This is a genomic window from Anditalea andensis, from assembly GCF_000714815.1.
GTDB lineage: Bacteria > Bacteroidota > Bacteroidia > Cytophagales > Cyclobacteriaceae > Anditalea > Anditalea andensis.
The window spans coordinates 115,343-230,685 of record NZ_JMIH01000028.1 but is presented as its reverse complement, the minus strand read 5'-3'; the positions used below and the strand labels follow the sequence as shown (position 1 = coordinate 230,685).

General features: G+C 40.0%; 96 protein-coding genes and 1 riboswitch (2 of these 97 running past the window's edge). Of the genes, 63 read left to right on the top strand and 33 right to left on the bottom strand.

Features of this window, described 5'->3' with window-relative positions:
- Positions 1–108 carry the end of a UDP-glucose 6-dehydrogenase gene (locus tag EL17_RS20230; protein WP_051720224.1) on the top strand. It extends 1,326 nt beyond the left edge of the window, so only the last 108 of its 1,434 coding nucleotides appear in the window; the start codon falls outside the window, past its left edge; the stop codon is at positions 106–108.
- Between the two features lie 337 nt (positions 109–445).
- On the opposite strand, the gene EL17_RS20225 is transcribed toward EL17_RS20230, so the two are convergent.
- Positions 446–1,225, bottom strand: a complete 780-nt coding sequence (locus EL17_RS20225; protein WP_035078602.1) for a hypothetical protein — start codon at positions 1,223–1,225, stop codon at positions 446–448.
- A 26-nt stretch (positions 1,226–1,251) separates the two neighbouring features.
- Positions 1,252–3,060 (bottom strand): ABC transporter ATP-binding protein, encoded by a 1,809-nt coding sequence (locus EL17_RS20220; RefSeq protein WP_035078601.1) that lies wholly within the window; start codon positions 3,058–3,060, stop codon positions 1,252–1,254.
- 624 nt (positions 3,061–3,684) lie between these two features.
- On the opposite strand from EL17_RS20220, the gene EL17_RS20215 reads away from it, so the two are divergent.
- The gene (locus EL17_RS20215; RefSeq protein WP_316932679.1) at positions 3,685–4,752 is read left to right on the top strand and encodes an MraY family glycosyltransferase; all 1,068 of its coding nucleotides are present in this window, start codon (positions 3,685–3,687) and stop codon (positions 4,750–4,752) included.
- Between the two features lie 534 nt (positions 4,753–5,286).
- The gene (gene fumC / locus EL17_RS20210; RefSeq protein WP_035078599.1) at positions 5,287–6,687 is read left to right on the top strand and encodes a class II fumarate hydratase; all 1,401 of its coding nucleotides are present in this window, start codon (positions 5,287–5,289) and stop codon (positions 6,685–6,687) included.
- Between the two features lie 144 nt (positions 6,688–6,831).
- On the opposite strand, the gene EL17_RS20205 is transcribed toward fumC, so the two are convergent.
- A complete protein-coding gene (locus EL17_RS20205) occupies positions 6,832–7,446 on the bottom strand; it encodes an SPOR domain-containing protein (RefSeq protein ID WP_035078597.1) in 615 nt (204 codons plus the stop codon).
- 364 nt (positions 7,447–7,810) lie between these two features.
- Between EL17_RS20205 and recJ the strand changes: the two genes are divergently transcribed.
- From recJ to EL17_RS20190, 3 genes are read left to right on the top strand one after another with little or no spacing between them, the layout of a single operon-like run.
- Positions 7,811–9,511, top strand: coding sequence for a single-stranded-DNA-specific exonuclease RecJ (recJ, locus tag EL17_RS20200; protein WP_035078595.1), 1,701 nt, complete (start codon positions 7,811–7,813; stop codon positions 9,509–9,511).
- 2 nt (positions 9,512–9,513) lie between these two features.
- Positions 9,514–10,245, top strand: coding sequence for an LPS export ABC transporter ATP-binding protein (lptB, locus tag EL17_RS20195; RefSeq protein ID WP_035078594.1), 732 nt, complete (start codon positions 9,514–9,516; stop codon positions 10,243–10,245).
- Between the two features lie 2 nt (positions 10,246–10,247).
- Positions 10,248–11,765: a GH3 auxin-responsive promoter family protein gene (locus EL17_RS20190; RefSeq protein WP_035078592.1), complete on the top strand. Its 1,518-nt coding sequence runs from the start codon at positions 10,248–10,250 to the stop codon at positions 11,763–11,765.
- 77 nt (positions 11,766–11,842) lie between these two features.
- Here the strand turns inward: EL17_RS20190 and EL17_RS20185 are convergent, their stop codons facing one another.
- From EL17_RS20185 to mazG, 3 genes are all read right to left on the bottom strand, one after another.
- A complete protein-coding gene (locus EL17_RS20185) occupies positions 11,843–12,463 on the bottom strand; it encodes a thioredoxin family protein (protein ID WP_035078590.1) in 621 nt (206 codons plus the stop codon).
- A 6-nt stretch (positions 12,464–12,469) separates the two neighbouring features.
- On the bottom strand, positions 12,470–12,955 hold the full coding sequence (locus EL17_RS20180; RefSeq protein ID WP_035078588.1) for a TlpA family protein disulfide reductase: 486 nt from the start codon (positions 12,953–12,955) through the stop codon (positions 12,470–12,472).
- 620 nt (positions 12,956–13,575) lie between these two features.
- Positions 13,576–14,376, bottom strand: coding sequence for a nucleoside triphosphate pyrophosphohydrolase (gene mazG, locus EL17_RS20175; protein WP_035078586.1), 801 nt, complete (start codon positions 14,374–14,376; stop codon positions 13,576–13,578).
- A 73-nt stretch (positions 14,377–14,449) separates the two neighbouring features.
- On the opposite strand from mazG, the gene EL17_RS20170 reads away from it, so the two are divergent.
- The 4 genes from EL17_RS20170 to EL17_RS20155 all read left to right on the top strand — a co-directional run bounded on the left by EL17_RS20170 (position 14,450) and on the right by EL17_RS20155 (position 17,696).
- On the top strand, positions 14,450–14,680 hold the full coding sequence (locus EL17_RS20170; protein ID WP_035078584.1) for a hypothetical protein: 231 nt from the start codon (positions 14,450–14,452) through the stop codon (positions 14,678–14,680).
- A gap of 64 nt (positions 14,681–14,744) precedes the next feature.
- The gene (gene glmM, locus EL17_RS20165; protein ID WP_035078582.1) at positions 14,745–16,136 is read left to right on the top strand and encodes a phosphoglucosamine mutase; all 1,392 of its coding nucleotides are present in this window, start codon (positions 14,745–14,747) and stop codon (positions 16,134–16,136) included.
- Positions 16,137–16,195: 59 nt separating this feature from the next.
- Positions 16,196–17,338, top strand: a complete 1,143-nt coding sequence (locus EL17_RS20160) for a cysteine desulfurase family protein (RefSeq protein ID WP_035078579.1) — start codon at positions 16,196–16,198, stop codon at positions 17,336–17,338.
- Between the two features lie 127 nt (positions 17,339–17,465).
- Entirely contained in the window at positions 17,466–17,696 is a 231-nt protein-coding gene (locus EL17_RS20155) for a hypothetical protein (protein ID WP_035078578.1), read from the top strand.
- Positions 17,697–17,710: 14 nt separating this feature from the next.
- Here EL17_RS20155 and EL17_RS20150 read toward each other — a convergent pair whose 3' ends face one another.
- Positions 17,711–18,082, bottom strand: a complete 372-nt coding sequence (locus EL17_RS20150) for a hypothetical protein (RefSeq protein ID WP_035078575.1) — start codon at positions 18,080–18,082, stop codon at positions 17,711–17,713.
- Between the two features lie 115 nt (positions 18,083–18,197).
- On the opposite strand from EL17_RS20150, the gene EL17_RS20145 reads away from it, so the two are divergent.
- Positions 18,198–20,489, top strand: a complete 2,292-nt coding sequence (locus EL17_RS20145) for a TonB-dependent receptor (RefSeq protein WP_240486038.1) — start codon at positions 18,198–18,200, stop codon at positions 20,487–20,489.
- A 4-nt stretch (positions 20,490–20,493) separates the two neighbouring features.
- Here the strand turns inward: EL17_RS20145 and EL17_RS22860 are convergent, their stop codons facing one another.
- Positions 20,494–21,204 carry a head GIN domain-containing protein gene (locus EL17_RS22860; protein ID WP_051720222.1) on the bottom strand — a complete coding sequence of 237 codons (711 nt, stop codon included), beginning with the start codon at positions 21,202–21,204 and terminating at the stop codon, positions 20,494–20,496.
- Positions 21,205–21,407: 203 nt separating this feature from the next.
- Here EL17_RS22860 and EL17_RS20130 point away from each other — a divergent pair, with 203 nt between their 5' ends.
- The 4 genes from EL17_RS20130 to EL17_RS20115 all read left to right on the top strand — a co-directional run bounded on the left by EL17_RS20130 (position 21,408) and on the right by EL17_RS20115 (position 24,826).
- The gene (locus EL17_RS20130; RefSeq protein ID WP_035078559.1) at positions 21,408–22,676 is read left to right on the top strand and encodes a serine hydroxymethyltransferase; all 1,269 of its coding nucleotides are present in this window, start codon (positions 21,408–21,410) and stop codon (positions 22,674–22,676) included.
- 12 nt (positions 22,677–22,688) lie between these two features.
- A complete protein-coding gene (gene tatC, locus EL17_RS20125) occupies positions 22,689–23,516 on the top strand; it encodes a twin-arginine translocase subunit TatC (protein ID WP_035078557.1) in 828 nt (275 codons plus the stop codon).
- Positions 23,517–23,536: 20 nt separating this feature from the next.
- Positions 23,537–23,974 carry a ribose 5-phosphate isomerase B gene (rpiB, locus tag EL17_RS20120; protein WP_035078554.1) on the top strand — a complete coding sequence of 146 codons (438 nt, stop codon included), beginning with the start codon at positions 23,537–23,539 and terminating at the stop codon, positions 23,972–23,974.
- A gap of 81 nt (positions 23,975–24,055) precedes the next feature.
- Positions 24,056–24,826, top strand: coding sequence for a S1/P1 nuclease (locus EL17_RS20115; protein WP_035078551.1), 771 nt, complete (start codon positions 24,056–24,058; stop codon positions 24,824–24,826).
- Positions 24,827–24,966: 140 nt separating this feature from the next.
- Here EL17_RS20115 and EL17_RS20110 read toward each other — a convergent pair whose 3' ends face one another.
- Positions 24,967–27,042 (bottom strand): protein-disulfide reductase DsbD family protein, encoded by a 2,076-nt coding sequence (locus EL17_RS20110; protein ID WP_035078547.1) that lies wholly within the window; start codon positions 27,040–27,042, stop codon positions 24,967–24,969.
- A gap of 215 nt (positions 27,043–27,257) precedes the next feature.
- On the bottom strand, positions 27,258–28,643 hold the full coding sequence (locus EL17_RS20105) for a dipeptidase (protein WP_035078545.1): 1,386 nt from the start codon (positions 28,641–28,643) through the stop codon (positions 27,258–27,260).
- A gap of 286 nt (positions 28,644–28,929) precedes the next feature.
- Here EL17_RS20105 and EL17_RS20095 point away from each other — a divergent pair, with 286 nt between their 5' ends.
- The gene (locus tag EL17_RS20095) at positions 28,930–29,310 is read left to right on the top strand and encodes a RidA family protein (RefSeq protein WP_035078539.1); all 381 of its coding nucleotides are present in this window, start codon (positions 28,930–28,932) and stop codon (positions 29,308–29,310) included.
- Between the two features lie 30 nt (positions 29,311–29,340).
- The gene (locus EL17_RS20090) at positions 29,341–29,823 is read left to right on the top strand and encodes a hypothetical protein (RefSeq protein ID WP_035078536.1); all 483 of its coding nucleotides are present in this window, start codon (positions 29,341–29,343) and stop codon (positions 29,821–29,823) included.
- A gap of 95 nt (positions 29,824–29,918) precedes the next feature.
- Here the strand turns inward: EL17_RS20090 and EL17_RS20085 are convergent, their stop codons facing one another.
- Complete coding sequence (locus tag EL17_RS20085) at positions 29,919–30,974, bottom strand: aminotransferase class I/II-fold pyridoxal phosphate-dependent enzyme (protein WP_035078533.1); 1,056 nt, start codon at positions 30,972–30,974, stop codon at positions 29,919–29,921.
- Positions 30,975–30,986: 12 nt separating this feature from the next.
- Positions 30,987–32,003 (bottom strand): dipeptide epimerase, encoded by a 1,017-nt coding sequence (locus EL17_RS20080; protein WP_035078530.1) that lies wholly within the window; start codon positions 32,001–32,003, stop codon positions 30,987–30,989.
- A 98-nt stretch (positions 32,004–32,101) separates the two neighbouring features.
- Between EL17_RS20080 and EL17_RS20075 the strand changes: the two genes are divergently transcribed.
- Positions 32,102–33,580, top strand: a complete 1,479-nt coding sequence (locus EL17_RS20075) for a M14 family metallopeptidase (protein WP_084166285.1) — start codon at positions 32,102–32,104, stop codon at positions 33,578–33,580.
- Positions 33,581–33,616: 36 nt separating this feature from the next.
- Here EL17_RS20075 and EL17_RS20070 read toward each other — a convergent pair whose 3' ends face one another.
- Both EL17_RS20070 and EL17_RS20065 read right to left on the bottom strand, forming a co-directional pair.
- Positions 33,617–33,985 (bottom strand): hypothetical protein, encoded by a 369-nt coding sequence (locus EL17_RS20070; protein ID WP_164675186.1) that lies wholly within the window; start codon positions 33,983–33,985, stop codon positions 33,617–33,619.
- Between the two features lie 149 nt (positions 33,986–34,134).
- Positions 34,135–34,503: a DUF3450 domain-containing protein gene (locus EL17_RS20065; protein ID WP_164675185.1), complete on the bottom strand. Its 369-nt coding sequence runs from the start codon at positions 34,501–34,503 to the stop codon at positions 34,135–34,137.
- 167 nt (positions 34,504–34,670) lie between these two features.
- Between EL17_RS20065 and EL17_RS23665 the strand changes: the two genes are divergently transcribed.
- The 10 genes from EL17_RS23665 (at position 34,671) to EL17_RS20020 (ending at position 47,419) form a co-directional block, all read left to right on the top strand.
- Complete coding sequence (locus EL17_RS23665) at positions 34,671–34,847, top strand: hypothetical protein (RefSeq protein ID WP_164675184.1); 177 nt, start codon at positions 34,671–34,673, stop codon at positions 34,845–34,847.
- 61 nt (positions 34,848–34,908) lie between these two features.
- Complete coding sequence (locus EL17_RS20060) at positions 34,909–35,553, top strand: pseudouridine synthase (RefSeq protein WP_035078521.1); 645 nt, start codon at positions 34,909–34,911, stop codon at positions 35,551–35,553.
- A gap of 191 nt (positions 35,554–35,744) precedes the next feature.
- Positions 35,745–36,716: an AAA family ATPase gene (locus tag EL17_RS20055; protein ID WP_035078518.1), complete on the top strand. Its 972-nt coding sequence runs from the start codon at positions 35,745–35,747 to the stop codon at positions 36,714–36,716.
- Positions 36,717–36,886: 170 nt separating this feature from the next.
- Positions 36,887–39,721 (top strand): TonB-dependent receptor, encoded by a 2,835-nt coding sequence (locus EL17_RS20050; protein ID WP_035078515.1) that lies wholly within the window; start codon positions 36,887–36,889, stop codon positions 39,719–39,721.
- Positions 39,722–39,759: 38 nt separating this feature from the next.
- Entirely contained in the window at positions 39,760–41,160 is a 1,401-nt protein-coding gene (locus tag EL17_RS20045; protein ID WP_035078512.1) for a hypothetical protein, read from the top strand.
- A 75-nt stretch (positions 41,161–41,235) separates the two neighbouring features.
- A complete protein-coding gene (locus EL17_RS20040) occupies positions 41,236–41,799 on the top strand; it encodes a hypothetical protein (RefSeq protein WP_035078509.1) in 564 nt (187 codons plus the stop codon).
- Positions 41,800–42,125: 326 nt separating this feature from the next.
- Entirely contained in the window at positions 42,126–43,283 is a 1,158-nt protein-coding gene (locus tag EL17_RS20035; RefSeq protein ID WP_035078507.1) for an iron-containing alcohol dehydrogenase, read from the top strand.
- A gap of 760 nt (positions 43,284–44,043) precedes the next feature.
- Entirely contained in the window at positions 44,044–44,850 is an 807-nt protein-coding gene (locus EL17_RS20030) for an ion transporter (RefSeq protein WP_035078504.1), read from the top strand.
- Positions 44,851–44,906: 56 nt separating this feature from the next.
- The gene (locus EL17_RS20025; protein WP_035078501.1) at positions 44,907–46,712 is read left to right on the top strand and encodes a TrkH family potassium uptake protein; all 1,806 of its coding nucleotides are present in this window, start codon (positions 44,907–44,909) and stop codon (positions 46,710–46,712) included.
- Between the two features lie 23 nt (positions 46,713–46,735).
- On the top strand, positions 46,736–47,419 hold the full coding sequence (locus EL17_RS20020) for a potassium channel family protein (protein ID WP_035078498.1): 684 nt from the start codon (positions 46,736–46,738) through the stop codon (positions 47,417–47,419).
- Positions 47,420–47,442: 23 nt separating this feature from the next.
- On the opposite strand, the gene EL17_RS20015 is transcribed toward EL17_RS20020, so the two are convergent.
- From EL17_RS20015 to EL17_RS20000, 4 genes are all read right to left on the bottom strand, one after another.
- Positions 47,443–48,744: a voltage-gated chloride channel family protein gene (locus EL17_RS20015; protein ID WP_035078494.1), complete on the bottom strand. Its 1,302-nt coding sequence runs from the start codon at positions 48,742–48,744 to the stop codon at positions 47,443–47,445.
- A 26-nt stretch (positions 48,745–48,770) separates the two neighbouring features.
- A riboswitch (Fluoride riboswitch) is annotated at positions 48,771–48,836 on the bottom strand.
- A gap of 94 nt (positions 48,837–48,930) precedes the next feature.
- Positions 48,931–50,139 (bottom strand): efflux RND transporter periplasmic adaptor subunit, encoded by a 1,209-nt coding sequence (locus EL17_RS20010; RefSeq protein WP_035078492.1) that lies wholly within the window; start codon positions 50,137–50,139, stop codon positions 48,931–48,933.
- A complete protein-coding gene (locus EL17_RS20005) occupies positions 50,132–54,472 on the bottom strand; it encodes a CusA/CzcA family heavy metal efflux RND transporter (protein WP_035078489.1) in 4,341 nt (1,446 codons plus the stop codon). Before EL17_RS20005 ends, EL17_RS20010 begins: the two co-directional genes overlap by 8 nt.
- A gap of 63 nt (positions 54,473–54,535) precedes the next feature.
- Complete coding sequence (locus tag EL17_RS20000) at positions 54,536–54,934, bottom strand: hypothetical protein (protein WP_035078486.1); 399 nt, start codon at positions 54,932–54,934, stop codon at positions 54,536–54,538.
- Between the two features lie 141 nt (positions 54,935–55,075).
- Between EL17_RS20000 and EL17_RS19995 the strand changes: the two genes are divergently transcribed.
- From EL17_RS19995 to arsB, 4 genes are all read left to right on the top strand, one after another.
- Positions 55,076–55,411 (top strand): ArsR/SmtB family transcription factor, encoded by a 336-nt coding sequence (locus tag EL17_RS19995; RefSeq protein WP_035078483.1) that lies wholly within the window; start codon positions 55,076–55,078, stop codon positions 55,409–55,411.
- Positions 55,412–55,472: 61 nt separating this feature from the next.
- A complete protein-coding gene (locus EL17_RS19990) occupies positions 55,473–56,009 on the top strand; it encodes a DUF6428 family protein (RefSeq protein ID WP_035078479.1) in 537 nt (178 codons plus the stop codon).
- 35 nt (positions 56,010–56,044) lie between these two features.
- The gene (locus tag EL17_RS19985; protein WP_035078476.1) at positions 56,045–56,653 is read left to right on the top strand and encodes a low molecular weight phosphatase family protein; all 609 of its coding nucleotides are present in this window, start codon (positions 56,045–56,047) and stop codon (positions 56,651–56,653) included.
- Between the two features lie 3 nt (positions 56,654–56,656).
- On the top strand, positions 56,657–57,700 hold the full coding sequence (gene arsB, locus EL17_RS19980) for an ACR3 family arsenite efflux transporter (RefSeq protein ID WP_035078473.1): 1,044 nt from the start codon (positions 56,657–56,659) through the stop codon (positions 57,698–57,700).
- Between the two features lie 108 nt (positions 57,701–57,808).
- Here the strand turns inward: arsB and EL17_RS19975 are convergent, their stop codons facing one another.
- The gene (locus EL17_RS19975; RefSeq protein WP_035078470.1) at positions 57,809–59,344 is read right to left on the bottom strand and encodes a cryptochrome/photolyase family protein; all 1,536 of its coding nucleotides are present in this window, start codon (positions 59,342–59,344) and stop codon (positions 57,809–57,811) included.
- Positions 59,345–59,520: 176 nt separating this feature from the next.
- Here EL17_RS19975 and EL17_RS19970 point away from each other — a divergent pair, with 176 nt between their 5' ends.
- The 3 genes from EL17_RS19970 to EL17_RS19960 all read left to right on the top strand — a co-directional run bounded on the left by EL17_RS19970 (position 59,521) and on the right by EL17_RS19960 (position 63,775).
- The gene (locus EL17_RS19970) at positions 59,521–60,582 is read left to right on the top strand and encodes an ArsO family NAD(P)H-dependent flavin-containing monooxygenase (RefSeq protein WP_035078467.1); all 1,062 of its coding nucleotides are present in this window, start codon (positions 59,521–59,523) and stop codon (positions 60,580–60,582) included.
- Positions 60,583–60,852: 270 nt separating this feature from the next.
- On the top strand, positions 60,853–62,391 hold the full coding sequence (locus EL17_RS19965; RefSeq protein WP_035078464.1) for a SulP family inorganic anion transporter: 1,539 nt from the start codon (positions 60,853–60,855) through the stop codon (positions 62,389–62,391).
- Between the two features lie 418 nt (positions 62,392–62,809).
- Positions 62,810–63,775, top strand: a complete 966-nt coding sequence (locus EL17_RS19960) for a phosphoribosyltransferase family protein (RefSeq protein ID WP_051720218.1) — start codon at positions 62,810–62,812, stop codon at positions 63,773–63,775.
- Between the two features lie 111 nt (positions 63,776–63,886).
- Here EL17_RS19960 and gap read toward each other — a convergent pair whose 3' ends face one another.
- The 3 genes from gap to EL17_RS19945 all read right to left on the bottom strand — a co-directional run bounded on the left by gap (position 63,887) and on the right by EL17_RS19945 (position 67,878).
- A complete protein-coding gene (gene gap, locus EL17_RS19955; RefSeq protein WP_035078461.1) occupies positions 63,887–64,891 on the bottom strand; it encodes a type I glyceraldehyde-3-phosphate dehydrogenase in 1,005 nt (334 codons plus the stop codon).
- Positions 64,892–65,618: 727 nt separating this feature from the next.
- On the bottom strand, positions 65,619–67,331 hold the full coding sequence (locus tag EL17_RS19950) for a GMC oxidoreductase (protein WP_035078458.1): 1,713 nt from the start codon (positions 67,329–67,331) through the stop codon (positions 65,619–65,621).
- The gene (locus EL17_RS19945; RefSeq protein ID WP_035078455.1) at positions 67,324–67,878 is read right to left on the bottom strand and encodes a gluconate 2-dehydrogenase subunit 3 family protein; all 555 of its coding nucleotides are present in this window, start codon (positions 67,876–67,878) and stop codon (positions 67,324–67,326) included. The genes EL17_RS19950 and EL17_RS19945 overlap by 8 nt, the downstream gene beginning before the upstream one ends.
- A gap of 464 nt (positions 67,879–68,342) precedes the next feature.
- Here EL17_RS19945 and EL17_RS19940 point away from each other — a divergent pair, with 464 nt between their 5' ends.
- From EL17_RS19940 to nhaA, 9 genes are all read left to right on the top strand, one after another.
- Positions 68,343–68,777 (top strand): DoxX family protein, encoded by a 435-nt coding sequence (locus EL17_RS19940; protein ID WP_051720216.1) that lies wholly within the window; start codon positions 68,343–68,345, stop codon positions 68,775–68,777.
- 439 nt (positions 68,778–69,216) lie between these two features.
- The gene (locus EL17_RS19935) at positions 69,217–70,062 is read left to right on the top strand and encodes a heme/hemin ABC transporter substrate-binding protein (protein WP_035078452.1); all 846 of its coding nucleotides are present in this window, start codon (positions 69,217–69,219) and stop codon (positions 70,060–70,062) included.
- Between the two features lie 5 nt (positions 70,063–70,067).
- Positions 70,068–71,129 (top strand): FecCD family ABC transporter permease, encoded by a 1,062-nt coding sequence (locus tag EL17_RS19930; RefSeq protein ID WP_035078450.1) that lies wholly within the window; start codon positions 70,068–70,070, stop codon positions 71,127–71,129.
- Between the two features lie 47 nt (positions 71,130–71,176).
- Positions 71,177–71,932 (top strand): heme ABC transporter ATP-binding protein, encoded by a 756-nt coding sequence (locus tag EL17_RS19925; protein ID WP_240486037.1) that lies wholly within the window; start codon positions 71,177–71,179, stop codon positions 71,930–71,932.
- Between the two features lies 1 nt (position 71,933).
- Positions 71,934–72,977 (top strand): hemin-degrading factor, encoded by a 1,044-nt coding sequence (locus EL17_RS19920; protein WP_035078444.1) that lies wholly within the window; start codon positions 71,934–71,936, stop codon positions 72,975–72,977.
- A 292-nt stretch (positions 72,978–73,269) separates the two neighbouring features.
- Complete coding sequence (locus EL17_RS19915) at positions 73,270–75,588, top strand: TonB-dependent receptor plug domain-containing protein (protein WP_035078688.1); 2,319 nt, start codon at positions 73,270–73,272, stop codon at positions 75,586–75,588.
- Between the two features lie 17 nt (positions 75,589–75,605).
- Positions 75,606–76,229 carry an HmuY family protein gene (locus tag EL17_RS19910; RefSeq protein ID WP_035078440.1) on the top strand — a complete coding sequence of 208 codons (624 nt, stop codon included), beginning with the start codon at positions 75,606–75,608 and terminating at the stop codon, positions 76,227–76,229.
- A gap of 147 nt (positions 76,230–76,376) precedes the next feature.
- A complete protein-coding gene (locus EL17_RS19905) occupies positions 76,377–76,871 on the top strand; it encodes an ankyrin repeat domain-containing protein (protein WP_205623592.1) in 495 nt (164 codons plus the stop codon).
- 289 nt (positions 76,872–77,160) lie between these two features.
- Positions 77,161–78,462, top strand: coding sequence for a Na+/H+ antiporter NhaA (gene nhaA, locus EL17_RS19900; RefSeq protein ID WP_035078437.1), 1,302 nt, complete (start codon positions 77,161–77,163; stop codon positions 78,460–78,462).
- An 85-nt stretch (positions 78,463–78,547) separates the two neighbouring features.
- Here the strand turns inward: nhaA and EL17_RS22855 are convergent, their stop codons facing one another.
- On the bottom strand, positions 78,548–79,561 hold the full coding sequence (locus EL17_RS22855) for a glycosyltransferase (protein ID WP_051720214.1): 1,014 nt from the start codon (positions 79,559–79,561) through the stop codon (positions 78,548–78,550).
- A 228-nt stretch (positions 79,562–79,789) separates the two neighbouring features.
- On the opposite strand from EL17_RS22855, the gene EL17_RS19890 reads away from it, so the two are divergent.
- The 4 genes from EL17_RS19890 (at position 79,790) to EL17_RS19875 (ending at position 86,446) form a co-directional block, all read left to right on the top strand.
- Positions 79,790–81,049 (top strand): MFS transporter, encoded by a 1,260-nt coding sequence (locus tag EL17_RS19890; protein ID WP_035078433.1) that lies wholly within the window; start codon positions 79,790–79,792, stop codon positions 81,047–81,049.
- A gap of 370 nt (positions 81,050–81,419) precedes the next feature.
- On the top strand, positions 81,420–83,801 hold the full coding sequence (locus tag EL17_RS19885; protein WP_164675183.1) for a TonB-dependent receptor: 2,382 nt from the start codon (positions 81,420–81,422) through the stop codon (positions 83,799–83,801).
- A 2-nt stretch (positions 83,802–83,803) separates the two neighbouring features.
- Entirely contained in the window at positions 83,804–84,964 is a 1,161-nt protein-coding gene (locus EL17_RS19880) for a PepSY-associated TM helix domain-containing protein (RefSeq protein ID WP_035078428.1), read from the top strand.
- Between the two features lie 687 nt (positions 84,965–85,651).
- Positions 85,652–86,446 (top strand): hypothetical protein, encoded by a 795-nt coding sequence (locus EL17_RS19875; RefSeq protein ID WP_164675182.1) that lies wholly within the window; start codon positions 85,652–85,654, stop codon positions 86,444–86,446.
- Positions 86,447–86,592: 146 nt separating this feature from the next.
- Here EL17_RS19875 and feoB read toward each other — a convergent pair whose 3' ends face one another.
- Both feoB and EL17_RS19865 read right to left on the bottom strand, forming a co-directional pair.
- Positions 86,593–88,713 (bottom strand): ferrous iron transport protein B, encoded by a 2,121-nt coding sequence (gene feoB / locus EL17_RS19870; protein ID WP_035078424.1) that lies wholly within the window; start codon positions 88,711–88,713, stop codon positions 86,593–86,595.
- Positions 88,714–88,932, bottom strand: coding sequence for a FeoA family protein (locus EL17_RS19865; RefSeq protein ID WP_035078422.1), 219 nt, complete (start codon positions 88,930–88,932; stop codon positions 88,714–88,716).
- A gap of 207 nt (positions 88,933–89,139) precedes the next feature.
- On the opposite strand from EL17_RS19865, the gene EL17_RS19860 reads away from it, so the two are divergent.
- Together EL17_RS19860 and EL17_RS19855 are read left to right on the top strand one after the other, a co-directional pair.
- Positions 89,140–90,060, top strand: coding sequence for a hypothetical protein (locus tag EL17_RS19860; protein ID WP_035078419.1), 921 nt, complete (start codon positions 89,140–89,142; stop codon positions 90,058–90,060).
- A 100-nt stretch (positions 90,061–90,160) separates the two neighbouring features.
- On the top strand, positions 90,161–90,562 hold the full coding sequence (locus EL17_RS19855; protein WP_164675181.1) for a hypothetical protein: 402 nt from the start codon (positions 90,161–90,163) through the stop codon (positions 90,560–90,562).
- A gap of 380 nt (positions 90,563–90,942) precedes the next feature.
- On the opposite strand, the gene EL17_RS19850 is transcribed toward EL17_RS19855, so the two are convergent.
- The 3 genes from EL17_RS19850 to EL17_RS19840 form a co-directional block, all read right to left on the bottom strand.
- A complete protein-coding gene (locus EL17_RS19850; protein WP_035078416.1) occupies positions 90,943–93,345 on the bottom strand; it encodes a TonB-dependent receptor in 2,403 nt (800 codons plus the stop codon).
- Between the two features lie 277 nt (positions 93,346–93,622).
- Positions 93,623–94,303 (bottom strand): hypothetical protein, encoded by a 681-nt coding sequence (locus tag EL17_RS19845; protein WP_035078413.1) that lies wholly within the window; start codon positions 94,301–94,303, stop codon positions 93,623–93,625.
- 239 nt (positions 94,304–94,542) lie between these two features.
- Positions 94,543–95,148 carry a hypothetical protein gene (locus EL17_RS19840; RefSeq protein WP_035078411.1) on the bottom strand — a complete coding sequence of 202 codons (606 nt, stop codon included), beginning with the start codon at positions 95,146–95,148 and terminating at the stop codon, positions 94,543–94,545.
- A gap of 361 nt (positions 95,149–95,509) precedes the next feature.
- Here EL17_RS19840 and EL17_RS19835 point away from each other — a divergent pair, with 361 nt between their 5' ends.
- Positions 95,510–96,415 (top strand): TIGR01777 family oxidoreductase, encoded by a 906-nt coding sequence (locus EL17_RS19835; RefSeq protein ID WP_035078409.1) that lies wholly within the window; start codon positions 95,510–95,512, stop codon positions 96,413–96,415.
- A gap of 1 nt (position 96,416) precedes the next feature.
- On the opposite strand, the gene EL17_RS19830 is transcribed toward EL17_RS19835, so the two are convergent.
- Positions 96,417–96,623 carry a PLDc N-terminal domain-containing protein gene (locus EL17_RS19830; protein ID WP_035078406.1) on the bottom strand — a complete coding sequence of 69 codons (207 nt, stop codon included), beginning with the start codon at positions 96,621–96,623 and terminating at the stop codon, positions 96,417–96,419.
- Between the two features lie 290 nt (positions 96,624–96,913).
- Between EL17_RS19830 and EL17_RS19825 the strand changes: the two genes are divergently transcribed.
- The 3 genes from EL17_RS19825 (at position 96,914) to EL17_RS19815 (ending at position 101,522) form a co-directional block, all read left to right on the top strand.
- Positions 96,914–99,469, top strand: a complete 2,556-nt coding sequence (locus tag EL17_RS19825) for a M14 family metallopeptidase (RefSeq protein WP_035078403.1) — start codon at positions 96,914–96,916, stop codon at positions 99,467–99,469.
- 145 nt (positions 99,470–99,614) lie between these two features.
- A complete protein-coding gene (locus tag EL17_RS19820) occupies positions 99,615–100,118 on the top strand; it encodes a hypothetical protein (RefSeq protein ID WP_035078400.1) in 504 nt (167 codons plus the stop codon).
- A gap of 24 nt (positions 100,119–100,142) precedes the next feature.
- Positions 100,143–101,522: a methyltransferase RsmF C-terminal domain-like protein gene (locus EL17_RS19815; RefSeq protein WP_035078398.1), complete on the top strand. Its 1,380-nt coding sequence runs from the start codon at positions 100,143–100,145 to the stop codon at positions 101,520–101,522.
- Between the two features lie 92 nt (positions 101,523–101,614).
- Here EL17_RS19815 and hflX read toward each other — a convergent pair whose 3' ends face one another.
- Positions 101,615–102,880 carry a GTPase HflX gene (hflX, locus tag EL17_RS19810; RefSeq protein ID WP_035078395.1) on the bottom strand — a complete coding sequence of 422 codons (1,266 nt, stop codon included), beginning with the start codon at positions 102,878–102,880 and terminating at the stop codon, positions 101,615–101,617.
- Positions 102,881–103,317: 437 nt separating this feature from the next.
- On the opposite strand from hflX, the gene EL17_RS19805 reads away from it, so the two are divergent.
- From EL17_RS19805 to EL17_RS19765, 9 genes are all read left to right on the top strand, one after another.
- Positions 103,318–104,067, top strand: coding sequence for a tyrosine-protein phosphatase (locus EL17_RS19805; protein ID WP_035078391.1), 750 nt, complete (start codon positions 103,318–103,320; stop codon positions 104,065–104,067).
- A complete protein-coding gene (locus EL17_RS19800; protein ID WP_035078387.1) occupies positions 104,064–105,023 on the top strand; it encodes an NAD-dependent epimerase/dehydratase family protein in 960 nt (319 codons plus the stop codon). Before EL17_RS19805 ends, EL17_RS19800 begins: the two co-directional genes overlap by 4 nt.
- 118 nt (positions 105,024–105,141) lie before the next feature.
- A complete protein-coding gene (locus EL17_RS19795) occupies positions 105,142–106,542 on the top strand; it encodes a tetratricopeptide repeat protein (RefSeq protein WP_035078384.1) in 1,401 nt (466 codons plus the stop codon).
- A gap of 42 nt (positions 106,543–106,584) precedes the next feature.
- Positions 106,585–107,358, top strand: a complete 774-nt coding sequence (locus tag EL17_RS19790) for a phosphosulfolactate synthase (protein WP_035078381.1) — start codon at positions 106,585–106,587, stop codon at positions 107,356–107,358.
- A gap of 59 nt (positions 107,359–107,417) precedes the next feature.
- Positions 107,418–108,350 (top strand): DUF368 domain-containing protein, encoded by a 933-nt coding sequence (locus EL17_RS19785; RefSeq protein ID WP_035078378.1) that lies wholly within the window; start codon positions 107,418–107,420, stop codon positions 108,348–108,350.
- A complete protein-coding gene (locus EL17_RS19780; protein ID WP_035078375.1) occupies positions 108,347–109,090 on the top strand; it encodes a shikimate dehydrogenase family protein in 744 nt (247 codons plus the stop codon). Before EL17_RS19785 ends, EL17_RS19780 begins: the two co-directional genes overlap by 4 nt.
- 20 nt (positions 109,091–109,110) lie before the next feature.
- Positions 109,111–110,361, top strand: a complete 1,251-nt coding sequence (locus EL17_RS19775) for a pyridoxal-dependent decarboxylase (RefSeq protein ID WP_035078372.1) — start codon at positions 109,111–109,113, stop codon at positions 110,359–110,361.
- Positions 110,362–110,534: 173 nt separating this feature from the next.
- Positions 110,535–111,890, top strand: coding sequence for a PhoH family protein (locus EL17_RS19770; protein WP_035078369.1), 1,356 nt, complete (start codon positions 110,535–110,537; stop codon positions 111,888–111,890).
- A 244-nt stretch (positions 111,891–112,134) separates the two neighbouring features.
- Positions 112,135–112,497: a hypothetical protein gene (locus tag EL17_RS19765; RefSeq protein WP_035078365.1), complete on the top strand. Its 363-nt coding sequence runs from the start codon at positions 112,135–112,137 to the stop codon at positions 112,495–112,497.
- A 63-nt stretch (positions 112,498–112,560) separates the two neighbouring features.
- Here the strand turns inward: EL17_RS19765 and EL17_RS19760 are convergent, their stop codons facing one another.
- The 3 genes from EL17_RS19760 to EL17_RS19750 form a co-directional block, all read right to left on the bottom strand.
- A complete protein-coding gene (locus tag EL17_RS19760) occupies positions 112,561–113,319 on the bottom strand; it encodes a LytR/AlgR family response regulator transcription factor (protein ID WP_035078362.1) in 759 nt (252 codons plus the stop codon).
- 231 nt (positions 113,320–113,550) lie between these two features.
- Entirely contained in the window at positions 113,551–114,285 is a 735-nt protein-coding gene (locus EL17_RS19755; RefSeq protein ID WP_035078359.1) for a LytR/AlgR family response regulator transcription factor, read from the bottom strand.
- Between the two features lie 21 nt (positions 114,286–114,306).
- Positions 114,307–115,343, bottom strand: partial view of a sensor histidine kinase gene (locus EL17_RS19750; RefSeq protein ID WP_035078356.1) — the 3' portion only. Its footprint extends 10 nt past the window's final position; only the last 1,037 of its 1,047 coding nucleotides appear in the window; its start codon lies beyond the right edge, outside the window; the stop codon is at positions 114,307–114,309.

Sequence of the window (115,343 nt, the reverse complement as noted above, 5' to 3'; positions counted from 1 at the left end):
CGTAACTTCCTGGACCATGACAAACTGCAGGAGATCGGATTCAGAACGTTTACCATCGGAAAGATCATCCCTCCGGTAAAGCCTTATAAAGAGGTACTGAATGCTTAATCTCATAGTGCTTAGTATTTTAATATAATTATAAAAGCCACAGCATTCCGCTGTGGCTTTTTAATTCTATTATGCTTCCCTACATCCATATCCTTAAGCCATATGATGCAATATTAATCTACGTTGCCATCTTGATAGGATTAATTATATAAGGATAGACCATGGTGGGGTAAGTGGATAAATCACCTATAGGATGCAATCAATTATTTGATTGCTTTTTTGTAGGTCGGTTATACTGAATTATTTACACTTTCCGATTTAGTCATTTTTTATCAAGACTAATCCATACTTTAATGTTTGTATTGGTGCTAGGAGATAGATAACGCAGTTAATGCTTTTATATAGCCGTATCGTTGCGCTTTAGGTCGTCAATGAATGCGTTTATTAAATTAAGATTATCCGCTTGATTATTTGATGTATCTAAATATAAAATAGGAATTCCCCTCTGACTTAGAATATCATTTATAATTCTTCTTCTTTTCCTGCTGAGAATGAGAAAATCCATTATTTCATGATATTGTAAAGTTTTAAGCATTTTAGGGTTCTTATTGCGATTAATCAATCTTTTCGCATTTTCATTAACTTCCAGGTCTAAATAAATTATCGCATCAGGTAATGGAGTGATGTTTAAAATTCTAGAAAGATCTTCTTTTTCATCTTTGGTATGGTCATGTTTATTGACTAATCTCCCGATATGGTGCAAAAAACCTTCATCCAAAATCACGAATTTGTCAGAAGCTGCTTCTTTAATATATTGAACTCGTTCTACTACTCTGGAAAAATACGATATGTTTTCAAATCTGAAGTCAGTGTTGTTGTAGGCGAATTTTTTATCATTGATGAGTATGTTTAAAAACAGATCAATAAATTCTTTATTGTTTTCTATCATGCGGAACCTAGCTTCTCTTAATGGAGCAGGATCTATATAATCTTTAAAATAGTATCTGTAAGAACTTAAAACATACCCCTTCAAGCTGGTCCTTGATATTTTCAATCTAGGGTATAAATAATCAGAGATAGTCCAAATACTATCTTTTTTCCTTATTTTCTTTAAATTATCTACAATAGTAGATTTACCAACACCGTTAGTGCCACATATTTCTATCCACTTGGCCATTATACCTTTAATTATTAGTATTTCGATTAGACTTCCTGCAGTGCTATCATTTGCTTAAATTTTGGTGAGCGCTCCATCAAATGCATAAAGCTTCCTTCATCTATTATCTCTCCTTTATCAAGTATTATAATACGATCAGCATGTTTTATGGTAGATAACCGGTGGGCAATTATGATTATAGTGCATTTTCCATGCAGTTCTTTAATGCCACTTTGAATGACTCTCTCTGTTTCTGAGTCCAAAGCCGAAGTAGCTTCATCTAATATTAAAAGCGCTACCTGTTTATACAATTCTCGCGCTATCGCGATCCGCTGCTTCTGGCCTCCACTAAGATTTATGCCATTATTACCTAATATAGTATCTTCTTTATCTAAAAGTGCATTTAAGTATATGTCCAAATGTGCTTGCCTAATAGCAGTATTAAATCGGTTTATATTATCCGGTGTTTTATCTGCCCAAAAAGTGATATTATTAAAAATCGTATCATTGAATATAGCTGGTTCTTGTGTTATGTATCCTATTTTTTGTTGATATGAATTAAGATTAATTACCCTTGAATTTACGCCATCTATTAACAATTGCCCATCATTTAGTGGCAAAAGTCCAGTAATAATATTTACCAATGTGGTTTTTCCACTGCCGCTTTCTCCAACGAAAGCTATGGTTGAATTTTTATGGATGCTTAAATTTAAATGTTTTATAATGACATGATTGGAATATTTAAGGGTAGCGTCCTTAAGTATTATATTTTCTCGCAGACTGCTTATAGTTAATTTTCCTTTAGTTTCTTGTGATTTTTTTAGCTCAGTTTCGAAGTTTGTCATATTATCCAAAGACCCTGATACCGATAAGAAATCATTGTAATAGGTCTGCATCAGAATCATAGCGGTCAGCGCCCGGTAAAAAAACAATAGGCTTATCATGATTGTACCAAAGGTCCCATTAAGCAGCTCAATTTGTATCAGGATTACAACACTCACTATAATGATTAATATAGGTTCTCTTATTGAACTGGCAACAGCTCCCAAATTTCCTATTTTTCTGTTTTGACCTTCTATGTAATTAATACTGTTCAGCAATTTTTGATTGTACCTTTCAATATATCCTGTAGACTTTAAATATTTAAAATTTGAAACCATTTGTAGGATTAATCCTTGATATAGATTAGATCCTTTTGTCACCTTTGAAGAAGAAGTTTTTGTTGACTTATATATTTTTGTATATAGTACACTGGTTAACACACCTCCCGTACATATCAATAAAGCAAATTGTGCCTCCACAAAAAATGCAAAAGACATGTACACTATAATTAGCACTATTTGCTTGAATGCTTCAAAATAACTTTCATAGGCTTTAGAAATCTTACTTACTTCACCGGTAAGGGTATTTTGAATTCTACCCGGGTTAGACAAAATAAATGATTTATACGACATTGTTGTCAGGGAATTTGAAAGGCTGACTCTTATAGCTTTAATAAAAAATTGTTTTAAATATACGGCGTATACACTGCTCAAATAAAATAAGATTCCTTTTAATATAAAAAACAGTGACATTACCATTAAAATATTTTGAAGTGTCAAGCTCAAATTCAACTTGACCATTCCGTCTATAAGAAAATCCAGATTTCCAAGACCTGATATGTCGTTGTTTGCAGAATTCTCTGCAATATGCAATAAGGGTAGGAACATGGCCAAGCCAAAACCATCCAAAATACCTACGCTTAAGCTTAGCCCCATGCGTATAAAAATTCTGAACTTTAATCGATTGTAAAAATATATAAAGTGGGTAAAGTTATTTTGAAGATATGATTTTATTATATTTTTAATAATTTTCATTTTAAAATTCTATATCGGTATGATGATTAAAAGAAATTAATCACAAATATGGTTTTCGTTTTAGGGAGTAATATTGTAAGTTGGTTATAATGATTTGGATATAATACTGAAGCAATGAGGTAAAGTATATGATCCTCTTCAAATGGATACCAACAATGTTTTATCCCGATCAATAGTTACAGATAGCGTATTTTTTTGAAAAGATGAGCCTAGAAGATAGTAAAGTTACAAATTTAGGTACAGGTTTCCGAACTTCTTCGTCCTTTCAGGATGATTCCAATTATGCTAACCAATCTTATAATTCACTATTATTGATATATTATTTTAACAATTAAAAAATTAATCATTCATCGGGTTGATAGGGGTACAATTACCGAAATTAATGCGTTTTTATGATTCGGCTGTAAAGAAGACATTATTTAATGATCCCCTATTAGCTTTTGAGGAAACTGTATATTAACTAATTTATTTTAGGCAGATTATATTTTTTTGAAATTAGGAATATTTATGCTTAATTTTGCAGTAAAATACTTTTCTATGGTCGTTTTCTTATCTACACTTACCGCATTCTTTTTTGGCTTTTTGGTAACTCCGATCGTTATTTTTTTCTTTCGAAAAAATAATATGCTCGAAATTCCTGGAGGAAGAAAAATTCATAAGGAGTCGATTCCTTCTATGGGGGGAATAGGGATCATGCTGGCCACGTTTATTGGTCTGGCGGCATGGTTGAGCCTTGATCAGTTGGCCTTTACCCGGTACCTGCTCATCGCTTTGGGCCTGATGTTCACACTTGGCATGAGAGATGATCTGGTGGAGCTGACGGCTATTCAGAAGTTGTTAGGTCAGTGTGTAGCGGCATTGTTGGTAGTGATCATGGCGGATATCAGGATTACCGGTTTTTATGGATTTGCAGGGATCCATGAACTGCCGCTGTTCCTCAGTTACGGGCTGACTTTTCTCACGATTATCGTCCTTACCAATGCTTTTAATCTCATCGATGGACTGGATGGGCTGGCCGGAACCATCAGCACCATAACACTCGCTTTTTTGGGTTGGTGGTTTGTATCTGTAGGATTGTTCCCCTACGGAATCATTGCTTTTACCATGGTAGGTGCCATATTGTCTTTTCTGATCTATAACTGGCACCCTGCTAAGATATTTATGGGGGATACGGGTTCGCTGAGCATCGGCTTTATGCTTTCAGTGTTGGTGATTCTCTTTATTGACAAAAACGGGACCATGGTGCCTATACAGGGTTTGACCTTTAATGCTCCCATTGCCTCGGGGGTGGCGCTGCTCATAGTACCGATATATGATACCGCTAGGATCTTTGTCAAAAGGGTGAGTAAAGGTAAATCCCCTTTAGCCCCAGATAAAAGTCATGTGCACCATTTTTTGATGAGGATGGGCTTTTCCCACGATAAAGTAGCTTATATTCTGGGTGGCACTAAATTAGGTTTTATAGGCCTTATGTTTTTGGGACAGTCCTTTGAAGACCATTATATGTTGCCGGTAGTCATTGCCCTTGCCTTGACTTTAGGTATTATCCTGGATATATACACCCTTCAAAAAGTAGTGAAATTCAACAAAAACTCACCAACCGTACTTTCTAAAAGGAGAACAAAAAAGGGGTACAAAAAACCCCATCTTTCCCATGACATATTTGACAGGGATAAGTTCAATGTCAATTAGCTTAACTTTTATCTTGATATAGCAGTAGTTCTATGTTATTGATCCTTTAAAACGCATATTCTTAATGGTTTACGCTTAACTTTATCTACCTTTTTTTATCACAGCCAGATGCTGTTCCACGGGTATTTTTACAGGATCTCCTACCGGATCATAATATATGTCTGGACTGCATTAGGACAGGACGGGCTTTATTTATTTACTAGATTTTAATGAAGATCTAATCGCCAGGGCGTAGGTTAAACCGATTTTTGTACAGCTGACGTATTTATCTTTAAGTCATTGGTCTCCGGCAGCAATGGAAGTGGTGCCATCTAAATGTCAGAAAACCCTTCAGGTCCGGTGATTAGCTTAACGCTCCCCATTCATTTACCAGAATCCCTAGCTGCTGGTTCCCTTCAGGAGAAACTATCAATATACTGGCCCAAACCTATGGCTGTTTACGTTTATGCTATGGGATTTATTCGCTTTTCTCCCTTTCTAAGCTTAAATTAGCCCTGCAATTTCATTTAGCATTTATAAACTAACCATACGTTCATGTCAATAAGAATAGAAAAAGATACCATGGGGCCTGTGGAAGTTCCCGCAGACAAATTTTGGGGAGCACAGACGCAGCGTTCTATCAATAATTTTAAAATAGGGGGCGTAAGGAACCAGATGCCCATCGAGATCATAAGGGCTTTTGCCATCTTAAAAAAATCAGCGGCTTTTGCCAATGCGGAACTTGGCGTATTGGCCCAGGAAAAAGCAGATACCATCGGACAGGTATGCGATGAAATCCTGGAAGGCAAACTCGATGATCAGTTTCCACTGGTGATCTGGCAGACAGGTTCGGGTACGCAATCCAATATGAACAGCAACGAGGTGATCGCTTACCGGGGCCATGTCCTCTTAGGTGGTAATCTGGAAGATGAAAAAAAGAAGATCCACCCCAATGATGATGTAAACAAATCCCAGTCTTCCAACGATACCTTCCCTACCGCAATGCACATCGCTGCCTATAAAATGGTAGTGGAAACAACCCTCCCTGGCATAGAAAAACTGAAAAATACGCTAAAGGATAAGTCAGAAAGTTTTATGGAGGTGGTCAAGATAGGCAGGACCCATTTTATGGATGCTACCCCGCTGACCTTAGGCCAAGAATTTTCGGGATATGTGGCCCAATTGGAATATGGAATTAAAGCCCTAAAAAATACGCTGCAGCATCTATCGGAACTGGCCCTGGGAGGCACAGCAGTAGGTACCGGACTCAATACCCCTAAAGGATATGCCGAACTGGTAGCCAAAAAGATAGCTGAATTTTCCGGACATCCATTTGTAACAGCTCCCAATAAATTTGAGTCGCTGGCCGCACACGATGCCATAGTAGAAACCCATGGGGCTTTAAAGCAGGTGGCAGTAAGCCTGATGAAGATAGCCAATGATATCAGGATGCTTTCTTCCGGTCCCCGGTCTGGTATAGGTGAAATCCTCATTCCGGAAAACGAACCCGGTTCTTCTATTATGCCAGGAAAAGTAAATCCTACCCAAGTAGAAGCAATGACCATGGTCTGTGCACAGGTAATGGGCAATGATGTGGCCATATCCATCGGCGGTTCCAATGGACATTTTGAGCTGAATGTATTCAAGCCCATGATGGTCAATAACCTGCTTCAGTCAGCCAGGCTGATCGGTGATGCCTGCATCTCTTTCAATGATAACTGTGCTGTAGGAATAGCGCCTAACCATGGCGCCATTAAACAGCATTTGGAGAATTCCCTTATGCTGGTGACTGCTTTAAATACACATATAGGTTATGAAAATGCTGCGGCCATAGCTAAAAAAGCACACAAAGACGGCACTAGCCTTCGTGAAGCGGCCATAGCTTTGGATCTTTTGACGAGCGAACAGTTTGATGAGTGGGTAAGACCAGAAGATATGATCGGAGGATTGAAGTAAAGAAAGTTAGATGGATTAAAAAGTGATCAGTATGCGGAACCATCGCTTACTGATCACTTCTTGTTTTTCAAACCGTAATTCTTCATTTGCTTTCCAACTGAAAATATGATTAGGACCGCAGCAAGACCCCTTTTATATTTCTGTTTATTTTTTCCGCTGCTCCAGTACCTTATCCAGTACATCTTTTAGCGGTACGCGCTTACCATCTTCATAGGGAACAATCCAGGCATCCCTTACGCCTGTCCTGCGTAGGTGTTTTTTCAATTTGTTGGCTTCGTCATAGAAACGGAAGTTGCCTATGACATATTTTTGCCAGTGGCTGTCCTCTTCATATATCAAATTGGGACTGCTGCCAAAGGCATCCTGGAAGTCATAATCCTTAAAGGCTCCTATCTGTACCCTGAAAACTACACCTCTGTCCCACTGGTCTTTTTCTTCCTGAAATTTTTCCAGTGATTCATTTCGGGTTTTCAACGCTGATTCCAGCCGGGTGATTTCATTTTTGAGCGCAGTAAGCTGATTATCCTTGTCCTGAAGTTCCTTTTGAAGCTGACTGATAGAACCGGAGAGCGCTGAAATTTTTTCCTTCATCTCTGCCTCATGTGCTTTGATCTGCTTTAAGTCTTCAGGGGACATCTTCCTTAATTCCTTTCTCCATGTCCTTCTTTCCTGTTTGGTCATTTGTGCCATCAAGGGAGATATGGTCCAAAAAGTAGAAAACCACAGGAATAATAAAAGGACAAGGGTTCTAAAAGCCATATAATAAAACCTATTGGAGTAAAAATAGATGTATGATCATTCTAAAATACGAAATTAACTGTGAATACAGCAAAATCTGCTCCTAATTTTCCTTTACAGTTCCATTCCCTATATTATATGGCAAATATAAAATAGGAATTACCCCACTTTGCTAATTGGCTGCGAAGAATTATTGTTGGCCTGGACCGGGTTCCTATCTGAGGGATACCTTTGGAATATAGCGTGATAACGAACCTGCTTCCTGCTTCTATATGAATGAAGATACCGGTCAGGTCAGCTATTGGGAGACAATGTGGACTTAAATTCTTAAAATCAATCTTATATTTTTTACATTTACGCGCCAATCTTTAGTAATTTAGTCTTTATGGAATATAGGTGGAAGGTAAAGCAACAGGCAGATGAGGACAGTGTATCTGCTCTGAGTAAGGAAATCAATGTAAATCCTGCACTGGCCAATATTCTAGTGAACAGGGGAGTGGACAATTTCCAAAAGGCAAAAGATTATTTCCGGCCTGACCTGGACAAACTTCATGATCCTTTTTTAATGAAGGATATGGACAAGGCTGTAGACCGGATCCTATGTGCCATTACTGCGCAGGAAAAAATCCTGGTATATGGAGATTATGATGTGGATGGCACCACTTCGGTAGCGTTGATGTATGGGTTTTTAAAAGAATTCTACGACCATGTCAGTTTTTACATACCCGATAGGTATAAAGAAGGTTATGGTATATCAGAAAAAGGGGTAAGGTTTGCAGCAGAGAATAATTTCGGGCTGATTATTTCTTTGGACTGTGGTATCAAAGCCTTAGAGAAAGTTCAGCTAGCCAGTGAACTTGGAGTGGATTTTATTATCTGCGACCATCATACACCGGGAGAAGAGATCCCAAAGGCGGTGGCGGTACTGGATCCCAAAAGAAAAGACTGCGACTATCCTTATAAGGAGCTGAGTGGCTGTGGTGTAGGGTTTAAGCTCATACAGGCATTTTCTATGCGAACTGGTAGGGATATGGCTGCCCTTAACACCTTCATGGACTTACTGGCAGTAAGTATCGCTGCGGATATCGTGCCTATCACGGGGGAAAATAGGGTGATGGCCTTCTACGGGCTTGAGCGGATCAACAATAATCCCCGCCCTGGTCTCAAAGCGCTGATGCTGAGAAGCAGACTGGTAAAGGATATTGATATCACGGATATCGTATTTAAAATAGGGCCGAGGATCAATGCCTCTGGTAGGCTCGAGCATGCTAAAGCTTCTGTGCAATTGCTGATATCCAAGGATCTCAGTGATGCGGTGAGAAGGGGTGAACTGGTAGAGGAGGTGAATGCATCGCGGAAAAATTTCGATGAAAACATCACCAAAGAAGCTATACAGATGATCATCGAAAGAAACGCCATACAGCCATATAAAAGTACAGTTCTTTTTAAACAGGATTGGCATAAAGGAGTGATCGGTATAGTGGCTTCAAGATGCATTGAGCAGTTTTATCGTCCGACCATAATCCTTACCGAATCAAACAACAAAGCTACCGGCAGTGCCCGCTCTGTTTTCGACTTTGATATCTATGAGGCCATCAGTGAATGCAGTGATCTGCTGGAGCAATTTGGCGGGCATAAATATGCGGCAGGTTTAACTTTGTCTGTAGATAACGTGGTGGCATTTCAGGAGAAGTTCGAGAAGGTGGTCAGTGAGCGGTTACTGGACATACACACCAGGCCTGTGTTGGAAATTGACGATGAGTTATTATTGGACCAGATCAATTATAAGTTTTATAATATACTGAAACAGATGGCTCCATTTGGCCCCGGAAATCCTGAGCCGATCTTTTGTTCCAATCAGGTATATGTGGATAATATTAAGATTTTAAAGGATAAACACCTAAAATTTGACATAGTGCAGGATGGTCAGGTCACACGTCCTACGTGTATAGCTTTTGGTTTTGCCGAATATTATGATATGCTGAACAGTAAAATGAGGTTCAATATCGCCTATGAGATTCGGGAAAATACTTTTAGAAATACCAGTAGCCTACAATTGTACGTAAAAGATATTAAATTTGACTGATTATGATATTAAAGGCAGATAACCTGGTAAAGATATACAAAGGAAGAAAGGTAGTGAACGATATCTCTGTGGAAGTGGGGCAGGGGGAAATAGTCGGATTGCTGGGGCCCAATGGTGCTGGTAAAACGACTTCTTTCTATATGATCGTCGGACTGGTAAAACCAAATTCGGGCAAGATATTTTTAGAAGATAGGGACATTACCGCCCTGCCTATGTACCGTAGGGCCAAGCTAGGGATAGGGTATCTGGCCCAGGAAGCCTCGGTTTTCAGAAAATTATCTGTAGAAGAGAACATATTGGCTGTACTGGAGATGACCAATCAGCCCAAATCCGCCCAAAAGGAGAAAATGGAAAGCCTCCTCGAAGAATTTAGTCTCACACATGTCCGCAAAAACCTGGGTATGGTATTGTCCGGGGGGGAGAGGAGGAGAACAGAAATAGCGCGCGCGCTTGCTGTTGACCCCAAATTTGTATTACTGGATGAGCCATTTGCAGGCGTAGATCCCATAGCGGTGGAGGAAATACAGACCATAGTGGCACAGCTTAAGAACAAAAACATTGGGATATTGATCACCGACCATAATGTAAATGAGACATTGAGCATTACAGACAGGGCATATTTGATGTTTGAAGGTAAATTATTAAAGGCAGGAACAGCAGAAGAACTTGCCGCTGATGAGCAGGTAAGGAAAGTGTACCTAGGTAAGCATTTTACCTTAAAAAGGAAAATATAGCTATGGAGATGATCAATACTTTTATGACCTGGATATTCCGAAACAGGATAGGTCAGATAGAAAACTTCATGAAAAACCCCATAGAGGTACAGCATGAATTATTTTTAGACCTGATACATACTGCCAAGAAAACCCGTTTTGGCAAAAGCTATCATTTTGATGAAATCCGGTCTTATCATCAGTTTGCCAATCAGGTACCGGTCCATACCTATGAAGAGATGAAACCATATATCGATAGGTGTATGACAGGCGAGCAGAACGTCATCTGGCCTACAGAAATCACCTGGTTTTCTAAATCATCCGGGACTACTGGAAGCCGGAGCAAGTTTATTCCGGTGAGTGCTGAAGCCTTGGAGGATTGCCATTTTAAAGGGGGTAAAGACATGCTTTCCCTTTATGTCAATAATTATCCCGAGACAAAACTTTTTAACGGAAAAGGATTGACCATAGGAGGAAGTTATCAGGTTAACCACCTAGACGGTACCAAAAACAGTTATTATGGAGATGTTTCAGCAGTACTGATGCAAAACCTTCCCATGTGGGTGCAGTTTGCCCGTACCCCTAGTTTGGAAGTAGCATTGATGAGTGAGTGGGAAGCAAAGATAGACCGGATGGCGAAAGAAACCATGGATGAAAATGTAAGCAGTATAGCAGGTGTTCCTACCTGGGCTATAGTTTTGCTTAAACGCATCATGGAACTGAAAAAGGCTTCTAATATCCTGGAGGTGTGGCCTAATATGGAAGTGTTTTTTCATGGAGCTGTTGCTTTTGGTCCTTATAGAAAACTTTTTCAGGAATTGATCCCTTCTACTAAAATGCACTACCTGGAGACCTATAATGCTTCGGAAGGCTTTTTCGGTATTCAGGACCAGAAAAATTCAGATGAGTTGCTCCTGATGCTGGATTATGGCATATTCTATGAATTTATCCCTATGGAGGAGTGGGACCGGGAAGATCCTAAAGTCATCCCGCTGGAGGAGGTAGAGCTTGGTAAAAATTATGCCCTCCTCATTACTACTAATGCGGGTCTTTGGAGATACAAGATAGGGGATACGGTAAAGTTTACCAATACCTCCCCCTATCGGGTTAAAATATCCGGGAGGACCAAACATTTTATCAATGCCTTTGGTGAGGAGGTAATTGTCGAAAATGCCGAAAAGGCCATAGAAAAGGCTTGTATGGCCACAGAGTCCTCCATTCTTAATTTTACCGCTGCTCCTGTATACTTTGAGGGGCTGGAGGGAAAGGGTACCCATGAGTGGATCATAGAATTTCAGACACCTCCCAAAGACAGGGAAACGTTTATCACACATTTAGATGAAAGTCTACGTGATATAAATTCTGACTATGATGCCAAAAGGTATAAAGATATAGCATTGATCCGCCCAAAGGTTCATTTTGCTGAAAATGGGTTATTCGAAAAATGGCTCAAAGCTAAGGGTAAACTAGGTGGCCAAAACAAAGTGCCCAGGCTGTCCAATAACAGATCATATATTGATGAATTGCTGACATTGATGTAAGCAATAGCCATCCTCAGGATTTATTGGCCCAGATTATTTAAATGGAATGGCTCTTTGAGGTGCTTTTTCTCCTTGGCTTATTTTCTAAACTTGATCGTACAGCCAATAGCTTTGGTACTGGTCTGTGCTATCTGCCTGTTATTGAGTACCGCATCCATTGCATCTTCTACATATTTGTCGTTTGCCTGTCCGGCTTCCCGGTAGTTATTGTCAATCGCACCTATATATTTTACCATATACTCCTTTCCCTGCCTCTGCAGCAGGTATACTTCAGGCGTTCTGGTAGCCCCGTAGGCTCGCGTGATTTCCTGGGTTTCATCATAGAGATAGGCGAACGGGAAATTTTTATCATTTGCTCTTTCCTGCATTTTCTCGAAACTGTCCCCTGGTGACAAGGTTTTGTCATTTGGATTGATGGCAATGACAGGATATCCCTGAGGGGCATACTTTTTATGAAGTTCAATCATCCGGTCCTCATACGCTACTACGTATGGGCAGGTGTTGCAGGAAAATATAACCAAAAACCCTTTGGCATCTGACTGTGAAGCCATGGATACCATTTCTCCGCTCACATCTTTTAAACTGAAGTCCCGGGCTTTATCCCCTACTTTATAGCCCTCTTTATTTTGTGCCACCAGGCTGCCAACAGAAATAATCATCATCAGGGAATAGAACAGTATAAGTTTGGTGTAGGGCATATTGGTTTATTTTAGGGTATTGATGATGGATAATAATGTTTCTTCACTCATTTCTCCTTCATGGAAATGTTTTTTTCCATTGGCATCTACAAATAAAGTAGCCGGTATGGCCCCGGACCAATCCTGATGGACCTTATCTATCCATTTGTTGTAATCAATGTCATCCAAAAGGTATACTGGGGCTTGAATGTTTCTTTTCTTGATAAAATTAGTGACCCTTTCTGTTTTTAGGCCATCATCCAAAGAAATGAAGTACAAGGCAATATCACTGTCTTCATTATTTACTTTTTCAAAATGAGGCATTTCTTTAATACAGGGCGCACACCAAGTGGCCCAAAAATTATATACCCTTAGCTGGCTGGAAGGGGTGTTGACCATTTCTTCAAAAGTCTCATAACTGATGACGGTGAGATCATTTATTGACACTTCCCGTGGGTACAGGGGGGTAAAGAGAATAGTCAGTGTAATCAATGTATTTGTCAGGAAATTCATAATGTAGAAATTTAACAGCGAACCTGTAAATATGTTTTTTTTGACATTTAATAGTACAGGAATTGCATTCGGTAAGCATTAATTAATTGTTAAATTTACTTGATTTTTGTTACTTCTTTATTGAGCAGAATATAATTCTTTTTTACGAAAAATTAAGCCATTATGTTAGATGAAACATAATGGGATAACCCGTAGTGAAAAATGTATAAAATCCCCTTCCAATTACACCTAGATGGGTATTGAAAATTCCTATACTTTTTTATCCACATTTATCAACACTTATCCACACCCTAAATTATATGATTCATAAACATCTGTATATCAAATTGTTATAAGCCTTTATTTGATCTATAAATTTGTGGATAAAACACTGAGAATGAATTTTTTAAAAAAATCTTTACTGAATATTAGGTGGATAAGCATGTGTTCAGAAGAAAATTTTTAGGTGCTTATATGGGTTTTGTCTAATTTTTTTTCTTTTGATTAGCAGGCAGATCTTATTGAAAAAAACCTAAATTATGGCATGTTATGAAATCCATGGGCCGGACTTTGAACCTCACGCGTTTAACAATTATTTAACCTGTTGATATTTAATTAATTGAGTAGCTGCTAAGGGCAGTTCATAAATTTTTAGCTTCGTTCCAGTATACATCCATTTCGGCTAGGGTCATATTGGAGATATCTTTGCCATTCTTTTTGGCTTCCTGTTCGAGGTATTGAAATCTTTTGATGAACTTAAGATTGGTTTTTTCGAGGGCTTCTTCGGGGTTGATATCTATAAATCTGGCATAATTTATCAGACTGAACAGCAGGTCTCCAAATTCACCTGTAGCTTTTGCTTTGTCCATCTTTTCAGGTTCAGACACGTTGAATTCTGCCTTAAATTCCTGCATTTCCTCTTCCACCTTTTCCCATACCTGTTCTTTGGCTTCCCAATCAAATCCTACACCTCTGGCTTTTTCCTGGATCCTCATGGATTTTATCAATGCGGGCAGGGATCTGGGGACACCACCGAGCACACTTTTATTCCCTTTTTCTCCCAATTTGATTTTTTCCCAGTTTTGTTTTACCTCCTCTTCATTCTCTGCCACTGTGTCCCCATAAATATGGGGATGCCTTCTGATAAGTTTCTCGATAAGGGCATCTATTACTGTGGAAATGTCAAAATCTTTTTTTTCAGAAGCTATCTTTGCATAAAAGATGATGTGCAGCAGGATATCTCCTAGTTCTTTTTTTATTTCTTCTGTATCTCCGTCCAAAATAGCGTCACTTAGTTCAAATGTTTCCTCTATCGTAAGGTGCCTCAGGCTCTCAATAGTCTGCTTTTTGTCCCAGGGACATTTTTCTCTCAGCTCATCCATGACGGTCAGCAGTCTGTCAAAAGATGCGAGCTGTAATTTTCTTGAATATAATTCTGACATGGGCTAATTGAAACTATAACTTATATGTGGACGTTTTGAAAGTATTACGTAAATTTGTGCAAATTAATTTGATATGACAACTCTATATTTGACTTTGGGTTTTATCGCTTTGTTCTTCATTATGATGTCTGTAAGGCTTCTATTTCTGAAAAACGGGCAGTTTAAAGGTACCTGTGCTTCTCAGAACCCATATCTCAACAAAACCGGTGAGGCCTGTGGCTACTGTGGTAAAACCATGGATGAGGGGGAGACCTGTGGCAACCCGGATTCGGAAGTAAACAAAGTATTAGCTAAATTCAAATGATTATTACTCTTTGGTCTAAATCCGAAGCTATTTTTATATTTAAATAACTTAAATTATTTCTTGCGTGGCATTAATAAAGTCGATTTCAGGTATTAGAGGGACGATAGGTGGAAAAGTGGGTGAAGGCCTTACTCCTGTCGATATAGTAAAATTCACATCAGCATACGGATCCTGGCTGGTAGAGAAAACTAAAAACCCCAAAGTGATAGTAGGCAGAGATGCCCGGATTTCCGGTGAAATGGTTTCCAGTTTGGTGATAGGTACCTTACAGGGTTTGGGGATAGATGTGATAGATCTAGGCCTGAGTACCACTCCTACCGTGGAGCTGGCTGTGCCTTTGGAAAAAGCTGGCGGAGGCATCATCCTTACGGCAAGTCATAATCCTATACAGTGGAATGCACTTAAATTACTTAATGACAGTGGTGAATTCATTTCGGATGATGAGGGTAAGGTCATATTGGAGAAAGCTGAAAAAGAAGCGTTCACCTTTGCGGAAGTAAGGAAACTAGGTAGCTACACCTATATAGATGACTATATCGACCGCCATGTAAAGCATGTGCTCGATCTTGAGCTGGTGGATAAAGAAGCTATAGCGGCCAGGAATTTTAGTGTAGTCATTGATTGTGTTAATTCTACAGGCGGGATTGCCCTTCCAAAATTACTTCGTGCGCTCGGTGTGGAGGTTATCGAAGAAATGTACTGTACACCTAATGGGGATTTTCCCCATAACCCGGAGCCTTTACCGGAAAATTTGAGGGATATATCCAGTAAAATCAAGAAAGGCAAATTTGATCTCGGCATAGTAGTGGATCCTGATGTGGATCGCCTGGCCTTCATCAATGAAGATGGAACTCCTTTTGGCGAAGAATATACGCTGGTGGCTGTAGCAGACTATGTGCTTTCCCAGACACCTGGTAACACTGTCTCCAATTTAAGTTCTACCCGGGCCCTGAGGGATGTGACTGAAAAACGAAACGGGGTCTACAATGCTGCTGCTGTAGGTGAAGTGAATGTAGTCAACAAAATGAAAGAAACTGATGCCGTAATAGGTGGTGAAGGCAATGGTGGAGTCATATATCCAGCGTCTCATTACGGTCGTGATGCATTAGTGGGTATTGGTTTGTTTTTAACCCACCTGGCTAAGTTTGGCAAGTCTATATCACACCTTAGAAGGACCTACCCCAGCTACTATATTTCCAAAAACAAGATAGAACTTACGGAAGAAATTAACGTGGACGAAGTTCTTCAGGAGATTAAGAGCAAATATAAAAAGCAGCCAATCAATGATATTGACGGTATAAAAATAGAGTTTGATAAAGAATGGGTCCATTTGAGGAAATCAAATACAGAACCTATTATCAGAATTTATTCTGAATCAGAGTCACTTTCTACCGCTGACCATTTGGCAAACAAAATAATCCTAGATATCAAAGAGGTCATTACCTCTGCTTCATAAACAGATGGCCGGCATGGCATGTAAATTTGCCGGAATCTATGCGTAATATAAGATCCGATATGAGAGTATATTTAGACAATGCAGCCACTACGGCTATGGATGACAGGGTAATAGAAGCTATGATTCCCTTTATGAAGGAGCATTATGGCAATCCTTCTTCTGTACATACGCATGGCAGGGAAGTCAGAACTGCCATAGAGCGCTCAAGAAAAAAAGTGGCTGAATTGCTGAATGCTTCTCCTTCAGAAATATTTTTTACATCTGGTGGTACCGAAGCAGATAATACGGCTTTGGTATGCGGCATAGATAGGCATAGTATCAAACATGTCATTACTTCCCCTATTGAACACCATGCAGTATTGCATACTTTGGAGGAATGTGCAAAGAAAGGTCATGTCAAATTAAGTATGGTGGAGGTAAATGAAGCCGGTGAGATTTCCATGGACCATCTCCGCACATTGCTACAGTCAGGTGATAAAGCAATGGTGTCTATCATGCATGCCAATAATGAGGTAGGTAATATCAATGACCTGCACGAAATAGGAGCTATCGCTTATGAAAAGGGTGCCTTTGTGCATTCCGATACGGTACAGACCATGGGGCATTATGTACATGATGTAAAACAAATGTCTGTAGATGCTCTGGTGGGTGCTGCTCACAAATTTCATGGACCTAAGGGTGCTGGATTTCTCTATGTAAGAAAGGAGAAAAAGATACTTCCGCTGATTCATGGGGGTGCACAGGAAAGGAACATGAGGGGTGGTACTGAAAATGTGATCGGAATCATAGGCTTGGCCAAAGCTTTGGAACTGGCATATGAAGACATGTCAGGTCACCGGCTTCATATAGAGGCATTAAAAAAGCACATGAAAGAAAAGCTGATTCAAGAGATCCCCGGAGTAACCTTTAATGGGCTTTCTGGTGATTTGGATAAAAGCCTGTATACCGTTTTGAACGTAAGCCTGCCACCGTCCGAAGAAAATTCAGGCATGCTTCTTTTTAATCTTGATCTACACGGCATCTCTGCCTCTGGAGGAAGTGCCTGTTCCAGCGGGGCTACAGTAGGTTCACATGTATTGAGAACCTTGGGCCATACTGCTGAAAGGGATGCTGTGCGGTTTTCTTTCAGTAGGTTCAATACAATAGAAGAAATTGACTATACCGTAGAAAAATTAAAAGAATTATATCCGGTTGAAGTATAGGCGGATGTGCTTAATTTGGATGCTGAAAAGGTTTTTTAAATCTTCAGAAAAAAATTAACATATTGATAACTTGTCGTTTAGGAATAATTGGATACTTTAGACTTTCTTTATCAAAACTTATAGTAAGATGAACCAGTTAATTCCTATTTCGATAGACGGAATAAAGCTCATTCAGCTATCACAACTCTCAATGGAGCAGTCCAATGAACTCAGGAACATTCTTCCTGCTGATAGCATAAAAAAAATGCTTTATCAGGGTCTGGAGCTTAATGACTGTATTCTTTTTGAAATCTATGAATACTGGTTGAGAAACCAGCAGTTTACCCTGAGAATAGAAGAAACGGTATATGATTTTTAGACTATGTCTAAAAATTAAATACCGAATGTTTTTCTCTTTTCTATAAAAAATTTTTTAAGTTCAGGATATACCGAACTTTCTGCTTCAGGTATGCCCTTTAAGGTAAGTCTGATATTCCCCTGTTCAGATCCATTGCCGTTTTCCAGTGTTTCCACCAGATATATAAATTCCTGGAGGGTTAAAGGTTCTCTAGAACAGTCTGGATTTGTCTTAAAATCATTACCATAAAAATCTATTACCTCAAAATAGATTATTCCATCCAAAGTAGAAGCATATATGCTTATTTCCTCGCCCCACTGGCTTTCTGGATAGGATAACTTGGCCAATAGTGCTGATGGTCCGGTACCATCAAAGTAGCTGGTGGGTTTATAATCAAAATTTATCATGCCCAAAATTTATAAATAAATAGGATAAATCTACATATTAGCCTTGTCTAATTTTTTTTTAAGTCAAATATTTAAAATAAGTTTGCATATACCTACAAAAATTATTTGATACGCCATGAGTTTTAAAAGAGGAAATATGAAGTTGCTGTTCATTCTCATACTGAGTATGATAACTGCATGGGTGGTGGCTGCTGAACCAGTTCATTTAAAAGGTAGCGTTATAGATAAAGCCACCAAGCAACCGATTCCGGGAGCGTCAATATTCATATCTGAGATAAATAGAACCGTTATTTCGGACGAAAACGGAAGGTTTGAAATCCATCCTTTACCTCAAAAAAATGTATTGGTACAGGTGTCTTTCATCGGTTACAAATCCATTATCCAAAAAGTAGATCTTAGTACAATTGATCTGGAAGTGACTTTTGAAATGGAGGAATCGACCACTACCATAGATGAGGTGGTGGTTTCGGGGGCGTATGTCATGAGCAGGGAAAGTTCTCCTGTCGTCATATCCAAAGTAGATAGATCAGCTATCCTCATGCATCCCTCCCCAAGTCTGATGAGTACCCTTTCCCGGGTACCGGGGGTCTCGGAAGTCTCCATGGGTCCCGGTATCAGTAAGCCGGTGATCAGGGGAATGTCTTTCAGTAGAGTACTGTCAGTATATCAGGGTGCGAGATTTGAAAACCAACAATGGGGGGCCGACCATGGACTGGGGCTAACTGAAACAGGCATATCAGGAGTGGAGATCATAAAAGGCCCCGCTTCACTGATGTATGGTTCTGGAGCAATGGCAGGAGTCATTCATCTTTTGGAAGAAAATGACGCCAGTGCCGGCCAGGTAGAGGGGGACATCAATTTAAGAGGATACAGTAATTCGCTGGGAGGAAGAATGGAGGCTGGATGGAAGGGGATGGGCGCAAATGGTTTTAACTGGTCATTGAGAGGTGCGTCCGAATCCCATGCCGATTACCTGGATGGTGACGGGCAGGCCGTAGGCAATACCCGATTTAATACTCATAATATAAAGGCTGGTCTAGGCCTGTCACAAAAGTGGGGAGACACCAAAATCAGGTATACCTATCTAAAACAGCGACTGGGGATATTGGATGAAGATGAACGAGAAGAGATGGTGACCACAAGGAATGACCGAAACATGCAGCTGCCCTTCCAGCAAGTGACCGATCATTTTCTGAGTTCCATCAGCAATATATTTTTGGGAGAGGATAAGATCATGGTGACACTAGGGTATCACTGGAACTTTAGGGAGGAGATAGAGGATGATTTTGAAGGGATCGACCTGGGTTTGAGACAGCAAAATTTCATGTATGATATCAAGTATTTTAAGTCCTTCTCCCCCTCACTTGAAGTGATAGTAGGCGGCCAGGGTTTTTATCTTCAGAATACCAATTATGACGAAGCGGAGGAGATCCTAATACCTGACGCCATAAAGGATGACCGATCTGTCTATTCTCTCCTGAATTATAATAAGAACAACTGGGTACTTCAGGGCGGATTAAGGTATGACCACAGGAAAGTCACTGCCGATGCCAGGGCTGATAAGTTTTTGGCTTATGGTTTCGAACTACCGGGAGCACCAGAAGATAGGATTTTAGAAAGAAGTTTTGGGGGCATTACCGCAAGTGGGGGTGCTACCTTTAGGCCCAGTGATAGATGGAGGTTCAGGGTCAATCTGGCAACGGGATTTAGGGCACCTGATCTGGCGGAGCTCTATTCCAACGGTCCACATCCGGGTACATCTAGATTTGAGCTTGGCAATGCCAACTTTGAAAGGGAACAGAATGTGCAGACAGACCTGGGCATCCGTTATAGGACCCCTCATTATACATTAATGGCAGAAGCATTTTATAACAGGGTGGATAACTATATATTTTTCTCCGCTACGGACCAAAGGGTAGAGGACCTGGTGGTATGGTCCTTTGAACAGGATGATGCATACCTTTATGGTGGCGAGGCTTTGGTAGAAATACATCCGATGGCTATGAAATGGCTGAATTTTATGACCTCATACAGTACAGTGATAGGACAGCGGAGATCTGACCTTTCCTATCTCCCGTATATTCCGGCTTTCAACTGGAATCAGGAAATTACGGTAAGACCATCCTTTTCCAGCAACAGCTTATCGGCTCTCTACCTGAAATTATTGGGTTCATGGGTGATGGACCAGCAGCGGGTAGCACTGTTAGAGGAGCAGACTCCAGGTTATTATCTCCTTGGGGCAAACATAGGCGCCGAACTTAAAGTGGCCGGTCAGGGAATAGATGTATTCCTCAGCGGGTCCAATTTACTGAATAAGACTTATATGGACCATTTGTCACTTTACCGCCCTTTTGGTATCAATCAGATCGGGAGAAATATAGCACTGCATTTAAGGTATAAATTCTAAAAAATCAATTTATCTGGACGATTTTACCCAGACCAGATATATTTTTTTCCAGATGTGGTGGAGAACCGGAATATTCTATTTTGCCGACACCATTGATATTGGCTTTAAGGGATTCTTCCACGTGAACAGATATTTTCCCTACACCATTCAGGTTGACCTGAGCTTTGTGTGCATCCAGGTTCATGCCATGAAAGACCCCTGCGCCTTCCATATCTTTGACCAAAAGCCCGGTGCTTCCTGAGAGTTCTACCATGGCTGCACCTTTGCTAAAGCTGTGTATTTCATCAGCGACTACATGAAGATTGGTATGGGTGGCACCATCTGCATGGATGACCATTACCGGGGTGAGAAAAGCCTGTACGTTTTGCATCGTGCAGGCCCCTTTGATATCTATTCTGGCCAGTTCAGGCATAGTGATATGAACTTTTATTGGCTGATTGGGGTGAATTTTTTCTTTAAACTTTAAATAGAGCACTTTATCCGTTACATGAAGGTCTATCTTGTCCATCAGTTTTTCTTCTGCTTCTATTTCTACATAATGATCATCAGACTGGTAGAGCTGGACATGAAAAATATCTTCTATGTACAGCGCATCATATGCGTCAAAAACATAGGCGGAGGTCACCAATTCCCCATGGTCTTCCTTTCCGGACTGGAAGCATCCCGTGAACAGCACCAGATATAAAGTGAAAGTAAAATAGACTAAATTCTTCATTACGGATGTATGTAACCATCCAATATAAGCAAAAAGAAAACACCAGCGGTGAAAAGCATTATAATTTTAAAAAAGACAGCTGCTTAACAATAAATTTGTGCTGTTACCATATTGATATTCGATTGGAATATACAAGCATTAGTCCTATTTTTGAGGTCAGGCCGAAGGCTATAGATATATTGATCCAAAAAAGTATAAAATAAATGCAAAGAGACCAGGTAATATTTGACCTTATAGATCAGGAAGAAAACCGTCAGAAAACAGGTATAGAACTTATAGCTTCAGAGAATTTTACATCTAAGCAGGTAATGGAAGCTGCCGGTAGTGTTTTGACGAATAAATATGCTGAAGGCCTGCCCAATAAAAGGTATTATGGTGGGTGTGAGGTAGTGGATAAAATAGAGCAGTTGGCTATAGACCGTGCCAAGGAACTATTCGGCGCTACATGGGCCAATGTTCAACCCCATTCTGGAGCTCAGGCCAATGCGGCCGTTTTCCTGGCCTGTCTCAATGCAGGGGATGCCATACTGGGATTTGACCTCTCACATGGCGGACATTTGACCCACGGGTCACCGGTAAATTTTTCGGGCAAGATCTACCAGCCTCATTTTTATGGTGTAGAAAAAGAAACTGGCCTGATCGATTATGACAAAGTAGAGGAGAAAGCCAGAGAAGTGAAACCTAAACTGATCATCTGTGGTGCCTCTGCCTATAGCAGGGACTGGGATTATGAAAGCTTAAGGGCCATTGCCGATGAGGTAGGTGCTTTACTGTTGGCGGATGTTTCACATCCATCGGGGTTAATAGCCAGAGGTTTGCTTAACGATCCGTTGGACCATTGCCATATCGTTACCACTACTACCCACAAGACCCTTAGAGGTCCCCGTGGAGGCCTGATTTTGATGAGGGAAGATTTTGATAATCCTTTTGGAATTAAAACCCCCAAAGGTGAGTTAAGAAAGATGTCGGCCCTTTTGGATTCGGGAGTGTTTCCAGGAACCCAGGGAGGACCTTTGGAGCATATCATTGCCGCTAAAGCCATCGCATTTGGGGAAGCACTTTCCGATGAATATATGCAATATGTGCTTAATGTAAAACAGAATGCTTCCACTATGGCGGATGCCTTTATACAGAAAGGTTATGAGATCATCTCTGGCGGTACAGATAACCATATGATGCTGATCGACCTTAGAAATAAGGACCTTACCGGAAAGCAGGCAGAGGAGACGCTGGGCAAAGTAGACATTACGATAAACAAAAACATGGTGCCGTTTGATGATAAATCACCATTTGTCACTTCAGGCATGAGAATAGGTACTGCAGCTGTCACCACCCGCGGATTGGGTAAAGCAGATATGCTGAAAATAGTAGACCTTATAGACCGGGCCCTGACCCATCATGAAAATGATGATCAGCTCGCTCAGATCAAAGAAGAAGTCAATAGCTGGATGGTTCAATTCCCTTTATATTAAACATACACATTAGTGGCACTGGATCAAATTCACGAAGAAGAAGAAGCCAATATGTCCTTTTTGGATCACCTGGAGCAATTGCGGTGGCATTTGCTCCGGTCCATTGCAGCAGTATTGGTATTTACTATTATAGCATTCTTATCTAAAAGTATTGTATTCGGAACCATTATCCTGGGACCATCTAAAGTTGATTTTATCACCTATAGGATACTGTGCAGCATAGGTAATTCCCTCAACCTCTCCGCCCTGTGCATAGAAGAACTGCCTTTTATCATCCAGAGCAGGCAGATGACAGGACAGTTTTCCATGCATGTCACTTCCTCTTTTGTGGTGGGGATCATAGTAGCTTTTCCCTACCTGTTTTGGGAAATATGGCGATTTATCAGTCCTGGGTTACATATTACAGAAAGAAATGCTGCCAGAGGAGCAGTATTCTTTGTAAGTGCGCTTTTCTTCGGAGGAGCAGCTTTCGGATACTTCATTCTTTCACCTTTATCCATTAACTTTCTGGCCAATTACCAGCTTGACCCTTCCATTTTAAATGAATTTGACATCACATCCTATGTTTCCACATTGATGATGCTGGTATTGGCTTCGGCTATTATGTTCCAGCTTCCGGTAGTGATATATTTCTTATCCAGGTCAGGATTGGTAACTGCAGCTGCACTCAAAGCATATAGAAGGCATGCCATAGTAGGTATCCTCGTCATAGCGGCAGTCATTACCCCACCAGACGTCATCAGCCAGGTGCTGATCGCGATGCCCATATTGCTTCTTTATGAAGCAGGTATCATGATTGCCAAACGTCTGGAAAAACAACGTAGAGAAGAGGCTTTATAACAGATCAAACAAAGTAAACAATGGCAATTAAATTAGCAATAGGCGGTGACCATGCAGGTTATGAATATAAAGAAAAGCTGATCAAATCACTTTTGGAAGCAGGCTATGAAGTCAAGGATTTCGGCCCTGACTCCAATGCTTCTGTGGATTATGCAGATTATGTTCATCCTTTGGCTACGGCTATCGAATCGGGCGAATATTTATTCGGAATTGTAATCTGTGGCAGTGGTAATGGGGTAGCCATTACGGCAAATAAACACCAGGGGATCCGCGCAGCATTGTGCTGGAATGAAGAGCTGGCAGTACTGGCAAGGTCTCATAACAATGCCAACGTACTCGCCCTTCCCGCCAGATTTATAACTTTTGAACTGGCAGAAAAAATGGTTCTTACCTTCCTTACCACCGAATTTGAAGGAGGTCGTCACCAGACCAGGGTGGATAAAATCGCCTGTAGGTAACAATTTCCGGTGGCGGATGTCAGAGTATGGATGTAATAGGTGGAGAATACCAAGGTCAAAACCATATAATAATTTAATTAAATGAAGAAATCAATCACGGCCTTATTCATTTTGATGGCCTTTATGTCGGAGTCTTTTGGCTGGGGTCAAAACGGGCACCGGGTAGTGGGACAGCTTGCCGAGTGGCATATCAACAGTAAAACTAAAAAACAGATAGAAAGAATACTGGGCCATGAATCATTGCCTATGGTAGCCAACTGGATGGATGAAATCAGATCTGATAAAAACTATGACCATACTGCTACCTGGCATTGGGTTACCGTTCCGGATGGAGAAAGCTATGAAAAATCAGTGCAGGAGGAGACAGGGGATGCTTATGAAAGGCTTCTGATCATCATCAATGAACTCAAAGAAGGGAAACTTTCAGAACAGCAGGAAAGGGAATACCTGAAAATGCTCGTACATATAGTAGGCGATCTGCATCAGCCCCTACATGTGGGAAGAGGCGACGACAAAGGCGGTAATGATGTCAAGGTAAACTACTTTAATCAGGAGACTAATCTGCATAGTGTCTGGGATACCAAAATGATCGAAGGACAAAACCTGAGTTTCTCTGAAATAGCGCAACACCTTAACCGTAGAGCCAACAAAAATCTGGTGAAGGAATATCAAAAAGCTACTCCAATTGATTGGTTGAAAGAAGCTATGGCACTCAGGCCGATGGTTTATGACGTGCCGGATAACAACAGGCTCAGTTACGAATATAACTACAAATACTACAATCTGGTAGAGGAAAGATTACTGGCCGGAGGGTTAAGGCTGGCCGGAATATTAAATGATATTTATGGCTAAGCTTCATTAGCTTCACCTATAAAAAAAGATTCACCAAAGATACCATGTATATTTTGGTGAATCTTTTTTTTTATCAGTGTTTATATCAGGTACAGTTCAGGTATCTGTTCTAAGAAGGATTCCAATAGCAATCCAGGCATCTACTTCCCTGATTGAAAAGCCGCTTTGGCGGAATCAAGGAAGTCTACAAATCGCTGCACGTTGGAATCATAAGCTTTTGGGCTTACCAATAATTCCTCATTGGTATCCAAGATGACATAATAAGGCTGAGCATTATTATTAAACCTGGTGATCTGGAAGTCCGCATTCTGCTTACCTATAGTCTTTTTTACTTTGCCGTCATATTGGGAAGTATACCAGTCTGATTCAGGCAGTTCATAGCGCTCATCTATATAAAGGGCTACCACTATGAAATCTTCCTTTAATCTGCTTAGTACGGGCGTTTCTACCCATACCTTGGCCTCCATTTCTCTACAGTTTACACATCCATGCCCGGTGAAATCAATAAACAGTGGCTTATCCGCTCTTCTTGCAGCTGCCAGAGCCTGCTCGTAATCGAAGTATCCCTGTATCCCGTGAGGCAAATGTAAAAAATCAGCATATTTAGGCCTGTCGTCCAGCTGGTTGCCTTCTGACTGTGCTGGGCCTCCGCTTTCCCGGATCAGTTTTATGAGATTAAAATCATGTGTAGCCATCGGAGGCAGGTATCCGCTCAGTGATTTCAGTGGAGCTCCCCATAGGCCAGGGACCATGTACAGCACAAATACGAAGGTGAGCATAGAAAGCAATAGACGTGGAACACCTATCTTTTCCATAGGTGAATCATGTGGTAACCTGATTTTACCCAATAAATAGAAGCCTAGCATTGCAAATATGACAATCCAGATGACTATATAGATATCCCTATCCAATATTCCCCAATGATACACCTGATCTGCTATGCTCAGAAATTTAAAGGCCAGTGCCAATTCAAGAAATCCTAAGACCACTTTTACAGAATTAAGCCAACCCCCTGATTTTGGTAAACTGTTTAACCACTCTGGAAAAATGGCAAATAGTGTAAAGGGAATGGCAAAAGCCAGTGAAAAAGCAAACATGCCCAATATGGGTTTAAGAAGCTGGCCTCCTGCCGATTCTATCAATATAGACCCAACGATAGGGCCTGTACAGGAAAAGGAAACAAGTACCAGGGTAAAAGCCATAAAAAACAATCCGGTCAGGCCCCCCTTATCAGCTTTGGCATCTACCGCATTGACTAGCCCACTAGGAAGTGTGAGTTCGAACATGCCCAGAAAAGCAAGTCCGAAAAAGATGAACACCAAGAAGAAAAATACATTGGGTGCCCAGTGAGTGGATAGCCAGTTGGCAAATTCAGGCCCCTGTATGGCGGCTACCAAAGTCCCGGCAATCGTGTAGATGGCTATGATGGAAAAACCATATATAAAAGCATTCCTGATGCCCTGTGCACGGCTATTCGATCTTCCGGTAAAGAAGGTCACCGTCATCGGGATCATCGGAAAGACACATGGCGTCAGTAGTGCTGCCAGGCCTGCTAGAAAAGCTACCAGCATAAAAGTAAACATAGAACCCGCATCTTCTCCAGTTTCTACATGAGAGGGGGCGGCTTTTTCCCGCAAATGGGTAGCATCTTCCTGTACTGCCAGCGTATCCGGTTCAATTATGACTTCTTCTTCGTCATCTTGCCGGACTACCGGATTCTCAGTGCCTACTTTTTTTTTTTCTGTGGCAGTGCCGGTGAGGGTAAATTCTTCTTCGTATAATATACACTGCCCTGTAATCTCAGAACACATCTGATACTCTAAGGTGCCGCGGATATTCACTTTCTCTGCTGTTACAGTAAAGACCTGCTTAAAATTCCCTTCTCTTTCGAAATACTTTACATTGTCATCCCAAACCTCATCAAACTTGGTTTTAGGATTTATAGCTACCAAATCTCCTTTTCTGGTGATTCCGTTGGCCTGATCCAAGCTGAGGCTGATCTGAATTGGGCCCACATCTTCAAAATCATTGGAATAGATATACCAGTTGAATGGTATCTGTGCCTGAAAAGTAATAGAAGCCTCTTCTCCTATGATCAGGGGTTGGTCGCTTAATTTAATGTCCCATTTTGGGGGTGAAATAATCTGAGAATGAGCGGAAAAAGACAGCATGATAAACAATGCCGCATTCAATAGAAATTTCAACGAATTGACCATTTTTAGGTGTGATGTAAGCTAATCTGAATAATCAAGGGCAAATTAAACAATTTAGTTCCAATATTTTATTGATTAGCCCTAAAAGGATGCGTAGTAAAAATGATTTATTATCAAGGCCTTCACTGGAATACTTTCAGTAGACATAAAGGTTCCTACAGGAGTAGACAGCTAAAAATCACCGTTAGCAGCATTACCTATAGGAACCGGCAAAATGATTATTGGGCAGCGTTTTTAAAGTGCTTAAAAAACAGGGCAATGGTTTCTATCCCCATAAAATAATTTTTTACCCCATAGTGTTCATTTGGAGAATGGATGGCATCTGTATCCAGACCAAAACCAAGTAAAATGGGATCCAGACCTAGTTCCTGCTGGAACAAAGATGTAATAGGTATAGAGCCACCTTCACGAGTTGGAATGGCTTTTTTTCCGAATGCATCTAATATAGCGGCTTCTGCTGCCCGGTATCCGGCAGAGTCTGTAGGGACTACTGCTGCCTGTCCCCCATGATGTGGGGTTACTTTTACCTTTACTGATTTTGGTGCGATAGATTCAAAATGGTTTTGAAAGAGCGTTGCTATCTCTTTATGGTCCTGATTTGGCACCAGCCTCATAGAGATTTTGGCATACGCTTTCGATGGCAATACCGTTTTGGCTCCTTCTCCAGTATAGCCTCCCCAGATACCGTTTACATCCAGTGTAGGCCGTATACCTGTTCTTTCTATAGTGGTATAGCCTTTCTCTCCATGTAGTTCATTTATATTTAGCTTCTTTTTATAATCAGCTTCGTCAAACGGAGCTTTATTCAGTTGGGCCCTATATTCCAAAGAAAGTTCTTCTACCTTATCATAAAATCCCGGAATGGTAATGTGATTATTTTCATCCTGTAGGGAAGCGATCATCTGGCACAATATATTGATCGGGTTGGCCACCGCTCCGCCATAGGTACCGCTGTGAAGGTCTCTGTTGGGACCAGTCACTTCCACCTGCATGTAAGCCAGACCTCTAAGTCCTACAGTGATGGAAGGGGTCTCCAATGAGAGCATACTCGTATCGGATATCAGGATCACATCTGCTTTTAGTTTGTCCTTATTTTCTTTGACAAAGCTTTCTAGATTATTGGACCCGACTTCTTCCTCACCTTCTATCATGAACTTGATGTTACAGGGGAGTTCATTGGTCTGCATCATGGCTTCAAAGGCCTTTACATGCATGTAAAACTGTCCTTTGTCATCAGCTGATCCACGGGCAAAAACAGCTCCTTCGGGATGGCTTTCGGTCTTTTTGATGACCGGTTCGAAAGGGGGTGAATCCCATAACTCATAGGGATCAGCTGGCTGCACATCATAATGCCCATAAACCAATACAGTAGGTGCGGATGGATCGATTATTTTTTCTCCATAGACAATAGGATAGCCAGCTGTCTGACATACTTCTACTTTGTCTGCTCCAGCTTTGATCAGGCTCTCTTTTACAAATTCAGCTGCTTGGAGTACATCTCCTTTGAATTTGGGGTCTGCACTGACTGAAGGGATTTTTAAAAGATCAATCAGTTCGTTCAAAAATTTTTCCTGATGTTGCTGTATGTATTGCTTTACTGCCATATTAGGGTTTTATCTGGTTCTAAATTAAGGGCAAAATTACAGTTTTATGGGGAGAAATGCAGGTTAACCGGCATCAAATCTCCCGATGATATCAATAAGCGTATTATAAATTTCAGAAACGTACATAATAGTGATGCTTTGCGATATTAAATAGTCTGCTATATGAGATATTGGCAGGATCTTTACGTTTTGCGCATAGTCAATAAAAAAGAAATCCCTATTTTTACAATTAAGGTATAAATCCGAAAGACCCATATACTCATACTTATTTTCTAACTTATTTCCTATGAAAGAAATCATCAACTCCACATCAGCTCCTGCCCCTCTTGGACCATATAGTCAAGCGGTCAAAGCCGGCCAAACTTTATATGTATCAGGGCAGATCGCCTTGGATGTAGAAACAGGTGAACTGATCAATGAAAACATCACCGAAGAAACCCATGCCGTGATGAAACACTTGGATGCCATTTTGAGCGAAGCGGGTTATGGCTTTGAGCATGTGGTAAAATGCAGTATCTTCATCAAAAACATGGATGATTTTAGTACTATTAATGAAGCTTATGGACAATATTTTAAACAAAATCCCCCTGCCAGAGAGACCGTTGAAGTGAGCAGATTACCTAAAAATGTTAATGTGGAAATCTCCTGTATTGCCGTGAAAGGATAAACTATTGTATTTGATTTCTGTTTTTCATGTATGAACCTAATTCCCCAACATACAGAGGTACTGGTATCCTCACTTACTGCCAATGAAGTAGTGAGGAGACTGGATGCTGTAACCAAAAATGTCAGTTACCTACAGGTGGAAGATTTTCAGGTTCAGAAGATATTCAATGGAAAGGTGAAAGAAGATACTTTTCACCTTTCCTTAAGTGTGGATAGCGGAGATACTTTTTTACCCCTTATACATGGAAATATAGACCATACCCGTGCAGGATGCATCCTATTTATAAAATACACCCTTTTTCCAGGATCCATTTTCTTTTTATATTTTTGGTTAGTGGTGACATTTTTGATTGGACTGTTTTTTTTGATTTTAGAAAAAAATTGGACGTTTGCCTTGCTGAGTTACGGTGCGGGTGTTGGCAATCTTGCCTTTGCATGGGCTCACTTTAACAGGAAAGTTAAAAAGTCCCAGTATATATTCCGCGAAATGCTAAGTTTACAGTCTACAGACTGATCACCTGCTAATATACAGTGGCAAATATCAAATAAAACTGCCAAACCATCATTATTTACCAGTTCCTTTACTTTTTCTTAAAACACAAAAAAGGTTTAACCTATATCTTTCAGACAGGAGGCAAGTCTATGAATGTCTTTTTCCTGGTGATAAGCAGACAGAATGATTCGGTTGATGCATGGATCGGTCACTTCTGGGTAGGGGAAGGAAGAAATGATGATATTTTCTTTTTCAAGTTTTTCCACTAACTTATCATCCTCAAAAGCAAATACCGGATATTGATCACATGATTTCAGATAGTCCAGATCTACGGTTAACTGTTTAAAAAGTGCGATATTTGCTTTTAATGTGAGCTGTTGTTTCTCATATAAGGATTGGCTGTTTAGAAAGGCTTCATAAAAAGCGGGACTTGGAGGGGAAGCTGACCTGAACATGGTTTCTTGTTCCAGCCTTGTAATAAAATTTTCATTACCCATTACTATGCCCCCTGGTATTCCCAGTGCCTTGCCCAGTGAGCCACACACGATTAGATCCACAGGAAGCCGGGACCATTTTTCGTATGTACCAAAAATACCTTTTCCGATCAGCCCAAAGGCATGGCTATCATCGATGAGTAAGGTATAAGTGTTATGGTCAGGAAGACTATTTATCCATTTAAAATCATGGATATCCAGCTTTAATGGGTCGACAGCGTTGCTGAGGAAAGTAATATGTTTACCTTCGTTGGCCCTAGCTACAGATAAACAGTCATGTGACCAAGTGTCAAATGACATGGAAGGGGAGGCAGTATGTTCAGGTAAAACAATGGCGGGATGGGCATCAGGAGCCACCAATAATATATCTGAGGAGGCTTCTATAACTTTTACAGCAGCAGTGCCTGCCAAAAAACCGCTGCTGAACAATAAGCCCCTACTTGCACCTGCCTGATGGGAAAAGAACCTTTCAAAATCCTCATATACCTGGAGCTGAAGGTTGCTGCCACGGCTGGAGCCATGGCTGGCACCGTACTTATTTAGGCCCAGAATAATCTGCTCTTCAAAGGCCGGGAGATTTGCCATAGCCAGATAGCTGGTCCCGCTGAAATATAGAAACTCCTCATTACCATATACAATGGTTCTGTCTACTTTAGATTGGATAGGATAATGTTTCATGAGCCGGTTTGATTATTTCAGGCTTGCTCCTATACCTGGCCCATCGGGAAAAGTAACTTTACCGGGGATAATATTTACACCCGAAGCGATATCTTGGGACAAAAGCATGGCCCCATCCATATCTACATAATCCAATAAAGGTGCAATGTGTGCTATAGCAGATATGCCTATTGATGACTCGGTCATGCAGCCCACCATGGTTTTCATGCCCAGACGCTTGGCTTCATGCAGCATTCTAAGTCCGGGGGTGATACCTCCAGCTTTGACCAATTTGACATTGATACCGTGAAAGAGGCCATGGCATTTTTTAACATCTGACTCTATGATACAGCTTTCGTCTGCAATGACTGGCAGTTTGCTATATTGATAGACTTCTTTCATGCCTTCCAGATCATTTTTTGCCAAGGGCTGTTCCATGAATTCTACATTCAGCTGCTGTAGTTCATCAGAATATTCGATGGCCTGGGCCGCAGTCCAGGCACAGTTGGCATCTATCCTGAACACCGCATCGGAGTGCCTCCTTAGTTCTCTGATGATATCCAGGTCATGATCAGTTCCCAGTTTGATCTTGTAAATGGGCCATTCTACTTCTTTCATTTTGGCCACCATTTTGTCTATGGTGTCTATTCCTATAGTAAAATTTGTAGTAGGGATCTGGTTTGGGTCAAGGTTCAGGTATTCATAGAGTTTTATGCCCTTCTTTTTGGTATACAGATCCCATGCAGCCATATCCAGTGCACATTGGGCAAATGGATTGGCAAAAAAGATGGATTTGGTAAGGGACCACAGCTGTTCGGGCGTCTCCCATAGGCTGCTTTCAATGATGGACCTGGCCGATGCCAAAGAAGATTTCATATTGTCTACTGTAATGCCATAAAATGGATTGGTAGTGGCTTCTCCCAGGCCTATGATACCGTCTTCTTCTAATCTTACTATGACCGTTTCCTGGGAATCTCTGCTTTGGTGAGCAATTGTAAAAGTGTGTTTTAAAGGTAATTCTTTTACAAGAACCTGTAAGTTTATAGCCATATGAATTTCTTGTGATAACGGGATCTTAAATATTATTCGAAGTTTGTTATTTTGGGCCAAAATAAAAAGACATATTTGACGAAGTACTTATAATCTGTATGAAAGTCCAAAAAATGATGAAGAAGCTATCAGTATGTATCATTTTGTTCTATGTAGTAAGCCATTTTTGCCTGGGTAGACAAAATAATGGTCCGGTTGACAAAGGTATCTGGAAAGCAGCTTATGATCTATATAAAGAGCAGTCTATAACCCATAGAAGGTTTAAGCATAAAGATATTTTACCCCTGATCGAAAAGCGACAATTTGGAGATGTGTACCGTGTCACTAAACTTGGGTCTAGTATAGAAGCACGGGATATCTATCAGTTGGGCTATGGTCAGGGTGATATAAAAGTACTGTTATGGTCGCAGATGCATGGCAATGAAAGTACCGCTACTATGGCTCTTTTTGATTTGTTCAACTTCCTGGAAGCCGGCGATGATGAATTTGAATCTATCAGGCAAACCATACGGGAAAAACTGGATCTAAGGTTCATTCCAATGGTTAATCCTGATGGAGCTGAAGCCTTTATCAGGAGAAATGCTTTGGATATAGACCTCAATCGGGATGCTATACAATTGACTTCTCCTGAATCAGTCATCCTACGGAAGGCCAGAGAGGATTTCGGTCCTGATTTTGGGTTCAACCTTCATGATCAGCAGATCTATTATAATGTAGAAAGAACGCCAAAACCGGCTACTATTTCTGTATTGGCTCCCGCTTTTAATTATGAAACTGAAATAAATGATGTAAGGAGAAGAGCGCTGCAGGTCATTGTAGGAATGAACGGGCTACTGCAGGAGATCATCCCTGGGCATGTCGGAAAATACGATGATGGATTTGAACCAAGGGCCTTTGGGGATAATTTTCAGCGATGGGGGACCAGTGCCATTTTGATAGAATCAGGAGGATACCCTGGTGATCCTGAAAAGCAATACATAAGGGAATTAAATTTCATAATCATCCTAAATGCGCTTTATGAAATAGCCCAAGCATCCTACACCCAATACGAGGTAGCCGATTATTTTGCCATTCCGGACAATGATTCCAAGCTGATGGATGTGATGCTGCGGAATGTCACCATTAAAAGGGATGACCTGGAATATATGGTAGATCTGGGCATAAGAAGGAGGGAAATAGAAGGAGAAGAGGGCTATTATACTGAAAGCTCTATTATCGATATCGGTGACCTATCGGTATATTATGGTTATGATGAAATAGATGCGGAGGGATATGTGATGAAAGAAGGGAAAGTTTATGAAAAAGAGCTGAATGCATTACCCAGCTATGAGGAAACTATGGATATGCTAAAGAAAGGGTATTTATGGTTGCGGGTAAAAACAGTAAATAATTCCATCCACCAGCTCCCGATTAATATCTTTCAATCCACAGGAGATTTAAAAGCAGGGGCTAAATTAGGGAGTAAGGCTAATTTCCTCCTTGAAAAAGAAGGTATGGTTCATTATGCTATAATAAATGGCTACCTGATCGATCTCCGATCTCCAAAAGACCAAAACATTCAACTGAAAATTCAATAATAAAAAAGGGGGAGGTTGTGGAAGCTCCCCTTTTTATTATTTATAACTAATGTTCTTTCCATAGCGCTGATGATATTTTTCTATATCAGCTTCTAATTTTTCTATTTTTCTACGCTGATTGATAAGATCTGCTTCCCACCCTCGGATATCTTTTGGTGAAAGATTCTCCCGTCTCTTTTGTCTTTCAAATCTTTTGGTATCCTTGACCAGTTCGCGGTTGGCTTTTTTGAGCTTACTTTTATTCTCTAAGTATTGGGCAGTAGCTTTGTGTTCAGCTTTGATCTGTTTATCTATTCTCTTTTCCTCTTTTTGGGCAGCTTTTATTTCTTTTTGGCTTTTTTCTTGGGCATAGATGATTCCACTGAATAAAGTCATTAAAATAAAGAAAACGGAAATTTTTTTCATCTGAATTTAGTGTTTATCTAGGGTCTAGTTGAAATCAGCCAATATGAAGTATTACTCTTATGACAAATACTTAAAGAGGTAGATCTCTTTTCTCCGCTAACGCCAAAGCTATTAAAAAGTTGTAAACTATGAAATAGAATAGCTAAAGGTTAGGTCCTGCTTTTTCGTTTCTTTTTATCCATTTTATCTATCCGCTTCTGGATTTTATTTATTTTCTTTTCCTGGTCTTTTATCTTACGTTCTCTTTTGCCTATTTCTATTGGTGAAAGCTTACCTTTACGCTGGTCAGCCTCAAATTTAACCACATATTTTCTTAGTCTATCGGTAGCTTTGTCCAGTTTTTTGATTTCTTTCTGATAAGCTTTTCGATCCTTTTCTGCTTTTTTCAGATCTTTCTCCGCTTTCCTAAAATCATCATTTCTTACGATGATGGTGTCATTACTACTACGTGACTGGGCCAATAGAGGTCCACCTGTTAGCATTAAAAAACATACAATCAATAATCCGTACTTTTTCATAATGGGTATATATTTAATCAGACTGTTTTGAAAACTTAACTTTTTAAAGTCCAAATTGTTAGATTTGGTTCCGTCACCCGGATTTTGAAGCTGTGATCTCTTTCTTTAAAAATGGTGAACTTTACATAACTTTTATATATTTATGTATAAAACTTAAGCAGAGAAATATGAACACGGAACAAAAAACAGCTTTAGAGCAGGAGATTGATAGACTGAAAGCCATGCTTACCGGAAACATGTTTGAAGACATGGAATATCGGGACCAGATCCACAATCTGGAAATGCAGCTCAACGGTACCAAACCTATGGATAGCCATTTTGATTGTATCGGCTGTGGTAGCTGATCATCCTTTGCCATTGATTTTTTTGGTAAAGGTTATTTGACCTAAGCTACATTACCATATTATGCCGCACTATTTTGTCATTTATAAGCCTTATGGAATTCTGAGTCAGTTTTCCGGAGATGACCATACACTAAGAGATATAGGGGATTTTCCTGTAGAAGTATATCCAGTGGGAAGATTGGATAAAGACAGTGAGGGCCTTTTGCTGCTTACCGATGATAAATCACTGAACCATCATCTGCTCAATCCCCTATTCGGTCATGAAAGAACCTATCTGGCCCAAGTGGAGGGCATACCTGAAAAGGAAGCCCTGCACCTTCTAGCTGCCGGGGTAAAAATTACAGTAGATGGAAAATCATACCTTACAAAAAAAGCAACCGTTAGTCTGCCGGAAAATGTGACCCTTCCCCCCAGAAATCCGCCGATCCGGTACCGTAAAAATGTACCAGATACCTGGATCAAACTTTCCTTGATAGAGGGGAAAAACCGGCAGGTAAGGAAAATGACTGCAGCAGCAGGCTACCCTACCCTTCGGCTGGTGCGCTGGTCTATGGAGGATTTGACCATAGAAGGATTTGAGGTAGGAGAGGTGCGGTCTTATTCGCGTGAAGAAATTTATTCCCTGCTCAGAATTGAACCAGGGAAATTTAAATTAGGGGAAGCAAAATCCCCTCATTTCCCCAATAGAAATAAGAATCGACGTTAGATTGTGTTAAATGGAGAAATGTTTTAATTTCGGAATTGGAAATTCTCTCAGGGAGGTTTTGCTATATAGATACCAAATGGAAATGAGTACAGGGATGTTCTTTAGGAATAAAGTCAGCTGGCATCCCTATAGTACCAGATCGATTATTGGTTTCTTTTTAAATTATCCATAGTACCATATAACATATGCACATGCATCAGGAAAAAATCCGGGAAGTAATCAATGAAGTAAAAAAAGTTGTAGTAGGTCAGGACAGGATGGTCAACAGACTCTTAATAGGTTTATTTACCAATGGACATATTCTTTTAGAAGGGGTGCCTGGGCTGGCTAAGACCCTGACGGTAAATACGCTTGCCAAGGTGATCAACCTGGATTTTAAGCGCATCCAGTTTACTCCTGATCTATTGCCTTCAGACCTTATAGGGACCATGATTTATAATCAGCAAAATGGTGATTTTGAAGTAAAAAAGGGTCCTATATTTTCAAATATCATATTAGCAGATGAAATTAACCGCTCTCCAGCCAAGGTGCAGTCAGCTTTACTGGAAGCCATGCAGGAAAAGCAGGTGACTATAGGGGAGACTTCCTTTAATTTGGACAGGCCATTCTTGGTATTGGCTACCCAAAATCCGGTGGACCAAGAGGGAACCTACCCTCTCCCTGAAGCGCAGGTGGATAGGTTTATGATGAAAGTCCACATAGATTACCCTTCCAAAGCGGATGAACTGGAGGTCATGCGCAGAATGTCCAATATGCAGTACATGTCTGAAGTAAATGCGGTGCTTTCCAAGGAGGATATTTTTGCCATACGGGCTAAGATCAATGAAGTTAAGATAGCTGAGCCCTTGGAAAACTACATTATCGAACTGGTATTTGCTACCAGATTTCCGCAAAAATACGGATTGACTGAAGAGGCCAAATACATACAGTTCGGTGTATCCCCACGGGCCAGTATCAACCTTAATCTAGCCTCAAGAGCAGCAGCTATGATGGAAGGAAGAGACTATGTACTTCCTGAAGATATAAAATCTATAGCACAGGATGTGCTTAACCACAGAATTATACTTAATTATGAAGCTGAGGCGGATAATGTAAGCACAAGAGACCTGATAGATATAGTCTTGGATAAAATTCCGCTTAATAAATCCGTAACATTCAAATAGGCATTCGGCTACATATTTGAACAATATATTAATAAAACCATCGCAATATTAAGTTATTGCGATGGTTTTTTGGTTTTTAATAAGTTCAATTAACCGATAATTAACTTTTTCTACCTATCCAGTTTACATTGGCTAGTGACATTTGTGGTGTTCGTTTACTACAAATATCAATGAAAAAAATTTTACGTTTAACCCTTGCATTAGCACTCCTCACCGGAAGTGTATTTGCACAATCAGGCACTATTAAAGGAGTGGTGACTGATGCTCAAACGGGAGAAACCATCATCGGCGCCAATGTGAGAATTGAAGGCAGTTCTCTGGGAGTGGCCACCGATCTGGATGGCTCTTTTGAGCTTAATAGAGTAGAGGCCGGTAATTATAAGTTACTGGTGTCTTTTATTTCATACAAAACTGTGAGGCTGGAAGGTGTCATAGTTGTAGCCGACAGGACTACGGTATTGGATGTAAAGTTAGAAGAAGATCTGGGGAATTTGGGAGAAGTATTGGTAACTGCATCAAGGGAGACCAATACCCAGATGGCCGTGATTTCTGAAATCAAACGTTCGCTGAACGTGGTAAGTGGGATTTCCGCAGAGCAGATCCGTATTTCCCAGGACAGGGATGCCGCCCAGGTCATGAGCCGTGTTCCGGGCGTAACCGTGGTGGATAACAGATTTATCATGGTAAGGGGAGTACCGGAGCGGTATAACCAGGTCATGATCAACAATGCCATTGCACCAAGCACCGAAGTGGACAGGAGGACATTTTCGTTTGACCTGATCCCATCCTCTGCATTGGACAGGATGCTGGTCTTTAAAAGCGGATCACCTGAAAACCCTGGAGATTTTGCTGGGGGATTGATAAAGCTCTATACTAAAAATGCGGTTGAGGAAAATTTTACTACAGTAGAATATGGGATTGGCGTGAGGGCTGGTACCACCTTTGGGAATCATTTACAGGCACAGGGATCGAAAACCGATATTTTAGGTTTTGATGGAGGATTGCGGGATCTGCCTTCGAATGTGCCATCTACAGATGAAATGGTCAATTCCAATAGGTTTTCTGAATTTAGAGAAAGAGTGGGAAAAAGCTTCAGAAATGATTTTGTAGCTCAGCAAACTATGGCCATTCCCGATCAAAGGGCCGCCGTCACTTTAGGCAGATATTTCAATTTAAAAGGAGCCTCAAGCATAAGTACAGTAACCAGCTTTAATATCTCACAGTCTTACCAAAGTTATAGCCGCGATTTTTCGCGGTATTTTACCTGGGAAGATGTTTCTCAACCTATTCTCAATAGATTGGCATATGATGATATGAGCTATGAAAAAGATAACAGGGTAGGTATTACTTCAAATTGGAACTATAAGATAAATGCCTTTAACAGTATCTCTTTTAAAAACCTTTATAATCAAATCGGTGAAAATGTCACCATTATGAGAGAGGGTTTTGACGCAGTACAGCTTGCTGGGTTACGAAGAAGAAATTATTTATTAGGTTATAGGAGTAGATCAATCTATTCCGGGCAACTGGAAGGTAACCATAGCTTTCCCATATCTAAATCATCTCTGAATTGGATAGTAGGAATAAATTATCTTGGTGAGCAGGAGCCGGATCTCAGAAGGTTTAGAACGGTTAACTTTTCACAAACAGGTGAAGAAGCTTATGCCATGACCCTACCTCCAAGCTCCAATCTTTTTGATACGGGTAGATACTGGGGTGATTTAACAGAATATGGGGTTTCTAATGGACTGAATTTTGAAAAGAATTTTGGCGGGAGTGAAGACCGTCCCAAAATTTTTAAGGCAGGGTACCTAGTTGATTATAGAAACAGGGAATTCAATTCAAGATATTTCAGCTATTTATACCCAGGAGGAGCCAATGATCCGGTGATCGGGGAGCAAATAAGATATTTGCCTTTGGATGAAATTTTTTCCCCTGAAAATATTAGAAGAAGCAATGGACTGGTAGTAGAAGAAGGCACCCGACCGGTGGACAGTTACTCTGGTACCAATTTATTGTCCGCGGGTTATTTATCTATTGTTTATCCTATTGGAAGCTTGAATATATCAGGTGGCACCAGGATGGAATATAATATTCAAAATTTGAATGGTAATAATGATGCTGGACCATTAAACATTAAAAATCCTATATTTTCTCCATTGGGCTTTTTGAATTTGGATTATGCATTTACTGAGCAGACACAGCTCAGGTTTGGCTATGGCAAAACAGTAAACCGTCCTGAGTTTAGAGAAATAGCTCCATTCCAATACTATGATTTTAGGATGGAAGCGACTTTTGATGGCAATCCTAATTTAAAGGTAGCAGACCTACACAATTTGGATTTAAGAATAGAAACTTATCCGCGAGTAGGAGAAATGATTAGTCTTGGCGTATTCTATAAATATTTTCAAAACCCTATAGAAACCAGAATCGTGGTACAGACAGAAGGACCAGGGTTTAATTTTGGTAATGCCAATAGTGCTTATAATGTGGGTGCAGAATTGGAGATCAGAAAATCTTTTGCGGGGGTATTTCCCAGTCAATTTTTAAATAATTTCAGCCTCAATCTAAATGCCTCCTTGATTCAGTCTCAGGTAGATTTTGGTCCAGATGCAGATTTAGCCCAAGACCAGAAGCGACCGTTACAGGGGCAGTCTCCCTATATCATCAATTCCGGATTGGTTTATAATGACGAAGTGATAGGGCTACAGGTGGGGGCGGCCTACAATATCTTTGGCCAGCGTATCTATGCTGTGGGTAACTATTTATTCCCCACCATTTTTGAACTGCCTAGGCATGCCCTTGATATTACCTTCAGCAAGCGTATAAGTAATAAATTTACCTGGAGAGGTGGCGTGCAGGATGTATTCAATGCCAAATACAGGTTCTTCGAGAACTCCAGCTTCCTGACCGGTTCTACTAAAATCAACACAGATGTGGATAACCCTATATTTCAGTTTAAGAGAGGTTCGCTATTCACCACTTCTGTTATGTATACATTTTAAAGAGTAAATAAACAATAATCTAATTCTAAATTATCAAAATGAAAAAGTTATCCATTTTTGCATCATTATCCCTGTTAATACTAGGGATGGCATGTTCGGAAGATCCGATAGTAGATGTCAACGATCCATCAAACAGTGATTTGGTCGAACTACAAGGTGACCTTACTACCCGTACACTTACGGCGGATAAAAAATATCTAATCGTAGGGCAGACATTCGTTAGAGAAGGTCAGGTGCTAACTGTTGAACCTGGTACTGTAATTCTTGGAAATAAGAGAACAAGAGGAACCCTTATTATCGATAGAGGTGGGAAAATGATGGCACAGGGTACAGCAGAAAGACCTATAGTCATGACATCAGACCAAGAAGCGGGTCTTCGTGATAAGGGAGACTGGGGCGGTTTGGTAATATTAGGAAATGCCCAGACCAATCAGGTCAATCCTCAAATAGAAGGCATCAGCCCTGCGGTCAATTTCGGTAGAAATGATGCTTCTATGAACGATGACAATTCCGGAGTTTATGAATTCTTAAGAGTTGAATTTGCCGGTATCGAACTATCTGTAAACAATGAAACCAATTCCATTACCCTTGGTGGGGTAGGAAGCGGTACCAAATTCGAAAATGTGATGGTTTCCTATGGTGGAGACGATGGCTTTGAGTGGTTTGGCGGTACTGTAAACGGAAAGAATTTAATTTCTTTTGCCATGTGGGACGATGATTTCGACGTAGACTTTGGATATTCAGGTAATGTTCAGTTTGGACTAGCCGTAAGATATCCAGGTTATGCTGATCAGTCTGAATCCAATGCTTTTGAGTGTGATAACGGACCAAATGACAACGATGTACCACCTTATACTACCGGTACCTTCTCTAATTTTACCATAATTGGTCCCATAGCAACTGGTACCAATCCTGGCAATGGCAATTATGCCCATGCGGTAGATTTAAGAAGAAGAACTGCAGTAACCATTACCAATTCCGTTTTTACCGGTTTTCCGAGAGCTTTGAGAATGAACCAGCCTTCTGTTTATAACCAATATGCAGTAGCCGGTAACGGACATATAGCCAACAACATTTTCTTTGCTCCCAATGAAAAATTCAGGGCAGGCACAGGTGTAGATGTAAATGCAGTAGGTGCTTATATCGAAGGAAGAAACACGGTGATCAACCAGCAGGCATCTGAAGAGCAGCATACTGCTTTGGGGATAAAGCAAAATTGGTTCTTTGGAAGCAGACTTGCCGGTGCGTATGATTCAAATCCTGATTTCACAATCAGTGGTGGTCTTATCGCTACAGGTGCTAAATTTGATCTTACTAAATTCCAAGAACCTAATAGGACGAATTTCTTTAATAAGGAAGTCGCTTACATCGGCGCATTTGGCAGTACAGACTGGACCAATGGCTGGGCTGAATTCGATCCTATCGATAAAGCATATTAATATTAAAAACCTATTAAACAAAAGACCAAGCTACCATAAGCTTGGTCTTTCTTTAAAATTTAAATGCCTTTACAAATGATCAAATATTGCTGGATGTGGCTAATACTTTTGGGTTTTAGCGGCTGTATGTCAAGAAACTATAATCCGGATCAGCTTTCTGTAGCCCAACAGGAGGAGACCTTGTACGAGATGGTTCGCTATTTTGGCAAATTACCAAAAAAAGGAGCTGATCATGACAATAAGTTTGAGGAAAAATTTGATCCCTATTATAAGCTTCATGCCAAGGAGCACGAGCTAATAGCCTATCATAAAACTTCCGAAGGAAAAGAATTCTTTCTTTTAAAGAAGGTAGCTCCCAGCAGATTTGAGAAATATTTTGCTACTGGCATAGAGGCTGTGAGAAATGATAATGGAGAAATCATTCATTACAATGAAGTATTCAGAACCTGGAGACTGGCTGAACCTGAATTTACCGACAGATCTATGTTGCTATTTGATAAGATGGCCAAAGGTGAAGATTTATCACCTTATTATACCCATAATTCAGTAGAAGAGTATATTGAATTTCCAGATAAAACCATTGCTTTTGATACTATTTCCAGAAGATGGCTTAATAGGTCATTGATGGCCGATAATTGAATTATAAAAATTTGAGAAGGCATTAAGAGGCTGTTTATCCTATTAATGCCTTTATTTTAAATCATACTTTTTGACGAATCTATAGGACTGCTGCATAAACTGTCCTCTATTTTGGTTATTTTTTTAAAGTTTAAGGAGGACGTATATTGCAGAAGGGTTTACTTTATAAAATGGAATATAAATTTTGCGCTTATACCTTTTTGCTCTTTATTTAATCCGCTTACTTTTTATGGCAGGTCCCTTATTTCAGATAGAACACCTGCTTACGTAAATCATTTTCCCTCAATTTTAGTTACTTCTTCACCAACACACTAAATATAAGTACCATGAACAATTTCCAATTTAAAAATCCGACCAAAATCCTTTTTGGAAAAGGCCAAATAGCCAATATTAACCAGGAACTTCATCCCAACCAGAAAATCCTGCTGCTATATGGTGGTGGTTCCATTAAAAAGAACGGTGTATATGACCAAGTCATGCAGGCACTTAAAGGGTATAACATAACTGAATTTAGCGGCATAGAGGCAAATCCTAGGTATGAGACCTGCTTAAAGGCCATCAATTTAGTAAAGAAAGAAAGCATAGAATTTATACTTGCTGTGGGAGGTGGCTCTGTTATAGATGCCGCCAAATTTATAGCTGCAGGGGTTTATATTGAAACTGATCCATGGATGATCCTATCCGATCGTGCGAAGGTAAAACAGGCATTGCCGATAGGCACAGTACTGACCCTTCCCGCCACTGCTTCAGAGATGAACGGTAATGCTGTCATCACCAGAGATGCTACCAAAGAAAAGCTAGCTTTTGGCTCACCGCATGTTTATCCACAGTTTTCTGTCCTCGATCCTGAAACCACTTTATCCTTGCCTGCCCGTCAGATAGCCAATGGGGTAGTGGATGCTTTTTCCCATGTGATAGAACAGTACTTGACCTATCCAGCTGATGCACCTTTACAGGACCGGATGGCGGAAGGAATTCTACTTACCTTGATAGAAGAAGGCCCCAAAACGTATGCAGATCCTAAGGACTATACCAGCAGGGCCAATATTATGTGGGCCTGTACCATGGCATTGAACGGTGTAATCGGTGTGGGCGTACCGCAGGACTGGGCCACCCATAGGATAGGACATGAACTGACTGCCTTATTTGAAATAGATCATGCCCGGACGCTCGCGATAGTGATGCCTGGGATATTCCAACATAAATCTGAGCAAAAGAAACATAAACTGCTTCAATATGCATCCAGGATCTGGAACATTACAGAAGGTTCTGAAGAAGAGATCATCCATCAGGCTGTAGATAAAACTATAGCATTTTTTGAAAGCCTGGGTATCAAAACCAAACTGAAAGACTATGATGTAAATCCGGAAGCCATAAATGAGATCGCTGAGCGTTTGGCTAAAAGAAACGGAGAAATAGGTCTGGGGGAACACCAGGATATCCATCAGCAAGATGTGGTCAAAATTTTAGAATATGCGCTATAATTAAATGTAGTCTTATATCCATCATCAGTGGCGGTAGTGCTGGTGATGGATTTTTTTGTTTTATTATTTTTTAAAAGGATTTATTATCCTAAATAATGCCTATCATTTCTGTTTTCTATAGTCTCTACTTTAGATTTGGTTTGAAATTTTATAAAAAATAATTGAAAAATACATCAATTTCTTTAAGTATGAATTTTGTTGTTGGTATTTATGAAAAAGGATTTTATCTCTAAAATGGTACTAAAAAAGGTTTTTTAATGATTTAAGTATGATTAGCGGATTTTGTTCCCTCATTTTTTTTACGGACTTTCACTGTTGAGATATGTAAAATGTCCCTATTTGAAAAGGATGATATTCTAATTAGAAAGGGGATTCACGGTTATCTTTAAATAGGGGTTAAAATATTTTTTTAATTGCAGTTTATTTTTAGTATAAGGTTTAGCGGGTCCCTGAGGAGGGACCCGCTTATTTTATTATAGGGGTATAAAATTTTTATCGAATGGTAAAGCTATTTCTTATGAGGAAAATCCAAAATGTTATAGGTGCCTTAAGGCAACAATTAATATCCCGCGAATACCTATAAATTGCTTTGAGCTCACAAAACTTGGTTTATCAGATCAATGGTTCTTTTTTTGCTTAATTTTCGCTTTAAGTGATCCTGAAAAGTTATGTAATCCTAAAATGAAAGGTCCTTTCATAATATTCAGTTAATTTTACTTTATGCATTTATAATTCTTATTGATTTAAAATTATATTCACTATGCCAATCAGCAAAGCTAGACTAGCCCATATCGTATTCGAATCTGATGATAAAGCTTCCAAAGCTTTTGATGTCGTATTGCTTCTTTTGATCTTGGGTAGTGTAGTAGTGGCATTAGTAGAATCTGTAGATGCTTATTGGCAAAAGTATGGAAAGATACTTACCACTATCGAATGGGTTTTTACCATTATGTTTACTATCGAATATGCTTTAAGGGTGTGGTTGACGCGTAGGACGAGGGGATATGTCTTAAGTTTTTATGGAATTGTGGATTTTTTAGCCGTGATCCCTACCTATTTAAGCTTATTTATAGTGGGTACTCAGTTTTTGACGGTGATAAGAGCTTTGAGGTTTTTGCGGGTACTCAGGGTCCTAAAAATGGGACGCTATCTATCTGAAGCTAATTATATAGGTGATGCTCTGCTAGCAAGTAGAAGAAAGATCCTGATATTTATAGGGTCGGTATTGACTATAGTGCTGGTGATGGGGACTATTATGTTTATAATCGAAGGACCTGAAAGTGGCTATACCAGTATACCTATGTCTATGTATTGGGCCATAGTAACACTTACTACTGTAGGTTTTGGAGACATTACTCCATTGACGCCTATGGGAAAATTTACAGCTTCTTTGATCATGCTGATGGGTTATGCCATCATCGCGGTACCTACAGGTATAGTGTCATCAGAGATGTCTGCCATGAGGTTTAAAAGGAGAGATGATGACCTGATCAGCTGTCCAAATTGCCATGCAGAAAAACATGACAAGGATGCTTTCCATTGTAAATACTGTGGTTCTAAATTATGAAGGGATAAGGTTTATACCATCTCAATATTACTTATCTTTCGGAGTGAAAATATATAATGCGATACAGTTTTAATTCATCAGAAGAAAAGAAGGCCAAATCTGATCAGATACAGGAAATGAATAAATATTTTCTGAGAATGATGAGTATATTATCCTTTGGTTTGTTGCTATATACTTTTGGTTGGAAGTTAGAGGGTCAAGAAGCAGCATACAGTCATTTTTTATATTCACTTAGTTTAATCTTTTTAGCTGCTGGCTACACCGTTAGGATGATGGTACAGGATGTAAGGTATAACCTGTTGAGGTATACGGTGGAAGTTAGTATAGTTTTGGCCCTGTTATTTGCAGCTGCTTTAAGATTTGGTTTTTTTGATCTGGATTTCGAAAGGCAACTGGCCGGCTTGAATTTCAAGGAATTTGTAGTAAATCTTATCGTAACGATTACTTTTTTGATCGAACTGAGTAAGCTAAGTTTAGCGGTAAACAGATTGCAGCTAAACCCGCCACAGGTATTTATCTTTAGCTTTATCATACTCATTATCATCGGGATGGGGCTTTTGTCTCTGCCCAATGCAACAAATAATGGTATTTCCTTTATAGACGCTCTTTTTACTTCAACTTCTGCCGTATGTGTCACAGGTCTGATCGTACTGGATACTTCCTCTGATTTTACATTCTTTGGTCAAGTGGTCATCATGAGCCTTTTTCAGATAGGAGGCCTCGGGATGATGACCTTTACCAGTTTTTTCGGTTTTTTTTTTAAAGGGAAATACTCGCTTCAGAACCAGCTCTTTTTACAGGATTATATAAATGAAGATAAAATAGGCGCTATTTATTATACACTGATCAAAATCATAGTTTTCACCGTCCTCGTGGAAGCTGTAGGAGTGCTTTTGATATTTAACTTAATAGATCCATCTCTATTTGCAAGTACCGGAGATAGGCTTTTCTTTTCTTTATTCCATTCGATATCCGCATTTTGTAATGCAGGCTTTTCTACTCTAAGTGACGGACTATTCGAAGTTGGTTTTAGACAGCAATATAATGTTCATTTGGTTCTGGCATTCATCATAATTTTAGGCGGGATTGGATTTCCTGTGGTATTGGGATATTACAGTTATCTAAGGCATGTGTATATTGGGTCTAGAAAAGTCCTTTTTGGTATAGAACAATACCGTCATACTCCCCGTGTAGCGAACATAAATACAAAATTGATTGTCAGGACAACACTGATATTGTTGTCAATAGGATTTATATCCTATTTGATTACAGAAAGGGATGCTACCTTAACCGGTCTCAGTACTTATGGGAAAATAGTGACTGCCTTTTTTGGGGCTGTCACCCCAAGGACTGCTGGGTTCAATACCGTAGATATGGGAGCACTTACATTTCCCACCATATTGATTTACCTTCTTCTGATGTGGATAGGTGCTTCACCGGGTTCTACCGGAGGTGGATTGAAAACGTCTACTTTTGCTGTAGCCATATTGAATACGCTCAGCATAGCCAAAGGAAAGGACCGGGTAGAAATATATAATAGGGTAATCAGTAATGTGACACTACGGAAAGCTTTTTCCGTCATTCTATTGTCTTTTATGGTTATCGGAGTTGGGGTTTTTATGGTCACGCTGATGAATCCTGAGCTAAATCTTATTGATGTGGCCTTTGAGGTTTTTTCGGCTTTTTCTACGGTAGGGTTAAGCCTTGGTATTACAAGTGACCTTTCCACTGGAAGTAAATTAACCGTGACAGTGATCATGCTGTTGGGTAGGGTGGGTACCTTGACGGTATTGGTGGCCTTTATCAGAAAAGCTAGGACGCTAAGGTATAAATACCCAGAAGAGAGTGTGTTTATTTTATAAAATGGATCTTAATAGTAATTTATATGCAATATATAATTGTGGGAATGGGAAATTTTGGAGCCTATCTGGCTGCTAGGCTTACAGATCTGGGTCATGAGGTGATCGGCATAGACTCCGATGAAAGAAAAATCGAAACTGTAAAAGAAAAAATCACTCATGCTATTACCATGAACGCCACTGACGTCCATGCTATCAAAACATTGCCATTAAAAGATGTGGATGTAGTCGTGATCGCTATAGGAGAGGATTTTGGAGCTTCTATCATGTCCACGGCCATTTTTAAGCAGCATAATGTTAAGAGACTGATAGGTAGGGCTATGAACAACCTACATGAAACAGTGATCAAAGCCATAGGTGTAGACGAAATCATTCATCCCGAGGAGGAAACTGCCGAGCGGTTGGCCAAAAGGTTACAGATGAAGGATGTACTGGATTCACTGGATGTCTCAGATGATTACAATATAATAGAGGCTAAAATACCTGAACGTTATATAGGAATGACCATAGCCCAAACTGCTATTAGGAATAATTACAACATCAATATTCTGACGATCATTAAAATGGAGGAAAAACCAAACATCTTTGGTATCAAGTCCAAAAAAAGAAAGGTCGTGGGTGTAGTTTCTCCTGATACTATAATAGAGAAAGATGATATATTATTGCTTTTTGGCCATGTTAGGGATATAAAAAAGCTACTTGAGCAATAAAACAATTTGCTGCCATCTTTATATCATTTGATACTCCCCAAATCCTTGCCTTTAAAACTTTGAAAAGAACGGTGCTTTGGCGAGCCTATAATCTGTGAATTATAGATCCCCGCATGTCCGCTAAAAATGTAAGCCAGCACACAGGCAAGCCCTACATAGACTCCGGATTCGGCTCCGAAAAGCTCTATACCCATTAGTGTACAGGCCAAAGGTGTATTGGTAGCGCCACTGAATACGCCGACAAAACCCATTCCTGCAAGAAGGGCTACAGGTAATGGTATAATTCCTGATAAGGCGTTTCCAAGAGTTGCCCCTGTATAAAATAACGGTGTCACTTCACCACCTTTAAATCCTGCACCTAAGGTAAGGGAAGTGAAACCAATCTTGGCCAGAAAATCATACCAGGGCAGGTCTTCCGAAAAAGCATCCACTATGGTAGGTATTCCCAGGCCTATATATTTGGTAGTTCCGATCAGAAATACCATGCCTGCTACTGCCAGCCCACCCAGTACCGGCCGCAATGGAGGGTAATGGATAAACCTCCGGAAAAACTGGCTCCATAAGTGAGTGGCTTTTGCAAAGATCCTTCCCGCCAACCCGAAACAAATGCCAGCAGGAACAATCCAAAGCATGTTCACTATGGTAATATCTGGAATAAATGGGATTACATATGCGGTGTGGTGAACTGTAAAGATGCCTGAACAGGTCCAGTGAGCCACATACGCTCCTATAAAAGCGGGTAAAATGGATTCATACCTGATCCGGCCTATCACCAGCCACTCCAATGCGAATACTGCTCCAGCCAGCGGTGTACCAAATACTGAAGCAAAACCTGCTGCAACTCCGATCGTGATCAGAGATTTTCTATCGGAATGGTCAAGCTTAAACCATTTGGTAAACTGATCGGCTATGGCCCCGCCCATCTGGACTGCAGTACCCTCACGGCCAGCCGAACCTCCAAAAAGGTGGGTAGCAATAGTCCCGAATAACACCAATGGAGCCATCCGGAGCGGGATTACTTTTAAGGGGTTATAAAACTCTTCTAATAATTGGTTATTGCCCTTGACTACTGCTTCTCCATATCGGTGATATACCCAGCCGATGATAAACCCTCCTACCGGTAGCAGGGCTATCAGCCATATATTGGCTTCTCTGTATTCAGTGGCCCAGCGAAGAGAAATGAGGAAAAACGCAGATGCGCTACCTGCAAGTAAACCCACGATAGTCGCTATAAGTAGCCACTTGGACGTAAATTTTAAATTGGGAAGAAACTCTAGCTTAATAAATAGCTGCAATTTCAATAGTTCACTTATCCTCTTCAACATAGGGGTACAATGCTTTAAAAATGAAAGTTGAAGTAGGAGTCATCAGCAGCTGTTTGCGCGGTTAAAGGTGGAACCCCATCACCTATAATGATAAAGGTAAAATAAATATCAGAAGATGCCATGGTTATAGAAAATAAAAATCAGTGGGTACCAGATTTTTTATCAATTCAGCATTTTAGTCCATTATTAATGGTCATGTTCCAATTCCCCTTTTTTCATTTCGGCCATGATGTAATAGCCGTTATTAAGGGCAAATTGAACATTGCCGGGTATTTCTTCCAAAAATTTCACCTCCACCCAATTGTCCACTGATTCTCCCACAATTACCTCTATCCTAGTAAATTGCCACTTAATGTCATTATCTGCGCCCATTTTTTCAGCCCGGAAGGCATAGCGCCTGCCCCCCTCCCGTACCAGTGCGGCCTCAGGCAGAACAGTGCTCTCTCCAGGTAGCGTAAGGATCTGGCCTTTAACATACATGCCCGGTACCAGATGGGGATAGTCTCCCTGGATTTCTGCATGTACCTGTATAGCCCTGGTGTTTTGTTCGAATTTCTTGGAGATGGAAAAAATTTCCGCATAGAGCGGTGTTTCAGACCCGTAACCGGAAGTGAACCTCACGCGCTGGCCTTTTTCTACCAGATGGGCATCTTTTTCAAAAACCATCAGCTTGATGTGTATATGGTCTGTATTAATGATTTCAAACAATTCCTTATCCGGCTGGACAAATTGGCCGTTTTTTACCAGTACGTTAACTATGGAACCGTCAATGGGACTTCTAATGGCCACCTTTTCAAAAAAATTACCCTCACGGACCTTATCCGGATCTATACCCAATAAACGAAATTGGGAATCGTAGCTTTTTAACAATCCCTGGGCGGCATTAAGGTCAGCCTGTACCTGTTGGAAAACTTTACCTGAACCTACTTCTTCTTCATATAATTTTTTTTGACGCTGATATTCCTGTATGGTATACTGCATGGTGTTATAGGTTTCCAAATATTCACTTTGAAGCCTGATAAGGTTAGGGTGGGATATATAGGCCAGGATTTGGCCTTTCTTTACCTCATCTCCCTCTATGACATGAATAGAAGTAATATTAGCCCCAATGATGGAGGTGATGAGTGCTTCATTCTGCGGGGGGACTTCGAGCATGCCATTCACCTGTATGGTTCCTGACATGCTTTTGCTGGGCAGGCTCCCCACATCCATGCCAAGGGCACTGGCCTGTGCTGCTGTAAATACCACCCCTTCTTCCGGGTGATGCCCCACGTCCGATTCTTTGTTTTCGGTATGAACCACATCCTCTTTTCCACAGGAAACCATAAGGAAGGAGTAAAGGATAAAGTATATATGCGGTTTAATTGATTTTAGATTCATGACTTTATTATTCATTGGATGGGCTGTTATAATATTCTAATCGGAATTTATGCTGCAGGTATTGCTCAAGTGCATCCTGTGCCCTGATCTCTACCCGTATAGATTCATTTAAATGTTGGATCAGGCTCACATGGTCTATATCCCCTTCCCTAAAGGCCAGCAGCGCCGCTTCTCTTTGCTCTCTGGCCAATGGCATTGCCTCCTTTTGGTAGAACCTCCAGGATGAAAGCCATTTTTCATATTGTTGTAGTAAGGACTCATAGCCCGAAGCCAGCTCATACTGCGTTTGGGAATAGTTTTGTTCCGCTATTTTTAATTGGAGTCGGGCGGCCTGGGACCTTCCCTGTTGGGGAAGAAAGAACAGTGGGAGGGTGATGCCGAATTGGTATTGATAAAACCCCCGCTGTAGGCCCACTTCCTGTCGGCCATAGGAGGCCTGAAATTTAGGAAGATAGTCGGTATTGATGGACCGTTGTTCTGCCTTCGCCAACCGTTGGTGCCCAGCGGCCATCTCCAGAAGCGGATGGGAATCCATATTGACATCCAGCGAAATGGGGGCGGTCAGGGCTACCTGGTCATGTGGTCTGATCGTAAACAGCGTATCGCTGACCAGCCAGAGGTTTAAACCGATCAGCGCATCTGCCAAATCATATTCCATCTGCGATTTTTGCAAAGTGATCTGTTTGGCCTGGTTCATAGCGGCCAGATAAGCCAGTTTGGAGGTTTCCTCCACCTCAAACCGGATCTTGGCTGCTCTTTCAAATTGCCTGTATACCGTATCCAACTGCAGGTAGAGGGCTAACCGATTATTGGCTACAAAAGCTTTGGCATAGGCAAGTTTAACCTTTTGGGCCAGTTCAAGTTTGTCAAGGTTATAGTTGGCTTCCGCTAAAGCTTTTCTCCTCCGCTGTACTTCTAGTTTCGGGGCGATGCCAAAGACATCTATGTTCTGCTGCAATATCCCGACAGGGGTAACTACCCCTTGGCGGTTTGGTCCCACTTCATCCCCTGAGGTAAAGATATTGGTACTGCCTATATCCCATGCGGTTTTTTTCAACACTTCTTCCTGCTCTACCGCCATCTTTGAGGATTGTAATATAGGGTAACCGGAGATAGCCTTTCTTACAGCCCCCTCTATAGATATGGGGGCCATTACCACTTTTTCCTGGGCCTGTAGAGGTCCTGATCCCATCAGAGCTAACATCAGTATGAGCCAGACTCCGGCTCCTTTAGGTAATTTGAAACCCAGGGGTCGGGATTCTGTCCAACGGTACAGTATCGGCAGTACAAACAGGGTGAGCAGGGTAGAGGTAATCATTCCACCTATGACCACTGTGGCCAGGGGCTGCTGTACTTCTGCCCCGGCCGAACCGGACAATGCCATGGGCATGAATCCAAAAATATCGGTCAAAGCGGTCAGCAATATAGGTCTGATCCTTCTTTTTGATCCCAGTTTGATTCTTTCGTGCAGGTCGGTGACACCTTCCTTTTTCAGTTCGTTCCAGCCACTGATCAGGACAAGGCCGTTTAATACGGCCACGCCAAATAGAACAATGAATCCTACGCCTGCGGATATGCTGAAGGACATATCCCTGAGCCAAAGGCTATACACCCCCCCAATGGCGGCCAATGGTATGGCCATGTAGATCATAGCGGTCTGGGTAAAGGATCCCAGAGCAAGGTAAATCAAAAAGAAAATCATTGCTAATGCTATGGGGACCACTATCTGAAGCTTACTTGTAGCCCTTTCCAAGTTCTCAAATGCTCCGCCATAGCGGATAAAATATCCTGAGGGCAGATCGAGTGCTGTATTTAATTTTACCTGTATTTCTTCGACGAGGGATTTGATGTCACGTCCCCTGACATTGATGCCTACATATGTCCTTCTTTGGGTATCATCTCTGCTGATCTGCATAGGCCCCGTCTCATAGCTTATATCTGCCACCTCATGTAACCTGACTTGGGTACCTGAATGAGTCCGGACATATAGGTTCCTGACATCTTCCATGCTTTTTCGGGATGCAGCCTCCATGCGTACCACCAGATCAAACCTTTTTTCTCCCTCGAAAATAACACCGGCCTTACTTCCGGCAAAGGCAGTCTCTATCACCTGGTTGATATCCCGGACGTTCAGGCCGTATTGGAGGAGCTTGTCCCTTTGGAAAACTACTGTCATCTGGGGCAAACCTGCTGTTGCCTCTACTTTTAAGTCCGCCACCCCATCTATATTGGCTATCAATCTGCCCATTTCAGCCGCTTTGTCAGCCAATACTTCCAGGTCTTCCCCAAAGAGTTTGACCGCTATATCTTCCCTTACGCCTGAGATGAGTTCATTGAATCGCATTTCTATCGGTTGGGAAAATTCAAGATTAATGCCGGGGATATCAGCCAGACTATCTTTGATTTTATTGATAAGGGCTTCCTTTGAATCTGCCGATACCCATTCCTCTTTCGGTTTGAGTATAATAAAGCAGTCCGCCATATCCATGGGCATAGGATCTGTGGGCACTTCTGCCACCCCGAACCGGGATAGCACATGGTTTATTTCAGGGAAATTGGCCAATAGGATCTGTTCTATCTCGGTGGATGTTTTTATCCCTTCGGTCAGGGTACTGCCGGGCGTCATGATAATATGGAAAGCGATGTCCCCTTCATCGAGCTGTGGTATAAACTCACCACCCATACGGGTAAAGGTATATACGGCTACTACCATGAGTAACAGTGCGGTCACCATTAGCGGTTTGGCCCAATTCAATGCCCCATTCAGTGCATAGTCATATTGGCCTTCTATCCAGGCCACGGTTTTGTCGCCCCAGGATGGTTTGTCTAGCTTCGCTGTTCTGATAAATAGTGAAGAAACCATCGGTACATAGGTAAGGCAAAGGATCATTCCCCCGATCATGGCAAACATGAAAGTGAAAGCCATGGGCCTGAACATTTTGCCTTCTATCCCTTCCAGGAAAAGGATGGGTACAAAGACCAAAATGATAATGAGTTGGCCAAAGAAGGCCGCATTCATCATTTTACTGGAGGCTTTATAGGTGATCTCATCTCTTTCCAACTGGCCTATTTTAGTATCGGTTTTTTGATGTAGAGAGAATACCGTTCCCTCTACGATGATCACGGCCCCATCCACGATGATCCCGAAATCAATGGCACCCAGACTCATCAGGTTGGCCCATACATCAAAGTAATACATGAGTATAAAGGCAAACAACAGGGATAATGGAATGGTAGAGGCCACGATCAGTCCTCCCCTCCAGTTGCCCAGGAAAAAAACCAGAATGAAGATCACGATCAGAGCCCCTTCTATCAGGTTGGTCTTGATGGTATCGGTGGTTCTGGTGATCAGCTGGCTACGGTCCAGGAAAGGGGCTATCCGGATGCCTTCAGGCAAAGATTCCTGGATCTGCTCCACCCTTTCTTTTACCCCGGTGATCACTTTGTTGGAATTGGCACCTTTCAGCATGAATATAATTCCCCCTACCGCCTCTCCCTGACCGTCTTTGGTAAAGGCACCGTACCGGATAGCAGAGCCGAATTTTACGTTTGCCACATCTTTGATCCTTATCGGTTGGTTACTGTCATTTTTGACCACTATGTCTTCTATGTCCGATATACTTCTTATCAGCCCTTCACCCCTGATAAAGTTGGCTATATGGTTCCTTTCTATGTAGGCCCCTCCTGAATTTTGATTGTTTTTTTCCAGTGCCTCAAAAAGGTCTGCGCTGGTCACCCCCATAGCATTCAGTTGGTCCGGATCAAAGGCTACTTCATATTCCTTGATATTACCACCAAATGAATTGACTTCAATTACTCCCGGCAGCATGGCCAACTGTCTTTTTACGATCCAGTCCTGTATAGTGCGGAGGTCTGTGCTGCTGTATTGGCCTTGGTATCGCGGCTCCACGTCAAGGGAATATTGGTATATTTCCCCGAGCCCGGTGGATATCGGCCCCATGGAGATGTCACCAAATCCCTGGGGAATATCTTTCTTTACTTCCTCTAATTTTTCGTTGATCAGTTGCCTGGGCAGGTAGGTGTCCATGCCGTCTTCAAATACGATGGTCACGACAGACAGGCCAAAGCGGGAGATGGACCGGATCTCGGTTACCCCGGGCAAGTTGGCCATAGCCAGTTCGATGGGGTAGGAGATAAACTGTTCTATATCACCTGTCCCCAGATTAGGGGCCTGTGTGATGATCTGCACCTGGTTATTGGTTACATCAGGAACGGCATCCAACGGTACCAGGGTCATGCACCATATGCCACCCACAATGAGGGCAAGGGTCATCAGACCTATGAATAGCTTGTTCTTAATAGAAAAAGCTATGATATTATCAATCATATGATTTTAGTTTTATTGCTGTAAAAAATGGATAGGGCGTAATGGTCCCACGGAATCCGGCAATTAAACTATCGGTGGCTGAAAAAGGGATTTAAAAAGTCCGGAATTGAATATAGACTGATATAGGGTATTATGTTGAAGATGAATGGGCACCGGAGAGTTGAGCTGATAATTCTCTGTTTTTGATATAAAAATCCCTTGCGTGCAGCAGTTCTTATGATTCTCCCGAAACGGAAGATTGGCATGTTCAGGATCATCCGCTATAAACCGGTATTCGTCATCATTATAGAGATAATGGCCTTCTACAAAATCCCAGAAGTTATCCCCGTATGTTACTTTATGCAATTGATAGTGGTCAAAAAAAGCAGGGATTTTCTGAATGTCACAGCAAAGGTCCATGTTCGGCATTAAAGCTTTGACCGAAAGCAGGGTGATCAATACTATGTATGTAAAGGACTTCATTCAGGCGTAAATGTAATGTTTTTTTCTAATTTAATATAACGGATTTAAATCTGTTAAAATAGATTCGGTTTTAAACCTTTTTCCTGCCTTGTTTTGTAAATCACTATATTCATCGTAATATTGCAATATAATATTACATCTATGGGAATCACCAAAACAGATCTTTTCACTACAGAGCAAAATGAACTCGCAAAGGTGGCCAAGGTATTAGCCCATCCTGCCCGAGTGGCCATACTGGAGTATCTCATCCAGGCCAATACCTGTATCAATGGGGATCTTGTAGGAAGTCTGGGCCTGGCGCAGGCTACCATCAGCCAGCACCTGAGAGAACTTAAGGAAGTAGGCATCATTCAGGGAACCATAGAAGGGGTTTCGGTGTGTTACTGCATTGATCCGGTCCGCTGGGAAGAAATCCAAAACCTGTTCTCAGGCCTTTTTCAACGATATAGCAATTCAGAAGGAGGAGATTGCTGCTGAAATTTAACTCACAATACTATCATCCTATATCAGTCATAAAATATACTTAATAGAATATACCATGCTAACATCAGAATTTACTACGCTTCTAAACCAGCATCCTACCAAAGCCCTGTTGTTTGAATACCGTCCCGGGACCTATATCAGGACAGATTACCATATCACTGAAATCAAAAATGTCACTTATGATACTGTAGACTGCGGAGGTCTTCAGAACAAATGGGAGGAAACCCATGTGCAGCTTTGGGAAAATGAGGTGCCCGAACCCGACCATCAGGTAGATACCACCAAAGCACTTAAAATATTTCAGGTAGTGGACAGGGTAAGACCAACCTTTCAGGACACAGAGATAAAATTTGAATACGGCAACTCTTCTTTCCCAACAGCCATTCTTCCCGTAACCGAGATGGTGATCAACAGTTCTTCCATTATCGTAAGGCTTACCTCTGATGAAACGACTTGTAAAGCAAAAGACAGGGCCACTACTCCAGAAGAAGCCGCCGCCGCCTGCTGTGCTCCTCCTCAAAAACAAAAGCAACCTCTGCAGATGTTGGGTGCTGTATCCAACGAATGTACGCCAGGTGGAGGCTGTTGTTAATATTTAATTTTAAAAACTTTTCAACACCATATTCTATGCAGGTTTTTCCAGAATTAGCAAATACCATAGAAAAAGCAAAAGCTCTTCCCCTATCAACACAAAGAAAGGATGTGCTCCAGGAGCTGATCGATTATATCCAGGGCAAAAAAGAAATCGGTGCCCCGGTCCAGCTGAATTTTATATGCACGCATAATTCCCGAAGGAGCCAGTTTTCTCAGATCTGGGCACAGACCATGGCCTATCTGCATGGAATAGCTGTTTTTTCTTATTCCGGCGGAGTAGAAGTGACAGCTTTTAATGAAAGAGCAGTGGCATCAGTGGGCCGTGCAGGTTTTAAGACATCTGCAGCAGGTGATGCCAATCCGAAAGTAGCCGTGAAGTATGCGGATCATGCAGATCCGATCATCGCTTTTTCCAAAACCTACGATGATCCGGCCAATCCTGAAAAAGGTTTCGCCGCAGTGATGACCTGTTCGCATGCTGATGAAAACTGTCCTTTTATAGCAGGGGCGGAAGCGAGGATACCGGTAAGGTATGAGGATCCCAAGGCCTTTGATGACACAGAACAGGAAGAGGAAAAGTACGATGAAAGAAGTCTCCAGATAGCATCAGAAATGAACTATGTATTTTCCCAAATCAAATAAGATATGACTACAACAAGGCAAAAGGAACCTAAGAGGATTGCTTTTTTTGAGAGATACCTTTCACTTTGGGTGGCACTTTGTATTGGAGGCGGAGTACTGATCGGTTATCTGGCGGGTGACTCCATGGCGTACCTGAGTACGATGGAAATTTATCAGGTGAATATTCCCATTGCTATCCTTATATGGATGATGATCTATCCTATGATGCTTCAGATAGACTTTACCAGTCTGAAAAAAATAGGTAAAAAGCCTAAAGGGATAGTGCTTACGGTCGTCATCAACTGGCTGATCAAGCCCTTTACCATGGCCTTCTTTGCCTGGCTATTTTTTTCGAACTTATATGCTGCATTTATTTCTCCGGAACTTGCCGGGGAATATATAGCAGGTGCTATATTATTGGGAGCTGCGCCCTGTACTGCGATGGTATTTGTTTGGAGCTACCTTAGTGACGGGGATCCCAACTATACCCTGATGCAGGTATCAGTAAATGATTTGATTATCCTGATTGCCTTTGTGCCTATAGTAGGATTATTGTTGGGCATCACAGATGTGGTCGTGCCGTATGATACGCTTGTTTTGAGCATAATCATCTATGTAGTGGTGCCGCTGGTGGCGGGTGTCCTAACCAGCCGGGCGCTGATCGGTTCACGTGGGCCGGAGTGGTTTACAGGAGAGTTTTTGCCCAAGCTTAAGCCGGTAAGTGTAATAGCACTCTTGCTTACCTTGGTGCTTCTTTTCGCTTTTCAGGGAGGAAACATCCTTGATAATCCGTTGATCATAGTTTTCATAGCTGTTCCCCTGATCATCCAGACTTATTTCATCTTCTTCATTGCCTGGTTTGCCGGTAAAAAGCTACACCTTTCTCATGCTGTATGCGCTCCCGCGGCTATGATCGGAGCCAGTAATTTCTTTGAACTTTCCGTTGCAGTTTCCATAGCCCTTTTTGGTCTGGGAAGTCCTGCCGCTTTGGTCTGTGTGGTGGGGGTATTAGTGGAAGTTCCGGTGATGCTATCCCTGGTGGCCTTCGCCAATAAAAGGAAATATTGATATCTACAGCATTATAGGATAGCAGGTTTAGGAGACTATTTATAAAAAAGGTCTCCGTGGAAGCTGTTTCCTAACTCTTATAATGCTTTGGTTAATTTTTTTTTTGGCTTAGAGGTTCTCGATGTTATTCAGATACTGTTCAGCTTGTTTGAGGATGGCTGTCCTTTCTTCATGAGGCTTTTTGTCCCAGGTGCGGTACATCATGTTTACCCTTTGATTAGTGATGAATTTTTCTCTGTGTAGATCAAAGAAGTTCCAGTAAAGGCTGTTGAAGGGGCAGGCATTTTTACCTATTTTGAGGTTTTTGTCATAGCTACATTTTTTACAATAATTGCTCATTTTGTTGATGTAATTAGCGCTTGATACATAGGGTTTTGTACCGACTATCCCTCCATCGGCAAACTGGCTCATGCCACGTGTATTGGTGATTTCGACCCACTCTATGGCATCTATATATATGCCCAGGTACCACTCATCGACTTCGTCAGGGTTGATGTTTGCCAATAATGCAAAATTACCGGTGATCATCAGCCGCTGGATATGGTGGGCGTAGGCTAGTTTCAAGCTTTGTCCAATGGCATGTTTCAGACAGTTCATCTGGGTTTTACCTGTCCAATACCATTCCGGTAGAGCTCTATGGTGGTTAAGCTTATTAAGATGGGCATAGCCTGGCATTTTGGCCCAGTACACCCCCCGCATAAATTCCCTCCAACCCAATATCTGTCGGATAAAACCTTCCACCTGGCTGATTGCTATAGTAGTTTCCTTTTTGAAATATTGCTCCATAACCTTCTCTATGACCTCCTTAGGGGATAAGAGTTTGACATTCATCAGGAAGCTCAAACGCGAATGGAAGAGAAAAGCATGCTCGGTATGGATAGCATCCTGATAGGTGCCAAAATAGGGGAGAAGTTCTTCGCAAAAATATTCCAATACCAGGAGTCCATCGTTTCTATTGATAGCCCATTGGAAATTATTTACATCTATCTCACCAAAGTAGTGTACCTCCATTTTGTTCAGCATATTTAAGATACCCGCTATGTTATAGCGGAAGGTCTTTGGAGATTGGAGAATGGAAGTATCTTTGAGCTTGTGCCGATTGAGCTGGTCATAGTTCCATTTATCCCCTGCGGGACGGTTTTGATCCATGAGGATATGATGCTTCTTCCGCATATGACGGTAGAAGGTCTCCATCAGCAGACTTTTTTTATGTTTAAAGAAATTGGCAAGTTCCTCCCGCTGGGTGAAAAAATGTTCGGTATCAAAACCTTCACTTTCTATTTCCAAACTGTCTGAAAAATCCTTTATCTGTTTATCCAGCCTATATTCATCAGGCAATAGGTATCCGAACCTAGTAATGTTTTTAGCCTTGATTAAGTTAGATAGGTTACGAGGTATGGAATGCGTGTTCTCCACATCGTCCAGTTTCATATAGATTACCTGATGTCCTTCTTTCTCGAGCCAAGTGGAAAATTCCCTCATGGCCAAAAAGAAGGCCACAATCTTCTGTACATGATGGTTAACATATCCAGTCTCCTGCTTTACCTCCATCATAACGTAAATAGTATGGGGGTCTTTGGATTTAAACCAGGAGTGATGGTGGTTTAATTGATCGCCCAGAATGAGCCGGAGAGTAGATGCCATGATTTTTTAAGAAAGTAATCATCGTATTTATGAAATTGTTTTTATAATATTCAATTTTACTTATTCAGAAACTTTTTGATTTTTAAACAATAGACAAAGGGAATAACCTATGTATATTGAAAGAACTTTACACTGACTACTATCCGGTTTGAAAAGACACTAAAATATAAAAAGTTATGCGGAATAACAGTTATGATCTAATCATTATCGGAGGGGGCCAAAGTGCCCTGGCATGTGCATATTATTTGAGGAGATCAAAACTTGAATATATAATTGTGGATAATCAGGCTCAATGTGGAGGGGCATGGCTGCATACCTGGGAAGCACTGACACTGTTTTCGCCTGCACAGTTCAGTTCTCTGCCCGGCTGGATGATGCCGGCATCTAAAGGAGAATATCCTGACCGCGAGGAAGTGATCAGCTATCTCTGCGAATACGAAAAGCGCTATAATATCCCAATCCAAAGATCTATAGAAGTAAAGAAGGTATCCAGGGAGGATGCGCTATTTAAGTTGGATACCAATCAAGGCCGCATGTATTCACGGGTAGTCATAGCAGCTACAGGCACCTGGATGAAACCCTTTATTCCGGACGTCAGGGGCAGGCAACTATTTGAAGGTAAACAGGTTCATTCCGCGCACTTTAAGTCTGCCAAGGAATATCAGGGAAAGAATGTGTTAATAGTGGGAGAGGGAAATTCCGGTGCTCAGATCTTGGCAGAGATAAGCAAAGAAAACCGTGCTATTTGGGCCACAAAGAAAGCTCCCGAATATCTTCCTGATGAGGTAAATGGCAAAGTTCTTTTTGATATGGCCTCTGCCAAATATTTTGCCGAGCAAAGAGGGGAGCCCTTTGATCCCTCCCACTATAGTCTGGGAGATATCGTCATGGTACCTGCTGTTAAAGAAGCCAGAAGCAGAGGTGTGCTCAGGACTAAGGGCAGCTTCTCGGAAATTAGCCAAAACGGTGTGATTTGGGACAGCGGTGAAGAGGAATCTTTTGATCTGATCATCTGGTGTACGGGGTTTCACTACGCGACAGATTACCTAGAAGGACTGGTGGAAAGAGATCACCGAGGTAAAATCAAAACGGCAGACACAAAGGCTGAAGAAGTGGAGGGCCTTTGGCTGGTAGGCTTTGGTGGCTGGACAGGATTTGCTTCCGCTACTTTGATAGGAGTAGGCAGGTCTGCCCGTGCCACGGTAAAAGAAATAGAAGAATATCTGAAGGATCTGTAAAGAATTTTGCCTATTAAAACAACTATCTATTTAATTTATCTATTTATTATCAAATAGTTAAGTTCATAGTTTCGGTATATTTTTATAATATCATATTCAAAATTGATAAAAAAGCTTACCTTTGCCGACTCTTATGAAAAACATACTCTTACATAAGTCCACGCCTACTCCACCCTGAACCAGGGTTGTTTCTACATATTCTTTTCGATGTGGGTTTCTCCACTATTGAGGTAACCTTTATTTCATTTTATAAAATTTAATAGCGTAAACATGACACAAATGTTTTACAGACTATTTCGTCCTACTCAGTATAACCTGAAGGATGAAGTATTATCGGGGTTGACGGTAGCATTGGCACTAGTTCCCGAAGCAGTTGCTTTTTCCATTATCGCCGGGGTCAGTCCATTGATTGGGTTATATACAGCCTTTATTATAGGGTTGATTACCTCTATCATGGGAGGTCGGCCGGGTATGATTTCCGGGGCTACCGGAGCTATAGCTGTTATCGTGGTGGCTTTGGTCATTCAGCATGGAGTAGAGTATTTATTTGCAGCAGCTGTCCTGATGGGAGTCATACAGGTAATAGTGGGCGTACTTAAGCTGGGTAAACTTATCAGGTTGGTTCCTCATCCGGTTATTTTTGGGTTTGTAAACGGGCTGGCCATTATCATCTTTACTTCCCAGTTTGCCCAGTTCCGAATAGAGCTCCCCGAAGGAGGTACTGCATGGATGGAGGGTAACCAGCTTTATATCATGTTGGGCTTGGTGTTATTGACTATGGCTATTATAAAATTTTTGCCTAAAATTACTACGGCTATCCCATCGGCTTTGGCGGCAATTTTAACCATATCAATGATCGTAATCTTTGGTGGGGTGGATACCAGAACAGTCGGAGATATAGCTTCTATAAGTGGAGGACTTCCTACCTTTCATTTACCGTCCGTTCCGCTGACCTGGGAAACCTTTATGATCATATTGCCCTATTCAGCCATAATGGCCGGTGTGGGGTTAATAGAATCCCTTTTGACACTAACCCTTATAGATGAGATCACCGAAACCAGGGGGAGGGGTAACAAGGAATGCATAGCGCAGGGAGTGGCGAATATGACTACAGGTTTTTTTGGTGGAATGGGGGGCTGTGCCATGATCGGTCAGAGTCTGATAAACGTAAATGCAGGTGGGAGGACCAGGATATCCGGAACTGTGGCTGCGGTGGTTCTCTTATTGTTTATCATGTTTTTCTCGACCTATATTGAAATGGTGCCTATGGCGGCACTCGTTGGGCTTATGTTTATGGTAGCTATAGGTACCTTTGAATGGGCATCTCTAAAAGTTTTTGGGAAAGTTCCTGTTTCGGACATAATCATCCTCGTACTGGTTACACTCATTACAGTATTGCTGCATAATCTTGCATTAGCCGTATTGGTAGGGGTAATCATAGCCTCACTGGTATACTCTTGGGAAAACAGTAAAAGGATCCGTTCCAGAAAGCGCATAGATGAAAACGGTGTGAAACACTATGAAATGTACGGACCGCTGTTTTTTGCTTCAGCAACTAATTTTGGGGAAAAATTTGATCCCATCCATGATCCTGAAGAGATCATCATTGATTTTGCTGAGAGCAGGATAGTGGACCATTCAGGCCTAGATGCTGTCCATAAAGTAACAGAACGCTATTATAAAGTAGGTAAGACGGTGTATATCAGGCACCTGGATACCAGTAGCAAAAATCTGCTGAACAGAGCCGAAAAAATCATTAAGGTAAATTATGCCCCTGATGAAGAGGATTATAAAATAGTAGTAGAGTGAAGGAAGAGGCTGTCCCAAAAGTCAATTCGATAGCCTGAGGCTTGGCTGTATGAAAATTGATTAAGATACCGATCCCTATGAAACAGAGCTGTGCTTATTTATGAGACAGCCTGTTTTTTTTGATGTATTGTCAGGGGATAAAGATGAATAGAAGGACATCTATTTATCCCTATGGATCTACATCTAGAAGCTGAACAAAATAATATTCTTTGATTTTAATGGTTTTTTTGTCATATAAAATAAAAATGAGTACATTTCTGGTGCTGTAAGATAAAATGACCTATAGCAGGCTGATAGTAAACGTCTTATATTAAATTAATATAAATAGGGTGTGGATTTTATGAACACCCAACAAAATATAAAAATAATTAGCTTTAATTTTTATTTAATTACCCCATGTAGATTGATTTTTATTAGCATGAATTATAAAAGATATGTAGATATAAGCAGTGATATAAGAGACAACCTCCACCTTTTGAAAAAAGAAAAGTTTGATCTCGTTGTAGGTATTCCAAGAAGCGGTATGATTCCTGCCTATATGATCGCGTTGTCTTTAAATTTAAATTGTACCACAGTTCAGGCTTATATAAAAAATGATAAACTGCTCCATGGAGATACCAGAAAAGTGTCCAACCCAATGGAATATCCCTGGGAAGCTACCAAAGTTCTGGTGGTAGACGATAGTATCTCTACAGGCAGGTCGCTTAACAAGTTGAAACAAACTTTTCCACCAGAACTATTAAAGAAATCTACTTTTTTGGCCATTTATAGTTCTAAGCCTAATCATAGTGAAATAGATATTGCCTTACAGTATGTCTCCAATCCGCGGGTATTCGAATGGAACATTTTCCATCATCCTATGTTAGGTGATTCTTATATGGAGATGGAAGGGATTCTGTGCCAAGTGCCTACTGAAGATCAAAAATCCACAGATAATCGATATCTGGAATATATACGTACGGCCAATACATATATAGTACCTAATCATAGAATCAAGACCATCATCACCTGTAGGAAAGAAAAATACAGAGCAGAAACAGAAGAATGGTTACGTATTAACGGTATAAAATATGAGCAGCTGATCATGTCTCCTTCTTCAGGAAAAGATAAAAGCATAAGATCAAAATCTAGTTATAAGATCAAAGTTAAATATTATAAAGAGGCGGATGCAGGAATATTCTTTGAAAGCGATCCAGAAGAGGCTAAACAGATCTGTAAAGTGACTTCAAAACCTGTATATTGTGTAGGAAACAACAGGATGTATACACCGGGAATTTTAGATCAAGTGCTTTATGATCATAAATTTTTCCCCAAACATTATATGGATTTCAAAATCAGGTATAAATTATTTATAAAAATGCTCACCAGTAAACTGGCAGGTTAATTTTATACCCTATTAAATTCAGGCCTGGCTATTATTTATAATGCCTTAAAGACAGGGGCATTTTTTTGAACATCATAAAAAATGCCCAGAGGATGACTCTGGGCATTTGGATTATTTTTTAGCTATATAGCTCACAAGATCTACTACTTTACAAGAATAGCCCCACTCATTGTCATACCAGGCTACCAGTTTGACAAAAGTATCGCTCAACTGAATACCCGCACCGGCATCAAATATAGATGTTCTGGAATCTCCTATGAAGTCATTAGATACCACCTGATCTTCTGTATAACCTAATATACCTTTAAGGGGACCTTCTGACATTTCTTTCATTTTGGCACAGATTTCCTCATAGCTTGCAGGGTTTTTTAACCTTACAGTAAGATCTACTACAGAGACATTAGGAGTGGGTACTCTGAATGCCATACCGGTAAGTTTGCCGTTAAGGTCAGGTATTACCTTTCCTACTGCCTTGGCAGCTCCTGTAGAGGACGGGATGATGTTTTGTCCTGCGCCTCTGCCACCTCTCCAGTCTTTGGCAGATGGTCCATCTACTGTTTTTTGGGTAGCAGTAGTAGCATGCACGGTAGTCATAAGGCCTTCTTCTATACCCCAAGCTTCATGTACTACTTTTGCCAATGGGGCTAAACAGTTAGTGGTACAGGATGCATTGGATACAAAATCCATATCTGTGGTATAGGTCTCTTCGTTTACACCCATTACAAACATTGGAGTATCATCTTTAGAAGGGGCCGACATGATCACTTTTTTGGCACCAGCTTCTATGTGACCTTTAGCACTGTCCTTTGTAAGGAAAAGGCCAGTTGATTCTACTATATATTCTGCTCCTATATCACCCCACTTTAGGTCAGCAGGGTTTTTTTCTGAAGTTACTCGAATGGCATTTCCATTGACTACCAACTGACCATCTTTTACTTCTACTTCTCCTTTAAACTGTCCATGTGTAGAATCATATTTTAGCATATATGCCATGTAGTCTACATCTACCAGGTCATTTATGCCTACGATCTGTATATCGTCTCTTTCTTGGGCGGCTCTGAATACCAGTCGGCCTATCCTTCCGAATCCGTTGATTCCTACTTTTGCTTTGCTCATAATTTTTAGTTATTTTTTTGTGAATTATAGGTGATAATAGGTTTGTTTAAAATCTCATCTTATACATATTTCTACCTAATTTGATCACCCGTCTGTTTCCTGGAATATAATAATGAATAGGGGAGTGAGTGATGATTAGGAAAAAATTTGGTTTATATTGACATTTGAGAGCTACATAAATTTACAACATTTACTTATACAATATTATCAAAATAGGACCGTAAATGAAAGCAATAATCGGTTTAATTGGTGAGTATTAATGCCTTTGTAAAATTAATTTACGGAAGCGCCTACTAGTATAAAGTAGGGTAAGGCCTTATTTGTTTTTTTGGCTATAAGATCAGCAGGATGATATATGCTGGTCTGCCTGGAAGTACCCCATGATATCATATTATCTCTATAAAAGTAGGAACAAATACACCCTATCCTTAGTACTATTGCTGCCTTAGAATGTTTTAAACCTTCTTATTATAAAATTACTAAAGGCTTAAAACATTCTGGGTATGGCAACTATATTTTCCAAAATGAAAATACACTATATTTTGGATTGAAAGGGTGGTAGGAAGTTTTTAAAGGTTTATTATCACCTAATGTATTGGGAATCATCGCACTACTAATATCCCTCTCAATTTACGGCCGGACTATATCTGACATTATATTTCCATATAAAGAATGGATCCTGAATTTATCGGTTAGGCAGACCATATTCATGACAATTACAAGTATCTCAGCTCATTTTTCTATCTTTTACTGCATGATCTACCGCTCTGGCGGCCAAAGCCATATAAGTCAATGAGGGGTTTTGGGTAGCAGTGGAGGTCATACAGGCACCATCAGTCACATACACATTTTTTACTGCATGTAACTGGTTATGCTTGTTTAGTAATGATGTCTTGGGATCATGCCCCATTCTGACGCCGCCCATTTCGTGTATATCCAGACCAGGTGCCCGGTGGTCATCGCGGGTTTTGATATTCTTAAAGCCGGCTTTTTCAAACATTTCAGTCATCTGCTCATGATAGTCGTGGATCATTTTCTCATCATTTTCATCATAATCCATCTTGATACGGAGCAATGGCATTCCCCACTTGTCCTTTTCTTTGGTATCCAGTGCTACATAGCTGCTTTCTTTTGGTATGGTCTCGCCCATCATATGGGAACCTATTCTCCACGGTCCGTATTGATCGGGGTTTAGAAGGCTTTCTTTCAATGCAGCCCCAATGCCTCTCTGATCGGAATATGGTTGCCTGTTTGCCGTAAATCCAGCTGCATATCCTCTGAGAAAATCAGTTTCCTGCTTATAAAGATTTCTGAAACGGGGAAAGTAGCCAGTAGTAGGTCTTCCTCCTGTAGTGGTATAGTCGAGGTGTCCTTCATAATCTGCTGTGATGCCAGCTCTATAATTGTGAAAAGCGACATATTTTCCCATCAAACCGTTATCATTGCCAAGACCATCAGGAAACCGGCCGGAAGTGGAGTTTAACAAAATCAGGTTAGTGTTCAGTGCTGCAGCGTTGACAAAAATAACTTCAGCGTAAAACTCCTCCATTTCCTGGGTATGGGCATCGATGATTTTTACGCCTGTAGCTTTGCCTTTTTCTTCATCATAAATGATAGAATGAACCACAGCATCAGGGCGCATGGTCAGATTACCTGTCCTTGCCGCCCAAGGGAGGGTGGAAGAATTTGAGCTGAAGTAACCTCCGAAAGGGCAGCCTCGCTGACATAAATTTCTATTCTGACATTGAGCACGTCCCTGCTCCTGGAAGCGCTCTGCATTTCCAGAGATATGAGCACATCTGGCCACGATCATATGGCGGTCATTGCCATAGTTTTTCTTTAGCTGTTCTTTAAAATATTTTTCTACGATGTTTAAATCATAGGCTGGCAAAAATTCCCCGTCTGGAAGTTCAGGAAGGCCATCTTTATTACCGGATATGCCGGCAAATTTTTCCACATGGCTGTACCATGGTGCCAGATCCTTATACCTGATGGGCCAGTCCACAGCAAAACCATCTCTTGCCGGACCTTCAAAATCAAGATCTGAAATCCGCTGGACCTGACGGGCCCACAGCAGGGATTTACCACCTACCTGATAGCCACGTATCCAGTCGAATGGACTATCCTGTACATAAGGATGCTCTTTGTCCTTCACAAAAAAATGGGCGGCATCTTCCCTGTACGCATAGCACCGATTGGCTATTGGATTTTCTTTTTGATCATTCAAAGGCATTTGTCCCCTGTGATCAAATTCAAAGGGGAGAAGATTGGTAGTGGGATAATCTTTGATATGCTGTACATCTTTGCCTCTTTCGAGTACCAAAGTTTTTACGCCTTTATCACAAAGTTCCTTGGCTGCCCAGCCGCCGCTGATACCAGAGCCGATGACTATAGCCTCAAATGTACGTTCTTGTTTGCTTTTTATATTTAAATTAGCCATTAATACTTTCTTTATCAATATTGGAAATGAGAACCTCCCCGTTATAGGTACCTGGGATAAGCGAATAGGGGCGGACTTCTGTCATCATATATTCGGAAGCCATGAATCCCTGTATGGTCATTCGCTTGGTTATCTGCAGAAACTCGGAGATATGGAGATTATCCTCATCCTCCAATGACATGCCCTGCGTGATTACACGCTCTCTGGTTCCCCGTTCCTGTTTTAGAAATGCTTTCCCCCCAGCATTTTTACTAAAAGATTCAAAATCGTTCAGCCCTTGGGTAAAAGTTTCCTGTGCATCTTGTTCCATACAGTCATTGACCATCACCAGGATAAAATCCTGTACAGATATGTCAGCAGCTCCTTTGGTGTCAGTGGCAGGGATAATCGTATCGGCTATGGATGCCAGTAATTCAGCCTGGGAAGGCTTAATCGAAAGGTTGTCGTAGGCGACAAGGACTTCTTCTTGGCTGAAATTACAGGACGGTACAAGTATTATTCCTCCGGTGATGATAGCCAAATTTCGGAGGGCTTCTCTTCGGTTCATGCTTGGATTATTTGGGAAATTATATTTATAGCCAAAAGGTAAAACGTTTTAGAGAAATATCCTAACAGTTATAGTACTAGGATAATCTTTTGTAAAAGATGAATACCATCAATGGACATTTGATATAATTTTCTATTGATTTAATAACAAGTCCAATAACAAAAAATGAGGTAAAATAAGTTTATCAAATAAATATTTATAGGTTATCAAAAATCTGACTACCAGTGCGCCAATTTGAACTTGCGGTATAATGATCACCTTGCCCCTGATGGTCTGCTATCATAAAGGAATGCTTTTAAGTGCCAAATTTTCGATATGAGAGAGCCGCCTTGCAAACATGTGTTTCAGAGAATCCATATTCATAGGTTATTGGTGGGGAGCGGTAAAATCACTTTTACCATTTTATAGGATAGTTAGTTTTAATAATGTTTTATTAAATTTGGCTGAAGCAAATATTTTTGAAAATGATTTTCCGTAAAATCTTAAAAACTGATCATTCCCGTACTACTATTCTCATCCGTTTAATGGTGGGAGCTGTTTTCCTTTCTGAAGGGGTCCAAAAGTTTCTTTTCCCAGATATCAGAGGAGCTGGAAGGTTTGAAAAAATAGGTTTGCCAGAGCCGGAGTTCTTAGGCATTTTTGTGGGAGGTTTTGAAATAATCTGCGGGGTCATGGTTCTTTTAGGAATATATACCAGATTGGCGGCTTTACCGCTTATCATCATCATGCTCGTGGCTATAGGCTCTACTAAGATGGAAGTATTGGCCCAAGAAGGATTCTGGGAAATGCTCCACGGTAGTAGAACAGACTGGTCAATGCTTCTTGGGAGTATTTTCTTATTGATCAAAGGTGGGGGAGCTTGGTCAGCTGACCTTATACTTCAAAATAGGAAGAGATAATGATAGAAAACTGCTGTGTATTATATCAGCATGTACCTTTTTTTTTGGTGAAGATACGTTTGCTATGAACCCTACAGATATATTCATCTGTTTTAATGGTCATAACTTGTCCTGAACTTAAGTCGTGTGGGAATCTCTCACGTTTATAATCACTTGGTGCGTTAGGTTTTTCCTCATGCTAGATGCTAGCTTGATTTATTTTTTGTGCAGACCGTACGATTTATTTTAATACTAAGGTACCCAGTCCACATAAGGCTTTCGTTTAAATTGTAAATGCTTCTCTATTAATATTTTTCTTATAAATAATTCATATACAGACTGATACTAATATAGAAATCTATATTGATTATAAAATTCTATAGGTAAAATCAATTAATATTAATTTGGATTTAATCTAAATAGAGATAGATTTGCATATAATTTAAATTCAATCTAAATAATGATAAGGTTTCTATCCATAATTTTTACCGTAGTGATCCTGCATTCCTGTAGTACAAAGGAGAATAAAGAAGGTCCTGCTACTTATGACAATTTGATCACTGCTGGGGGTACCATTTCCGAAATAATCTATGAACTGGGGTATGGAAATAGGATAATCGCTACAGATATCACCAGCACTTTTCCAGCCAGCTTGCAGCAGCTTCCCTCCATCGGTTATAGAAACCAGATCAAAGCAGAAGGGATATTCGCACTGGGACCTGATGCTGTTCTGATGGAAGAGGGGTATTTATCTGCTGAGGTTCTTTCGCAACTTCAAGCCAGTGGTCTGCCAGTATATGTATTTAAAAAACCAGTGACAGTTCAAGAGAGTAAAGACCTAATTATGGATTTGGGTAAGCTTTTTCAGGAAGAAGAAAAGGCAGCGGGACTGATCTCCCAGATGGAAGGGGATCTCGCAAAGCTTAAAGCAAATGCTACCACTACAAAAAATACTGCTGTATTCATAATGGCCAGAGGTCCGGAAACAGTATTTCTGGCCGGTGAAGAAACCTTTGCCAGTGCCCTGTTTGAAGTAGCAGGACTTGAACCTGCAGCCAGAGGTTTTAAAGACTTTATACCCCTTACGCCAGAAGCATTGATACAATATGATCCTGACCATATCATCCTTTTTGAATCGGGACTACAGTCATTGGGCGGTAAAGGTGGGCTATCTAAAATCAATGGTATCCAACAAACAAAAGCTTATATAAATAATAATATCCACGCTTTTGATGGTCATTACTTATCTGGATTCGGCCCGAGGGTAGGTAAAGCTGCACTGGATTTACAGGCCCTAAAACATTAAATTTCATGGCACTTTTGCTTCAGGAAAAAAAGTTGTCGAACAGAAAAAACTATGTTTTGATAGGCTTGGGGGTCCTTTTGTTTATAGTGGTATTGTTTTCACTTCAATCGGGAGCTTACACCATCCCCTCAGTGGATGTACTGAAGATATTATCGAGCCATTTTGGGGCAGATACAGGAGCCACCTCTATTCAAAAAAACGTCCTGCTCCATATCAGATTACCAAGATTATTAATGGCCCTTATGGTAGGAGGAGGACTTGGGATAGCAGGAGCTGCCCTACAGGGCCTATTTCGAAATCCCCTGGTGGAACCGGGGCTTATTGGGGTAAGTTCTGGTGCTGCTCTGGCAGCTGTTTGCCTGTTTGTCTTCGGAGCCTCTTTTCCATGGCTACCAAACCTAATGGGCGCATTTACTCTGCCTATGGCAGCATTTGTTGGTGGTTTGGCAGTGACTATGCTGGTTTACAGGTTGTCTCAGGCTGGAGGAAAGACTGATATATCTTTGTTGATTCTGGCTGGGGTAGCCCTGAATGCGTTGGCTGGTGCCCTGATTGGACTTTCGCTTTTCTATGCCGATGATGCGGCACTTCGAAGTTTTACTTTTTGGAGCATGGGAGATGTGGGGGGTACTACATGGAGCAAAGTACATATTGCCCTTCCTATTATAGGAATTGCCTGCCTTTTATTGGGCAAACAGCATAAAGGTTTAAATGGCATCGCCATCGGTGAAGCGGAAGCTTATCATATGGGGATCAATGTGCAAAGGCTGAAAATATATGTTTTGGTATTAAGTGCATTGATAGTAGGCACGGGAGTGTCCGTGACAGGGGCGATAGGATTTGTGGGATTAATCGTGCCACACCTTATCCGATTAACCATCGGCTCTGATCATAAAATAGTCCTTCCGGCCAGTTTCCTGATGGGAGCGATTCTATTATCCCTGTCCGACCTTATAGCCAGGATGATTATCATGCCAGCTGAGATGCCTATTGGGATCATTACGGCTATCATAGGTGCACCGTTTTTCATCTGGTTAATTATTAATGTGAAGAAACTGAGAAGCTAATGATAAAGGCAGATAATATTAATTTCTGGATTAAAAATAGACGGGTTTTGGAAAACATATATCTCCAGCTAAATGTAGGGGAGCTTAAAGTAGTGTTAGGCCCCAACGGGGCCGGTAAATCCAGTCTTTTCAAGATCCTTAGCGGTGAGGCCACATGTAAATTAGGAGCGGTGGCATACAATGGGAGAAATCTTCAGCAATATAATGCAGCACATCTGGCCATGGTAAGGTCTGTGATGCCGCAGAGTAGCCAGTTAAGTTTTCCTTTTTTTGCCAAAGAGGTAGTAGAAATGGGTTTAATGAATATAAATAACCATAACCCAACCTACAGCATCCAAGAGGTAATGCTTCAGACCAATACCTGGCACCTAAAAAACCAGTTATATGGTAATCTTTCAGGCGGTGAAAAGCAAAGGGTACAGTTTTCCCGCGCTTTGGTACAAATCTGGGAAGAAAAACCTTATCCAAGGTATCTGCTTCTGGATGAGCCTACCTCCAGTATGGATATTTCCCAACAGCACCAGCTGCTGCATTTGCTTCTAGGTCTTAAAAAAAGAAACATTGGCATATTGGTGATTTTACATGATCTTAACCTAGCAGCACTTTATGCAGATAGCTTAATTCTCTTAAAAGAGGGTAAAGTCATTGCCAATGGAGTCAAAGATGAAGTACTTACTGCTGAAAACCTATTTCAAACTTTCGATTATCCCATAGAGGTACTCCGTCATCCGGTAACCGGTAAGCCTCTGATAGCCCCACAGCCGGTACATACTAATTTTCAACAAACTATAAAATCAGCGTAAAATGGAAACGACATTCAATAATTCAACCACTAGGCTTTCAGCTGCATGGGAAGCCATAAAACTTGACGAACCTAAAATAAGGATAAGAGATGCAGCTAAAAAGCTGGGAGTTTCGGAAGCAGAACTCTTAGCTACTCAGGTAGGACAAAATGTTACAGTTCTGAGCGATAAATTTTCTGACATGTTTTTATCTATGAAAGCATTTGGGAAGGTCATGTCCCTCACCAGAAATGAAGGATGTGTCCTGGAGCACAAAGGGACTTTGCAGAAAATCAGTATCCATGGCGATAAACCCAACCAAGTAGCTACCGTAATCGGCCCAATTGAGCAACGTGTTTTTTTCAGTTCATGGAAATTTGGCTTTGCTGTGGTACAGGATAGCCCTAGAGGGGTGATGCGTAGTGTGCAGTATTTTGATAAAGGAGGAGATGCCGTTTTGAAGATTTTCCTGCAGGAAAGCAGTGATCTTGAAGCATTCAACTATTTTGTGGATACCTTTAAATCTGAGCATCAGGAGGGTACCTTGAAAATAGAAGAATTTCTTCCACCAACTTATTCAGATCAAATCGACCGTCAGGTATTTCAGCATGATTGGGAAAACATGAAGGATACCCATGACTTTTTTGGGATGTTGAAGAAATTCAAGGTACACCGACTTACCGCACTAAAGCTCGTGGATGATAAATGGGCCTATCAGGTGGACCGACACACGGCAAGAAGAATCCTGGAGGTAGCTGCTGCCGAAGAACTTCCGATCATGATCTTTACGGGAAACAAAGGGAATATCCAGATCCATCAGGGTAAAGTGAAAACCATACGGCAAATGGGGGATTGGCTTAATGTGCTGGACCCGGAGTTCAATATGCACCTGAATGAAAATATCATAGACACCGCATGGGTGGTGCACAAAAATACCGTAGATGGGATAGTTTCTGCTTTGGAATTATTTGATGCAAACGGAGAAATGATAACCCAGTTTTTTGGGCTTCGGAAGCCAGGATTGCCCCAGAATCAAAAATGGAAATCACTGGTAGATACACTTTAAAGCGATCCCATCTATAAAAATTCAGGAAACTTTCTCCACTTTCAAATGGCGCAATGGGTCGCTTTCATGGCCTTCCCAGCTGCACTATAGACACGTGGTAAGAAGTTAAGATCATTTTCATCCCGACTTTGGGTACGGGAAAAGTTATGGCTTTTAAAAACTAAATTTAATCTGATGAATTCGAGTCATGAAGCAAACTTCACACACTGGGATGATTATAAACATGCGAGTTTCCATCCCGTTTCCTGCGTCACGGGATAAGTTATGGCCTATAGAGACAAATTATAACCAGATGAAAAGATTTGGTTATCCTGTTTATCTGCTAGTTGCTCTGCTTTGCTATTTACTCCTTTATCCATATCCCCTTACGGCTTTGCAAAATGACCAAAATGTGCTTATGGTAAAAGATACTAAAGGTAGGCCTATACTGCACGCCATAGTAAAAGGTCCGGATAACTTTTATGCTAATGCGAATGCAGAAGGAATGGTATTCATGCCGGATTTCTATGAAGGTAATGAAGAGCTGGAAATCAAAGCCATGGGTTTTGAGACAGTAAAGTTTACTTATCAAAAGCAGGCTATTGTAATCTTGATAGAGAAGATTGGAAACTTGGGGGAAGTAGTGGTGTCTGCTACCCGCACCGATAGGAGCGTAGAAGATCTTCCCATGCCTGTAACGGTCATCAACCAAAAGCAGATCAGAGAAACGGGAGGAATGCGGCTATCTGAAGTGCTAAGGGAGCAGACCGGACTTCAAATTGTCTCCGACCATGGTGCAGGCATACAAATGCAGGGCATGTCATCGGATTATATACTGATATTATTAGACGGAGAACCACTCATAGGAAGGACAGGGGGAACTTTTGATCTCGATAGGCTTTCAGTATCTAATATTGAAAAAATTGAAATTTTAAAGGGCCCCTCCAGCGCCATCTATGGAAGTGAGGCTATGGCCGGGGTAATCAATATCATCACCAAAAAAAATCTTGCTCCTAAAACACTCAATCTGGAATCAAGATATAGGTCTTTTCAGACCCTAGATCTAAGCGCAGAAATGGGACTGAACCAAAATGGATGGAACCTATCCGGATATTTCAACCACTTCACCACTGCCGGATTTGATTTGACACCGGATGTGCTTGGACAAACAGGGCCCGGATTCAATGCGCAAACGGGGCAGCTAAAAGTAGAGCGGAAGCTTACTGAAAAATGGGATTTGAAAATATTTGGTCGGTACTATAAAGAAGCCTCTGAAAATGTCATGGGGGTAATGGAAAATGCAAACCTCAAACCTGTGGATATGTTAGGCAATAAGCAGGAGCTGAATATCAATCCTACCTTGTCCTTTAAACCCTCTGAAAATATGCGTTTTACCCTCAGGGGAATGTCATCTGTATTCTCTACAGACATGCTAAGCCGATTTCAGGAGGATTATAGTGTGCTGGATTCGGAGGATTTTCGGCAGTTTTATCACCGCACTGAATTTCAGGGAGACTTTTCTCTTAATGAGCAAAACTTGATTACTCTAGGGGCAGGTCATTTCATGGAAACGGTAGAGGCAACGAGATATGAAGCCGAAAACAGATTTGATGCAGGTTATCTATTTTTCCAATATCAATGGGAACCTACCGATAAATGGAGCATGGTAGGTGGGCTAAGGGGAGATCTTCATAGCCAGTTTGGAGGGAGATTGAGTCCCAAACTTTCCGGTATGTACAGGCTATCTGATAAATTCAGTTGGCAGACATCTGTTGGTGCTGGATTTAAAGCACCGGATTTCCGTCAGCTTTTGCTGAACTTCAATAATGCTGGCATTGGCTATTACGTATTTGGTTCAAATCTGGTAAATGAAGGGGTGGAAAGACTTCAGCAGCTGGGGTTAGTCCAGCAGATACTGATAGATCCATCCAACTTCGGAGCTTTAGAGGCTGAGAAATCCATTGCCATCAACACAGGTTTTCGCTGGCAACCAGTAGCCAGTATAATGGTGCAAGGAAATTTTTTCAGGAATGACATCAGTAACCTGATAGAAACTGCACCAGTGGCAAGGCTCACTTCTGGACAAAATGCATTTTCCTATTTCAATATAGCCAATGTGGTAACCCAAGGAATCGAATTAGATCTCAATTTTCGGATTACTTCAGATTTAAGGTTAGCAGTGGGATATATGTATCTGGATGCTAAAGACGAGGATGTATTGAAAAAAATAAGTAATGGAGAAATATTTAAAAGAAATGATCAGAACAGGACAGTCAGGGTGACCCGTAGTGATTATGGAGGACTGTTTAACAGGAGCAGGCACAGTGGCAATTTCAAAGTGAACTACCACGAATCCGTTTCCCAAATTGATGTATCGCTACGGGGTATTTATAGAGGGCCCTTTGGGTTTGGAGATCGCAATGGCAATCTGATTTTAGATGATCCCTCAGAGTATGCTCCCGGTATTACGCAATGGAATTTGAACCTCCAAAGATCATTTACCAATGGTATAACGGTCGAAGTAGGCGGTTTTAACTTGACAAATAGCCTAAACATCCATGATCCTACCAATCCAGGTAGATCCTTGTATGTAGGACTTAGGCTTCCAGTATATAATTTAATTCACCAATAATTTAATCAAAAATAAAAATGAAAAAACAGATTCAATTACTTTCTTTAATGTCTTTATTAGCTTTAACGATCAGTTGTGAAAAACAAAAAGATAATGACCCTGTGGTACAACTAGACGCAGTAGTCGTCGAAAACATACATGCTCCAGGAGATGTCATCAATAGAACTACTGGTCAGGTGGAGCAGGAAAATCCATTCCGATATTACAGTTTGGAAACCAATACTGAAGTAAATAATGCAGATCAGAACTGGGATATCGGATTTAAAGGTACAACCATCATCGTAAACAGTGGCGTAAGCGGACCTGGGAATGCTTCGGCTGCTATGATGCAAGGGACGTTTGAAGAAACCAGGGAGGTGCCCACTGGATTGGATTTCAGATCTGATTCCCAAAGTGAGTTTGCCATTCCTACCGGTAGTGGTAATGGCTGGTATAATTATAATTCCAGTTCACATATTATAAGTCCTGTACCTGGAAGGATCCTACTGGTGAAAACCAATGGAGGAAAATATGCTAAGGTAGAAATTTTGAGCTATTACAAAGACAACCCACCTATTTCTGAAGTGAATGCCATGACTACCCCCGGATCATATTACACCTTTCAATATATCTTGCAACCTGATGGTAGTAAATCATTTTAATTAAATAAGGCCTCCGGTGTGCCGGCAGGCCTATTTAAATTTTACCTATAGAAATTTTTGGCCAAAGTAGAAAGTTGACCTACAAAAAAGCACCGGAAGCAGAACCAATTTGAAATATTTAAAAAAAATATTTCAAATTATAACAAAATGATGCTATTTGGGATTTTAAAAGAAACGGTTTATATGGATATTTTTGAATTAATACGTAAAGGAGAGCTTGAAGAGCTAAAGCATACTATAGAGGGAAACCCCGAATTGCTCAATAGTAAGGATCCCAAAGGCTTTCCACCGCTCATTTTAGCAGCTTATAATGACCAAGGGGATATATCCAGTTTTTTGGTGGAGGCAGGTATAGATATCAATGCGAGAGATGTAGCTGGGAATACGGCTTTGATGGGTGTAAGTTTTAAGGGTAATCCTGAGATAGCAGAGATGTTGATAGAATCGGGAGCAGAATTGAACAGTCAGAATTTCAGTGGCGCTACTGCGCTGATATATGCAGCAACCTTTGCCCAATATGAAATAGTTGAGCTATTGATCCAACATGGTGCTGATAAAACCATTAGGGATGCCAAGGGTTTAAACGCTTATGAGCACGCCCAGAATCAAGGCCTAAAGGATATAGCCGATTTGTTAAGATAATAAAAGATGGCTTGTATTGAAAGAAAGCATAGCGATCTGTGCTTTCTTTCTTAAGTTCATGTTTTTGTGTTAAAAAGAACTATTTTATTCTCTTTATTCTTTAAATTCAAGGTTCTCCCTTACCGACGATTTTTTTAATTTCGGCATAATACTTATCTTCATAATTTAAGCTTTTATCGGTCAACTTTTGCCAACCCATGACAAATGTCATGTTGATATATATTTAAAGTTACCCGTTAAGCTTCCCTAATCCATTAATTTTGTAAAGAGACATCCCTATAAATCTGCTATGAAGAAAAATCTGTTGGACAAAACGATCAGGCCGATAAATAAATTTATACATTATGACAACTCTGGAGGCATTGCTTTATTTATTGCTGTAGTAGTGGCACTGGTTTGGGCCAATTCTCCCTGGCGGGATTCCTACCACTACCTTTGGCATACCTATTTCAGTATAGGGTTTGAAAACAGTATTCTTTCATATTCCCTCCACCATTGGGTAAATGACGGACTGATGGCCATGTTCTTTTTTGTAGTAGGCTTAGAGTTAAAGAGAGAAATCATAGCAGGAGAATTATCTACACCGCAAAAGGCGGTATTGCCGATGGCAGCCGCATTGGGAGGAATGGTATTTCCAGCTTTGATATACATATCAATCAACCAAGGGGAGACCTCCGTGTCTGGATGGGGCATACCTATGGCCACAGATATTGTTTTTGCTTTATCTCTTATGACCCTGGCTGGTAAAAGGGTCCCGCTTACCGCAAAGGTGTTTTTAGTTGCATTGGCCACCGTCGATGACCTCGGTGCGGTCTTGGTGATTGCTTTTTTCTATAGTTCAGAATTATCCTATTTCAGTCTTTTTAGCGGGCTTGCTCTATTGAGCATTTTAGTAGGGGCCAATCTTATAGGCATAAGGAATACTATCTTTTATGCGATAATCGGCATAGGGGGAGTTTGGCTTGCGTTTCTGCTTTCAGGTGTGCATGCCACCATAGCAGGTGTATTGGTAGCATTTGCTATCCCGGCCCGTACCCGGGTAAATGAAAGCCTATATTCCAGGTATATCAGTCATCTGATTTATAAGTTTAATCGGCAGATCCCTATAAAGGGGCCACTGATGACCCAAAAACAGCATCAGATCATCGAAAAGATAAAGGTGATATCACGGGATGCGCAGACCCCCCTTCAAAAAATAGAAGGAGCATTGCATCCTATTGTAACCTTTGTGGTCATTCCCTTATTTGCCCTATCCAATGCGGGTGTGGAGTTAGGTAATAATTTCTTTGCTGAATTGATCAACCCGATAAGTATTGGAGTATTTTTTGGATTGACAGCGGGCAAATTGGTAGGTGTTATATCGTTTACATGGATATTGGTCAAAATGAAATGGGCCACTCTTCCCAAAAATATGAACTGGAAGCATGTCGCCGGCATAGCCAGTTTGGCGGGGGTTGGCTTTACCATGTCAATATTCATTACGGCTTTGGCTTTTGAAGATGCCAATCTTGTTGACCAGTCGAAGTATGGAATATTACTCGCATCCCTATTTTCAGGAACTTTAGGAGTCTATCTATTAAAAAGAGCCTGATTATTACCAAGGCTTATGAGTGGGTGGATAGGATCTCCACCCATTTCTTCTTTCCAGCCTGCCCATATCGATAAATGGAAATGACTTACATCAGAAGCTTTTGATAAATGTTTCGCCCTTTTTGTGGGCTGATATTAACCAATTTACGGAATACATTGTATTTAAAGTTCATTTTAGGAGTAAATCCGGAAATGGGCTTAAATGGCAATAAGCCATTTTCTTTTAGCATGGAGATAAACTGCAAATTAATTTCGTCACTGTACTTATTGGAGACCAAGTTAGTAAATAGCATTTGATTCATCTGAGACTGTTTTAACTTGATGGCTTTGTGCATAGTGCTTCCGCTTTCGAGTTGATCTTGTAAATCTTTGAGACTTTTTGCTACGACTACCATAGATTTATAGAAAAAAGCTCTGTGGATTTCATTTACATCATTTACAGCAGAAGTGGGCCTGAATCGGTATTTGATAAGAGGTTGGTCATAGGATCTTACAGACTCACAGTTCATAAAGATCTTTGGCATCAGCTCTCCATCCTGCATTTTGATAGATTCATGATATTTAAGGTTACCTCTTATAAATACGTCTCTTTTAAATAAATATAGCCAAAGATAACTTTTAGCATAATTAAGCAAATAAAATTCAGGGCCATTTAGAGTCTTTTGGCCTCCAAAATCAAGTTTGAAATCAACCCATCTCGCGGCAATTCCTTCTTCATCTACTGCGGTAAATTGGAATCCCAATGCATCCACATTATGGGCAATGGCCTCCTCAAGCGCAGGTAGCACTGCTTCACTATAAACTAAATCATCCCCGTCTACCAGCCAGATGTATTCCCCTTTTGCTGCCTCCAATCCACGGTTCCTCGCTGCTCCTACCCCAATATTTTGCTGTTTGATCAGTTGTATATGTTTATATGAGCTGCATAAGGCTTCTATTTTATGTACAGATCTATCTCTTGAGCCATCATCTATTACCAGTATTTCATATAGATCTGGTGATAAAGGGATGTGTATTAAAGATTTCAAACAGGAGTCAATATATTTTTCTAAATTGTATACAGGTACTATTATGCTTAGTTTTATTGAGGGCTTATTCATAAAAGGTTTCGTGCTCTTATTGGAAATGCGGTCGCAGTCTTAATTTTACAATTAATATCTGCTTAGTCCAATCCCGTGCCATTTCTATTGATTAGGTACATTTTTGGAGTTTTTGAAGATAATAAATCTTATATATTTCCCGTAGTCTATGCAGTAGAAAATAGATTCCTTAGCTTTGCAATTCCCTGAAATAACCCTTTTCTTTTCAATTTTTATACAGCAGTATCCGTGAATTACATACAGTTTATCCGTAGGAATAAGACAATGAGTTTTTTTGGGGCCATGATGACCACTCTTTCGAGTTTCGGTCAGACGTTCTTATTGTCCCTGTACATTCCTTATTTGATAGAAGAGTTTGCCATTACCAATAGTTTGATAAGTTCATTATATGGAATAGCCACAATAGCAAGTGCTCTTATTCTACCAAAACTCGGAAAATACATAGATACAGTTCCTCTTAAAAATTTCACATTGATGACTACAGGCATATTTTTATCAGCACTGGTTTTTTTTAGCTTCTCCAGATCCTGGTGGTATCTTCCCATTGCTTTCTTTGGATTGCGACTCGCGGGCCAGGGATTATATTCACATATTGCGATTACTACCATGTCCAGGTATTTTGTAGAGAACAGGGGAAAAGCCATCAGTATCGCTTCTTTGGGGCATCCTTTGGGCCAAGCGATTTTACCGGCCCTCACCTTATTGGTAATAGCTCAGATTGGATGGCGTGAATCTCTATGGCTGAATGCCGCATTGGTAGGATTAATCGTTACGGTATTCACCATATTTGCCATTAAACCAAAACACTTACAAACTGAATCTGAAGTAAAAGTGGAAAACGGGGGAGGGGTTGATCGTCCTGCTACCAAGGTGCGGCAGCGTGATATTTTGCGTTCCAAACCATTTTGGTTATTGGCCCCTAATGTGTTTTTTGTACCTTTTGCCATCACTGGATTGTTCTTCTACCAGTTCAGCATCATAGCCTACAAAGGTTGGGGGATAGAGTATATAGCATTGGGGCTTACCGCATATGCCATAGCCAGTACATTTAGTATTTTGACTGCCGGTCCTCTGATAGATCGTTTTAATGCCAAAACTTTCTTTCCCTTTTATCTATTACCTTTTTTGGGTGCTTTATTGGTGATATACCTTGTAGACAGTCAGTGGGGTATTTTCCTCTATATGGTACTGATGGGGTTATCCACAGGTTTTGGTAATGCCACTATGGCGGCTTTGCAGGTGGAGTTTTTTGGGCAGACTTACATTGGTACAGTAAGAAGTCTTTTTACTTCTATCATGGTGCTAAGTTCCGCCGTAGGACCGGCACTTTACGGTGTTATATTAGATGCAGGATGGGGATTTGATACGGTATTTATATCCAGTATGGTAATCCTGATTATCATTATTATACAATCATTCAAGGCTATTCCAGCCTATACGATCTCCAAGTGGAAGTATAGGTTTAGACATAGAAAAAATATTAAATAAGATCCATTTTAGAGGTAGGGATAAGGCTTAAAAGTTAAAATATGATCATAAGGTAACAAGCATTCATTACGATTATATTCTTATAGATTAAAATGACTGAGCTAGATCTAGTTGCTACTGTAAAAGCGTGGGCTTTAGTTTTTCAGGGATATTTTTTGGATTATTTTTATAGCACCTAGAATTAATTAAAGCACGATAAAAATAATTTAAATAGGGCGTATAAAGCACTATTGTTAAATTATGGTTTTGGGGAAAGGGTATCCCCATGCAGGTTCTTATCTTACTATAAATTTTTTTTAGATTAATTCTAAATAGTTTTGTTTAGAATTGATCTTAATAGTAGCTTTGTTTTTTAATAATACAAAATCATATGAAGATAAGATTTACTGCTTTAACCATAATCATGGAAATGTTCCTTTGGTCGGCTTTTGCGCAGACAGGAAGTATATCGGGCATAGTCACCACTACTGATGGGTCATCAGTAGCATATGCGAACATAGGCATAAAAGGATCTAATACGGGTACGGTTACAGATGATAAGGGGGCCTTTATTATTTTTAATCTTTCTCCGGGAACATACATCTTATTTGCATCCAAGATAGGATCTGTTCGTCAGGAGAAGGTGGTAAACCTTGCAGCAGGTGAAAATCTTCAAATAAACTTCACCTTAAGCGAAAGTACAGGTGAACTGGATGAATTTACTGTTTCTGATAATAAAATAAACCAGTTTTATCGTGACAGCGTATTTATAGTTTCCAAGTTGCCCTTGAGGGATCTTGAAAATCCTCAAATATATAATGCGGTTCCTAAAGCAGTTTTGAGAGATCAGGTAGCTACCAGCTTAAGCGAAGGATTGAGAAATGCTACCGGCATCACCAGATTATGGGAATCAACCGGAAGAGGAGGGGACGGTGCAGAGTTTTATTCCATGAGGGGGTTCTCAGTCCAGCCTTCTATGGTAAACGGTATGCCTAGTGTAAACAATGGTGGACTTGATCCTTCTAATATAGAGCAAATTGATGTGATCAAAGGCCCCTCTGGTACTTTGTTTGGAAGCCCTATGATTTCCTATGGCGGTTTGATTAATATCACCACTAAGAGGCCATTTGAAACATTAGGAGGTGAGATAGGCTTCATAAATGGCAGCAATGGTTTAAATCGGGTAACTGCCGATGTCAATGTCCCAGTCAGTGATAATACCTTTGCCCGGGTCAATACTTCCTATCATACCGAAAATTCGTTTCAGGATGCCGGCTACAGAAGGTCATTGTTTTTTGCTCCATCCTTTATCCACAAAGCCAGTGATAGACTGACATTCATAGTAAATACGGAATTTCTTTCAAGGGAATCAGCCAATGCACCAATGGTGTTTCTTAACAGAAATGTACCACTCTCATTTGATGATATTGCTGTCTTTAAATCCAATTACCGTAATGCATTTACCAGTAACGAACTGAGTATTCGAAACCCTACTTTTGGCATGCAGGCGCAGGCTTTATACAAAATATCCACTTCGTGGACTTCCCAGACGGTATTGTCCCGAAGCAATGCCAAAAGTAATGGGTACTACCATTACCTCTGGGATAGTGGTGATGGAGATACTTTCGGACGTTTTATCTCTAAAAGGAACGGTGAAACCAATACCACGGATATCCAACAAAATTTTATAGGGGATTTCAAAATAGGGACACTTAGAAACCGTATGCTCATAGGTGTGGATTACTTTAAATCCGATATACTAAACAGCAGTACTGGATGGGTAGGGAATGGAGTGGTGTCCATGGCTACTGGAGAAGATACGGGCTTGCTGACTCAGGCAGGTGTAAATAACCTATTAATAGATTCATTTGAAGGAAATTCAAATGCAGCGAGTGAAATCCTAAGTGCATATGCTTCAGATGTGATCAACTTCACCCCCTATCTTTCTGCCATGGCCAGTGTAAGGGTGGATAGGTTTAAAGGTAGAACCGCCTATGGATCAGCAGAGGATACTTTTACGCAGACTTCTGTTTCGCCAAAATTCGGATTGGTATACCAGCCTATTAGGGATAAAGTATCGATGTTTGCCAATTATATGAACGGTTTTTCAAATGTAGAACCTACGGAGGTTACTGATCTGGATGGGTCTAATGCCAGGATCAAAATTTTCGAACCGGAATATGCCAATCAGTATGAATTTGGAATCAAAACCAATCTTTACCAGAACCGAATTTCCGCTACTGCAAGTTATTATAATATTTTAGTGACCAATAGGGTAATGGCTGATCCTGAAAACATCAACAATATGATCCAAGGAGCAGAAGTGTTGAGCCGGGGGGTTGAAATTAGCTTGATCGCCAATCCGATTGATGGATTGAATATCATTGCCGGTTTTAGCAATAACGAAAGCGAGGTTGTAAAAGACAATGCTGAAAGTGGTTATTTAGGACTGCGTCCTGAGGAAGCAGGTCCAGAAAGACTTATTAATTTTTGGGGCAGCTATACTATCCAAACGGGCAGATTAAAAGGTTTGGGATTCGGGCTAGGCGGCAACAGTGCCAGTGAGCATAAAACTTTACACCGATCAAATATTGGATCATTCGTCCTACCTGCATATCAGGTTTTCAACGGTACAATATCCTATAAAGGGAACCAATATCTAATTATCTTAAGAGGTAACAACCTGACCAACCAAATGTATTTTACAGGATGGTCCAGTATTAACCCTCAGAATCTTCGAAATGTAGCTTTAAGTTTAAATTATCAGTTTTAGAATTGAAAACTTTCAAAAAAACAATCGGCATACTGCACCTTTGGCTGGGATTAATTTCTGGTCTTTTGGTGTTTATCATAGCTCTCACAGGATGTATTTATGTATTTCAGGTAGAAATACAGGAGTTGACACAGCCATACAGATTTACAGAAACCCAGGACAAAGCTTTTTTGGCCCCATCTGAAATCCAGAAAATCACTGATCAGGAACTTCCTGGCAAGCACCTACATGCGGTGATGTACAATCTGAAAGGGAAGTCTGCCCATTCCATCTATTTTAGTTATGAAGACCATTATTATGATATGGTATATGTCAATCCTTATTCTGGCGAGGTGCTGAAAGTAAAAGATGAGTATGCTACTTTCTTTAGGTTTATTTTTGACGGGCACAATTATCTATGGTTACCTGAAGCTATAGGCCGTCCTATAGTAGCGTCTGCTACTTTGGTGTTTTTTGTATTGCTCATTTCTGGTATTGTCCTTTGGTGGCCTAAAAACAGCGCTGGTAAGAGGGCAAAATTTACAATTAAATGGAATGGATCCTGGAGGCGGAAAAATTATGATCTGCATAGTGTGATAGGATTTTATGCTTCGTGGCTGGCGATCGTGCTTGTTTTTACGGGGCTGATATATGGTTTTGACTGGTTCAGAAATGGCTTCTACATGATTGCTTCTGGTGGGGAAGATTATGTAGACTATTATACGCCAGCATCTGATCATTCATCGGTTTCATTATTGAATATGCCTGCTATAGATCAGGTATTTTATAAAATGCTGGACGAATACCCCGATGCGGAATGGATAGAAGTCCATCCTCCCGAATATGAACACAGCGCTATAGCGGCCAATGCTAACCCTGAAGCCGATACATATTGGAAGGTTGATTATCGGTATTTTGATCAATATACCATGGAAGAGCTGGATGTTGATCATTTTTGGAATAAGCTGGAACAATCTTCGAGCGCAGAGATGTTTTTGCGGATGAATTATGACATACATGTGGGGGCCATATTGGGAATGCCTGGTAAAATTCTGGCATTTTTGCTCAGTTTGACTATAGCCTCCATGCCTGTCACTGGCGTTCTGCTATGGTATGGAAGGAACAACAAGAAGAAAAAGAAATCTAGAAACATATATGATAAAGAGAAAATGGTAAAAGTTTAACCATCTACTGACTTATAATAAGTCAAATAATGAGGTATTATTTTCAAGAGTGGACTTCAAGCCAACATTAAATATCCCTATCATTCAAGTCTTTTCTTTAAGATTAGTAGTGATTATCTGGAAATTACGCCTACTCTTATTTATAAATATATAACCATGCCCATTTTTTTACCCTGTCAGGCATATCATCTTTTTACGCTCAGGTGACCATTAGAAAAAAGAAAAGGAGAGGGATGCTGAAACAGCCAATGTAGCCCTGCTCTATCCTAGTGACAATGCGTCAGGTACGATAGATAGATGATCTTTTTTAAAATCCTCTGGCATTCAATCCACATTATACTTATATCTTAATCACCCTCAAATATGCATCTACTAAAGTAATTTGTACCAGGGTGTTAAATTAAATAGTCTTCAAGGATTAGATATTATAGCGATGATATAGGTCATATACGTTCTGTATTATGCTTCCATTTTATGTAGTTTAGGTTAAGTTGTTTAATTTTAAATAAGATTAATCGATAGGATAAGATTTTGATTTTTCTCCAGTATTTCAAATAGCTTTTTATGGTAAAAATAAAGTTAATTAATTTGCTTATCACTGTATGTTTAATTTCGGGCTGTGTGTCTGCCCCAAAGTTCATTCAAACGGACCTCCCTTTTCAATCTGAATGTTTAGAATTGTTGATTTTGGATGATAGTTACAAAGAACCTCTTTCCTATTCATCCATAGAGAAAGAAGACTGGGCTGCAGACTTGGATGAACGTATTTATTTTTTAGCCCTTGCCATTGAAGGTAAAGAAGAATTAAGGGAAATTATGACAGGAAAGGCTATAAATAGAGGTGATGTTGATTTTTTTTTGTTACAAAAAATGTTACAAAAGTTAAATCTCGCCAGTTTGGAAGTTTCCGCCATAACCAGTGGATTGGATTGTGAAGAGGAAAAGGCAGAACAATTGGCAAGTTTTTTAGAAAGAAAAGTAAGTATAAAGGAAAGAAATCTCACTGTGGCTGCGATCATCACGGGTGCTGCTATCTCAGTGGTATCCGGTGCCATATTACTGGCAGGAGAGAGCGATAAATATATTGAAATAGCAGCCATCACAGGTGGATTAGTAGAAGTATGGCTGGGATTAAAAATCCTAAGACTGGAGAAAAAGATGGCCATTGAGCATAAGTCGAATGTACTCCAAATGATACGAGATCAAGACAATTCACAAGGCATATTTCCACCTTCTGTTTGGTATTATTTTAATAATGCGCCAAGCTTAGAAGAGGTTTCGTTAAGAGATAAATTGATCGAAAGATGGGATGAATTTCACGACCTGCCTGAAGATGAATTTGGTGTTCTATTTTCCGACGGAGGGGCCTATGATGCTGAAATGCTCGATACCCGTGCGGAACTTTTAGACCAACTCGGGGCCCAAATCACTTTGATGCAACAGGATATATTAAGGTTTCAACGTTTTCTGCTGAATCATTAAAATATATTCCAGAAGACTTATCCTTTGTGACATGATTCGCAGCCCGTTCCGGTTTTATGGGGCATTTGTTTCCGGGGAAGTAATTTCCACACCCAAAACCCGATTGTTACTGCAAAAATACTCCAAACTAATATTTCTTGTATCATTTAAGAGATAATTTGATAAGTGATAAATGCTGCTAAATAAGCAAATGCTGTCATAAAAACTGTCTGCAGGATGGGCCACTTCCAGCTTTTGGTTTCCCTGTAGACGATGGCTAGCGTGCTCATACACTGCATGGCAAAAGCATAAAAGACCATCAGAGAAAAAGCAGTAGCTGTATTAAATACTTTTTCACCGGTGACGGGATCCACTTCCTGATCCAGTTTTTCCCTTATGGTCATTTCATTGTCAGGATCACCTCCTATACTGTATATAGTAGCTATAGTTCCTACAAATACTTCTCTCGCTGCAAAGGAAGTGATCAGCGCTATACCTATTTTCCAGTCATAACCCAAAGGACGGATAATGGGTTCAATGGTTTTGCCCACTATACCTATATATGAGTTTTCTAATTTTTTGGAAGAATAATAATCTTCAAGTTCTTCTATTTCAGTATCACTAGCAGCTGTCATGGCCAGACTTCTTTCCTGGGCTATAGCATCCATATTGGCCGATGGTCCATAAGAGGCCAGTACCCATAGTACGATTGATATGGACAGAATCACCTTACCTGCTTCCAGTACAAATACCTTGGACTTGTGATACATGGTCAATAATACTGCTTTCCACCTGGGTATTCGATATACCGGTAAATCGGTAAGTAAATAACTTTGTTCCCTGGATTTAATAAAACCCTTTAAGACCAATGCCGCCAATAAAGTTGCTGCAGTACTGAGCAGATACATACTCAATAAGGCTATGGCCTGCAGGTTTATGCCTAAAAAGATGTCATCAGGCACCGTCAATCCTATTAAAATAATATAGACAGGTAGTCTGGCTGAACAACTCATCCAAGGAGTGACCAAGATGGTGATCAGTCTTTCCTTACCATTACTTATGCTCCGGCTGGCCATGATACCCGGTATGGCGCAGGCCATACCGGAAATGAGCGGTACCACACTTTTGCCGTGTAGTCCAAATGGTCTCATCACACGGTCCATCAGGTATACCACCCGGGACATATAACCTGTATCCTCCAGAAAAGATAAAAAGCCAAACAATAGCGCTATCTGCGGAATGAAAATCACTACCCCTCCTATACCCGGCACTATTCCTTCTGCTAATAGGTCATTGAAAACTCCAGCAGGAAGTGTTTCAGTGATCCAGCCACTAATGGCAGCAAACCCGGTATCGATTAAATCCATCGGCCATTCTGCCCAGGCAAAAATGGCTTGGAAAATAAGTAGCATCAAACCTAGAAAAAAGAAATAGCCCAAGATAGGGTGCATCATGAGGTTATCAATCTGCTGGGTGAGATCTCTTTTTGTGGTGGAAGTTTTGGTGACTATTTTGTCTAAGAGGATATTGATTTCTTTATAGCGGGCAGTAGTTTCGGCTATCTGTAAAGCCGGTATATCACATTGGTATTCTGTGGCCATATCCAATAGCCATTTTTTCTCGGTAGGAGTTACTTTCAGATCATAGGAGGCAAAGACTAAGTATTGATAGGCCTGAAAGTCGGTATGCAGGTGATAACGTTGTTTAATTTTCTCTGAAAGTGATTCAGGAAGAATATTTTTTAAGTTTAAAAAAGAGTGGGCGACTCCAAATTTTTCTTCAAAAATCATTGCCTTTATGCCATCCATTCCTTCATTTTGTCTGGCATCTGTTAATATGATGGGAACTCCTGTTTCTTTATATAGCTGGAAGGTATTTATTTTAATTCCCTTTTTCTCTGCCAGATCCTTCATGTTCAATACCAGGGAAACCGGTATTCCCAAGTCCATTACTTGCCCGGCCAATAATAAACTTCTTTCAAGATTACATGCATCCAAAACCATCAGGATGTAATCAGGCTTTTCGGATGCTTTGCCACTGAGTATGCGGTGGGCTATAAGTTCATCCTCAGATTTGGGATAAAGGCTATAAGTTCCCGGAAGATCTATAATATCGTACTGCCTTCCTTTGTTCTTTAAAGTGCCTACTGTTTTATCAACTGTAATGCCGGGATAGTTGCCGACTTTTTGCTTTAATCCGGTAAGCTGATTGAAAATGCTGGATTTACCTACATTTGGGTTACCGATTATAGCGATGGTCGTGATTTTTTTTGAAATAACTGATTCCATTTATAGGCTTACTTGTAAGAATTTAGCTTCATGAACGCGGATGGCAATGGTTTGATTATCCATTAATAAGGCTATCGGTCCGTTAAAAGGAGCTTTTTGGATAACCTCTATATTTTTACCGGGAGTAAGCCCCATTTCTAGGAAATTAAGGGTAAGTGGTGAGTCAATGAAGCTTTTCAATTGGGCTTTTTGCCCTACTTGAAGTAAGTCTAGCGTCATGGCAATAATAGTTTGGTTTGGGGCTGGAAAGTTACCACTATTTAGATTAAGTCCAAATTGATCACTTTAAATTAATTTAATATTGTCATTTAATTGGATTTATGTATTTAAGATAGACCAAATTAATTTTATAGCAATAACTTATCATCTATAATTAAACCATTGGAAAAATAAACGGTTATATATAGTTGCACCCTTTAATCTAAGATGAATAGAAATCTATATTACTTGCTCATTTTATTTTTATTTACGAGTTGTATTGGCACTACGCGTATTATTGAGCCTCAGATTCCTTTTCAGGCAGAATGCTTTGCGGCATTAATAGATAATCACTTTGAAAGCAGAAAAATTAGCTACGACCCTGAAGAACGAGATGATTGGAAAGATGAGGTAGATGAAAGGATCCATTTTCTGGCTCATGCATTTGAGCTGCAGGATGACCTGCAGGAGCTTATCAGATTAAACCGTGAAGGAGAGGACCGAGACAGGCAGGATACTCTTCGTAGAAAGCTATTGAAAGCAGTAGACTTGACTTCTCTTGAAGTTTCTGCGATCGCCAGTGGCTTGGATTGTGAGGAAGAAAAGTCGGTACAGCTGGCAGATTATCTGGACCGACAGATCCGTAACCAAGAAAGAAGACTGACAGTGGCGGCTATAATTACCGGAGCAGTGGTATCTACTGGAATAGGTATAGCAGTACTTTCAGGAATGGAAGGCACAGATCCTATTCTTCAAACTATAGGTCTGACGGCAGGATTGGCTGAGGTATATATGGGTCTGAAAGTACTTTCTCTTAGAAGAAAAATAAAAGTGGACCATCCTATTAATATCATTCAAATGGTAATAGAGGAAGATAACTCAAAAGGTATTTTTTCTCCCGCAGTTTGGTTTTACCTCAATGCCCCTACTCCTGGTATGGAAAGATCATTGAGAGAAAAGCTTCTGGCAAGATGGGAGGCTTATGGTAGGTATGCAGATGAAGATTTTGAAATTTTTTTAGGGGAAAAAGGGGAATATACTGCCAATATGCTGGAAACAAGATCGGGTCTGCTCGAACAGTTATCTTCCCAGGTTTTTATCATGAAGCAGGACATCATGTTGTTTATGAGTTATCTTCATGAGTTTTGATAGGCGATTGCCATTTTACTGGAACAGGGATTTTTATTGTGTTTTTCAATCTCAATAGGTAAATTCAACATTATCTCCAAAAAAAAACACTATGTATAGTATGATGAGGAAAATAGGAACAGGAATCTTCGTGGTATGGCTGTTCCAAATCTCCTCCCATTTAAAGGCTCAAACCACCCCTGATGGAAGCTTTGAAGCAGGTTTTAAGGGTATGGCGGCAATTTCATTTACCTCTCAGACAGTGGCGATAAATATCGGTGGACCACATTTGGATTATAGGATCAATAAAGATCTGGCTATTGGAGTTGGCGCATTTCCATCACTATTTTTCAGCTCGCTGCCATCTTTGAAGGGAGATTTAGGAAAAAATATATTTGAACCCAAACTGGGTCTTAGTCCTCGATTAGACTTTAAAAATATTGTGTTAATTGCTCCAGTTTATCATTTTAGTTCTCCTGATAGGTGGCTGTGGACTTTTGGCATTGGAATTAAGATACCATAGCACTGCTCATATTTGTCTTTGTTCTTTTAGAATAGATAGGTACAGTTTTTAATATAATGTAAGGTAATATTCCTTTAAATATTTATTTCATCATTTGTTTTGGTGCTTATATAGGGATTTACTGAGTTTTACCTATCAGCTGCTTATGCAGGGGGTGACAGCCATCTGTATAGGAGCCTCCTCGCTATTGATTTTTAAATAGTTTAAGTGTGGATCGGCTGTAGCTGTTCCATCGGCCATTTACCATTGTAGTGGATATTATAGGGCTACTGATTTATTTCAGTACAAATTGTTTATATGTAGGGTTCCTGAGAAAAACTATCTTCATATAGAAGATTCAGCATTATTTTAAACCAGTCGACCATGGGCGAAGTGATATATTAAAACTCTGCTATAATACCGATGGTAGGCAACACAGTACCGGCAGGATTGGCTATATTTCTCAATACATACCTGTTTTGATCTGCGGGACTGATTACCAAGGCTCCCGTTTCATCTCTTGCAGGGACCAAAATGTCAGGCTGTTCAGCCCTAAAATTATAAGCATTTTGAATATCAATATACCAGTTCAAATTCCATTTGTTGTAAAAATACTTTTTATCTATTCTGATGTCCAGTTGGTGGAAACTGGTCAACCTTTGCGCATTAATTTGATTAAAATTTAATACCCCCCTGTTTCTCAAATCCCAACTGCTCCTTAGGCTGGAGGTCTCGATATCAAAGGGTGTAAAAGGTGTTCCGCCTAAAAACCTCCATCTGGCTCCCAGTTCCCAATCTTTTTTAAGCCTTTGTCCTGCAGTAAGGCTTACAATAAACCTATTGTCCCAAGAGGATGGCACGAATCCCTGAGTATTTGGGTTAGTAAATTCACTTTTCACCAAAGTAATGGCCGCTATTCCATAAAAGCCCTGGTATAACCGTTGCTGGGCTAGAAGTTCTAGTCCATACGCTCTACCTTCGGCATTAGAACTTACCGCTTCATTGCCAATGACCCCAAAGTCAGCTCCCAAGTTGGCAAGTGCAATTCCATTAAGTATGGAAGAAGGATAGTTTTGGTAATATTTATAAAATGCTTCAGCAGTAAATCTTCTGTTTTTATCTGGAATCTGCCATTCTAAACCGGTGATGGCATGGGTGGCCCGGATATATTTTACATTATTTACCTGATTTGTAAGAATGCCCTCGGTGTCTCTATACCCCAGAACCGTATATGGAGGTTTTTGATAATAAACACCCCCATTTGCTGTCCAAAACAAATCAGGCCTTAACCGGTAGGAAATGGATGCTCGGGGACTAAATTGGTTAATCGGGTTTCTAGCAGTTTCCCCAAAATCACTTCCATCTATCCTTATTCCTCCAGTGATCAATAGGTTTTCATTAAAAAAGTTTTTGTTTGCCTGAACAAAGGCTCCATAGCTATGAAAATGAGAAGTGGCATTGAAATCAATGACCTGACCCGTACCCGCAAGAGCGGCACGGTCAAAATTATTGATATAATATCTGCTATATTCATAATTTAATCCATATTTTAACCCACTTCCTTTACCAAATATGCTGTTTTCAACTCTAAATTTGTTCTCGCTTTCCTGTGAAATATAGTTGGTCAATAAATTTGAAGGATTACTTTCATCATTATTAAAGTATTTATAGGCTTCATTATTGAGCATGTTTCTGCTGAGCACAAAAGTCCAAAAACCATTGTCTCTATATTGTTTTAATCTCAAACCCGTGACATAATTCCATTGGGATGATATGGGAAGGTTGTCCAACTGATAGAGGCGGGTCTCTTTTTCTTCTTCTGATTCTCCATTGGGTTCATCAAAATTAAGGGAAAAGTTATCTATCGCGCCTAAACTTATGAAGGTAAGCTCTGTTTTTTCTGAAAATTTGGTTTTTGTTTTTATAAGAAAATCATTGAAAGTCGGTAAAAAAGGCAGCCCCAAAAGCCGAAATAATCCCTGTAGATAGGATCTTCTTATAGATATATTATAGGTTGTTTTTTCGCTTAAAGGGCCATCGTTAGATAATGTAAGCTCGCTGGCGCCTACCGTGATCTGTGTGGAGATTTTATCCCTCCGACCTTCTTTTAATTGAAATTCGAAAAATGAGCTGAGTGCATTCATTCTATTGGCAGGAAAACCGGCACTGATTACATCTACGTTTTGTATAAGATTTACATTTAAAATACCCACAGGTCCACCTGAAGAACCCTGCGTAGCAAAATGATTGATAACAGGCACTTCTATTTCGTCTACAAAGAATTTGTTTTCATTGGGTGCACCTCCTCTAATGATAATGTCATTTCTAAAACTAGCAGTGCTTGCCACTCCTGGGAGGGATTGGATTACACGGCTGATATCTCTGTTCCCTCCGGGATACCTTTCTATTTCATTGGTATTTAAACGTCTGGCTGAAATAGGAGTGTCTTCAGATCTGGTAAATTCCGAATTTACAACCACTTCTTCCAGATCTGAGGCGTCTTCTATCAGCTCGATATCCAATTGGACAGCCCTTGCGCTTGATACCTGGATTTCAAATATGGTTTTAGTCTTGTACCCAATATAAGAAGCCCGGATATTGTATAATCCTGGCACTATATCAGCTATTTCGTAGCGCCCATTTTCGTCTGAAACTGCACCTTTATCAGTCCCCATTATTATCACATTGGCAAAAGGAACCCCTTGGTTATTAGAAGGATTAAATACCCTCCCCTTAATATTTCCACCCTGAGAAAAGGCTGATACATAAAGAAGAAATAAAATTAAAGTAAAAATATATTTCATATAAGTCTATAGGTCAAATATGGTCGTTTTTTATTTAACCAAAATTCACCTTATTTCTTCACATTGTATAGTATCTGTGAAAAAAATGATAAAAATGTTAGCCTCTGGGTTATGTATGGGCAGTAATATATAAGATAAATGGAAACTTAGGTAAGAAAAAATAATTTTGTGTTTCCCAGAACAAGGATATTATATTCTTACTATGAATATTATACTACATAATAAAAAAAGAGCTGGATTGCTTCCAGCTCTTTCAAAATCATAATACCTATCGGTATTAATTTCTTTGTTGTTGTGGTGTCTGACCCTGAGTATTGGTTCTGGTATCTCTTGTACCTCTAGTATCTCTGTCATCAGCATCACCTGTTACATTATCAGCTTCATTCATAAGCTCATCCAGTTCGCTTTTCATTCTGTCCTGGTCACTTTCCATTCTGTCCTGATCGCTTCTGATAAGATCTTTTTGATTATCCCACTCATCATCATTCATGGTAGTAAGATCATTTCTGTTCATGAAAGATCTATGTTTTTCCATTAAAGACTGATGCTCACTTCTCATAGCCTCATGCTTATCTCTCATTTCGTCTCTTCTGGCCATGATACCTTGTCTGGTACCCGGATCAGTTACTACTTGGTCATCACCATCAGCAGCTCTAGTTCCAGCACCAGCAGTTCCAGCAGCACCGGTACCTGTTCGGGTTTGAGCCCCAGCAGTACCTTGGTCATTGGCAGTGGCGCCTTGCTGGGTTCCAGTAGTACCCGCAGCACCTAATTTCTGATCAAGCTCTCTCCTTTTTTCTTCGATTTCTCTGTTATTTTCCTGATAGTCTTGTTCCCAGTCTGAATAATCATCTCTGAAACTTTCGACTTGATCCTGTCTATTGTCCTGTTCGCAGGCAACTAATGTAAAAAGGGAAGCTGCAATCCCCAATGTGAATAATTTTCTTTTGGTGTACATAGTGTTAGTAATTTAAGTGAACTATTTAATTTAATGATAACATGTATCTTTTAAAATAGGTATTATACATGTTGTTTTAAAAAGGTAATTTATTTAATGTTTTATTCTATTGTGATGTAATCAAAAGCTTTGCCAATGTGCTAAATTCCTTTAAAATTTTTCAATTAAAACTCTTTTATTCATTTTAAAGTAACTTAAGACTATTAAATATAATTTTTTTTAGGGGCTTTATATTACATTTAATTTCCTGTTCTTGGTTCAGCGGTAGTCCTTGGATCTACGGTCGGAGCAGGGGTAGTCCGTGCGCCCGTCCTTTCTGATGGAGCTGAAGCATCTTCAACTAAGCCACGTATAGTTTCCCATTGGTCTTGAAGTTCTGCTTGATCGTTTTCCATTCTTTCTTTATCACTATCTATGAGGGATTTCTGATTCTCCCACTCATCATCACTGATAGAAGCTAGATTTCCTTGGTTAATAAAACTGGTGTGTTTTTCTCTCAGCGATCGGTGTGAAGAAAGGATGGCATCATGTTTCTCGTTTAACTCCGCTATTCTAGGTATTAATTGCCTCATCGCCACAGTATCCGTAATAGCAGGTATTTCTGTTACCCCTCCCACTGTACGCGGCTCCGGTATAGCTTCCCCTTTAAATGTTTCGTGCCACCTTAGTACGGGTCTTCTATTTTCTTCTAATTCCTGATTCTTTTCTTGATAATCTTCTTCCCAATCGCGGTAATCTTCTCTGAAGCTTTCTGCTTGTTCTGATCTATCATTTTGTTCGCAGGCGCCTAATACTAAAAGGGAGGTGGCTAAACCTAAGGTAAATAAGTGCTGTTTAATTTTCATAAAATTTATTTTTTTGGTTTAATAAACATATACACATATAAAAGTTAGTATATTAAATGATCTGATAGTATGAGTATTTGAACTATCAATAGAAGGTTATGTTCAAAAGTTTTGCCAATATCGATAATTAATAAAAACAATCTGGATTTGTAATCGAGTAACTAGTAAATCGCCTTTTCACATACGGATTAGCTGCAAATGTAAGCACGTGTCACACTAAGCCTTTTATAGTAGCTTTATTACAAATTGAATTTATATTCTATTTATCCTTAACATTTGATAGTAACTATGTATTATAATTGGAGAACTCAATTTAGGTCATACGCTTAAAATGACATTTTAAACATAGACTTTTCTATTTATGAAAAAGATATTAATCACGGGAGGGTCAGGCATGATAGGCAGAAAGATCACCAAACAACTGCTAAGAAATGATTATGAAGTCGCCTGGCTAAGCCGATCATCGGATGATGAAGGCCAAAAAACATTTATCTGGGACATATCGCAAAAGGTAATCGATCCCGAAGCTATAAAATGGGCAGATGGTATCATCCACCTGGCCGGGGCCAGTGTCGCAGAAAAGAGATGGACTGAGGAACGTAAAAAGATTATTTTAAACAGTAGAATAGCCTCGACCCAACTTTTATTTGATGCCATAAGAGTAGAAGAAGACAAACCTAAAGTCATCATATCTGCCAGTGCAGTTAATTACTACGGGATGGATACCGGAGAAACATTATTGACGGAAGAAGATAAACCAGGAGAAGCCTTTCTTTCAGAAGTCGTAAAGAAATGGGAAGAAGAAGTAAAAAAAATTGAATCTTTACACATCCGTACCGTAATGTTAAGAATAGGTATCGTTCTCTCTTTAGAAGGTGGGGCCTTGCCGGAATTGCTAAAACCTCCTGTGGCTGCTCCACTGGGTACTGGTGAGCAATATATGAGTTGGATCCATATAAGTGATCTGGCAAGAATGTTCCGGTATGCTTTGATAAACGATCAGGTTCATGGCCCGTATAATGCCGCGGCACCTAAACCTGTCAAAAATAGAGAACTGACTGAAAAGGCAGCTAAGCTAAAGGGAAAACCATTTATAAATATAGGTGTTCCTGCTTTTGGTCTTAAATTATTTTTAGGTGAGATGGCCGATATGGTCATTGGAGGAAATAAACTATCTACCTCAAAAATTCAATCTGCTGGCTTCAAATTTCGGTATGCTACCGTAGATGATGCCTTGGGACAATTATTTTACCAATACAAAGAATAATTTAAGTTTTGGTGTCAACAATTACCCAATAAAGGACCGGGCCTAATACCTGGGCAAAAAGTATGATTAATATCCAAACAATCTTCATCGTAAGCCCTTCAAAATCCCGCTTGATAACATCTATCAAGGTGTAAATCCAAAATACAATATAGGCTACCCCTAATAAAGCCATAAGTACGGGGAACCCATTTTCTCCTATTCTAAACATAATGATTATGTGTTTAAAGGTGTATAGTACCATTTATTCTTTAAGATAAACGGAACTGCAGCTAGGTAAAATAGTCTGATGAATCTATAATAATTTTTTTTTCTATAGTCTGTCAGCCTAAGAGAATACAGCTGTATTATAGCTACTGATCAATTATATTTACCTTTAAACCTAATATAATGTATTTGGGTTATAAATTTCATTAAATTTTAACCTTCAACTGAAATAAATGAAAACGACATCATATTAAATGTACGTTCTAAGTATTATAATACCATAAAATTATTCTAATGAAGAAAGTTTATATACTGCTACTGATCCTGATATCCTTTTCTGCGAAAGCTCAAATCAGTCTGGATTATTATTTGTCTAATGAATATACCTATAATCCCGCTATTCCTACACCTGAAGATGTCCTAGGGTATCAGGTAGGAGAATGGCATGTCAGTCATGATCAGGTCGTGATGTATATGAAAGAGCTGGCGGCAGCTTCGGATAGGGTCACGATAGAAGAATATGCCAGAAGTTATGAGAGAAGGCCTTTATTATTGCTTACCATAACTGCCCCAACCAATTTTGCTAAAATTCCGGAGATTAAATCCCAGCGTACCAGGTTAAGAGATGCGAGGCAAGCTAGAAATGTGAATACTGATAATATGCCTGCAGTCATGTATATGGGGTATTCGGTACATGGAAATGAGCCCAGTGGTGTGAATGCATCCTTATTAGCCGCCTATCATTTTGCTGCTGCCAATGAGATTGCTAATGATTTAGAGAACGTAATCATTCTTTTAGATCCCGCTTTAAATCCAGATGGTATCAATAGATTTGCATCTTGGGTAAATAGCCATAAAAGTTATAATATGACAGGAGATCCTTATGGCAGAGAACTGAACGAGGCTTGGCCCAGAGGCAGGACCAATCATTACTGGTTTGACCTGAACCGGGACTGGCTACCCGTGCAGCATCCTGAATCAAGGGGGAGAATTGCAAAAATCCAGGAATGGAAGCCAAATTTAGTATTGGATTACCATGAAATGGGTACGGGAAGCACTTTCTTTTTCCAGCCAGGAATACCCAGTAGGAACCATCCCCTTACTCCTCAAAAGAATTTTGAACTTACAGAAAAAATTGCTCAGTTTCATGCCAGGCAGTTGGATAAAATAGGCTCTCTCTATTTTACACAAGAAAGTTTTGATGATTTTTATTACGGTAAGGGCTCCACCTATCCCGATGTTCAGGGAGCAGTTGGGATTCTTTTTGAGCAGGCATCCTCTCGAGGACACCTTCAGGAAAGCCCTTATGGCCCTGTGACGTTTCCTTTCACGATCAGGAACCAGTTGACTGCCTCACTTTCTTCATTTGAAGCAGCTGTATCTATGAGGCAGGAAATGAATGCCTATATGAAGGATTTTTATGCTGAGGCTGAATCTGAATATACCAGTGATGTAAACAAGGCATACATTTTTGGTGGAAGAGATGATAAAGTCAAAACTTACCATCTGGCAGAGATGATTGTTCAGCATGACATTGACGTATATAGGTTACAGCAGGATATCACTATTAATAATGTAGAATTTCAGGCAGATAAAGCATTTATTGTCCCATTAAATCAGCCTCAGTACAGACTCATAAAGGGAATGTTTGAAGTCCGTACAGAATTTCAGGACAGCCTTTTCTATGATGTGTCTGCCTGGACACTTCCTATGGCATTTAATCTGGATTACATGGCATTAAATAGTAGGATCATGAATCTTGCAGAAGTGGAGGAAATGGATAAGAGCATAGCCTTTCCTTCTGGTGAAGTGATAGGTGAGGAAAATGCCTATGCCTATGCGTTTGAATGGCACGAATACTACGCACCAAAAGTTGCCTATAAGCTATTGGATAAGGGTTATATGGTCCGTGTAACCCATGAGGATTTTAATGTAGGGGATGGAGAGACTTTTAGGCGGGGAAGTATTCTGGTGAGTAAAAAACATGGTGCTAGTGACAATGGAGACCTTTATGCCGATCTTCAGGAGGCAGTAAAAGGGACCGGAGTAAAAATATATGCAATAGATTCAGGGTATACTGGCGGGGTTAACCTTGGTTCTCCCAGCATAGATGTTCTAGATAAGCCCGAGATAGCTTTGCTGGTAGACGGCGGAGTGGCCAGTAATGAAGCCGGAGAAGTTTGGCACCTTTTAGACCAAAGGTTTGATATACCGGTCACCTTACTACCCTTGGATATGGTGGCCAGGGCAGACCTTAACCGGTATAATGTCATTATCATGCCTACAGGCAATTATACCGATATGGGTAAAATTGGGGCTGAAAAACTTAAAACTTGGACAAATAACGGTGGGACAGTAATAGCTAGAGGAGCTGCTATGAACTGGTTAAGTCAAAACGAAATAGGTAAATTCAGTTTTAACCAGCATACAGATGAAAAAGTGGTGGGCCAGAAAAGCTATTCCCTAATGCAGAAGGATCTAGGGGCACAGGTTACTGGTGGAGCTATATTTAATGTGAAGCTAGACCTTACTCACCCTATTGGATATGGTTATACCAATGAAGAAATGTTTACCTTTAGAAGTGGAAATCAGATAATGGAATTATCAGAAAATGCCTATGCCAATCCTATGGTATATACTGATAGCCCTTTAGCTGCTGGTTATGTATACCCAGGTAATCTAGAAAGGATGAAAAATTCTGGAGGTATCCGCGTATCTACGGTGGGGAGAGGCAAAGTTATCGGGTTCGTGGATAATCCAAATTTTCGGGCCTTCTGGTTTGGTACCAATAAACTGTTTATGAACAGTATCTTTTTTGGACAAACCATCAGCCCTCTTTCTGCCAGATAAATTAGAAAATACACCTACTTCTTTTATATGAGTAGGTGTAGCTAATGTAGCTTTACCCTAGTATTAGTTGTTTTAAGGATATTTTTTTGGATTAAATTTTTCATTTATATTAAAAAAATTTAATTTGCAATGTATTTATTCCTATATGATTGAAAAAATTTTTCCGCTGGATAAGAATTATATCTTGAGACAGGCACAGTCAGATCTTGAAGAAAGCCTGATAGAAATGATGGTACTAGAGTTGAAGCATGCCTATACGGTTTTATTCAATCCTTTAGGGCTTAGGGACAATACATACTGCCAGATCATTGATACAGTGGAGTTTCCACGGGAGTGGGTAAAGGTTATTTATCAGCAACTTTGTGGTATTTACAGATTTAAATATGGGTCTAACCAATTGGAATTCCTTTTTGATGGAAGATCGCATTTTGATAAATACAAAGAGGACTGGACGGTATGTTTAGAAAATTGGACACGCGAACTCGGACAGCATGAACCTTATGTGAAGACTATGTTGAGAATCACAGTACTTTATGATACCCCCAGCAGAGCCGATTTTGCTGAAAACCGATGCAAGAGCTTTATCAATGACCATTTTAGATTAAAAATCATAAAGAGAAGAGGAGAGCTTAAATTAAAGTCGGCATAATGTCCGCCCTTATACTATTACCACATGTCTCCAACCCCTGATATTCCCCAAAATTTTGCACTTAACGTTCAGGACTTACTGGGTATTGAGGAAAGTGAAAAATTAATAGCTGCGTTAGATGAAAACCCAGCTACATCCATCAGAATAAACAAGTTCAAAATAAATGAAAATCCATTTGGGGGAAATGAAATCCCATGGAGTAGAGATGGGTATTACCTTTTGAATAGGCCTTCTTTTACATTAGATCCGATTTTTCATGGTGGGGCATATTATGTACAGGAGTCTTCATCTGTATTTATAGAATATGTGCTGAACATCCTTCAGGCTCCCAAAGGCCTTTATTTGGATCTATGTGCGGCGCCCGGGGGAAAATCGACTATACTCAGCAGCTATCTTGGATCAGAGGGCATGCTCATTTCAAATGAAGTGATAAAAGCCAGGTCGTCAATATTGAAAGAAAACATAATCAAATGGGGTCTGGGCAATGTCATAGTAACCAATAACGACCCGGCAAATTTTGAAAACCTGGAGGGTGCTTTTGATCTGGTACTGATAGATGCTCCATGCTCCGGAGAAGGGATGTTTCGAAAAGATCCTTCGGCCAGAGAAGAATGGTCTATGGATCATGTACAGATTTGTGCTGCCCGTCAGGAAAGGATATTAAATTCCTCTGGTGCACTGGTAAAAGCTGGAGGTTATTTGCTATACAGTACCTGTACATTCAATAGGCATGAAAATGAAGATAATCTTAAATTTCTTCTTGAAGAATTTTCCTATGAACCTGTCAGGATACCTATACATGATGAATGGGGTATAGTGGAGCATATGGAGGAGATAGACGGTATAGAATTTTATTCTTACCGATTTTATCCTCATAGAGTGGAGGGAGAGGGATTTTTTATTACTGTTTTGAAGAGGCCAGATAACGCATATATTCAGACTCCCAGGAAAGCAAAAGATTTCAGACATCCCTATATCCAAAGAGTGAGTGATGATTTTATAATAAAAAGTGCTTCTGACTTACATGATGGATGGGTTTTTTATGCGCTGCAGGACAGTTATTTTGTTTTAAATATAAAATCCCAACAGTTTTTTGAATGGGTGGTACCTTATTTAAATATCAGATATTTTGGTGTAGAATTAGGAAAGCTGAATAAATCACAGTTGATACCTACACATGCCTATGCACTGAGTATATTGCCCAAAGACAATTACACTTTTATATCCCTGAGTAAGGAAAATGCACTATCTTATCTCCGAAAGGATGAGCTTCATATAGAATTAGAGCTGGAAGGCTGGGGTATAGTAACTTATAAAGGGATACCCCTAGGATGGATTAAAAATATAGGAAACCGGATTAATAATTACTATCCCAAAGAGTGGCGCATAAGAATGAAGATATAAAAGTGAACCGCTAAAAGCGGCTCGCTATTTCATTTTTTTTAAAGTAACTTCCTATAATTGCTTTTAGGATAAGCCAATGGTGAGCATTATACTTACTCTAGATCTCTAAACTGAGATAGGTCGATTGTTTCATCCTCGAGGTAATTAGGGTATATTTGAAGATGTCTTTTCTTGACTTCATCTATTAGGCTATACCTCAGTTCATCTATATGGGTGCCGTCCTCCGCAGCCATGAATACAGGAGGGATCCCTACTTTTTTAGTATAGCTCTCTTTTAATTTTTCAAAATCCAGAAAGTTAGCTTCCCCTATTTCTATCTCTGTCATCAGCTGCAGTTCATCTTCACTAGGCATGCCCGGCACCAGGTCGATCTTGTTAAACACCAATATAGTGGGTTTATCAGAAGCACCTATTTCGGTAAGCGTCTGGTTCACTACAGTAATATGATCTTCAAAATTAGGATGTGAGATGTCCACTATATGAACCAGGATGTCGGCCTCTCGGATTTCATCCAGTGTAGATTTAAAGGACTCTATAAGGTGGGTAGGCAGTTTCCGGATAAAACCTACCGTATCAGATAAGAGAAAGGGTATGTTTTCGAGTACAACTTTTCTCACCGTGGAATCAACCGTCGCGAACAGTTTGTTTTCTGCAAGGACATCAGCTTTGGTCATCAGGCGCATCAAAGTACTTTTGCCTACATTGGTATAACCTACCAGTGCTACTCTAACTATTCCTTCACGGCTTTTCCTTTGGGTTTGTCCCTGTTTTTCTATTTTTCTAAGTTTTTCTTTTAATAAGGTGATCTGGTTCCGAATATCCCTTTTATCCGTTTCTATTTCTTTCTCTCCTGCTCCACCCCTGGTAGTGGTACCGCCACGCTGTCGCTCGAGGTGGGTCCACATTCTCGTGAGTCGTGGCAGCAAGTATTGAAACCTGGCCAGTTCCACCTGCGTTTTGGCTTGGGCTGTTTGGGCCCTGCTTAGAAAAATATCCAATATGAGCAAAGACCTATCGTAAACCTTTACTTGGAGCTCATTTTCGAGATTTCTCATCTGTGAAGCTGAGAGATCATCATCAAAGATCACCATGTTTACTTCAAAATGATTAACATATGCTTTGATTTCTTCAAGTTTACCTGAACCTACAAAAGATTTTACATCAGGTCTTTCCAACCTTTGGGTAAACCTATATACAGTCTTAGCCCCCAAGGTTTCCGTAAGAAATGCCAGTTCGTCCAGATACTCCTGAGCCTGCTGTTCGGTCTGATGCTGATGAATGATGGCTACCAATACTGCAGTTTCCGGTTTAGGCGCAGTATCATGAAGTTTTTGTAATTTTCTGGAATATTTGCTCATTTATTTAAAAGACTGGCTTATATTGATAAAATGGAATGTTGATTAGGGTTAATTGAACAATAAAAGTACCATAAGCATTCCATATAGATAAATATTTTGAGTATAATTATGGTTAATATGTACTAACTAATGTAGTCCATTGATTTAAAAATAAGTTGAAAGTGTACTTTAAGTAATTTTAGAAGAATGTTCAGAAATTTTTAAATTACCTATATTATGATTTTTGGACATTAGGTATAATAAACACATGGTCAATAGGTTTGTTTGTTTATTGAATATAATAAAATAATTTTTGCCCTTCCCTAAAAAATCATAGATGGGCCTGGTATTATGTAGTTAATCATGTTGGAAATGTAAATAGAGAATCTTTTCTTCTAAAAGAAATAGATTATCTATAATATGGTAAGTTTAAATTTAGATAGTGAAGGAGGAGATTAATGTCAATATTTAGTTTGTTAAAAGGATCGAAATCAAAAAAAGACAAATCATTAGACCTTAGTTGGATGGGAGTGGATATGCATTCTCATCTCATTACAGGCATTGATGACGGCGTCAGTTCTATGTCAGATGCAGTAGAAATGGTGGTAAGGCTTAAAGATTTTGGACTAAAAAAAATTATAACCACACCACATATTATGTCAGAGTATTATAAAAATACCCCTGAAATAATTTTGAATGGACTGGATAGGTTAAAATCAAACCTTGAAGAACAGCATATTGATATAGAGCTTGAAGCAGCCGCAGAATATTACCTGGATGAGATTTTTATGGAGAAGGTAACTGCTGCTGAGAAGCTGCTCACCATAAGTGGACAATATGTATTGGTAGAAACAGGCTTTCTTAATAAGCCTCAGATGCTGCTAGAAAGTCTTTTTTCGTTAGAACTCAATGGTTATACTCCTATATTTGCCCATCCGGAGCGCTATCTCTATCTGCATAATGATGACACTTTACTGCGGCAATTACTTGAAAGAAACATTCTTTTCCAATGCAACCTTTTGTCCTTCACGGGCTATTATGGGAAGACTGTCAAGAAATTTGCAGAGAAACTGGTAGATGCACAGCAGGTCATGCTGGTAGGGACTGATGCCCACAATCATAAATATCTTAATGCCCTGGAAGGTCTGTCCACTGAGAAGTATTTTCAGAAGCTTCAAAAGCTACCTTTATTAAACAGTACCTTATGAAAATATTAATTACAGGCATTACTGGGCTATTTGGGAGTTATCTTGCCAGAGAATTTCTTTCCATAGGAGAAATTCATGGAATGAAAAGGAAAAATAGCAGCACCGAGCTATTGGAAGATATAGTTACACAGATTACTTGGCACGACGGAGATGTGGGGGATTACCAGTCATTAGAATCTGCCATAGAAGGAATGGATGTAGTCATACATGCTGCCGGTATGGTGTCTTTTCTTTCCGCTGATGAAGAAAAACTTCTTCAAGTAAATGTAGAAGGAACCGCTAATGTGGTCAATGTAATGTTGGAGACAGGTGTAAATAAATTATTCCACATCAGCTCTGTAGCAGCTTTGGGCAGAAATGGGGATGATCAGGTGATAGACGAGAATCACAAATGGGCAGCCTCTCCGCTCAATACCGCCTATTCGATTTCCAAATATCTCGGAGAATTAGAAGTATGGCGGGGAGCTCAGGAAGGCCTGGATGTATTGGTGGTCAATCCATCGGTTTTGTTGGGCAAACTATCTGATAAAAGAAGCAGTAGTGCCTTGTATAGATATGTGATAGAGGGAAATAGGTTCTATCCTAAAGGAAGGCTAAATTATATAGATATAAGAGATGCTGCTTCCATCTCCCTTCAACTTTTTAAAGAAGGAAAATGGAATGAACGTTATATCCTCAATAAAGAGAGCATAGGATATAAAGAATTTTTTCACCATACAGCCTCAAAGGCAGGAGTAAAGCCTCCCCAATATGCGGTATCGGATCGGTATTTAGGACTAGCAAGTGTATATTTTAAAATCAAAGGTTTATTTGTGCGTGTACCCTTTAATAAAGAGGCTGCAAAAACTTCCCAATATAAGATTACGTTTGATAATGCTAAAACCAATCTTCAGTTGCAGCCTTCCTATAGGACACTTGATGAAACCTTAAGTTGGGCGCTGGGGAACGAAAATTAATTGGCTGAAGTTTTGTAAATTACAATCATCAGTAGGCGATGTTTATAAAAATAAAATCGTTGGAAAAAATAGATGTCCATTATTTTGGTATCTTAAAGCATCATTTAAACATAATCCAATGACGGGAGATTTTGACCACAGTGGGGAAGAGGATAAAGAACTGGTACAAAGATTCGAAAACTCTTTGAAATCAAATCTTGATCTTTATTTTGATGAAGAGCAACTCGAAGACATCATCCGCTATTATTTTGATCTTGGTAAATTCAAGAAAGCATTAAAAGCCAGTGAGATAGCATTGGAAAAATTTCCGTTTTCATTGGAAATCAAATTGCTCAAAGCGCAAAGCCTGATCTTTAATGATGAGCTAGAGGAGGGTTTAGAGATATTGGAAAATATTAACAACCTCTCACCAAATAACGAAGAGGTAATTTTGGCACTTACTAATGCCATGTTATTATCAGGAAACACCAAAGATGCCATTCAGCTATTGGAGAATTTTCTACCACTGGCTGAGGATAAGGCAGAGGTGTACTATTCTCTAGGGAATTTTTACCGGGCTGAAAATAATACTGAAAAAGCCATCCACAATTATAAGGAGGCTGTAAAACTGAAAATAAATCATGAAGATGCGCTTTTTCAGCTCGCTATGATTACAGAAGAAGAAGGCTCTTTTGATGAGATACTGGAGTTTTACCAGGATTTTATAGATCAGGATCCTTATAGTGCAGGGGCATGGTATAATCTCGGCGTAGTTTATAATAGATTGGGTAAATTTGAAGAGGCTATTCAGGCATATGATTACGCCCTATTGATAGACGATGCATTTGCCTCTGCCTATTTTAACTTAGGCAATGCGCTCATGAATACCCACAAATATGAGCTAGCTCTGGAAGCTTATCAAAATACTATAAACTGTGAAGGTGCCAATTCGGAAAACTGCTGTTACTTAGCAGCAGCCTACGAGAAACTTAACCAGATAGACCAGGCATTCAAATATTTTAAAAAATCCGCCAAACTGGATCCAGAATACGATGATGCATGGTTTGGACTTGGCATGTGTATGCTGAAAAAAGAGAAATTTTTTGAAGCCATTCATTATTTTAAAAAAGCCATTAAGCTCGGAATAGAAAATGCCAATTATTGGGTAGGACTTGCAGATGCGGAGTATAACCTTGGCAACCTGCACGCCAGTTCTGAGGCATATGAAGAAGCCATCAACCTAGAACCCGGGATCATGGAAGCATATGTCAATCTATCCATCATTTATTTTGACCAAAACAGGTTTGAAGAGGCGATAGATGTCATTAAAGAGGGAATAGAAGAGCTTCCCGAGGAATCAGAGTTGTATTATAGATTAGTAGTTTATTATATAAAGACAGGTAAATACAAAGAAGCCTTTTCATATTTAGAAAATGCATTAACTTTGAATTTTGAAAGACATGTGATTTTATATGAGCTTATGCCAGAACTAAAGCATCAGCAGTCCATTCATAAGATCATCAGTCAATATAAAAGTTAATCGACCCATAGACCTTTTAAACCTTTCTCTAAATTTTATATAATGAATTACGTTCTGAAAAATATCCCTTCACGTACCGAAAAGCCACGGTCGACTGGATTTACAATGGTTATGGACAAAGGTCTTAGCCTGCGTGAAGTAAGTGATTTGATAGAAACTTGCGGTGAATACATAGATATCATTAAATTAGGATGGGGTACATCTTATGTATCTCCTAAGCTTAGCGAGAAACTTCAGCTATACAAAGATGCCGGCATTCCGGTTTATCTGGGTGGGACATTGTTTGAAGCTTTTGTGATCAGAGATCAGTTTGATGATTACAGGAAGGTCCTTGAAAAGTATGAATTGAAATTTGCTGAGGTTTCTGACGGTTCTATCACTTTGGACCATGGGAAAAAGTGTGAATATATCAGTACCCTTGCCAAGGAAGTTACCGTTCTTTCCGAAGTAGGATCTAAAGATGCCGCTAAGATTATTCCACCTTATAAATGGATTGACCAAATGCGCAAAGAATTGGACGCAGGCGCATGGAAAGTTATCGGAGAAGCACGTGAAGGTGGCACAGTAGGTCTATTTAGAGACAGCGGCGAGGTAAGGCAGGGATTGGTAGAAGAAATTCTTACCCAGATTCCGGAAGACCGGATCATTTGGGAAGCTCCCCAAAAAGAGCAGCAGGTATGGTTTATCAAACTAATCGGTGCGAATGTAAATTTGGGAAATATAGCACCAAATGAAGTCATTCCACTGGAGACCATCAGGCTTGGTTTGAGAGGAGATACTTTTGATCATTTCCTACCTAATCATATATCGCTTTAATATTCCGGCTGTAAGGATCTCATAGATTTTTTACAGCTTTTTCTTTTCCCAGATATTTCATGACTTATTGGAAAAAATTCATTCTGACCTATTTTAAAGGTGTGGGTATGGGTGGTGCTGATTTAGTGCCGGGGGTGTCCGGCGGGTCTATAGCCCTCATTACAGGTATTTATGAAGAATTATTGGATAGCATTAAATCGATAGACTTAGCCGCGCTCAGGCTTTTGATCAGCGGTAGGTTTAAAATGTTTTGGACGGCTGTTAACGGAAATTTTCTTTTAGCAGTATTCTTAGGGATTTTCACGAGCTTATTTACCCTATCCAGGCTCCTCACTTATTTAATAGAAAACCAGCCTATACCATTATGGGGCTTTTTCTGTGGACTGATCCTTATCAGTGCCATTTGGATATTGAGGGATGTACCTATATGGAATACGGTTACCTTACTTGCAGTAGCAATAGGGATCGTTCTGGCGTATTATATAACTGAGCTACCTCCCATTTCATCTCCCGAATCCCCCCTGTACACATTTATATCTGGTGCCATAGCAATATGTGCTATGATTTTGCCTGGTATATCCGGAAGTTTTATTCTATTGATCTTAGGGCAATATGAACCGATCTTACAGGCACTGAATGATAGAAACTTACTGACACTGTTCCTTTTTGGACTGGGATGTTTGGTGGGTTTATTGGCCTTTAGCCATCTGATCAGTTACTTATTACACCATTATAAAGCTGCCACACTGGCATTTTTAGCAGGGATCATGTTAGGCTCCATCAATAAAATCTGGCCATGGAAAAATGTACTCAGTTATCGGATGAGCAGTGCTGGGGTAGAAAAGCCTTTTCTAACTGAAAATGTCATGCCTGGGACATATGCAAATATGACAGGTGAGGATCCGCAAATTATGGTGGCAGCCATCACCTTTATATTAGGCTTCCTATTGGTCATACTGATTGAACGAACTGCAAATTATTTTAAGAAATGAGAAAGTTTGGATTGATTGGATTTCCGCTTACCCATTCTTTTTCCAAAAGATATTTTGAGGAAAAATTTAGGAATGAGGATATAACAGATGCAGCGTTTCACTTATATGAAATGGATGCTATTGCTCAGTTTCCAGAACTCATCAACGATCACCCTGCATTAAGGGGCCTTAGTGTAACCATCCCTTACAAAGAAAAAATTATTCCTTATTTAGATGAGATGGATCCTGCCTGTCAGGCTATAGGGGCAGTAAACTGTATTAAAATCGGTGAGGGAAAGTTAAAGGGATATAATACTGATTATATAGGCTTTTACGAATCACTAAAAGGTTGGCTGGGAATAGATCGGCCAAATGCTTTAATATTAGGAACGGGAGGTGCTTCTAAAGCGGTCGCTCAGGCGCTTAAAAATTTAAATATTAATTACCGATTTGTTTCCAGAAATAGAGGAACTGATCAGAATATAATTTCGTATGATAATTTAGTCCGTCATCCTGATATATTAATGGATCATACTTTAATAATCAATACTACTCCTATAGGGACCTTTCCCAGTATTGATACTATGCCAGATATACCCTTAGATGCAATCACTGCCAAGCATAAAGTGTATGATTTGGTTTACAATCCAGAGAAGACTTTCCTGATGCGTTCATTTGAAGCCAGAGGAGCCCTCTCAAAAAACGGTTTGGAAATGCTGCACCTTCAGGCTGAAGCTGCCTGGAAGATCTGGAATCAGTAATGTTTTAAACCTTTTATAAAATGTATTGGAAGAAATTATCCCACGAGGATGTAAAGAAAAGAATTTTCACAGCTTTAGATGAAAACCTGGATTATAGAGGTGATCATCCTATCTTGGGCATACCAGGTACCTATCTGGATACGACAGAATTCTATCCAGATGCCCCATTTCTAAGAGATGCCCCTTTTATGTCTGCCATGGTAAGAAACCCCAACCATATAGGCGTGCATACCTTATCGGAAGTGTCTGTGCTTGAAGTGTTTGAGGGAACCCAGAAAATAGAAAGAGAATTGATCAATTTATGTGCAGAAGAAATATTTCAAGGTGATCCGGGTCAGCAGGATGGGTATGTAGCTACCGGGGGTACTGAAGCAAATATCCAGGCGATGTGGGTATACAGAAATTTTTATCAGCAGGCATATGGAGCTGATATCAGCGAAATAGCGGTAGTATACTCGGTGGATTCGCACTATAGTATGCCAAAGGGTGCCAATTTACTGAACCTATCCAGCATCATCCTGGAGGTAGATGAAGATTCCAGGCAGATCACTCAGGAATCCTTGGAAAGCAAAATTTCACAGGCAAGGAGGGATGGTATAAAATATTTTATAATCATAGCTAATCTTTCCACCACTATGTTTGGTTCGGTAGATGATATAGATAGACTGGGGGACTTTTTTACAAGAGAAAATGTCTTGTTTAAAATTCATGTTGATGCAGCTTATGGTGGCTTTATTTATCCCTTTACCAATGAAATGAGCCGATTTTCTTTTCAGAACCCCTATATCAATTCTATCACCGCAGATGGTCATAAGATGTTGCAAACACCTTATGGAACGGGGCTTTTTCTGATCAGAAAGGGGTACCTTCACCATGTATGCACCAATGAGGCACAATACATCCCTGGTAAAGATTATACCCTTAGTGGAAGCCGATCGGGTGCCAATGCCATTTCGATGTGGATGATTTTAAAAATACATGGATCAGAAGGCTGGAAATACAAAATGGCTTCCCTCCTCGACAGTACAGAGAGGATCTGTAAGAAGCTGGAGCGAATGGGGGTGGAGTATTTCAGAGATCCCTACCTGAATATCATTACCATGAAAGCCAGATACATTTCCCATTCAATAGCAAAAAAATACCATTTGGTAGCAGATAGTTATGAATTTGAACCCAAATGGTACAAAATAGTGGTGATGCCCCATGTAAAACCAGGGACTATAGACAGTTTCCTAATGGATTTACAAGGTGAACTTAAGTCAAAGAGTTAATGATAAAAAGGCCAGTGTTACTACTTTGTAACACTGGCTTTAAAATTATCAGGCTGCCGTTCAGGAGTTTAATAAATATTTTTGGAAGTGCTGGATAATACTCGGTAAATAAATGTAATTCCAGCCATTAATTTTTTAACTTATTCAAAGAAATAACCACTAAATTTTTGTTTATGCCTAAAGCCAAATCGACAAAAAACGGTGACCGGAAAATTTTTGTCCTGGATACATCGGTAATCATTTATGCCCATAATTCCATTATGAACTTCGCCGAACATGATGTTGTAATTCCCATTACCGTGCTAGAGGAGCTAGATCAATTTAAAAAGGGAAACGATACCAAAAACTTTGAAGCCAGAGAATTTATACGTCTATTGGATGATCTATCCCAGGATAATATGATTCATAACTGGACTCCGCTAAATGGCCATAGTAAGGGGAGTTTTAAAGTTTTGATGAATCCCACAAATAAATTTAACGCTAATGAAATATTTGGTGAGGAAAAGAATGACCATAAGATACTCAATGCAGCATTAAGTCTTAAGCAATCTGAGCCTGGTAGAAAGATTATTTTGGTAACAAAGGATATCAATCTACGACTGAAAGCCAAATCTCTAGATATACAGGCGGAAGATTATGAAACAGGTAAAATCAAGAATATATCTGAGATCCAGAACACCAATAAAGTCATCTTGGATAATATTTCCCATGAAGTGGTTACCAGCTTATATGATTCATTCTCTATAGATGCTAGTAAAGTGCTGGCTAAAGATCAAATAAACAAGGCCAATGCTTTTTATATTCTGAAAAGTTCCAAAAGCTCAGTGCTTGCTTATTATAATCAAGAGGAAGGTGCCATGGAGCGGGTAGATAAGAAGATAGCTTATAATATCAAGCCCAAGAATGCAGAGCAGGCATTTGCGTTACATGCTATCATGAATCCACGCATTAAGCTTATCAGTATACAAGGTGTGGCAGGTACTGGGAAAACTTTATTAGCATTAGCAGGTGCACTTGAGCAGCGGAGAGATTATAAGCAGGTATTTCTGGCCAGACCCATCGTTCCCCTTAGCAATAAGGATATAGGATATCTACCGGGTGATATTAAATCAAAGTTAAATCCATATATGGAACCACTTTGGGATAATTTAAAATTTATCCAAAACCAGTTTAAAGAATCCGATAAGGAATTCCAAAAAATCACTGAAATGATCAACCAGGAGAAATTGGTCATTCAGCCGCTGGCATATATCAGGGGAAGGTCACTTTCCAATATATTTTTTATAGTAGATGAAGCTCAAAACCTTACACCTCATGAGATCAAAACTATCATCAGTAGGGCAGGAGAAAACACTAAAATCATCTTTACCGGAGATGTTTATCAAATAGATACGCCTTATCTGGATAGTATGAGCAATGGTTTGTCCTACCTTATCGACCGGGTAAAAGATCATCCCCTCTATGCCCATATTAAACTGGAAAAGGGAGAGCGGTCAGAATTGGCTAATTTGGCAAATGATTTATTATAACACAACGTTAACTTTTACTTATCAGCTATAACCATTGAGTATGGATTTGGCATGCAACGTATGTTCCCCCTCCTTAAGCATGAGGGGGGAATATGTCTGCTTTTAAACCATAATGTGTTCGATAACAACACACTTTTTTGATATATATTTTTACAACTATTTGATTTTTAATGGTATATATTATTGGTAAATTTTTTGGATAGTAATGGATTAAAGAGATTATTCCACCTTTAATTTATAGACCATGACCAACTTAATCGTAACTCAGAAAAATGTTTGTGCAATAGTAGGACTTATACTGGCACTGACAATCATATGGAGTGCAAAAGCAAATGCACAGGAGACAGGCTTTTTAGCGGTAAATGGTATACTTGAAAGCAGGATGGAACAAGAGGATTCTATAACTGCAGATGAGAGTTTGGTAATAGAGGATATCTCTATAGACTTAAAAGAAATCGCTAGCGTAACTTTCATAAATAAGTATGGTGAAACAGTAGCTGTCCTACAGGGAGATAAATCTGTATTGGAAGATATCTATCGAGATAAAATTTCAAAAAGTTATTACATGAGTTCATATGGTATTCATGACGTATACCTCATAAAATAAGATTTTTTTGGTTTAACGGTAATAAAAAAGGTGAGCTTGTTTGGCTCACCCTTTTTGTTTTTTTTAACTTTCTGTAATGGTATTCAGCTTGGCTAAAAAGCTGTTATAATACTGTCTTCCTACTTGTACAGATGCACCCATTTTGAGGTTAATCTCTTTGGTGCTGAAATTTTCAATTTGTCCGAGCTGTACAATAAAAGACTTTTGCACTCTTAAAAAAAGATTGGAAGGCAATTTTTCTTCCATATCTTTCATCGATTTTCTGATGATATAATTCCTGTGTTTGGTAAATATAGTAACCATATTACCATTGGCTTCCACGTAATAGATATCTTCATAATCCACTCTTTCGAAGGCATTGTCTGCTTTAATATATACAGCATCATTTACCAAATAGGGGCTTTCGGAAGACGATTTAGAAGATACAGATTCGGATGAAGAAGGGCGAGTCCGTTTATTATAAAGAACGATCTCCACCATAGCATGAATATCATTGGTATTGAAAGGTTTTACTATAAATCCTGCAGGGTTGATTCTTTTGGCCCTTTCTATTATAGTGGGATCACTGTAGGAAGTGACATATACAATAGGCACATCAATCATTTGTTTGATGATCTCACCTAATTCTATTCCATCCTTATCGCCTTTTAATTTGATATCCATAAATATCAGATCAGGGCGGTATTTTTTAATAACTTTGATAGCCTGGTTCGCAGAGTTTGCAATATCAATATTGATATAATCCAAAAGTTCCAATATCTCTTCTATATTTTCAGCGATACTTGGGTCATCTTCTACTATTAAAATTCTTTCCTCTTTCATGTTTTTATATGGTTTTACATGGCGATTATGAAATAGATATTTTATTTTGAATGTATCTATTATATTAACATAATCTTTCCTACTCTATAATTTATAGAATTATTTTTAAAAAAAAATAAAAATTAGATGATTAAATAAATAAAATGTGATTTTAAGACCTAAAAAACTTCAAAAACCGTTTTTAATAGTTTAAAATACGTTCATTTACTTCATTGTGATGTTAATTTACGGCTATAAGCTCATCATATCCTTAAACCTTGCCGCTTGTCTTCTGCTGACTTCTATCCTATCACCACCTTTGAGTGTGACCACTAAGCCCCCATTGAACCAAGGCTCTATTCCCTCCACCCAGCTCAGGTTGATAATATGTTTTCTACTTGCCCTAAAAAAGGATTTTTCATCCAACCGCTCATCTAAAGCATTGAGAGATTTATGGATCATTGGTTTGTTATTGTCAAAGTATACTTTTATATAGTTTCCGTCAGATTCAAAAAGGCGGACGTTTACTAACTTAACAAACCAGCATCTGTCCCCGTCTTTGACAAATACCTGATCTTGAAGAGATAATTTTTTTCCGCTGTCCACGGATATCTGAGACTCTTCCCTCTGCTGATCTGTAATTTTCACCTGTAACCTTTTCAAAGCTTCTGCTAGCCGCTCTGCTTCCACTGGCTTTAGTAAATAATCCAATGCATTAACCTGAAATGCTTTCAATGCATATTCATCATATGCTGTAGTAAATATGACATGGGGTACGATATCAAGCTCCTCCAAAAGATCGAATCCTGTTTTCTCAGGCATTTGGATATCTAAAAAAATAACATCTGGGTTTAATTTTTCAATCTTATCTTTGGCATCATCCACATTTATGGCCTCACCGACCACTTCCACTGATTCATGCTGTGAAAGCAAATTAATTAATTCCTTTCTGGCCAATCTTTCGTCATCAATTACTAAAGCACGCATAATTTTTCGTCTGGTTTATAATTACTCTAATGTAAGGGATTGTTTTGGGATTTTTATTTCAGTGATCACAAATTCATTTCCTGAATTATATATCTTAAAAGAGGCCTTATTGCCATATATTAATTTTAACCTTTGAACAGTGTTATTAATACCATGCCCTTCAGATTTTTTCTTGGGTCCGTTTGGTTTAAGTTGACCACTGTTTTTTACATAAATAAATAATTTGTCATCATCACCTATTGCACATCTTACTTCAACTTTACCACCTTTCAGTAAATTACTGATTCCATGTTTTATGGCATTTTCTACTATGGTTTGTAACATCATGGGAGGTATTTTATATTTATAGGCCCGCTCTTCTATATCATAATTTATAATAAGCCTTTCCTCAAACCTTATTTTTTCTAGGTTAAGGTAATCCTTAACCGTATTAAATTCATCTTCAAAGTTGATGACTGTTTTGTTATCCATTACCAAAGAATATCTCAGGATATTTGATAGTTGGGTGATGGCTGATTTTGCTTTTACTGGGTTTTCATCTACGAGCGCCCTGACACTGTTAAGTGCATTGAATATAAAATGGGGATTTAGTTGGCTCCTCAGATGGTTCAATTTGATTTCGTTGATTTTGGCCTGATATTTTAGAGAAGTATTGTAATTATCCAAAAAATGGAAGAGAAAGTACATCATTCCCCATAGCGCATAATAAAGGAAACTGATAAAAACATTTACCAAGATCACTAAAGGCCGTAGATCTTCATAAATATTCAATGTATCAAAGGCTAAGTTAATCAGTACCTGAGCCACCGTATTCATAAGACTTAGGAGTACCAAGCCCATCAGTGAATTGGCAATAAGCCTGGTTATGGGAAGATTAAACCAGCCATATTCTTTTATTGCATATCGGAAAGCATGTGTGGAGCTGAGGTAAAACAATGCCAGGGAAAAATACGCCCCTATTTGAACCGCCGTGATCCCTCGTGCCAAAGATACAAAAAGGAGGTTGATCAGGGCAAACGCTGACCAACCAACTATTTGAAGCACCCAGTATAACCGTT

Bases quoted from the DNA above. Each gene is read 5' to 3' on its own strand.
- EL17_RS20225 (WP_035078602.1), bottom strand. From the start codon at position 1,225: ATGGCCAAGTGGATAGAAATATGTGGCACTAACGGTGTTGGTAAATCT.
- EL17_RS20220 (WP_035078601.1), bottom strand. From the start codon at position 3,060: ATGAAAATTATTAAAAATATAATAAAATCATATCTTCAAAATAACTTT.
- EL17_RS20215 (WP_316932679.1), top strand. From the start codon at position 3,685: ATGCTCGAAATTCCTGGAGGAAGAAAAATTCATAAGGAGTCGATTCCT.
- fumC (WP_035078599.1), top strand. From the start codon at position 5,287: ATGTCAATAAGAATAGAAAAAGATACCATGGGGCCTGTGGAAGTTCCC.
- EL17_RS20205 (WP_035078597.1), bottom strand. From the start codon at position 7,446: ATGGCTTTTAGAACCCTTGTCCTTTTATTATTCCTGTGGTTTTCTACT.
- recJ (WP_035078595.1), top strand. From the start codon at position 7,811: ATGGAATATAGGTGGAAGGTAAAGCAACAGGCAGATGAGGACAGTGTA.
- lptB (WP_035078594.1), top strand. From the start codon at position 9,514: ATGATATTAAAGGCAGATAACCTGGTAAAGATATACAAAGGAAGAAAG.
- EL17_RS20190 (WP_035078592.1), top strand. From the start codon at position 10,248: ATGGAGATGATCAATACTTTTATGACCTGGATATTCCGAAACAGGATA.
- EL17_RS20185 (WP_035078590.1), bottom strand. From the start codon at position 12,463: ATGCCCTACACCAAACTTATACTGTTCTATTCCCTGATGATGATTATT.
- EL17_RS20180 (WP_035078588.1), bottom strand. From the start codon at position 12,955: ATGAATTTCCTGACAAATACATTGATTACACTGACTATTCTCTTTACC.
- mazG (WP_035078586.1), bottom strand. From the start codon at position 14,376: ATGTCAGAATTATATTCAAGAAAATTACAGCTCGCATCTTTTGACAGA.
- EL17_RS20170 (WP_035078584.1), top strand. From the start codon at position 14,450: ATGACAACTCTATATTTGACTTTGGGTTTTATCGCTTTGTTCTTCATT.
- EL17_RS20160 (WP_035078579.1), top strand. From the start codon at position 16,196: ATGAGAGTATATTTAGACAATGCAGCCACTACGGCTATGGATGACAGG.
- EL17_RS20155 (WP_035078578.1), top strand. From the start codon at position 17,466: ATGAACCAGTTAATTCCTATTTCGATAGACGGAATAAAGCTCATTCAG.
- EL17_RS20150 (WP_035078575.1), bottom strand. From the start codon at position 18,082: ATGATAAATTTTGATTATAAACCCACCAGCTACTTTGATGGTACCGGA.
- EL17_RS20145 (WP_240486038.1), top strand. From the start codon at position 18,198: ATGAGTTTTAAAAGAGGAAATATGAAGTTGCTGTTCATTCTCATACTG.
- EL17_RS22860 (WP_051720222.1), bottom strand. From the start codon at position 21,204: ATGAAGAATTTAGTCTATTTTACTTTCACTTTATATCTGGTGCTGTTC.
- EL17_RS20130 (WP_035078559.1), top strand. From the start codon at position 21,408: ATGCAAAGAGACCAGGTAATATTTGACCTTATAGATCAGGAAGAAAAC.
- rpiB (WP_035078554.1), top strand. From the start codon at position 23,537: ATGGCAATTAAATTAGCAATAGGCGGTGACCATGCAGGTTATGAATAT.
- EL17_RS20115 (WP_035078551.1), top strand. From the start codon at position 24,056: ATGAAGAAATCAATCACGGCCTTATTCATTTTGATGGCCTTTATGTCG.
- EL17_RS20110 (WP_035078547.1), bottom strand. From the start codon at position 27,042: ATGGTCAATTCGTTGAAATTTCTATTGAATGCGGCATTGTTTATCATG.
- EL17_RS20105 (WP_035078545.1), bottom strand. From the start codon at position 28,643: ATGGCAGTAAAGCAATACATACAGCAACATCAGGAAAAATTTTTGAAC.
- EL17_RS20095 (WP_035078539.1), top strand. From the start codon at position 28,930: ATGAAAGAAATCATCAACTCCACATCAGCTCCTGCCCCTCTTGGACCA.
- EL17_RS20090 (WP_035078536.1), top strand. From the start codon at position 29,341: ATGAACCTAATTCCCCAACATACAGAGGTACTGGTATCCTCACTTACT.
- EL17_RS20085 (WP_035078533.1), bottom strand. From the start codon at position 30,974: ATGAAACATTATCCTATCCAATCTAAAGTAGACAGAACCATTGTATAT.
- EL17_RS20080 (WP_035078530.1), bottom strand. From the start codon at position 32,003: ATGGCTATAAACTTACAGGTTCTTGTAAAAGAATTACCTTTAAAACAC.
- EL17_RS20075 (WP_084166285.1), top strand. From the start codon at position 32,102: ATGAAAGTCCAAAAAATGATGAAGAAGCTATCAGTATGTATCATTTTG.
- EL17_RS20070 (WP_164675186.1), bottom strand. From the start codon at position 33,985: ATGAAAAAAATTTCCGTTTTCTTTATTTTAATGACTTTATTCAGTGGA.
- EL17_RS20065 (WP_164675185.1), bottom strand. From the start codon at position 34,503: ATGAAAAAGTACGGATTATTGATTGTATGTTTTTTAATGCTAACAGGT.
- EL17_RS23665 (WP_164675184.1), top strand. From the start codon at position 34,671: ATGAACACGGAACAAAAAACAGCTTTAGAGCAGGAGATTGATAGACTG.
- EL17_RS20060 (WP_035078521.1), top strand. From the start codon at position 34,909: ATGCCGCACTATTTTGTCATTTATAAGCCTTATGGAATTCTGAGTCAG.
- EL17_RS20055 (WP_035078518.1), top strand. From the start codon at position 35,745: ATGCATCAGGAAAAAATCCGGGAAGTAATCAATGAAGTAAAAAAAGTT.
- EL17_RS20050 (WP_035078515.1), top strand. From the start codon at position 36,887: ATGAAAAAAATTTTACGTTTAACCCTTGCATTAGCACTCCTCACCGGA.
- EL17_RS20045 (WP_035078512.1), top strand. From the start codon at position 39,760: ATGAAAAAGTTATCCATTTTTGCATCATTATCCCTGTTAATACTAGGG.
- EL17_RS20040 (WP_035078509.1), top strand. From the start codon at position 41,236: ATGATCAAATATTGCTGGATGTGGCTAATACTTTTGGGTTTTAGCGGC.
- EL17_RS20035 (WP_035078507.1), top strand. From the start codon at position 42,126: ATGAACAATTTCCAATTTAAAAATCCGACCAAAATCCTTTTTGGAAAA.
- EL17_RS20030 (WP_035078504.1), top strand. From the start codon at position 44,044: ATGCCAATCAGCAAAGCTAGACTAGCCCATATCGTATTCGAATCTGAT.
- EL17_RS20025 (WP_035078501.1), top strand. From the start codon at position 44,907: ATGCGATACAGTTTTAATTCATCAGAAGAAAAGAAGGCCAAATCTGAT.
- EL17_RS20020 (WP_035078498.1), top strand. From the start codon at position 46,736: ATGCAATATATAATTGTGGGAATGGGAAATTTTGGAGCCTATCTGGCT.
- EL17_RS20015 (WP_035078494.1), bottom strand. From the start codon at position 48,744: ATGTTGAAGAGGATAAGTGAACTATTGAAATTGCAGCTATTTATTAAG.
- EL17_RS20010 (WP_035078492.1), bottom strand. From the start codon at position 50,139: ATGAATAATAAAGTCATGAATCTAAAATCAATTAAACCGCATATATAC.
- EL17_RS20005 (WP_035078489.1), bottom strand. From the start codon at position 54,472: ATGATTGATAATATCATAGCTTTTTCTATTAAGAACAAGCTATTCATA.
- EL17_RS20000 (WP_035078486.1), bottom strand. From the start codon at position 54,934: ATGAAGTCCTTTACATACATAGTATTGATCACCCTGCTTTCGGTCAAA.
- EL17_RS19995 (WP_035078483.1), top strand. From the start codon at position 55,076: ATGGGAATCACCAAAACAGATCTTTTCACTACAGAGCAAAATGAACTC.
- EL17_RS19990 (WP_035078479.1), top strand. From the start codon at position 55,473: ATGCTAACATCAGAATTTACTACGCTTCTAAACCAGCATCCTACCAAA.
- EL17_RS19985 (WP_035078476.1), top strand. From the start codon at position 56,045: ATGCAGGTTTTTCCAGAATTAGCAAATACCATAGAAAAAGCAAAAGCT.
- arsB (WP_035078473.1), top strand. From the start codon at position 56,657: ATGACTACAACAAGGCAAAAGGAACCTAAGAGGATTGCTTTTTTTGAG.
- EL17_RS19975 (WP_035078470.1), bottom strand. From the start codon at position 59,344: ATGGCATCTACTCTCCGGCTCATTCTGGGCGATCAATTAAACCACCAT.
- EL17_RS19970 (WP_035078467.1), top strand. From the start codon at position 59,521: ATGCGGAATAACAGTTATGATCTAATCATTATCGGAGGGGGCCAAAGT.
- EL17_RS19965 (WP_035078464.1), top strand. From the start codon at position 60,853: ATGACACAAATGTTTTACAGACTATTTCGTCCTACTCAGTATAACCTG.
- EL17_RS19960 (WP_051720218.1), top strand. From the start codon at position 62,810: ATGAATTATAAAAGATATGTAGATATAAGCAGTGATATAAGAGACAAC.
- gap (WP_035078461.1), bottom strand. From the start codon at position 64,891: ATGAGCAAAGCAAAAGTAGGAATCAACGGATTCGGAAGGATAGGCCGA.
- EL17_RS19950 (WP_035078458.1), bottom strand. From the start codon at position 67,331: ATGGCTAATTTAAATATAAAAAGCAAACAAGAACGTACATTTGAGGCT.
- EL17_RS19945 (WP_035078455.1), bottom strand. From the start codon at position 67,878: ATGAACCGAAGAGAAGCCCTCCGAAATTTGGCTATCATCACCGGAGGA.
- EL17_RS19940 (WP_051720216.1), top strand. From the start codon at position 68,343: ATGATTTTCCGTAAAATCTTAAAAACTGATCATTCCCGTACTACTATT.
- EL17_RS19935 (WP_035078452.1), top strand. From the start codon at position 69,217: ATGATAAGGTTTCTATCCATAATTTTTACCGTAGTGATCCTGCATTCC.
- EL17_RS19930 (WP_035078450.1), top strand. From the start codon at position 70,068: ATGGCACTTTTGCTTCAGGAAAAAAAGTTGTCGAACAGAAAAAACTAT.
- EL17_RS19920 (WP_035078444.1), top strand. From the start codon at position 71,934: ATGGAAACGACATTCAATAATTCAACCACTAGGCTTTCAGCTGCATGG.
- EL17_RS19915 (WP_035078688.1), top strand. From the start codon at position 73,270: ATGAAAAGATTTGGTTATCCTGTTTATCTGCTAGTTGCTCTGCTTTGC.
- EL17_RS19910 (WP_035078440.1), top strand. From the start codon at position 75,606: ATGAAAAAACAGATTCAATTACTTTCTTTAATGTCTTTATTAGCTTTA.
- EL17_RS19905 (WP_205623592.1), top strand. From the start codon at position 76,377: ATGATGCTATTTGGGATTTTAAAAGAAACGGTTTATATGGATATTTTT.
- nhaA (WP_035078437.1), top strand. From the start codon at position 77,161: ATGAAGAAAAATCTGTTGGACAAAACGATCAGGCCGATAAATAAATTT.
- EL17_RS22855 (WP_051720214.1), bottom strand. From the start codon at position 79,561: ATGAATAAGCCCTCAATAAAACTAAGCATAATAGTACCTGTATACAAT.
- EL17_RS19885 (WP_164675183.1), top strand. From the start codon at position 81,420: ATGAAGATAAGATTTACTGCTTTAACCATAATCATGGAAATGTTCCTT.
- feoB (WP_035078424.1), bottom strand. From the start codon at position 88,713: ATGGAATCAGTTATTTCAAAAAAAATCACGACCATCGCTATAATCGGT.
- EL17_RS19865 (WP_035078422.1), bottom strand. From the start codon at position 88,932: ATGACGCTAGACTTACTTCAAGTAGGGCAAAAAGCCCAATTGAAAAGC.
- EL17_RS19860 (WP_035078419.1), top strand. From the start codon at position 89,140: ATGAATAGAAATCTATATTACTTGCTCATTTTATTTTTATTTACGAGT.
- EL17_RS19855 (WP_164675181.1), top strand. From the start codon at position 90,161: ATGATGAGGAAAATAGGAACAGGAATCTTCGTGGTATGGCTGTTCCAA.
- EL17_RS19850 (WP_035078416.1), bottom strand. From the start codon at position 93,345: ATGAAATATATTTTTACTTTAATTTTATTTCTTCTTTATGTATCAGCC.
- EL17_RS19845 (WP_035078413.1), bottom strand. From the start codon at position 94,303: ATGTACACCAAAAGAAAATTATTCACATTGGGGATTGCAGCTTCCCTT.
- EL17_RS19840 (WP_035078411.1), bottom strand. From the start codon at position 95,148: ATGAAAATTAAACAGCACTTATTTACCTTAGGTTTAGCCACCTCCCTT.
- EL17_RS19835 (WP_035078409.1), top strand. From the start codon at position 95,510: ATGAAAAAGATATTAATCACGGGAGGGTCAGGCATGATAGGCAGAAAG.
- EL17_RS19830 (WP_035078406.1), bottom strand. From the start codon at position 96,623: ATGTTTAGAATAGGAGAAAATGGGTTCCCCGTACTTATGGCTTTATTA.
- EL17_RS19825 (WP_035078403.1), top strand. From the start codon at position 96,914: ATGAAGAAAGTTTATATACTGCTACTGATCCTGATATCCTTTTCTGCG.
- EL17_RS19820 (WP_035078400.1), top strand. From the start codon at position 99,615: ATGATTGAAAAAATTTTTCCGCTGGATAAGAATTATATCTTGAGACAG.
- EL17_RS19815 (WP_035078398.1), top strand. From the start codon at position 100,143: ATGTCTCCAACCCCTGATATTCCCCAAAATTTTGCACTTAACGTTCAG.
- hflX (WP_035078395.1), bottom strand. From the start codon at position 102,880: ATGAGCAAATATTCCAGAAAATTACAAAAACTTCATGATACTGCGCCT.
- EL17_RS19805 (WP_035078391.1), top strand. From the start codon at position 103,318: ATGTCAATATTTAGTTTGTTAAAAGGATCGAAATCAAAAAAAGACAAA.
- EL17_RS19800 (WP_035078387.1), top strand. From the start codon at position 104,064: ATGAAAATATTAATTACAGGCATTACTGGGCTATTTGGGAGTTATCTT.
- EL17_RS19795 (WP_035078384.1), top strand. From the start codon at position 105,142: ATGACGGGAGATTTTGACCACAGTGGGGAAGAGGATAAAGAACTGGTA.
- EL17_RS19790 (WP_035078381.1), top strand. From the start codon at position 106,585: ATGAATTACGTTCTGAAAAATATCCCTTCACGTACCGAAAAGCCACGG.
- EL17_RS19785 (WP_035078378.1), top strand. From the start codon at position 107,418: ATGACTTATTGGAAAAAATTCATTCTGACCTATTTTAAAGGTGTGGGT.
- EL17_RS19780 (WP_035078375.1), top strand. From the start codon at position 108,347: ATGAGAAAGTTTGGATTGATTGGATTTCCGCTTACCCATTCTTTTTCC.
- EL17_RS19775 (WP_035078372.1), top strand. From the start codon at position 109,111: ATGTATTGGAAGAAATTATCCCACGAGGATGTAAAGAAAAGAATTTTC.
- EL17_RS19770 (WP_035078369.1), top strand. From the start codon at position 110,535: ATGCCTAAAGCCAAATCGACAAAAAACGGTGACCGGAAAATTTTTGTC.
- EL17_RS19765 (WP_035078365.1), top strand. From the start codon at position 112,135: ATGACCAACTTAATCGTAACTCAGAAAAATGTTTGTGCAATAGTAGGA.
- EL17_RS19760 (WP_035078362.1), bottom strand. From the start codon at position 113,319: ATGAAAGAGGAAAGAATTTTAATAGTAGAAGATGACCCAAGTATCGCT.
- EL17_RS19755 (WP_035078359.1), bottom strand. From the start codon at position 114,285: ATGCGTGCTTTAGTAATTGATGACGAAAGATTGGCCAGAAAGGAATTA.